Raw genomic sequence first — 115,343 nt, forward strand, 5'->3', positions numbered from 1 at the left:
AAACGCCGGGAGCCGCCCAAACGCCGCCCACGTCTCTCTTTCTTCTCGATTTCATAACCAACTTGTCAAAGATCACGCCAAACCAAATCAGCGCCGGACAACCAACCAAACCCCAAAAGGCCAAGCCAATCCCGATATGTCTCAGGAAAACACCGCCCGCCGCCTGCCTTGGCAGGTCGTCAGCATGACGCTTTCACCGAAAAACAAAAACCTGAAGGCGCGAATGCAACCCAGCCCCCTATTTGATAAGAGACCAGATTGTTTTCAGACTTGAATGAGACGGTGAACCGTTCGGCTTCCGTCTCCCTCAACCCGTCCGGCGCCTTCGCCGTCGTTGTTGAGCGCTTTATAGGGGCAGTCGGAGCGACCCGTCAACAGCGAATTTGGCTTTCATGCATTTTTTCTCGAAAAAGCCCGCGATCGCCTGCCCTGCGGGGCGCTGCGCGCCCTCGTGCCCCTATCGGCGCCGCGAGGACGGCTCAGGCCTTCGCGCCGTGCGAAAAAATGTCCTCATCGTTCCACCCGGCGAGATCGAGCCTGACGCGGGTCGGCAAGAAACGGAAGCATTCGCGGGCGACGTCCATGCGGTCCTCGCGCTCGAGCCGCTTGTAGAGGGCGCCCATAATGTCGTGCAGATAGAGAACGTCGGAGGCCGCATAGTCGAGTTGCGCCGGGGTGAGGATGTCGGCGGCCCAGTCGGAAGACTGCTGCTGCTTCGACAGGTCGACGCCCACCAGCTCGCGCGCGAGATCCTTCAGGCCGTGGCGATCCGTATAGGTTCGCGTCAGGCGCGAGGCGATCTTGGTACAGAAGATGCCGTCCGTCATCGCACCGAACGCGTGATAGAGGGCGGCGACGTCGAAGCGCGCATAATGGAAGATCTTCGTCCTGGACGCGTCCTTGAGAAGCGCCGCGATGTTGGGGGCCTCGCGCTGGCCCTTGGCCACCTGCACGATATCGGCGGTTCCGTCCCCCGGCGAGAGCTGGATGACGCAGAGCCGGTCCCGCAGGGTGTTGAGGCCGAGTGTCTCGGTGTCGATCGCAACGGGACCGGTGTACCGGTCGAGATTGGGAAGATCGCCCTTGTGAACGCGAATGGTCATCGATGTTATGTCTTTCAATGGCTGGCTTGTCGTTCCCTCCTTAGCTCGATTGGCCGGGAGCGACAAACAGGCACCGTGGCGAGGGCGGGACTGGAGGACACACCCGCCCGCCACCGTCCGCGCTGCGCCAGTTTCGGCTTTTTCTCCGGCGCAAAACACGTTAGCCGGTAAACCGAACGATCCTACCTACCCGAACGCGAAAGAAGGCCCCGGCTCGCCGTGTCGCAGATCCGTGAAAGTCAATGATGGCATGACCCAGTCGCAGATCGACTATGCGAGGCAGATCGGCAGACGCCTCGTTTTCGTATTCCCAGGTTTCGAACCGCTTCTGCCCGAGGCGCAGGTCGCGCGCTTCCGCAGGGCCGCCGAGCGTTCCGCGGCCGTGTTCGGCTCGCGCGTCGCGTTCACGCCGGTCGAGCGGACCGACGCATGTCCATCCGATCGCGCGGCATCGCCCTATGTCGAGCTCGATGCCTGCCTGACGGGCGAGATGTCCGGATCGGTCGTGAAGACCCGGCTCGTCTTCTGCGTCTGGGACGATCTTATCGCCGATTATGCATCGAAACCGCTGCCGCGACGCGTCTGCGACGGGTTCGCCGCGCTTTTCAGCTTCGTTTTCGACGGCACGTTCCTGCGCTATTGCCGAACGTCCTTTCGCTACGGCGCCTTCTTTCTCTTCCCCATCCTCGTGCCGGCCGCGATCCTCGCCTTCGGCATTCTCCTCGCGCTGACGCTCGGCGCCTTGTTCACCGGTCCGACCACATGGCTCGCCGGCGTGCTGATCGGTTCGGCCGCCGCGGCGATCCTCCTCTATCTGGCGAACCGGCGCTGGTTCCTCCTGACCGCACTCGACGACTGGTCGCTCGCACGCGACCTCTGCAACCGCACCAACCCCGCCATCGACCGCCGCATCGACGCGTTCGCCGACATCCTCAGGTCGCGGACAGAGGCAAGCGAGGCGGACGAAATCGTCGTCGCCGGTCACAGTCTGGGCGTCAGCCTGGCGGTGCCGGCGCTCGCGAAGGCCTACGGGGCAGGTCTCGCCCCCGGCATGCCCCTGCATCTCCTGACCGTCGGATCGAGCCTGATGAAGACCGCGCTTCACCCCAACGCCGGATGGCAGCGCGACGCTGTGCGCCGCCTCGTCGTCGATCACGCGGTTCCCTGGACCGACTGCCAGGCACTCACCGATCCGATCAATTTCTACAAATCCAATCCGGCGCAAACGCTCGGAATCTCGGCGGACCCCCTGCCCCTCGTCTTCAAGATCCGGCTGCGGCGGATGGTGAGCGAGACGACCTACCGGCGGATCAAGCGCGATTTTTTCCGGCTTCACCGCCAGTTCGTCCTGGCCGTCGAGCGGCGTGGGCCCTATTCCTTCCACATGCTCCTGCTCGGCCCCGGTTCCATGAGCGATTTCCGGCGGCACAAGACGCTGGACAGGCCGCCGCTGGTCTCGGACGCACGTCCTCCCGCAGCAGCGACCCATGCCGACCGATCCTTAGAAAAGGCTTCCGAATGACCATTGCGACGGTGGGGACGATTGCCTGGGCGATCATGGTGATATGCTGGTATGTGATCCGATATCCGTTCGAGCGCCGCGCGAAGCGTGCCAGAGTCGAGACCACCCGGCGCGGCGCGGCCGAAACAATGCGGATGCTCGTATCCTTCACCGGTCTCGGCGTTCTGCCCGGCCTGTTCGCCGTGACCGGCTTTCCGGCATTCGCAGATTATTCGCCGTCGACCCTCCAGGTGGCGCTCGGCATGGCGGTGGCGATTCTCGCCCTCGTCCTCTTCCGCCTCACCCACAAGGCGCTCGGCAAGATGTGGTCGGTCTCGCTCGACCTTCGCGAGAAGCACAAGCTCGTGACGAGCGGCATCTACCGCCGCGTGCGCCATCCCATGTACACCGCGTTCTGGTCGATGGCGCTGGCGCAGGCGCTGCTGGTGCCGAATGTCGTCGCCGGGCTTTCGGGCCTTGTCGGCTTCGGAACCCTGTTCTTCCTGCGGGTCGGCCCGGAAGAGAAAATGATGGAATCGGCATTCGGCGAGGACTATCGCCTCTATTGCGAGCGCACCGCGCGGATCATTCCGGGGGTTTACTGAAGCTGGAGCGCCGAAGTGCGACCCTGTTCTTCGAGTTCCCAGACCGCCGACCAGTCGCGCCCGTCCCGGCGGAGCACCATGTAGTTGCGCTCCTCGACATAGATTGTCTTGGCCGACGGCATCCGATGCATCTTGATCTTGCGGCGCGGAAGCGGGCTTTCGCCGAGGCGCGCGAGCATGGTCAGCACCAGCGCATACGCCCTCGGCGGCGAGCGATGCGAGATGCCGGACGATACGAGCTGATGGATCGAGGTCTTGTCCCGAAGGCTCATCTGCCCGCGTGTCGCGAGGTGAATCTCGCCGGACAGAATCGTCACGCGGTTCGGCTTGTGTTCCTGGGCCTCCGCCAGAACCTTGAGAAACCGCTTCCACTCCTTGCGATGGCTGCGGCTCTGCCACTGGTCGCGCAGATCGTCCTCGTAGTCGCGGGCGGGCGGAACATAGTCCGAGACGAATTCGAGCCAGGACAGGCGCGGCCCCATGACGGGAACGCTCGACATCAGAAGGATCCTCGTATCGGCCGGGGCGGTCGACATCGCCGTCTCGAAACCATGCCAGCCCTTCGGACCCATGACGCGGTGGCGGCGGCGCTCGCTGCGAAGATCGGGAACCACCAGTCGGAAGCCCGGAAAATCCAAGCTGTAGGTGAAAGTCTCGCCTGTGGCGTCATGGAAACTGTCCGGCAGAGGCCCCTCCCCCACGCCGATCTGGAAGATGCGGAACATTTCGCGCGCGGCCTCGAAGACACCGCGACCGATGGGACTGTCCAGCACCTCGTCCGCCAGGCTCCCCCAACCGTCGATGATGTCGTGGTCGTCCCACATCATCGCGGCAGGTGCCTCGGCCGAAAGCGCGGCCATCGCCGGCCTGGCATAGGTGATGCAGTAGCGGTTGAAGTAGAAGAAGCGGACCGCGTCCCGGGCGGCCTGCGAGAGCGGCATGACGGCGCCCTCCGCGTCGCTCGCCTCCTCCCATGCGATCACCTCGGGATGGCTCTCCAGCACATCATCGGCATAGATCTGGTCGCCCCCTTCGAGGATCAGGCCGAAGGGATGGTGGCGGTGCTGGCCGGCGAGCCGGTTCCACATCACGTCGCGCTCCTCGAGCGGCCGGTCGAGATCGCCGTTTTCCTCGCCGTTGCAGGACACGTAGGCAATGCGCAGATCCCCGGCGCCGCAGGGCGCGATGCGGAAATCCTTGCCGTCGAGGCTGTAACCGATCGCCTCCCGGGTCGGAACGGAGAACGCGTAGCGCCAGACCTTCGAGCCGAACAGTTCGGTCAGGAGCTCCGGTTCGATCCGCGTCCGGCCGGAAAGGATGAGAGGCACGGCTTCGGCATGTGCGGGGCGGACCAGGATCGCGACGATCGAATGAAACGCGTCGTCCGCGCCCCGCGAGATCAGGATCGGACCGACCGACATGCCAGCCGTTCGTTCGCTGGCGCCTTTGCCGTCAAAAGTCATGTCCCCACCTCGTTTTCCGTCGCACCACGCACGAAACGTGCGGTCCGCACCCGCCGGGACATGATCTAAGGACGGAAACGCTTTTCGCAACGCGTCAGCGCGGCGCAAGGCCTCACGATAACGTGGAGAAACGCGAAATCCCGCCGTGCATCGGCGTCAGTCTTGCGAACCGGACCCGAACAGCGACATGAAGGGATTGCTCTGCCCGCGCGCCTTCGTGCTGTCCAGCGCGATCGCGCTCGTCGGTTCGATTGCCGTTTCGGCAGGCTGGCGAAGCGTTGCGAAATCGAAGCTTTCGCGGCCCGCCTTCACGTCGGCCTGCGTTGCGAGCCTGGCATGGCTGCGCAGATCGCGCCCGATCTTTTCGTAGAACGAATTGCCGCCGGCGATCGCGACGTAATGCATGTTCGGATAGCTGAAGCTGTGCCCTGCCGTATGGAAGAAGCGGGCGGTCCGGACCCCTTCGTGGCGCTCTCCGCGCAGCACCTTCGCCGCGGTCGCCATGGCGAGTTCCCGCCCGCCGGTCATCTCGCGCGTCATCACGCCGGGTGCGAACTGCCGGTTCTGCGCGACGACCGAACAGACATCGTCGGGAAAGGACGCGCTTTCGACGCGGTTCATAACCACGGTGCCGACAGCCAGCATGCCGTCTTCGCTGGAGCGGTTGCTTTCGAAGTACATGGCGCGCGCCATGCATGTCTGCTCCTTGACGTCGACGGAGCCCAGCACCTCCTCGACGACGGGCTTGTCGCTCCGAACGCAGCCGGACATGAGAAGGGCTGCAACGACCGGGAGGCCTGCGCGAGCGGCGGTGTTGATGAATGATCGTGTTTTCATGCCGAAACCGATCGTTTCGGATTTGGGCAGTTTCGCGGCTGGTCGTCCGGAACGGTCAAGCCGCATTGAAACTGTTGCCGAAATGCGTCGGGTCGGATGGGGTTGGCGCCGGGATGCCGGTGCTGCCACAGACCAACGAAAAGCGGCCGGTCTTCACCGGCCGCTCGGCTATGACGGATCGGATCTTTCGATCAGACCCGGCGCTCGACCATCATCTTCTTGATCTCGGCGATCGCCTTCGCCGGGTTCAGGCCTTTCGGACACGACTGGGTGCAGTTCATGATCGTGTGGCATCGATAGAGCTTGAACGGATCTTCGAGAGCGTCGAGGCGCTCGCCCGTCGCCTCGTCACGGGAATCGATCAGCCAGCGATAGGCCTGCAGCAGGACGGCGGGGCCGAGATAGCGCTCGCCGTTCCACCAGTAGGAGGGACAGGAGGTCTGGCAGCAGAAGCAGAGAATACATTCGTAGAGACCGTCGAGCTTCTCGCGGTCGGAATGGCTCTGCAGCCATTCCTTCTGCGGTTCGGGCGATTCGGTCTTGAGCCAGGGTTCGATGGAGCGGAGCTGGGCGTAGGGCACGGTCAGGTCCGGCACGAGATCCTTGACCACCGGCATGTGCGGCAACGGATAGACGGCGACAGTGCCATCGATCTCGTCCATGCCCTTCGTGCAGGCCAGCGTGTTGCTGCCGTCGATGTTCATCGAGCAGGAGCCGCAAATGCCTTCGCGGCACGAGCGGCGCAAGGTCAGGGTCGAATCGACCTTGTTCTTGATCCAAAGGAGTGCGTCGAGAACCATCGGCCCGCAATCGTCGAGATCGACGAAATAGGTGTCCAGACGGGGATTGTCGTCATCGTCCGGCGACCAGCGATAGATCTTGAATTCGCGAATATTGTTCGCGCCCTTGGGACGATCCCACGTCTTGCCCTCGGAGATCGTCGAGTTCTTGGGAAGCGTAAGTTCGACCATGGTCGTTGTGTCCGGTCCTGTTGATCCTTGCACGCAACATAGCGAGTGCGCTGCAAAACGGAAGAGACGAATGCGCGCGCCCCTTCCCTTTCTTCCCCGCATATTGTGGCCGGTTCGATCGAAACACGGACCTTTCAGGAGACCGCGCGCCATTCCGAGCACCGGGCGATGCAGCCGGACCGTCCTGCCGTCCGACCCCGGCGCCGGTCGGGTCCGGGACCGGTGTCGGCCGCGTGGACGCTATCCGTCCTCGGCCAGCCGAAGACCGGAAAACTGCCAGCGGGCTTCCGGCGGGAAGAAGTTGCGATAGGTCGCGCGGACATGGCCCTCGGACGTCGCGCAGGATCCGCCGCGAAGCACGAACTGGCCGCACATGAACTTGCCATTGTATTCGCCCACGGCGCCCGCGGCGGTCTTGAAACGCGGATAGGGAAGGAAGGCGCTCTGCGTCCATTCCCAGCAATCGCCGAACATCTGGCGCGGTCCCGCATCCAAATCCTCTGCGGGCAACGGGCGCAGGCGGCCGGAACTTGCGAAATTGCCGGAGAGCGGCAAGCCCTGCGCGGCGTTTTCCCATTCCGCTTCGGTGGGAAGCCGCTTGCCGGCCCAGGAGGCGAAGGCATCGGCTTCGTAATAGCTGATATGGGTGACGGGCGCAGCCCGATCGATCGGCTGAAACCCGCGCAGCGTCATCGACCAGTAGGTGCCATCGCGCTTTTCCCAATAGAGCGGCATCGTCCAGCCATTGGCCTTGATATCGGCCCAGCCGGCCGAAAGCCAGCGCATCGGATCGCGGTAGGCGCCGGCTTCGATGAAATCGATCCATTCGCCATTGGTCACCAGCCGATCTGCGAGGCGATATGGCTCGAGCAGCGTGCGGTGGCGCGGGCCCTCGCAATCGAAGCCGAACCCCGAACCATCATGGCCGATCTCGACGATGCCGCCCTCGAACGGCAGGAACGTCATCGGGGCCGTTTCGCGTGCCTCGGAAGAGATCGGCTCGGGATCGGTGAACGCCGGCCGCAAGGGGCTCTGCGAAAACAGATGGAGAATGTCGGTCAGCAGCAATTCCTGATGCTGCTGTTCGTGATGGCAGCCGAGTTCGATGAGGTCGGTGAGGTCGCCGTCGAGATCGCTCTCCAGAAGCGTTTCCATCGCGCGATCCACATGGTCGCGGTAGGCCAGAACCTCCGCGAGCGAAGGCCGTGTCACGAAACCGCGCTTGGGCCGGGGCTGCCGCTCGCCGACGCTCTCATAGTAGGAGTTGAAGAGGAAGTTAAAGCTTTCGTCGAACACCTCGTAGCCGGCGGCGACGGGTTTCAGGACCATGGTCTCGAAGAACCAGGTCGTGTGTGCCAGATGCCATTTGGCCGGGCTTGCATCCGGCATCGACTGAACCGTCGCGTCGGCATCCGACAGGTTGGCGGCGAGCTGACGGCTCGCAAGGCGCACGCGCAGGAAACGTTCTCGGGTCGAGCTTACGGCGTCGCTCGACGATGGGCAGGGAAAAACAGCTGTCACGACCGAACCTCGTCATCCACTCGAAGGAAACTCGCGCCGACCGGGGCGGACTGGCCCGGATCGGACCGGACGCCAGGTCCTTGCGGAGGCCATGCGGATCGCATGGACCAGTTCGTGTCGATTTAGGTCCGGCGCGCGGCCGTGCAATGACGATTCCGACCGCCCGGGCGATAAGTCTTCACATCTGCGACATAAGCCGACGATCCCGCGAGCGCCCGACTGGACGCGGTCCCGGTCCCGAAGTCACGGCGCGGCCGGTTGGAATCGGGCCGTATCATGGGTCCGGACGGCACGCTCGCGGGTTCGGACGAGCGGCGTTCTGTCGCGGCAGGGATGCGCTGCCTATGCGCCCTTTCCGTCCCGCTCCCGCTCCCGGATGCGGTTCTGGACGTCGCGCACGTCGCGCGCTTCGATCAGACCGGCCGCCTCGGCCGCGCTGGCGGCTTCGTAGAGGGTCGGCGCCAGCGTCACGGTGATCCCCTGCGCCTTCAGCTGCTCGATGCCTTCGGTGATGTGGGTTTCGAGAATCCCCTTCGTGACGTCGCGAATATGGACCTGCATGACCCGGCCGGGATGCTTGCTTGCGACATCGGCATAGATCCGGCCGTCGTCCTGGCCCGAATCGCCGATCAGGATGAAGGGCAGGTGCGGATAGGCGTCGAACACGCGCTCGATCATGGTCGTCTTGTGATTGTCGTGGCCGCCGGTCAGCCATTTCGTGGCATCGAGGCCGAAATCCTTGAGGAACATCGGTCCGCGCGGAATGTCGTGGATCACCAGGAACCGGTCGAAGAGATCGAAGAGGTTCCATGGACTGGACGAGACGTAGAAGAACGGGTTCGTCTCGGGGCCCATGGCACCGTTGGCCAGCGCCCGGTAGAAATGGGAGACGCCCGGAAACGCGGTTCGCGTTTCGGCGGAATTGGCAACGACCGTGCGCCAGTGCTTCAGGAAGTTGAAGGCGCCGGTCTTCACGATCGTGTCGTCGATGTCCGAAATGACGCCGTATCGCGCCGCGTCGGAAATCGAGCGCACCGGCAGTTCGGCGCCGATCTCCCTGCGCGACGATCCATAGCCCGGCACCTCGCCGAGCTCGATCCGGACATAGTCCCATGGCGCGTCCAGCGTGCCGGGATCGACCGCCAGCTCGATGTCGAAATAACCCTCGCGATCGGTGCGCGCCTCGCCGCTCCGGGCACCGATGCTCCAGAAGATCTGGGCGTCGTTGATCTCGTCGGTCTCGTAGCGCTTGAAGGTGAGCTTGATGTTCTCGAAGAGCGAATGGGTCGGCGGCGCGCTGATCGCGCCGTTCTGCTCGATGACGCGCCCGCGCATCCACATGCCGTCCGCCCCGGCCATGCCGATGAAGGGAAGCAGGATGGGCGTTCCAAGCAGGCCGGTCCGCCGCTTGATCTCGAACCGCGTCCTGTCCCAGTGTCTCTCGACCCAATGAACGGCTTGTCTGAATCTTGTTTCCACCATGGGGACGGACATAGGAGGACCGGCGAAAAACCGTAGCGGAAATCGACAGGATCGGGTCCTTGCGAAGACCGAAGGGGCTCGCGCCCCGCACAGGACGCACCGGGCGCAAGGGCGAAGACTTCTTGCTTTCGCCCTTTTTTTCACCGACACCCATCTTCGACGAACACGGGGGATACGTACACTTGGTCCACGGCAAACCGGCTTTCGGCGACGAACCACCGCTTCTGGTGGATCGGCGGCGCAAGCCCGACCGCAGACAGGTCTCGTTGCGCTGGCTGGCCGGCACGCTGTTGACCGGCGTGACGTCGAGCGCGCTGATGGGCATCGCACTGTCGGCGGCCTTGGAGAACAGCGCCGGCGCCGCCCTTCCCTCCCACATCGCCGATTATCCCCGGAATATTGCAGACGTCGCCGAGAAGGGCGCGCGGGTTTTCGCGACCGCTTTGCCGCTGGCAAGTTCGCATCAGGTGGTCGAGCTGTCGACGCTCGTCAGGGATGGCGACCGTGAGGTCGTCTCGACGCGGCCCTTCGCGCTGGTGAACATGCTCCTCGCCGCGCGCCATCCCACGACGCAGAACTATCCGCGCTTCGACCCGATCAGCATCATGTCGGAAAGCCTTCCGCCCGCCGAGGAGGATGACGAGGACCGGCTTTCGCTGGCAGCCACCCAGATCTACGGCGACCGCATGGAAAGCGGCATCTCGCTCAACATCTCGGAGTTTTCCTTCGACGAAGCGTCCTACGAGGCAGCGCCGGTCCTGACGTCCGAGGAGGCCGAGCAACTGGTGCGCGAGACCATGCCGTCCCTGCGCAACGAACCGATCCAGGTCGCCTCGCTTTCACGCCTCGATCCGTTTCGCTTCGGGTTCAGCGGCGCCAACGAGGAATACGAGCCGGGCTCGGCCTTCCGCATCATCCAGGAGAACGTGTCCTTCGAGCCGTCGGAGCGTTCGAACGCCCATCCCCGCTTCTACGAGGAGATCGTGCCGGTTCGCGAATCCAGGGCGATCGTCGACGCGCTCGAAGGCCTCAGCGAACGCGGCGTCGACAGCAAGGACGCCGGCAAGGCGCTCGCGGACCAGCTGAAGGATCAAATGCTCTCGGCGGGCGACGCCCTCCGGCTCGGCATCGAAAGCGTCGGCGAGACGCGCACGGTCATCCGCCTCTCGGCCTATCGGGGCAAGACCCATCTGGGCACGGTCGCCGAGACGCAGGATGGCGTCTTCGAAGAAGCCTATGCGCCCGAAATGGCCGATTCGGTCGCCGCGATTTTCGACGAGCGCGAGAGCGAGGCGCCGATCAGGGCCGACATGCCGACGATCTACGACGGGCTTTATCAGGCGGGCCTCGCCTACGGCTTCGATCAGGCGATGTGCCAGGAGCTGATCCGCACGCTCGCGAGCGAAGTCGACCTCCAGTCGCGCCTGTCCCCCACCGACCGGCTGTCGGTGTTCTACACGATGGACGAGGTGCGCGAGGGCGAGGGCGAGGGCGCGACGCGGTCCGACATCCTGTCGGTCTCGCTGAAACTGGGCGACATGGAGAAGACCCTCTATCGCTTCAAGCCGGACGGTGCGGACCGTGCCTCCTACTTCGACGCGGAAGGGCGCAGCGCGCGCCAGTTCCTCATCCGCAAGCCGCTGCCGAGGGGGCGTTTCACCTCGGCGTTCTCGACCGGGCGCAAGCATCCGGTGCTCGGCTATGTGCGTCCGCACTGGGGCGTCGACTGGGCGGCCCCGAGCGGCACGCCCATCCTGGCGGCGGCGAACGGAACCGTGATCGAAGAGGGCTGGAAGTCCGGCTACGGCCGCCACACCAAGATCAAGCACGCCAATGGCTATGTGACGTCCTATTCCCACCAGTCGGCCTTCGCGAAGGGCCTTTCGGAAGGCACGACCGTCAAGCAGGGACAGGTGATCGGCTATGTCGGATCGACGGGCCTGTCCACCGGCAACCATCTTCACTACGAGATCGAGGTGAACGGCAAGAAAGTCGATCCCATGCGGATCAAGGTGGGCGCCGAACAGGTTCTGAAGAGCAACGATCTGACGACCTTCACCACCGAGCGCGAGCGGATCGACGCCCTCATCGCCGAACGGTTCGAAGCGCCGCAGATCGCCTCGAAATAGGCTGTTGGGCGCCGATAACGTCATCAAACGGTCACAGGCTTGCAACAACCGAGCCCGGCGCGATCGCCCATGGCGCGGCATCGCTTTCAAATCGCGAACCGTTTGCCTATAGCATCGCTCTCAAATTCGAACGTCCAATAAGAAAAGCGAGACTTCAGTGTCGTCCACATTCGACAAAGTCGCCGACATCATCGCCGAAACGAGCGAGATCGAGCGTGAAACGATCACGCCCGAAAGTCACGTGATCAACGATCTCGGCATCGATTCCCTCGACTTCCTCGACATCGTCTTTGCGATCGACAAGGAATTCGGCATCAAGATTCCACTCGAGAAGTGGACTCAGGAAGTCAACGATGGCGAGGCGGACACGGAGGAATACTTCATCATGAAGAATCTGTGCGCCAAGATCGACGAGCTGCGCGCCGAAAAACCCGCCTGATACCCGATCATGCCGACCGCGGCGCGGCAGCCGCGTTCGGCCTCTCCTCGTTCCCGAAATCCACATATTCGGCTGGAAATCGCATGTCCTCTTCCCCCCGCGACGTACTCGTGACCGGCATCGGCCTCGTCTCCTCGCTCGGAGAGGGAATCGACGTCCATCTCGACAAGCTGTCCGCGCCGTCTCCCAGCCCGTCCGTCGAGCGCGAGGCATACGCGCCCTATTCGGTGCACGCGCTGCCCGAGATCGACTGGTCCGCGCACATTCCCAAGCGCGGCGACCTGAGGCAGATGGACACCTGGCAGAGGCTCGGCGTCTATGCGGCCGGCCTTGCGCTGCAGGATGCGGGCATTCCGTTCGACGAGGGCCTGCGCGCCGAGATCGACATGGTGGTCGCGGCCGGCGGGGGCGAGCGCGACCCGGCCGTGGACGCGCTGGTGATGGAGCGCGCGCGCGCCTCCAACGCGCCGGAGCGCGTCATCAACGAGACCTTGTCGAGCGAGCTGCGTCCGACGCTGTTCCTGGCCCAGCTCTCCAATCTCCTCGCCGGCAACATCTCGATCGTCCAGAAGGTCACGGGGTCCTCCCGCACGTTCATGGGCGAGGAGGCCGCAGGCATTTCCGCCTTCTATTCGACCCGCAGCCGCATCGCCTGCGGCCAGAGCGAGATCGCGCTGGTCGGCGGTTCGTTCTCGGCCGAACGCCGCGACCTGATCCTCAATTTCGATCTGGCCGAACTGATGCTGCGAAACGAATGGTCGCCCGTCCTGTCGCGCCGGACGGGCGCGGACGGGATCGCCATCGGAAGCGTCGGCGCGTTTCTGATCCTCGAATCGCCGGACCATGCCGAACGGCGCGGCGCGAACGTCTACGCAAGGCTCGTCTCGGCGGTCGGCGATCGCGGCAGGCGCGACGACGGGCGGCTGGAGAAGCGCTTTTCCGATCTCCTGCCGGCCGTCGATCCTGCCGATCTCCTGATCCTGTCCGGCGCGAGCGGCCTTGCCGACCATGCGAAGGTCGAGACCGAAGCGCTCGACGCTGCCTATCCGGATGCCGCGCGGATCGCTTACGGTTCCATGCTGGGCCATTCCTTCGAGGCGCACGTTCCCGCAGGCATCGCGCTCGCCGCCGGCGCGCTGTCCAAGCGAACGATGTTCTCGCGGACCGACCTTGCGAACGAGCGCGCGCAGGCCGCGCCCGCCCGGCATGCGCTCGTGACGACGATCGGCCATCTTCATGCCGAAGGCGCCTGCTATCTGGAAGCGGTGTCCTGACCCGGCGTTTAGCGACGCCGCCTTTTGCCTGAGAGAGATCATTCGACCATGACGACAGCAACGCGGGATCACCTCGGCCGCTCGATCATCGCCGTCACCGGCCTCGGCGTCGTTTCGGCGCTCGGGCGCGGCATCGAGGAAAACTGGGACAAGCTCACACGCGGCGTCTCCGGCATTCACCGGATCGAACGGTTCGACACCGATGGCCTGCGCACAACCATCTGCGGCTCCGTGGACTTCATGACGAGCCGCGAGACGAGCGCGGTCGATCTGTCCTACGCCATGGCCGAGGCGGCGGGGTCCGAGGCGGTTCTGATGGCCGGCCTTTCCGACGGCGACTTCGGCGGACCCCTGTTTCTCGCCGCGCCCCCCGTCGAGATGGAGTGGCGCTCGCGTCTCGCACTGGACAAGCAGGGCGGCGCGGAGCACGAGGAGGCGGGCTACGAACGGCTTCTCGATATCGCGCGGCGCAATCCCGATCTCGCCATCTATCATTCGACCCAGTGCAGCCGCATCTCCGAGATGCTGGCCGACCGGCTCGGCACCAGGGGCCTGCCGATCACCCTTTCCACCGCCTGCGCATCCGGCGCGAGCGCGATCCAGCTCGGCGTCGAGGCGATCCGGCGCGGCGAGACCACGCGCGCCATCTGCATCGGCACGGATGGCTCGATCAGCCAGGAATCGCTGATCCGCTTCTCCCTCCTGTCGGCGCTCTCGACCGCCAACGACGATCCGGCAGCGGCCTCCAAGCCCTTCTCGAAGGATCGCGACGGCTTCGTCATGGCCGAGGGGGCTGGCGCGCTCGTGCTCGAATCCCTCGAAAGCGCCCTGGAGCGCGGCGCGAAGGTGCACGGCCTGATCCTCGGCTGCGGCGAGCGCGCCGACGATTTTCACCGCACGCGCTCCAAGCCCGACGGCTCGCCCATCATTGCGACGATCCGGGCGGGGATCGAGGATGCGGGGCTGACGCCCGACGACATCGACTACATCAACGCGCACGGCACCTCCACGCCCGAGAACGACCGCATGGAGGCGATGGGGCTGTCCGCGGTCTTCGGCGAGGCGCTGAAGACGACGCCGATCTCCTCGAACAAGTCGATGATCGGCCATACGCTCACGGCGGCCGGTGCGATCGAGGCGGTCTTCTCGATCCTGTCGCTGCGCGAGGGCATTCTTCCACCGACGATCAATTACGCGGTGCCGGACCCCACGATCGAGCTCGACACCGTCGCGAACACGGCACGCAAGGCCGATATCCGCGCGGTGCTGTCGAACTCCTTCGGCTTCGGCGGACAGAATGCCTGCCTCGTCTTCGGCCGCGCGACCTGATACATCGCCGCCAGGAAACGACTGAACGATCAAGGCGGAACACCCATGCGCGCACTCCAGCTTGTCGGTGACAAGGATCTGAAAATCGTCGATCTGCCGGAACCCGAGGCCCCCGGTCCGGGTGAAGTGCGGGTCAGGGTCGCGACGGTCGCGCTCAACCATATCGACGTCTGGGGCTGGCGCGGCATGGCGTTCGCCAAGCGCAAGATGCCGCTGGTGATCGGTGCCGAAGCCTCCGGCGTCGTCACGGCGCTCGGCCAGGGCGTTTCCTCGGTCCTGCCCGGCCAGCTCGTATCGATCTACGGCGCGCGCACCTGCGGGCTCTGCAAGCCCTGCCGCGAGGGTCGCGACAATCTGTGCGAACATGTCTCCGGCGTTCACGGGTTTCATCTCGACGGGTTCGCGCAGGACTATGTGAACCTGCCGGCACGGCTCCTCGTCCCGGCCCCGCCCGGCTGCGACGCGGTCGGCGCAGCGCTGGCCCCGGTCACCTTCGGCACCGTCGAGCACATGCTGTTCGACAATGCGAGGCTCGAACCCGGCGAGACGATCCTGATCCATGCCGGCGGCTCGGGCATCGGCTCGGTCGCGATCCAGCTGGCCAAGAAGATCGGCTGCACGGTGATCACGACGGTCGGCTCGAACGACAAGATCGAGCGGGCGAAGGCGCTCGGCGCCGACCACGTCATCAATTACCGCGAAGACCGCTTCGAAGGCGTCACGCGCAAGCTCACCCGCAAGAAGGGCGTCGACGTCGTCTTCGAACATGTCGGCAAGGATACGTTCGCCGCCTCCATGCTGTGCATGAGGCGTGGCGGGCGGCTCGTCACCTGCGGCTCGACGTCGGGCGTTTCGACCGACATCAACCTGATGATGCTGTTCCAGCAGCAATTGAAGCTCTTCGGCTCGTTCGGCTGCCGCATGGAGAACATGGCGAACGCCATGCAGAAGATCGCGCGCGGCCTCGTCCACCCGGTCATCGATACCGAGGTCACGATGGACGAGATCGAAGTCGCGCTGCAGCGCATGGAGGGCCGCAAGGTTTTCGGCAAGGTCATTCTCAAGATGAGCGAGGCATGAGCCTTCAGCGTGCCGCGCGGATGAATCCGCGCCTCCTGAAGCTCGTCCTTCGCACCAAGCGCGTGACGGACTGGGTGACGGCGAAGGCCCTGTTCGCCGTCCTGTCGATCCTGCGGTTCCTGCCGCCCGAAAAGGGGCTCGAACTGGCGGACCGGTTCACGCGCACCCTCGGGCCGCTCACGCCGCGCCACAAGCTCGCCCTGCACAATCTGCGCCGCGCCTTTCCCGAAAAGGACGAGGCGTGGATCGAGAAGACCGCACGGGCCAATTGGGGCCATATGGGACGGCTTGCCGCCGAGTTCGTCTTCCTCGACGACCTGTTCGATTTCGACGTCGACAATCCGGATGCCGGCCGCGTCGAGGTGAAGGGCCAGGAAATCTTCGAGGATTTCAGCGAGCGCAAGGGCCCGTTCATCTTCTTCACCGGCCATACCGGCTCGTTCGAGCTCCTGCCGATCGGCGCGGCCGCCTACGGGTTCGAGTTCACCGCCCTCTTTCGCCAGCCCAACAATCGCTATGTCGCAGAACGCGTGCAGGCGGCCCGCAGAACCGCGGGGGGACACCTCGTTCCCTCGAAGGCAGGCGCGGCCTGGACGCTGGCCGGCATTCTGGACAAGGGCGGATCGGTCGGCATGCTGACGGACCAGAAGTTCAAGAAGGGCCAGAAGACGACGTTCTTCGGGCTGCCCTGCAAGACGAGCCCGCTCTTGCCAAAGCTTGCCCGACAATATGATGCGGAGGTCTATCCGGCGCGCTCGATCAGGCTCGAAAACGGGCGCTACCGTCTCGAACTGTTTCCGCCGATCACGCTGCCGCGCCGGGAGGACGGTGAGATCGACCTCAATGCCAGCTGCCAGGCGCTCAACGACATCGTCGAGGGCTGGGTGCGCGAATATCCCGAACAATGGATGTGGTTCCACGATCGCTGGAACCAGAAGAAACTGCTGCGTTGAGGCGGCGGACAACACGGGCTCCGGCCTCCACGACATCCGAACCACCCTATCGTGCGACCCGGCAACGTCCGAACCTTTGTCCCGGATCGTGTCCGGCGCTCCCGGCGCTGCCGCTCCAACACTGGGCCGGCCCCGGACTGACGGCCCGTCAGAACTGGAGCGGGTCCTCGACCCCGGGAAGGGTTGAAAACCCGTCCCGGCGCGCATCGCCGGAATTTTCCGGCGCGGTCTCGAAGTCCAGCGAAAGCTCCGGCGAGGTGGCGGCCGGAGGGGCCGGCCGTTCGGGCACGGGGGCGGGCTCCGGCGGGGCGGCGGGCCCATTGCCGCTTCCGCCTCGAACCGGAACCTCTCGCGGCGGCGAAGCCGGCCGGGCTGCGGCGGCTGCGGCAGTGGCGGCGGCGGCGGCGGCGGCGTTTCGCGCTTCGAGTTCCGCCTCGATCGCCTCTTGCCGGCGCGCCTCGTCGCGTCGCTCCATCCAGCGATAGAATCGCGTCTCCCGGCGCAGCCGCAGCGTTTCCTCGAGCCGTTCCTGCATTGCCTCGACGCGGGCCTGCTCGCGCTCCAGCGCGCGGACGGCGAGATAGTTGGCAAGCGCCATGTCGTTTCGCCGAAGCGCAGGCGCTCCGATCGGCCCCTCGAGCGCGTAGCGAACCTCCGCCTGCGCGCCTTCGACGCGTTCCTCGCCCGTCTCGATCGCGAGCGTCAGGTCGGCGTCCAGATCGAGCGTCGAAAGATCGATCCGGCCCGAAAGGGTCAGCGTGTTGCCGCCCGCCGAGACCGTGACGCCCGGCAGGATGACATCGCCGCCGCTGACCGAATACCGGCTCACGGCACGCGTGATGGGGAAACGGGCGCCTTCCGCGATCCGGGTGAACGCGGACGTCGTGTCCGTCTCCGCCGAAAAGCCTTCCGCGTCCGCGCCCGCCAGAAGCGCCGGCAACGGATCGGACGGAATGCCGGGAAGCGCCGCGCCGACGACCGTCGCCTCGCCGGCACCGGCGAGCGCTGCAACCAATCCCGCCGGCGATTGCGCCGTCGCATCAAGCCGTGCCGTCAGCGTCAGGTCGGACGCATCGCCGCTTGCGGCGAGCGCCGGGGCGAGCATCGCAAGGGCGATCTCGTCGGCCCTGAGATCGGCGCTGAAGCTTCCCAGGCCATCGAGATTGCGCAGGATCAGATCGCCGCTGATATCGCCGCCGAAAAGCTTGCCCGAAAGCGACGACAAAGCGAGATCGCGTGCCGAGCTTTCAAGGTGCGCGGACATTTCCCCGATCGCCGCCGTGCCGACGTCCATGCTATCGGCGCGCACCGCGAGCGATATCGGACGATCCGGCAGGAGCGACGTCCCGATCGGAGACGACGACCAGATCCCGCCGCCTTCGGCCAACGGGTCGACGCCGTAGACGAGCGAGGCCAGCCAGGGCAGCGACAGGCTGTCGGTTCGCAGCGTGCCGTCGATGCTGCCGTCCCCGGCGATCGACAGATCGCTCTGCAGCGCGTTGCCGCCGACGACGCCGGACAGATCGGCGATCGACCAGCCCGCGCCGTCGGAGGCGATGCTGGCCGTCAGATCGGCGTCGAGCTGCTGGCGGATCGCCTCGTCGAGACCGAAATCGAGGCCGAAGGCCGTGATCCAGGGGCCGAGGCTTCGGCTCGACAGGCGCACGCTGCTATCGAGATTATCGACACCGCTGTCGCTGAGGTCGAGAACGCCTTCGAAATCGGCATCCGTCTGCGGGCTGCGCAGCGTCGCGCTGATGACGGCGGGACCGCGCGCGGACGCGGACGCGGACGTTTCGATTTCGAGCGGTCCCTCGATTTCTCCGCCCCGCGCGGGAAGCCCGAGCTGGGCGAGGAGCGTTGCCGGCGCGTCGCTTTCCATGCGCAGTTCGAGGCCGACGCGCCCGCTGGTCTCGATCGCGCGGAAGCCGTTCTCGATCGCCGCGGAAAAATCGAGCCGGGTCGCGGCCGCCTGCCCGTCGAGTCGCAAAAGCAGCGTCGGGCTTCCGCTGCCTCGCTCGATCGATTCGATCTCGCCGGCCAGCCGCAACGGTGCGAGGCTTGCCGCACGCGATCGCAGGGCCTCGACGACGGGCGTGCCCGGCCTGATCTCATCGACGAACGCCAGGAATGCTTCCGGATCGTCGCTTGCAAGGGTCAGGTCGATCATGCCTTCCGTGTCGGCGCCAAGGCCTCGCAACTGGCCGGTCGCAGCGAAGGATGCGCCGGCCAGACCGCCGACCTCGAGTTTCGCCAGCGTCAGGACCGCCCCGTCGTAGAGAATGTCCGCATCCACGCTGTCCGCCTCGAATTTGCCGTAGCGCACGGGACCTGCCTTGAGCGCCACATCGTAACGCGTGACGCTCGTCAGGACATTGTCCGTACCCGTCGCCATCGCCCCGAGCGCGCGCAGGGCGTCGAGATCCAGGGCGCCCCCCGTGAGCCGTGCGGTCAGACGTCCGCCATCGGAATTCGGAACGCGCTCGATCAGTCCGGTCAAAGGGTCGCCGCCGAGATCGAGTTCAAGATCGCGGAATGTCTGGCGCTCCGCCGTCAGATCCACATTGGCGGACAGCCCCGCACGCTCGAGGGTGCGGATTTTCGGATCGATGGTCCCGGTCAGCCAGTCCGACAATCCGGATGGCTGGCGCGAGGCGACGAGCAGGCTGCCGGCATATCCGAGCGAGGGCTCGAGCCGCAGCTGGCCGTCGGCTTCCACGAGCGTCCGTCCGGGAAGTTCGGCGGTCAGATCTTCCAGCAGCCAGCCCTGCGGGCGGGGACGGGCGCGAAAGGCGAGCGCGCGGATCGTCGTGTCGCCGAACGTCACGACCGGCAGGGCAAGTTCGATCGTTCCGTCGATCGTCGGCTTCGGAACGTCGCTCAGCACGGATCGCAGCGTTTCCAGGCGCGCGGCGAGGCTCGCGGAGACATTCCCCCCGCTGCCGCCGCCGCCGGCCGGCGCGCCCGCACCGAGCGTGTCGACATCGAAGGTTTCGCCCTCGAGCACCAGACGGAAGGCCGGCGCGCCGCTCTGCAGCGTGATCTCGCCGCTTCCGGTCAGCACATAGGGCGCATCGCGTTCGCCGATCTCGACGCGCAGAACGTCGCTTCTGAGGCGGTCGCCGGTGATCGCGACCGTCCCCAGTGCCCGCAGCGGCGGCTTGGCGGGTGTCACCGCCGCTTGCGCGAGCGATCCGCGCAAGCCATCGAAAGCGTCGTCCGGCGCCGTTGCGGCGCCGTCGCCTGGACCGACGAGCGTGCCGAACCCGCCTGCGGGTTCGGATGCGTCCTCGTCCGCCACGACGATCGGCTGGGTGTAGCCGAGCTGCCCGTCGAACCGCGTCGAGCCATCGGCGCTGAGCAGCCGCCCGTCGAGATCGAGCTGGGCCGAGTAGCCTCGGCTCACCAGAGACAGGCGCAGGGCCGCCCCCTCTTCCGTGCCGGCTTCCCCGATCCCCAGGGTGAACGCCACGTCTTCGCCGGACAGGTCGAAGGTTCCCGCCCCTTCGACGGGCCCCGACAGGGATTGCGCGGACAGATCGGCATCAAGGTTCGTGAGCCGCGAGACGCCGGCGTCGACGATGCCCGACCCATCGGCGAACACGATCTCGCCATCGGTGATATCGACATCTTCGAGCACCACCTCGGCGCTCTCGGAGACGCGTGGGCTCGGAAGCGACAGGCCATCGGCGCCGATCCGCAGCACCGGATTGTCGAGGGCCATCGCGAAGATCCGGATTTCGCCGGAGAGATAGGGGGCGAGCTCGGCGTTCATCCGGAAGCCGCGAACGGTCAGGAACGGCGCCTCGCCGTTCGCGCCGGCGACGCTGACATCTTCGAAGGTGACGGAGGGAAACGGCAGGAGACGCGCCGATGCCGTGCCTTCGACGGTGACGTCGCGGCCGAGAATGCGGCTTGCCTCGCGCTCGAAATCGTCGCGATAGACGGACCAGTCGATGAAGAGCGGGGCGACGAGGGCTGCGCAGAGCGCAAGAACGAGAAGGCCGCCGAAAAGGACGAATGCTCTAACCAGCGTACCGCTCCCCTGTCCTGTCCGGCGATCGGCGCCGGCGCTTTGATCGCTCGCCCGCCCTTCGCGTTTCATCCGGCAATTTCGGGCGTCGCCGGATCCGCGGATCGCGACGGTCACAGGCCGGAACGCGCAAAGGCCTCGGCCATTGTGCAGGAGCTGCCGATGACAGCAAAGCCCCCTGCCGATCGCAGCGCCGTCACCTGCCCGCCAAAGGATCCACCCCGAGCCACGCTCCCGACATCAGAAGGCAGAAACGCCTGCGAAAGTCGATGCTGAATGCGCCACACCGGCGGTCCGAACACGCTCGATGGGCGTCGGGACGGGCTGTCCGGGCCGATGCACCGGACGAACGGCGGAACCCCCGTGACGGGTTCGCGACATGACGGTGTTGCCGGTGCTTGCCGAACTGCACGTCATCGATCCGACGGAAGGGGTGCCCGGCACGCAAAACCTTGATCCGGGCACGCGGCCTTGCCGTCATCTCCGGTTTTAGTTCGAGATAGTTACCGTCGGGTTAGGAGAACGGACCGATCGGCACAAATCTTTCGGGAACCGGACGATTATCCGAGGCGATCGGCATTGGACTGGAGCCGGTCCAGAACGGGCTTCAGCGCCGAAGCGGTCAGGTCGCCGAAACCGCCGAAATAGTCTGCAATCGCGAATCGGCCTTCGAGGGTGGCGGCCTGAAGGGCAAGGACGGACGCGGTCCACTGCGCCTGGAATGCGATGGTGCCCTCGACGACGGCATCCACCTTCTCCGACATGGCAAGGCGTGTCTCCTCCCGCTCGAGCGGAGAATAGATGCCGGTCTCGGAAATCAGCATCGGAATGCGAGCGGCGAGCACGAAAGGCGTCAGTTGGCAAAGGGTCATCAGGCTCGAAAGGCTCGTGACCGGGTCGAGGCCCGGTTCCGAACCGTCCGAACCGTCCGAACCGTCGCGGAGCGCCGCGGTCGGCGCGTCGAATGGCTCGATGTCGTCCTGATCACGCATGGTTTGAAACTCCTCGCTTCGAATAGTTCGCCCTGCCCGGCCCTGAAATCGGGCCAGGCCGAAAGCAGGCTCGGTCCATTGAACGGGTTCGATCGAGCCGGCCGCCATGGGTTCGAGAACCCATAAAGGTTTTGGCCGACATCCATCTGTCGAAACAGCGATTCCATTTCATGGTGCAGTGCACAATAACAGGCTCGCCACAGGCTGTGAACCCGTTCGTCCGCTGGCCGACCCGGCAACGATCCGCATAAGGTTCGCCGATCCGCACACATGCGACGCTCATGCCGATCGGCCGGCATTCGCCGCGTGAGCCGCGCCGAGATCGAAGAGAACGTGGCCGGTTCCGGAAAAGCGGTCTTCGCGGCTTTCGCGGCAGGCTCGCGACCCGATCAGTTCTCCCGCTTCGCCAGCCATTCGAGCATCTGCTCGATCTCGACACCCTGCGAGGCGATCACGTCTTGCGCCAGGCGGCGTGCGAACGGGTCCTTGCCGTATTCCAGTACGACCTCGGCCATGGCGACGGCGCTCCGGTGGTGGGGGATCATGCCGCAGACGAAGGCGACATCGGGATCGTCCACCCGAAGCCCCTGCATCATGGCTTCGTGCGTCCCACCCATCGCGTCCACATAGGCACGACCGGCCTCGCTTTCGGGCTCGGCCGGGGTCATCATATCGCCCATGCTGCCCATGCCGCCCTGGGCGCCACCGGCGCTTGTGGATGCGCCCTGGCAGGCCTCAGGAAGGTCCGTCGCCGCTCGCGGCTTCGGCGATGCACCGGCGGACATGCCGTGCCCCGCCGCGCCATGGTTCATTCCATGGCCGTCCTGCGCATGGGCAAGGGGCACCGAGGCGAGGCAGACGAGGCCGGCGGACAGGAGAGTGCGTCGAAGTCTGGTCATGATGGTCTTCCGGGTCGAGGCAATGAAGATGACGGCGGGAGCCGTCCCTTTGGGGAACGTGCAAGAGAGGATGATCGCCCAGCTGGGGCAAAACCATGGCTTGCGACATCGCGTCGCCGTGGCCGCATCGCTGGTACTGCCAGCGTTACCGCGGGCAGCATCTAGTGCGAGACGGTCGCCTCGTCGTCCCGGCGATCCGCCAGATCCATGTCGCGCCGCGACCGCTTCTGGAATTCGCGCCATGAAAAGGGAATCGAACAGAAATAGGCGATGGTCGACAGTGTCAGCGTCTCCCAGAAGAAGCTGATGAGGGTCGCGATGTAGAGAACGGCGACGAGAATGATGGGGATCGCGTAGCTCCGTGGAATGCGAAGCCCGGCGCCCTTGCCCGACCAAGTGGGAATGCGGCTCGACATCAAAAGCCCGACGAAGACGAGATAGACCGCCGAAACGCCGGCGGTGAACTCGGGAACGCCGAGGTCGGGACCGATGAAACCGACATACATGGGCAGAAGCGCAAGCCCCGCCCCTGCGGGCGCCGGAACGCCGACGAAGAACGCGCCATGCCATTTCGGCCGGTTCGGATCGTCGAGCATGGTGTTGAAGCGCGCAAGGCGCAGGGCGCAGCCGGAGGTGAACAGCAGGGCGCAGATCCAGCCGAACGAGCCTGCATCGTTCAGAATGTAGCTGTAGAGGATGAGGCCGGGCGCAAGGCCGAAATTGACGATGTCGGCAAGCGAATCCATCTCCGCACCGAACCGGCTCTGGCCCTTCAGCAGCCGGGCGATCCGTCCGTCGATGCCGTCGAGCAGCGCGGCGCCCAGAATCATGGCCACGGCAAGTTCGTAGCGCCCCTCGAAGCCGAGGCGCACCCCGGTCATGCCGGCGCAGATCGCCAGGATGGTGACGAGGTTCGGCACGATCTGGCGGAACGGAATGCGCCGTGCGCTCCGGCCCCCATTGTCGTCCGGCTCGCCCGGCGCGAAGGGTGGGAAGAAGTCCTCGACCGACATCAGGCGCGCCTCGCGCCGTAGGTCGTGCGATCGGATCCGAATTCGGCCAGCACCGTCTCGCCGGCAAGGGCCCGCTGGCCTTCGGCGACACGCGGGACGAAGCCGTCCGGACAGTAGATGTCGAGACGCGAGCCGAAGCGGATGAGACCGAAGCGCTCACCGGTCTCGAGCCGGTCGCCCGGCTTCGACCAGCAGATGATGCGGCGCGCGACCAGTCCGGCGATCTGCGAGATGCCGACCGCTCCATGGGCGCTTTCGATGACGAGCGAGTTGCGCTCGTTCACCTCGCTCGCCTTGTCGAGTTCGGCATTCTTGAACGCGCCCTTGCGGTAGACCAGGCGGCGGACCGGGCCTGCCACCGGCGCGCGGTTCACATGGCAGTCGAACACGTTCATGAAGACGGAAATGCGCAGCATTTCGGCCTGGCCGAGTTCGAGTTCGGACGGGGGAACCATCCGGCCGACCAGCGAGACGTGACCGTCCGCGGGGCTGACCACGATATCGTCGGAGATCGGCGTCACGCGCACGGGATCGCGGAAGAAATAGGCGCACCAGGCGGTCAGGACGAGCCCGAGCCAGAAGAGCGGCTCCCACAACAGACCGATCACGATCGAAATGGCGAAGAAGATCGCGATGAGAGGCCAGCCCGCACGATGGATGGGAACGAGGGCGTTTCGGATGGAATCGATAATGTGCAAGGTCGAGATGCCGTGGTTTCGGTTGAAAGACGCTTTCGCCAACATAAGCCGCTTGCCGGCAATATTCAGCCCCGACGGCGCGCGGGTCGGGCGAAAAGCACGATGGCACGACGTTTTTTCCCTCCGCGCCCGCACGATGAGACGGGTGGGTGCACGGCGGCACGGACGGCCCGGGCACCCCATAACACTTGAGAAAACCACGCGTTCGGCAAGCGTGCGTGCAGGCTTGTCGTGATGCAACGTTGGCGATAAGACCAAAGTCAAGAGCCGTTCCGAAAAATTGATAAAATTGTCTTAATCGATCATGAAAACGAAAATTCTCGGTATCATCGTTGCGTTCTTCATGATCATCGGCGCCATCGTCGCCGGTTACTGGGATATGCTTGGCAGCGAACGGGCGGGCCTGAAGACGATCGCCCAAAAAGCGCTCGACCGCTTCTCCGCATCCGACGAACGGACCGCCGAGGATCCGGCAGGCATTGCAGGCGAGGAACGTCCCTCGGCCGTCGCGCCGACGGACGTGCAAGAGCGAGCCGGGAAGGCAGAACCGGCCGCTTCGGCAGGCGGAGGCACGCTTGCAACGACCGATGCGGCGGCCCCTGCCGAATCGGAGGGCGATGCGCCGTCCAAGGCCGGCGCGGACGGCGCGGCCGCGCCCACGGATGCTGTGGACGAGAACCCGGCGCCCGCCGACCCGCCCGCTTCGCCGGACACCGGCAAGGCACCGGAGAACGGTTCGGACGAGGCGCGCCGGACCACAGCGAACGAGCCAGCCGCATCGACGCCAGCTCCATCGCCGTCGGCCGAGCGAACGCAACCGGCCGAAGCGGGCCTCGCAGGCGAGACCCCGTCGAACCCGTCTTCGTCCGACGACCGGATGGCGCCCACCGATCCGGCTGCCGAGACGAGCCCGGCAGCGTCATCGCCCCCGTCCGATCGATCCGACGCGCCGCCACCCGTCGACGCGCTGCGCTTCGACGTGTTGCGCGTCGAGCCGGACGGCTCGATGGTGGTTGCCGGAAACGGCCCGGCGAACACGACGATCTTTCTGGAGGATTCCGGCGAACGCATCGGCTCCGACACATCGAGCGCGGCCGGCGATTTCGTGGTGATCCTGGCGGAAGGGCTTTCTGTCGGGCCGCATGCGATCAAGCTCGTCGCCGAGAGCGCGGACGGCACGCGGACGGTTTCGGCGGAGACCGCCATCATCGACGTGCCGGACCGGGGAGAGGAGGAACAACTGCTCGCCCTCGTCGAGACCCCGGACCGGCCGTCGCGACTGATCGAGATTCCGGCGACGGACGCGGGCGGCACGCCAAGCTCGCGCCCGGGCGCCCCGTCGGACGCCGCCGGATCCGAAGGCGAAGTCTCGCGGCCTTCCGAAGCCGGATCAAGCGGCACGGCGACCGACACCGCCGGATCGCAGCCGAGCACCGGTGCGCCCGCCTCCGCGAACGCCGAGAGTGGCGGGAGGCCGTCCTCGAGCGAAGGTTCGGACACGGTTCTCCTTCCGCGCGCCCCCTCCTCGACCCCGGCGGCAGCGCCTGCGGCGGACGCGACGACCTTGCGCGTCGAAGCCATCGAGATCGAGGGGGACCGCATCTTCATCGCCGGGGCCGCACCCGCGGGAGCGGGCATCCGCATCTATCTCGACAACGAACCCCTCGCCGACGCACGGGCGGACGGCGCCGGCCGGTTCCTGATCGAGGCGCGGAGCGACATCGCGGTCGGCGAACATACGGTCCGGGTCGATCAGCTCGGACGGGACGGCGCCGTCTCCTCCCGGGTGGCCGTGCCTTTCCTGAGACCCGATACGGGCTCCATGTCGGCGATCTCCCCATCGCTGGATCTGCCGGAGGACGGCGGCGAAACCGAAGGCGACGAGACGTCCGGTTCGGTAGCGGACAATGCTGGCAGCGGATCGCAGTCGTCGGTCGCCGATGCGGGCGCCTCCGCCTCGACCGGGAAGATTCGGACGGCCAGGCCAGCGACCGGCACTGAGACGGCCTCGTCGCCGGCCGGCTCCGTTCGCGACGATGTTTCGGACGCAGAAGGAAACAATACGGGCGCGAACGCGGCCGGCGATCGGATCGCCGATACGGGCGCGAACGACGCGGTATCGGCAGCTGAAACGGAACCTACGCTGTCGGGCGACGCCCCGGCGCAAGGCTCGCTCGACACACGGTCCGAGCAAGATCCCGCAGCCGCGAACGGCTCCCCGCCGCGCGATGGTCCGGCCATCGACAGCGCCGGACCGGTCGAGAGCGAAGGCCGGACCGCGCCGAACGAAGCCGCCGGGAGCACGCCTTCCAGCGCCCGGAGCCTGGCCGCAACGGAGACCGGAGCCGGCGCTTCCGGGACCGCCGGCACCACCGGGCCTTCATCGTCGTTGGACGACCGTGCAAGCCAAATTCGCGACGACGGCGCGCCGTCGGCATCGTCCGAAACCGCGAGCGCGGATCGGCGCGATGCATCCGTGCCAACCCGCCTCCAGGCGCCGCTGCGGGGACGCGAGGGCCGCGTTCTCATTCGCAAGGGCGACACGCTGTGGCGGATATCGCGCGAGACTTACGGCCGAGGCACGCGCTACACGGTGATCTATCTCGCCAATGGCGACCAGATCCGCGACCCCGACCGGATCTATCCCGGGCAGATCTTCCGCATGCCCTCCAAGTCGCGGGTCGAGGCCCTGGAATCGTCCGCGGAGGAAGCGACTTCGCGCTGATCGCCATCCCGCGTGCAAACGGCCACCAGGGCGGTCGACGTCCCTTGAATTCGGTCTCTGCCCTGGCGACAGCCTACCGGACGCGGCGGATTTGCGCCTTTGCGCCGATTCCCGAACATGCGATAGACGCCCTGTTCGCCTTTCCCCGACAATCAGAGATCGAGCAGCCGATTGCCCCCTGAAACACGGACAGTCTCCGGCGATCGCGGAGCGACGCTGTCGACCATCAAGAATCTCTGGCCGTACATGTGGCCGGACGACCGTCCCGACCTGAAACGTCGCGTCGTCGTCGCCGGCCTGTTTCTCGTGGCCGCCAAGCTCCTGACGGTCGGCGTTCCCTATTTCTACAAATGGGCGACCGACGCCCTCGACGGGACCAATTCGGCGCATGACTGGTTGCCGATCATCCTTGCCGGCGCCGTCACGCTTGTGGTCGCCTACAATGTCGCGCGGGTCATCGCGGTCGGCCTCAACCAGGCGCGGGACGCCCTGTTCGCCAGCGTCGGGCAATATGCGGTGCGACGCCTCGCCTACCGCACCTTCGTCCACATGCACCGCCTGTCGCTGCGCTTCCATCTGGAGCGGCGCACGGGCGGCCTGTCCCGCATCATCGACCGGGGCACCAAGGGCATCGAGGCGATCGTGCGCTATACGATCCTCAATACGATCCCGACGATCCTGGAATTCGCCCTCGTCGCCCTGATCTTCGGCTTCACCTACGGCACGGCCTACATCGCCATCATCGCGGCGACGATCGGCCTCTACGCCTGGTTCACCATCAAGGCGAGTGACTGGCGCATCGCCATTCGCCGGGCGATGAACGATTCCGATACCGAAGCCAGCACCAAGGCGATCGATTCGCTCCTGAACTTCGAGACGGTCAAATATTTCGGCAACGAGGAGATGGAAGCCCGTCGTTTCGACGAATCCATGGCGCGTTACGAGGTCGCCGCGACCCGCATCTGGACCTCGCTCGGCTGGCTGAACTTCGGCCAGGGGGTCATCTTCGGGGTCGGCATGGGCGCGGTCATGGTCCTGTCGGCGCTCGAGGTGCGCGCCGGCACCCAGACGCTCGGCGACTTCGTCTTCATCAACGCCATGCTGATGCAGCTTTCGATTCCGCTGAACTTCATCGGCTCGATCTATCGCGAGATCCGCCAGGGCCTGACCGATATCGAGGCGATGTTCGATCTCCTGTCCGTCTCGGCCGAAGTCGAGGACAGGCCCGGCGCGCAGCCCCTCACGGTGACGCAGGGGACGATCCGCTTCGAGGATGTCCGGTTCGGCTACGATCCCGACCGCCAGATTCTGAAGGGCATTTCCTTCGAAGTGCCGGCGGGCCGGTCCATCGCCATTGTCGGCCCGTCCGGCGCGGGGAAATCCACCATCTCCCGGCTCCTGTTCCGCTTCTACGATGTGGGTTCGGGCCGCATCACGATCGATGGCCAGGACATTTCCCGCGTGACGCAGAAGAGTGTCCGGTCGGTCATCGGCATCGTCCCGCAGGATACGGTCCTGTTCAACGACACCATCGCCTACAATATCCGCTACGGCCGCATCGATGCGAGCGAGGCCGAGGTCCAGCGGGCCGCGGACCTTGCCCAGATCGGCGATTTCATCAAATCGCTTCCGCACGGCTTCCAGTCGATGGTCGGCGAGCGCGGGCTCAAGCTGTCCGGCGGCGAGAAGCAGCGCGTCGCCGTCGCGCGCACCATCCTGAAGGCGCCGCCTATCCTGGTTCTCGACGAGGCGACCAGCGCGCTCGACACCCACACCGAGAAGGACATCCAGTCCGCCCTCGACCTCGTATCGAAAAACCGAACGACGCTCACCATCGCCCATCGGCTGTCGACCGTGATCTCGGCCGACGAGATCATCGTCCTGAAGGCGGGCGTCATCGTCGAGCGCGGCAGCCATGCCGATCTTCTCGGCCAGAACGGGCTCTATGCCGAGATGTGGACGATGCAGCGCGAGGCGACGGAAGCCGAAGAGGCGCTCCGGCGCGCCCGAGAGGCCGATGCTCTCGGCGTGATCGAACGGAAACCCGCCCCGGCAAGGTGACGGCCATGCCTGCCCGGCGGCATGTCCGCTCCGCTCCCAAGCGTTGCGGCGGCGTGCCTGCCGGGTTATCGAGTGTTCGAACCCTTTTCGAGGAATCGACGCCGCGCCGAACCGATCGGCCGCTCTCGCCTTCGACCGCAGATGATCCATGGGAGGTCATGAGACCCGTGCCGCAAAGGCTCAACAGTGCCGACGCCGATTTCGAAACGCGCTTCCGTGCGCTTCTCGATGGGAAACGCGACGCATCGACCGATGTCAGCGACCGGGTCCGTGAGATCATCGCCGACGTGCGCGCGCGCGGCGACGACGCCCTCGTCGCACTGACGAAGGCGCTCGATTCGCTCGATGTCGCCGATGCGGGCGCGCTTCGGGTCGATCCGGCCGTGATCGCACGCGCGTGGGACGAAGCCGATCCGGTGACGCGCGAGGCCCTGCAGACGGCGCACGACCGGATCACGTCGCACCACCGACGCCAGGTGCCGAAGGACGATCACTACACGGACGGCATCGGGGTGGAACTGGGCAGCCGCTGGACTGCGGTCGAATCGGTCGGCCTCTACGTGCCCGGCGGCACGGCGAGCTATCCCTCCTCCGTCCTCATGAACGCGGTGCCGGCCAAGGTCGCCGGCGTGAAGCGCATCGTCATGGTGGCGCCGGCCAGACAGGGCATTCTCAACCCGCTCGTCCTGGCGGCGGCCCATCTGGCCGGCATCGACGAAATCTACACGATCGGCGGCGCGCAGGCCGTCGCGGCGCTCGCCTACGGCACGACGTCCATCGCCCCGGTCGTCAAGATCGTCGGCCCCGGCAACGCCTACGTCGCCGAAGCCAAGCGCCAGGTCTTCGGCCGCGTCGGGATCGACATGATCGCCGGCCCTTCGGAGATCCTCGTCATCGCCGATGCGGACAACGATCCGGCCTGGATCGCCGCCGACCTGTTGAGCCAGGCCGAGCACGACCCGTCCGCCCAGTCGATCCTCATCACCGAGAGCGAGGCTTTCGCCGACGCGGTGGAAACGGAAGTGGAGCGCCAGCTGCAAAGCCTGCCGCGCGTTGAGACGGCGCGGGCAAGCTGGCAGGATCATGGCGCGGTCATCACCGTGGGCTCCCTCGAAGACGAGGCGCCGGCCCTTACCGACAGGATCGCGCCCGAGCATCTCGAAATCGCGACCGAAGCGCCGGAAACCATCTCCGAGCGGATCTCGAACGCCGGCGCCATCTTCCTCGGCCGCCATACGCCGGAGGTCATCGGGGACTATGTCGGCGGCTCGAACCATGTCCTGCCGACATCGCGGTCGGCGCGGTTCTCGTCGGGCCTGTCGGTGCTCGACTTCGTCAAGCGGACGTCGATCCTCAAGCTCGGGCCCGAACAGCTCAAGGCGCTCGCGCCGGCGGCGATGGAACTGGCGCGGGTCGAAAGCCTCGACGCCCATGGCCGGTCGGTGGGCATACGCGTGAACCTTGCGGAGGCAAGAGAGCGATAATGGCAGACGACACTTTCGGCCGGCTGATCGATATCGAACTCGATGAAAGCATCGGGCGCACCACGCCGGACATCGAGCACGAACGCAATGTCGCGATCTTCGATCTCATCGAGGAGAACCGGTTCGACCCGGACGGGGCGCCGGACGGCGGCCGGTTCAGGCTCAAGCTCGCCATCGCCGACAAGCGTCTGGTGTTCGACATCCGCGACGAAGGCGGTGAGAAGCTCGTCACGCACATCCTGTCCCTGACCCCGTTCCGAAGGGTGATCAAGGACTATTTCATGATCTGCGACAGCTATTACGAAGCCATCCGGTCGTCGACGCCCCAGCAGATCGAGGCGATCGACATGGGGCGGCGGGGCATCCACAATGACGGGTCGGAGACCTTGATGGAGCGGCTGAAGGGCAAGATCGAGATCGACAAGGACACGGCACGCCGGCTGTTCACCCTGATCTGCGCCTTGCAGCGCCGGACCTGACGCGCCTGCGCTGCGCCCATTCCGGCAGGCTTCATGCACCGACCGTCACTCCATCGAGCCCGAGGCCGTAATATGGCGCAAGCCGATACACCTCGCATCACCTCCGTCCTGTTCATGTGCGGCATGAATTCGATCCGTTCCCCCATGGCGGCGGCGCTGGCCGGCCGCATCCTGCCGCGCGGAACCTACATCGCCTCGGCAGGCGTCAGGGCAGGCGAGCGCGATCCGTTCGTCGATGCCGTGCTCGAGGAACACGGGCTGGATCTCGGCGGCCATCGCCCGCATCTCTTCGAGGAGCTCGAGGACGGCTATTTCGACCTCGTCATCACCATGGCCCCGGAAGCCCATCACCTGGCGCTCGACACCATGGGCTCGACCTATTCCGACGTGGAATTCTGGCCGATGCCGGATCCCTCGCTCGCGACGGGAACGCGCGCCCAGATCCTCGACGCCTATCGCGACCTCTACAAGCGCATCGAAGCCCGCCTCAAGGACCGGTTCGGCCAGTAGACCTACCGGCTGGCATAGAGGCGGGACAGGACGATCGCCGCGCTCGTCGCGACGTTCAGGCTGTCGACCGACGGATCCATCGCGATCCGCAGCCCATCCATCCGCTCGAGAAGTTCGGCCGGCAGCCCGGTTCCCTCCGCCCCGACGAACAGGGCACAGGGACGTCCGCCACCAAGATCCTCGATCCGCATCGTGCCGCCCGGCGTCAGAGCGATCGGCCGGTAGCCGGCGGCGATGACGGCGGCAAGGATCTCGCCGGCGGTGCCGCCGCGGTGCCATCCCTGCGTCAGCACCGTTCCCACGGAGACCCGCAGGGCCTTTCGGTACAGCGGGTGGCAGGACGTCTCGTCCAGAAGCAGCCCGCCGACGCCGAAGGCGCGGGCGTTGCGGAAGAGTGCGCCGATATTGTCGTGGTTGGCGATGCCGATCGCGGCGAGGATCGGCGCGCCTTGCGCGAACGCGGCCGAAATCGCGGCCTCGCGCGTCGTCGCCCCGCCCGTGTCTTCGCCATGGGCAAGAACGCCGCGATGCATGGGAAAGCCCGCGACCGCGTCGACGATGTCGCGACCGGCGACATAGACCGGACAATCGTGCGGGAGCTTCGCGAGCCGTCCGGCAAGGCCGGCCAGACGGTTCTGCAGGACGAGAAGCGCCGTCGGACGAAACCTGCGGCTGAGCGCCAGCTGGTCGAGAACCACCGTGCCCTCCGCGATGAAACCGTTCCGGCCCGTGAGATCGCGCTCGCGAATATCGCGAAACACGGCGATGCGCGGATCGTCCGGGTCGTCGATCGGAACGAATCGGTGGGCCGGTTCGGGTGCTATTGCTGAAGCCATGGGCGCATCTAGCGCAACCGCGCGCGACCACCAAGCCCGCTCGCCTGCCGCCGATCGCGCGGCGAGGTCCGCGCCGCGACGGTCAGGCGCTCAGGGCCTCGGCATGCGGATCGAACCGGCGCAGGCGCGCGCGTTCGCCCGCACGTCCCGATCCGGAACCGGCCGTGGCATCGAGGAAGATGTCCGCGCATCGCTGCCAGGTGAAATCGCGCGCGCGGGCGACGGCATCGGTGCGCGAGAGCGTCAGCGCCCGTCGGCAGGCCTCGCCGAGATCGCCGGACGCGATTCCGGCGCGAGACGATCCGAGCACGTCGATCGGCCCCGGCTCGCTGTAGGAGGCGAACGGCGTACCGCAGGCGATCGCCTCCAGAAGCACGATCCCGAACGTATCGGTCTTGGAGGGGAAGACGAAGACATCGGCGGACGCGTAATAGCGGGCCAGCGCCTCGCCGGTCTGCAGTCCGGCGAAATGGGCATGGGGATAGCGCCGCATCAGATCGGCCATGATCGGCCCCTCGCCCACGACGAGCTTGGACCCTTCGAGGTCGAGATCCAGAAACGCCTCGATGTTCTTTTCCGGTGCAAGCCGCGACACGGTGAGATAGATCGGGCGCGGCAGATCGAGCGGCAGGGTGCGGCGCGGCCGGAAGACCGAGTGATCGACGCCGCGCGTCCAGGTCACGAGATTGCGGAAGCCGCGCGCTTCGAGCTGTTCCCGCATGGTCTCGGTCGGCACGAGGCAGGCGTCGCCGGCGCCGTGGAACCTGCGCAACCAGGCGTATGACCAGCGCTCCGGCACCGGGGCGCGGGCCCGGAGATATTCGGGGAAGCGCGTGTGGAAGCTCGTCGTGAAGGGCAGGCCTCGCTTCAGGCAGGCCCGCCGCATCGCGCTTCCGATCGGACCTTCGGTGGCGATATGGACATTGGTCGGCTCGAAACGGTCGATGCGCTGTTCGGCGGCCGCGGTCGTCGCCAGCGAAAGCCGGATATCGGGATAGGTCGGGCAGGGAAAGGTCCGGAAATCCTTCGGCGAAAGGACGTCGGTCGCGTGACCCGAACGAACGAGTTCCGCCATCAGGTGGGACAGGGTGCGAACCACGCCGTTAACCTGCGGTTCCCACGCATCGGTGGCAAACAGAAATCGTCCCATCATGCCGCCTCGTGCCGACGCCTGTCGGCCATCGACCGCGCCGCGGGCAGCCGATGGACCACCGTTTCGGCGTGCTCGTCGCGCAGCACGTCGGCCCACCGGATGAGTTCGAGCGTCCCGTCGAAATGCTCGCCGACGGCGGTGCAGCTTTCCACCCAGTCGCCGGTGTTGACGTATTCGACCCCGCGAAAGGTGGAGATTTCGGCGTGGTGGATGTGGCCGCAGATCACGCCCTCGCAACCCCGCCGCTTGGCCTCGAGCGCCAGCGCCTCCTCGAACGCGCCGATGAAGCTGACGGCGTTCTTCACCTTCAGCTTCGCCCAGGACGAAAACGACCAGTACGGAAAGCCGAGCCTGCGGCGGACCTTGTTGAAGACGAGATTGAGCGCGATCGCCGCGTCGTAGGCCCAGTCGCCGAGATAGGCCAGAAGCCGGGCGTTCCTGACGACGATATCGAACTCGTCGCCGTGCATGACGAGAAACTTCCGCCCGTCGGCGGTCGTGTGGACATCGTTGCGGCGCACCTCGACGCCGCCGAAATGCTGGCCGGGAAATTCGCGCAGGAATTCGTCGTGGTTTCCCGGAACGTAGACGATTCGGGCCCCCTTGCGTGCCTTGCGCAGCAGCTTCTGGACGACGTCGTTGTGGCTTTGCGGCCAGTGCCACATGCGCTTCAGGCGCCAGCCGTCGACGATGTCGCCGACGAGATAATAGGTCTCGGCGTCGTTGCGCTTCAGGAAGTCGAGGAACATGTCCGTCCTGGCCGCCTTGGATCCCAGGTGGAGATCGGAAACGAACAGGGTTCGAAATTGGCGAGGCTCGTTCGGTAGCGCCATGTCGCGTGTGACCTTCTTCGTACAACCGAGACACGCAACTCCTTCTGCCTGTTCGATTACAGCCGTGTGACGCATCGGCATGAAGGTGTGGAGGACAGGCAACAGGGGCCGGCGCAAGCGCTCGCCGCCACGCGTTCGGCCCGCTTCGCTCTCGCACGGGACGGTTGGCTTCGGCGCGGCCGGGCGCTATCTGTCGCGGGGCATGCAGCGAATGAAAGTGGAGCACGACATGGCCGACAGCACCGATACGGACCGCCTCGCGGAGAGCGATCTCGACAATCAGGCCCTGTTCTTCCACAAATATCCCAAGCCCGGCAAACTGGCGATCCAGGCGACCAAGCCGTTGGGCAACCAACGCGATCTCGCCCTCGCCTATTCCCCCGGCGTCGCCGCCCCCTGCCTGGAAATCGCCAAGGATCCGAGCAAGGCCGCCGACTATACGAGCCGCGCCAATCTCGTCGCCGTCATCTCGAACGGAACGGCCGTCCTCGGCCTCGGCGACATCGGACCCCTCGCCTCCAAGCCGGTGATGGAGGGCAAGGCCGTCCTGTTCAAGAAATTCGCCGACATCGACGTCTTCGACATCGAGATCGACGCCCGGGAGATCGACCATGTCTGCGACGTGATCGCGGCGCTCGAGCCGACCTTCGGCGGCATCAATCTGGAGGACATCAAGGCCCCGGAATGTTTCGAGATCGAGAGCCGGCTGCGCGCGCGCATGAAGATCCCGGTCTTCCACGACGACCAGCACGGCACGGCAATCATCGTCGCGGCCGCCGTGCGCAATGCGCTGATGCTGTCGAAGAAGGATCTCGCGGACGTCAAGATCGTCGCGTCCGGTGCCGGCGCCGCCTCGCTCGCCTGCCTCAACCTGCTCGTTTCCCTCGGCGCACGGCACGAGAACATCCTCGTCACCGACCGCGAGGGCGTGGTCTACGAGGGCCGCAACGAAAGCATGGATCCCTGGAAGGCCAGATATGCGCGCGAAACCGAGAAGCGCACGCTGGAAGACGCGATCGACGGGGCCGACATCTTTCTCGGTCTGTCGGCGGCTGGCGTCCTGAAGCCGGGGCTGCTCAAGACCATGGCGCGGGATCCGCTGATCCTGGCGCTCGCCAACCCGACGCCCGAAATCATGCCGGACCTTGCCCGTGAGGTGCGGCCGGACGCGATGATCTGCACCGGCCGGTCGGATTTCCCGAATCAGGTCAACAACGTCCTCTGCTTCCCCTTCATTTTCCGTGGCGCGCTCGACTGCGGCGCGACGCACATCACCGAAAAGATGAAGATGGCGGCCGTCGACGCGATCGCGGCGCTGGCGCGCGAAAACGTCAACGAAGTCGCCGCGAAGGCCTACGGGTCGGACACGCCGATCTTCGGCCCCGAATATCTGATCCCGACGCCGTTCGATCCGCGCCTCATCCTGAAGATCGCCCCAGCCGTCGCCAAAGCCGCCGCCGAGGAGGGTGTCGCCCTTCGGCCCATCGAGGACATGGGCCAATATCTCGAGACGCTGAACCGCTTCGTCTTCCGCTCCGGCCTCATCATGAAGCCGATCTTCAAGTCCACACAGGACACCAACCATCGCGTGATCTTTGCCGACGGCGAGGACGAGCGCGTCCTCAGGGCCGCCCAGGTCCTGCTGGAAGACCGGGTCTGCCAGCCCATCCTCATCGGACGCCCGTCCGTCATCGAGACCCGCCTCGAACGCTTCGGGCTGACGGCGAAGGCCGGCACCGATTTCCAGATCGTCGATCCGTCGGACGATCCGCGTTACCGAGACTATGTCGATGCCTATCTGGACAAGGTCGGACGCAAGGGCATCACGCCCGATTCGGCCCGCACCATCATGCGCACCAATTCGACGGTGATCGCCGCGATCGCGGTGACCCGCGGTGAGGCCGACGCGATGATCTGCGGCCTCGAAGGCCGCTTCCCGCACCATGTCCGCGATATCGGCCAGGTCATCGGTCTCGATCACGGCGTCAAGCGCTTCGCCGCGCTCAGCGTGCTGATCTCGCAAAGCGGCACCAAGTTCTTCGTCGATACCTACGTGCAGCGGCATCCGAGCGCCGAGGATATCGCCGAGATGACGATTTTGGCGGCCGACGAGATCAAGCGCTTCGGCATCGCGCCGAAGGCGGCGCTGGTCTCGCACTCCAATTTCGGCTCCGACGACACCGAGGATACGCGCAAGCTGCGCAAGGCGCTCGCCATCATCCGCAACGAACGGCCCGATCTGGAGATCGACGGGGAGATGCACGGGGACGCGGCCCTCAATCCGGCGGTTCGTGAACGCTCCATGCCGGCCTCCACCCTGACGGGCGAGGCCAATCTCCTGGTCTTCCCGACGCTGGACGCGGCCAACATCACGCTCAACGTCGTCAAGACGATGCTGGACGCGCTGCATGTCGGCCCGATCCTCTTGGGAACCAACTCGCCCGCGCATATCCTGACGCCGTCCGTCACCTCGCGCGGCGTCGTCAACATGGCCGCGATCGCCGCCGCCCAGGTGGTTCAGAACGAGCGCGGCGAAGACGCCGGCTGAACGCCGAAACCCGTGTCCGGTTACGCCGGCCGGACAGCGTCCGTGCGCTATCGGCCAGGCAGATCCCGCGCCCGGTCTTGCGCCGGCGCGCGGGGGAAATTCCGCAGGATCGGGGTCCCGGCTCCCGTGAAGTTTACGACATGTGTGCGTATTTACCGTGTCGCGCGCTTAGTCTTGCGTCCGGTTTCGTGTAGGGTACGAAGACCTTATTGCGCGGGACGGGGCAATCGGTCCCGCCTGCCCGCCTCTTTCGGATCGGCTCCGCCGGGCCTCTCTTATTCTATGGTGAACCATGGCCCTGGCCTTGACCTGCGTCCGTCTGATTCCCCGCCTGCTGCTTGCAGGCAGCGTCCTTGTGGCGGGCCTGGCCCCGATGACGCCGACGCCCGTGCGGGCGCAGTCGCTTCTGGAACAATTGTTCGGGCCTCCGACGGTGGAGCACCGCCGCAAGATCCGCCAGAGCGCACCGCGCAAGACCTACAAGCGCAAGGCCGTGCGCCAGAAAAGGTCCGCCAGACGGTCCGCCGCCCCGCGTTCGAGCCGGTCGGCGAGCCGCGGCGCGGGCGCCGCGCCCGCCGGATCGAGCTACACCTACCGGACCCTGTGCGTGCGCAAGGCCGACGGCTATTTCTTCCCGGTCAGCTTCTCGACGACGACGACCTATTTCGATCGCGATCTCGAAGCATGCGAGGCGCGTTGCCCGGGAACCGAGGTCGACCTGTATTTCCACCGCGTGCTTCGCGAAGAGGCCGAGCAGATGGTGAGCCATACGACCGGCAAGGACTATACCGATCTCGCGACCGCCTTCGCCTACAAGACCGAAGGCGTCGATGCGGTCGCGGCGAAGGCGTGCGAATTGAAGCCGGAGCCCGCCCCGGGCATGCGGATTGCCGAGGATCTCGGCGATCTGCCCTTCGTCTCGCCGATCCCCATTCCGGTCGGACGCCCCGATCTGGAATCGATCCTCGTCAGCGAACTTCGGGACGGCGATCAGGCGCTGGCCGAGGTCTCGGGACGCCCGAAGCCTATCCGCCAAGTCGGGCCACGGTTCTTTCCCGACCAATGAGCGGCAGCAGGCCGGCCAGTTCCGGGCCGTGATCGAGACCGGTCAGGGCCAGGCGAAGCGGCATGAACAAGGACCTGCCCTTGCGTCCGGTCCTGTCCTTCAGAATGCCCGTCCAGGTCTTCCACGTGGTGGAATCGAGGTCACCCTGCGGCAGCGCATCGCGCGCGGCCGCGAGAAACGCCCGGTCCTCCTCGTTGCCTTCCACCGCGCCGACGCCGTCGCCATAGACGATATCGCGCCAGACGGCGGCATCGCGCACCCGTGCGCAGTTGGCCTTCACCGCTTCCCAGAACGCTTCGGCGTCCTCCTGTGGCACGCCCAGTTCGAAGAGCCGGTCTCGCGCGGCCTCGAACGCCATCGAATGCACCAGTTCCTCGTTCAGCCGGTCGAGTTCGGCGGGATCGAACTTCGAGGCCGACGCCGACACCTCGTCGAGGACGACCCGCGCGGCCAGCGCGTCGAGATCCGCCACCGCCTCGATCGCCCCCGACATGCCGACAAGGGTCGCAAGCGAGGCGACCGCCATGGGCTCGTAACCGTCTTCGGCCAGTTGCCGGATCGACAGGGCCCCGGTCCGCTTGGACAGCCCCTCCCCGCCGATCGTCGTGATCAGGTTGTGGTGGCCGAAACGCGGCACGGCGAGCCCGAGCGCCTCGAAGATCGGGATCTGGACCCCCGTATTCGTCACGTGATCGTCGCCGCGGATGACGTCGCTGATGCCGAGATCCCCATCGTCGACGATCGACGGCAGGGTGTAGAGATAGCTCCCGTCCCCGCGGATCAGCACCGGATCGGAAAGCGAGGCGAGATCCACCGTCTGGGGTCCGCGAACGAGATCGTGCCAATGGATCTCGGTCCGCCGGGTGACGGCGGGATCGCCGTCATGGTTCGGCAGGAGAAAGCGCCAGTGAGGGGTGCGTCCTTCCGCCTCCAGCGCCTGCTTCTCGTCGTCCGAAAGGCGCAGCGCCTCGCGTCCGTAGATCGGAGGCAGACCGCGGGCGGCCAGCCGCTTGCGCTTGCGGTCGAGTTCGTCCGCGCTCTCGTAGCAGGGATAGAGCAGGCCGAGGCGCTTCAGGCGCGCCGTCGCGGCATCGTAGAGGTGCGTGCGCTCGGACTGGCGCACCACGCGGTCCGTCTCGATCCCGATCCATGCCAGGTCGGTCTCGATCCGATCGGCGAACTGGCGCGTCGAGCGCTCCCGGTCGGTATCGTCGAACCGGAGCACGAACGCACCGCCGCAATTCCTGGCGTAGAGGAAATTGAACAGGGCGGTGCGCAGATTGCCGATATGGATGTAACCGGTCGGGGACGGCGCGAAGCGGAGCGTTGGGGTCATGGCGTCGGCGATTACAGAATTCGGCGATTTGGCGCAATCGCGCGCGCTCCAGCATTGTCGAAAGCCGGTCGGCGAGCAGATAGGGGGACACCCCTCGTCGGAGCCCATTCATGATCGACCTGAACTATGTCACGCAATTCGTCAGGAACCGGATCGAACTGAAGGTCGTGATCGCGATCCTCGTCGCCGCCTTCGGCGTCTGGGTGTTCGTGATCGTCGCGGGAGAGGTCCTGGAGGGCGACACGCAGGGGCTCGACCAGGACATCCTCCTGTTGCTGCGCAGCGCCAGCGATCCGAACGATCCGCTGGGGCCGCCATGGGTCGAGGTTCTGGGTCGGGACATGACGGCGCTCGGCGGAACCGGCATCCTGATCATGGTGACGGCGTTTTCCGCTCTCTATCTCTCCATGCTGGGCAAGGGCCGCACCGCGCTCATCGTGCTTGCGGCGATCGCATCGGGCTTTGCCATGAGCCAGCTCCTGAAATGGGGCTTCTCGCGCCCGCGCCCCGATCTCGTTCCGCACGGCACGTTCGCCTATACGGCCAGCTTTCCGAGCGGGCATGCGATGATGTCGGCGGTGACCTATCTCACCCTCGCTATCCTGACGTCCCGTGTCGAGCCGAAACCGCGCGTGCGGATCTTTCTCGTGACCTGCGCCGTCATCCTGACGCTTCTCGTCGGCATCAGCCGGGTCTATCTCGCCGTGCACTGGCCGACCGACGTTCTGGCGGGGTGGACGATCGGATCGGCCTGGGCGATCGGCTGGTGGTTCGTCGCCCGCTGGCTGACGGGCCCGGCGGTGATCCATGCGGAACCGTCCGACCACGCACGGGAACGGTCCCGTCCGCCATCCTGAGCGCGGGCGGTCCACGCGCTTTCCCAGTGCGAAGCGAGCGTGCCGAAGAGAACCGATTCGCGGGCGCTGGGTGCCGGTGCGCGATCGCCCGCATCGTTCACGGTCGGGATCGGCTCGCCCTCACGGCTCGCGCACCATTCGAGCGTGCGCACGCGGTCGAAAACCTGTGCGCAACGGCGCTCCGCGAAAGGGGCGATTTCGCCCTTTCCACGTGCATTGCAGCGCCATTCCGGCATCTCGACCCGCGATGCCGTGGCGAAATGCCGTACCCCGATCGACGTGGCGGCGGATCGTGAAACTTCGCGCTTGCAACCGGGCAGTTGCTATGGAATGCATCATCCCACGAACATGCCTTGAAAACTTTCAAGGTCGCCATGACCGAGCGCGGCGTTCCTGACAGAACGAGCAAGCCGCCGTTCGAAACGATCAGCACGCTTCAAGAAGACGGGCGCGAATGGAATATTTTCTTCAGCAATTGATCAATGGGGTCACCCTTGGTTCGATCTACGGTTTGATCGCCATCGGGTACACCATGGTCTACGGCATCATCGGCATGATCAACTTCGCCCACGGCGAGATCTTCATGATCGGAGCGTTCATCGCGCTCACCACCTTCCTCGCGCTCGCAGCGATCGGGGTCACCTTCCTGCCGCTGGTTCTCCTGATCATCCTCGCGGTCGCGATGCTGTTCACCGCCATCTGGGGATGGACGATCGAGCGCGTCGCCTACCGTCCCTTGCGCGGCTCCTTCCGCCTGGCGCCGCTGATCACCGCGATCGGCATGTCGATCTTCCTGCAGAACTTCGTCCAGGTCACCCAGGGCGCGCGCGTCAAGCCTCTGCCGCCGCAGATCACCGGCGGCATCACGCTGATGGACGGGCCCGGCGGCATCGTCGTGCAGATCTCCTACATGCAGCTCATCATCATCGCCATGACGGTCGCCCTGATGATCGGGTTCTCGCTGCTCATCTCCAAGACCTCCCTCGGCCGCCAGCAGCGCGCCTGCGAGCAGGACCGCAAGATGGCTTCGCTCCTCGGCGTCAACGTCGACCGCACGATCTCGCTGACCTTCGTCATGGGCGCGTCGCTCGCCGCCGTCGCCGGCACCATGTATCTTCTCTATTACGGCGTGATCGACTTCTACATCGGCTTCATCGCCGGGGTGAAGGCGTTCACCGCGGCCGTTCTCGGCGGCATCGGATCGCTTCCCGGCGCGATGCTCGGCGGCCTTGCGATCGGCCTCATCGAAACCTTCTGGTCCGGCTATTTCTCGGTCGAGTACAAGGACGTCGCCGCCTTCTCGATTCTCGCCATCGTCCTGATCTTCATGCCGTCCGGCCTGCTTGGGCGTCCGGAAGTCGAGAAGGTCTGATAAGGATGGCAACGACGACCCCACCCACCGCCTCGAACCGTCCCGAGGGCGCCGAACTCGAGAGCGAAGCGCGCCGCGACGCAATGCGGGGCGAGCCGCCCTTCACCGAGACGCCGGCCGAGGATTCGCGCCTCGTGCGCTCGCTGAAGGAGGCCGGCATCACGGCGACGCTCGTCGGGGCGCTGACGATCTTCTTCTTCGTCTTCCGCACCGACATCGCCACCGGCGGCCTGGATCTCACCTTGCGGCCGGGTCTCTGGTTCGCATGGATCGGCGTCGCCTTCGTCGGCCGGTTCCTTCTGTCCTTCTTCATCTTCCGCGCGTCCTCGCCGATCACGAGCTATTTCAAGCGCCCCGCGACGGGTCGCAAACCCCTGCCCATCGGCAAGGTCTTTGGCATCGTGATGCTGCTCGTGGCGATCTTCCTGCCGTTCCTGCTCGACCAGTTCCTGCCGCGCCAGAACCGCTATCTCCTCGACCTGGCGATCCTCATCCTCACCTATGTCATGCTCGGATGGGGGCTCAACATCGTCGTCGGCCTCGCCGGCCTCCTCGATCTGGGCTATGTCGCCTTCTATGCCGTCGGCGCCTATTCCTTCGCGCTGCTGTCGACGAATTTCGGCCTCGGCTTCTGGGTCTGCTTGCCGATGGCCGGTCTCTTCGCAGCGCTCTGGGGCGTGATGCTCGGCTTTCCCGTGCTCCGGCTTCGCGGCGACTATCTGGCGATCGTGACGCTGGCCTTCGGCGAGATCATCCGCGTCGTGCTGCTCAACTGGTACGAATTCACCGGCGGTCCGAACGGCCTGCTCGGCATTCCGAAGCCGACGCTCTTCGGCCTCGAATTCAATCGTGGCGAGGGCGGCTTCGCCGACTATTTCGGCCTCGAATACAGCCCCGTCCAGCGCTTCGTCTTCCTCTACTACATCATTCTGGCGCTGGCGCTGTTCACCAATTTCGTCACCATGCGGATGCGCAAGCTGCCCGTGGGCCGAGCCTGGGAAGCGTTGCGCGAGGACGAGATCGCCTGCCGCGCGCTCGGAATCAACACGGTCAACGTCAAGCTGACGGCCTTTGCGACCGGCGCGATGTTCGGCGGGTTCGCAGGCTCGTTCTTCGCGACGCGCCAGGGCTTCATCTCGCCCGAGAGCTTCACCTTCATCGAATCGGCGATCATCCTCGCGATCGTGGTCCTGGGGGGCCTCGGCTCGCAGCTCGGCGTCGTCATCGCCTCCGTGGTGATGATCGGCGGCATCGAGCTCCTGCGGAACCTCACGATCCTCGAGGCGGTGTTCGGCGCGGGCTTCGACCCGACCCAGTACCGCATGCTGATCTTCGGTCTCGCCATGGTCGCGATCATGGTCTGGAAGCCGAGAGGCCTCATTTCGACCCGTGTTCCATCCGTGTTCTACAAGGAAAAGAAGAAGATCGGCGCAGACCTCGTCAGCCAGGGCGAGGGCCACTGATCATGTCGAACCCCATGCCAGACACACATATGACGCCCGCATCCCATGCCCGCTGGACCGAGGATCCGGTCCTGTCGGTCGAGCACCTCACCATGCGGTTCGGCGGCCTCGTTGCGATCGACGACCTGTCCTTCACGGTCGGACGCGGCGACATCACCGCGCTCATCGGCCCGAACGGCGCCGGCAAGACGACGGTCTTCAACTGCGTCACCGGCTTCTACCAGCCGACCGAAGGCCGCATCGTCCTCAGGCGGGGCACAAAGCCCAGCGATGAGACGATCCGCGACCTGACCCTGTCGGGCCGGCAGTACAGCCGCGACGGCGAGAACGGCGTCTTCCTCCTCGAGCGGATGAACGATTTTCGCATCACGGCGAAGGCCGGCGTTGCGCGAACCTTCCAGAACATCCGTCTGTTCGGCGGCATGACGGTGCTGGAGAATCTTCTCGTCGCCCAGCACAACCATCTGATGCGGGCGTCGGGCTATACGGTCGGCGGTCTTTTCGGCCTGCCCGGCTACACGAAGGCCGCGCGCCTTGCCAAGGAGAAGGCGATCGCCTGGCTCGATCGCATCATGCTGCTCGACCGGGCCGACGATCCGGCCGCCGATCTGTCCTATGGCGACCAGCGCCGGCTGGAAATCGCGCGCGCCATGTGCACAAATCCCCGGCTCCTGTGCCTCGACGAGCCGGCCGCGGGCCTCAACCCGCGCGAATCGGCCGAACTGAACGATCTGCTTCGCTCGATCCGCGATCTGGACGGCGTTTCGATCCTGCTCATCGAGCACGATATGGGCGTCGTGATGGAAATCTCCGACCACATCATCGTTCTCGACTACGGCAAGAAGATCGCCGACGGGGGTCCACGCGCCGTGCGCGAGGATCCCAAGGTGATCGCAGCCTATCTCGGCGTCGACGACGAGGAGGTGGCGGAGGTCGAGGAAGATCTCAACCGAAACGATTCCCAGCCAGCGGCGAACGAGACGCTTGCCGACGGAGGCCGGACATGAGCGCCGCAATCCATGCCAGCGACAGCCGCGAACTGATGCTTCAGATCCGCGGCGTCGAGACGTTCTACGGCAAGATCCAGGCCCTGCGCGGCGTCGATGTCGACGTCTATGCCGGCGAGATCGTCACCCTGATCGGCGCCAACGGCGCCGGCAAGTCGACGCTTATGATGACGATCTGCGGCTCGCCGCAGGCGCGCAACGGGCAGATCATCTATCGCGGCGACGACATCACCCGGTTGCCCACGCACGACATCATGTCCCGCTCCATCGCCCAGTCGCCGGAGGGGCGGCGCATCTTCTCGCGCATGACGGTGATGGAAAACCTGCAGATGGGCGCGATCCTCGAGGATCCGAAGCATTTCCAGTCGGACCTCGACAAGATGTTCGAGCTGTTTCCGCGCCTCAAGGAGCGCCGCAACCAGCGTGGCGGAACCCTGTCGGGCGGCGAACAGCAGATGCTCGCCATTGGCCGGGCGCTGATGAGCCGGCCGAAGCTCCTGCTTCTGGACGAGCCCTCGCTCGGGCTGGCGCCACTCATCGTCAAGCAGATCTTCAACGCCATCGGCGAACTCAATCGCAAGGAGGGCCTGACCGTCTTCCTCGTCGAGCAGAACGCGTTCAACGCGCTGCGCCTCGCCCATCGCGGCTACGTGATGGTCAACGGCTCGATCACCATGACCGGCACCGGCAAGGAACTCCTGTCGCGTGAAGAGGTTCGCAGCGCCTATCTCGAGGGAGGAGCCCACTGATGGAAGCGGAAATGGGTCTGCTCTGGGAAGTCTCGGCCGTCGAATTCGTCTTCGTCACCGTCGTCCTCGGCGGTGGCGGCGCCTATGCGATCGGCCGTTCGACCGCGCTCGGCTGGAGTGGCTGGGGGCTGATGGCCTTCTACGTCTTTCTCCTGACGCTGGCGGTCCGGTTCATTCACTTCAGCCTGTTCGACGGCACGTTCTTCCTGCCGTTCGAGACCCTTTGGACGGCGGTCTATTACGCCCTCATCGACTATGTGGTCCTGTTCGCGATCGCGGCCCTGGGGCGAACCTTCGTCCGCAACCGTCAGATGGCGCGACAGTATGGATTTCTGAACGCAAGTTGAATGGGCGCACGTGTCAGAAGAAATCGCCTCATTATTCACCAAAGTAGAAAAAAGCGGCGGAACGACTAGCCAAAGCCGGTCCGACCGTCTTTAATCTGCGGCAGGATGGACCCCCATTCCTGACACTTCCCCGGTTCGGGGCAACATCAACATCACATTCGACAGGGAGATTTCATGAGAAACGCACTTCTAGCCAGCGCCGCTCTCGGTCTCGTCCTCACGGGCGCAGCCAAAGCCGACATCACCATCGGCGTCGCAGGGCCGATGACCGGCCAGTATGCAAGCTTCGGCGAGCAGCTCCGTGTCGGCGCCGAACAGGCGGTCGCGGACATCAACGAAGCCGGCGGCGTCAACGGCGAAATGCTTCAGCTCTCCATCGGCGACGACGCCTGCGATCCCAAGCAGGCCGTGGCGGTCGCCAACAACTTCGCATCGGAAGGCGTCCCCTTCGTTGCGGGCCATTTCTGCTCGGGCTCCTCGATCCCCGCATCCCAGGTTTATGCCGACGAGCAGATCATCGAGATCTCGCCCGCTTCGACGAACCCGGATTACACCGACCAGCGCCCGGGCGACGGCATCTACCGCGTCTGCGGCCGTGACGACCAGCAGGGCGAAGTCGCCGGCGCCTACATCGCCGAGAACTTCCCGGACGCCAAGGTCGCGATCATCAACGACAAGACCGCCTACGGCAAAGGTCTCGCCGACCAGACGCAGAAGTACTACGAGGAAGCCGGCAAGACGCCCGCTCTCGTCGAGGCCTACACGGCCGGCGAAAAGGACTACACCTCGCTCGTCACCAAGATGAAGCAGGCCGGCATCGGCCTCGTCTACATCGGCGGCTATCACACCGAAGCCGGCCTGATGGCGCGCCAGATGCGCGAGCAGGGCATGGACACGGTCATCATGTCGGGCGACGCGCTCGTCACCGACGAATACTGGGCGATCACCGGCGATGCCGGTCAGGGCACCCTGATGACCTTCTCCCCGGACCCGCGCAACAACCCGGCGGCCAAGCCGATCGTGGAGAAGCTCGAAGCCGAGGGCAAGACGACCGAAGGCTACGTGCTTTACACCTACGCCGCGATCCAGGCCTGGGCGGAAGCGGCGAAAGCTGCCGGCTCCACCGAATATGACGCCGTCGTCACCGCCCTCAATGACGGCGAATTCTCGACGGTCATCGGCGACCTGGAGTTCGACGACAAGGGCGACGTGACGCTTCCGGGCTACGTGATGTACGACTGGCAGGACGGCAAATATGCCGAACTCGACTCGGCGGAAAGCACGGACGCCGCAGCGCCCGCAGACGCCGCAGCCCCGGCGGAAGGCACTGCCGAGGACGCTCCGGCCAACTAGAGCGTGATGCCGAAAAGTTGCATGACTTTTCGGACAACATCATGCGGAAAAACAAATACTGAGAGCGAAATGTCGATTCAGACTTATCGCATTTCGCTCTAAGACACGCCCGGCGGCGCTTCGGCGCCCGTCGGATCACGGACGGACCCCGGTGCCTGGCGCCGGGGTCTTTTTTGTCCGGCGCCCAGGGCCTGACTTTCGAAGGCCGGTGTCAATGCACCCCGCGCGCGGGTCGACACTCTTGCCTCATCTCGGAAGCGGGGGAAAATCCCGTGCTTCCCGGACGCCTGCGGCGCGAGCGACAGCCAGACAGCCCGTCCGGTCTCAAACGTCTCCCGCTGCGCTACCGACCGATCCCGGGTGGCACGCACATCCCTTCCCCACAAATGAAAACGCCCGAAGCTCGAAGGCTCCGGGCGCGGGTTTACGGGTTGCGGGCGACGACCGTCACTCTTCGAGCGACTTGACGATCTTCTCGACCATGTCCTTCGCATCGCCGAACAGCATCATCGTCTTGTCCTTGTAGAACAGGCTGTTGTCGATCCCGGCATAGCCCGAGCTCAGCGAGCGCTTGAGAAAGAGGCAGGTCGCCGCATCGTCCACATTGGCGATCGGCATGCCGTAGATCGGCGAGGCCTTGTCGTCGCGCGCCGACGGGTTGGTCACGTCATTGGCGCCGATGACGAAGGCGACGTCGGTCTGCTTGAACTCGGAGTTGACGTCCTCCAGTTCGAAGACGTCGTCATAGGGAACGTTCGCCTCGGCAAGAAGAACGTTCATGTGGCCCGGCATGCGGCCCGCGACCGGATGGATCGCATATTTCACCGTGACGCCCGACTTCTTCAGCACCGATACCATTTCGCTCAGCACGTGCTGCGCCTGGGCCACCGCCATGCCGTAGCCCGGCACGATGATGACCTGGTTGGCGTTCTTCATCAGGTAGGCCGCATCTTCCGCCGAGCCCTGCTTGACGGTGCGATCGCCCAGATCGTCGGCGGTCGGGCTCGAGCTTTCGCCGCCGAACCCGCCGAGAATGACCGAGATGAACGAGCGGTTCATGCCCTTGCACATGATGTAGGACAGGATCGCGCCGGACGAACCGACGAGCGCGCCGGTGATGATCAGCGCAAGGTTCTGCAGGGTGAAGCCGATGCCGGCGGCAGCCCAGCCCGAATAGGAGTTCAACATCGAGACGACGACCGGCATGTCGGCGCCGCCGATCGGCACGATGAGCAGGACGCCGAGCGCGAGCGAGGCGACGACGATGAGCCAGAACGCCAGATGGCTTTCGGTGACGGCGAACACGATCACGAAGACGACGACCGCGACGCCGAGGCCGATATTGATCCAGTGCCGCATCGGCAGCACGATCGGCTTGCCGCTCATGCGGCCGTCGAGCTTGGCGAAGGCGATGATCGAGCCCGTGAAGGTGATCGCGCCGATGGCGACGCCGACCGACATTTCGACGAGCGCCTGGATCTCGATCGAACCGACATTTCCGATGTTGAAGGCGGCCGGCGAGTAGAGCGCGCCCGCCGCGACCATGACGGCGGCAAGACCGACGAGCGAGTGGAAGGCCGCGACGAGCTGCGGCATGTCCGTCATCGGGATCTTCCTGGCGATCACCGCGCCGATCACGGCACCGATCGCAAGGCCCAGCACGATCAGCACGAGAGAGCCGAACGAAGGCACGGCGTAGATCAGCGTGGTGAGGATCGCGATCCCCATGCCGATCATGCCCGTATAATTGCCCCTGCGACTGGTCGAGGGATGGGAAAGGCCGCGCAGGGCGAGGATGAAGAGAACCCCGGAGACGAGATAGGCGAATGTTGCGAAACTATGAGCCATCTACCGTCCCCCTCAATTCTTCTTCTTGTACATGCTGAGCATGCGCTGGGTGACGAGAAAGCCGCCGAAGATGTTCACTGAGGCAAGAACGAGACCGATGAAGCCGAAGATGGTCGCCGCCCACGAGGTCGACAATGCGATCGCGAGGATGGCGCCGACGACGATGACCGAGGAGATCGCGTTCGTCACGCTCATCAGCGGCGTGTGCAGCGCCGAAGTGACCGACCAGACGACGTAATAGCCGACGAAGCAGGCCATCACGAAGATTGCGAGGTAGTAGACGAAGGGCGCGCCCGACGTCGCGGCATGGCCGGCGGCTTCCAGCGCATGGCTCTGAGCGATCATCTGCTCGACGCCCGTGCGCGCCTCGCCGATCGAAAGCCCGGCCTCGTCCAGCTTCTGGAGCGTGTTCTGAACTGTTTCGTTTTCCATCAGGCGTCCGCCTCGCGCGTTGGTTCGTCGCCCTGCGGCGCGCTGTTGGTGTCGACAAGGGAGGCGCCGCCGAACTTCTCGTGCACGACGCGGCCGTCACGGGTCAGGAGCGTCGCCTTGACCAGCGGGTCCTCGAAATCGACCTTCAGGCTCGGTGTCCCGCCGTCCTTGTCGATCATGGTTTCGAGAAACGAGGACAGGTTCTTGGCGTAGAGCAGCGAGGCGCTGGCCGCGATGCGGCCCGAGACGTTGCGATAGCCGACGATCCTGGCCGGGCCCGCCTCGACGATCTCACCCGGCCTGGAGCCTTCCACATTGCCGCCGCGTTCGACGGCGAGATCCACCAGGATCGAGCCTGGCTTCATCGCATCGATCATCGCCTTCGACACCAGCTTGGGCGCGGGACGGCCTGGAATGAGCGCCGTGGTGATCACGACGTCCTGGCCGGCAATGTGCTCGGCGACGAGCTCGGCCTGCTGCTTCTGGTAATCCTGGCTCATCTCGGTGGCATAGCCGCCCGAATCCTGGGCCTTGCGGAACTCGTCGTTCTCGACGGCGACGAACTTGGCGCCGAGCGATTCGACCTGTTCCTTCGTGTCGGGTCGGACATCGGTCGCGGACACCCGCGCGCCGAGGCGCTTGGCGGTCGCGATCGCCTGAAGACCCGCGACGCCCGCCCCCATGACGAAGACCTTCGCGGCCGGCACGGTGCCGGCGGCCGTCATCATCATCGGGAAGGCGCGGTCGAATTCGTGGGAGGCGTCGATGACGGCCTGGTAGCCGGCGAGGTTTGCCTGGGAGGACAGGACGTCCATCACCTGCGCTCGGGTGATGCGCGGCATCAGCTCCATGGCAAACGCCATGATGCCCGCATCGGCGAGATCCTTCAAGGCATCTTCGTTGCCGTACGGGTCCATGAGGGCGAGAACCACCGCGTCCCGCTTGTAGCCGGCGGCCTCCTCCTTCGTCGGGCGCGCGACCTTCAGCACCGCGTCGGCATCCTTGCCGCTGCCCGAATCGCCGATCGACGCACCGGCCGCCTCGTAGGCCTGGTCGGTGATCTTCGAGCGCGTTCCGGCGTTCGTCTCGACCACCACCTCCGCACCCAAGCCCTTGAGCTTCTTGACCGTGTCGGGCGATGCGGCGACCCGCGGCTCCCCGTCATGCTCGCGCGGTATGAAGATTCTCATCCGTCGCTTCTCCTCCCAGAATGCTCGGGTTAGGGCGGAACCGCGCCCCTCGATGGCGCGGCGGCACCGACCGTTATTTGGCGATGAAGTAGGCGACGGCCAGCACGATGAGGAACGTTGCGAGACCGCCGAGGACGCCGCCACTGCCCACGAGACTGACGACCATGCCGCAGAGGATCGCGACCACGACGATCGTTCCCCATTTGAACATGCTCAGGAAGCCGGAATAGGTTCGTTCATGCTCCGCATAGTCCATGTCCGCTGAGCTCTTGAGGTCGTAACTTGGGTCGCCTGCCATCTCACTGCCTTTCGTGATGAGGTTTCCCTCGGACATACACGAAATATTTCAGCGCTTGCAACGATGCGCGCGGCGAAGCGCACGCTTTGCGTGGCGAAAACCGAAAGGGCCGGCGCACGGCCAGCCCTCTTGTTCGTTTCTTTTCGTCGTCGGAAAGGTGTCTCAGGCGACCTTGCGATCCTCGTGACGGCCCTCCTCGACCTCCTCGATGATCTTGGCGATGAACGCCGGCAGATCGTCCGGATTGCGCGAGGTGATCAGCGCCTCGTGGACGACGACCTCCTTGTCGACCCAGTTGGCCCCGGCATTTTTCAGGTCCGTCTTGATCGACTTGAACGAGGTCACGTCTCGGCCACGCACCACGTCGGCTTCGATGAGGAGCCACGGCGCATGACAGATCGCGGCGAGCGGCTTTTTGGAATTGAAGAATTCCCGGACGAAGGAAACGACCTTCGGATCGGCACGCAGCACGTCCGGATTGATCTGTCCGCCGGGAAGCACCAGCGCGTCGTAATCGGTGACCCGCACCTCGGACAATTGCTTGTCGACCGCAATCTCCTTGTCCCAGTGATCCTGGTCCCAGCCACGGATCGAACCGCTCTTGGTGGAGATCACATGCACCTGGGCGCCGGCCTCTTTCAACTTGGCGAGCGGTTCGGTGAGTTCCACCTGCTCGAAACCGTCCGTTGCGAGAATGGCGATCTTTGCTGCGGAAATCTTCGTCATGGTTTTATCCTGTCCGTTCCATTGATAGGGCGGTCGAAAACCCGGTCGCAGAGCGCCAAGACCACGCCCGGTTTCCGGACGCGCGAGGCCACGGTCGCAGACCTGCGGGTCTGCGGAGAAATCGTTCGATTTCAAAGCGATGGAGTTCAACCCGCCCTTCTTATCGTTCCCTCCCACAACCGGCGAAACGGGCTGATGTTCCATCGGACCGCGTGCCGTGCACGACAATCGCGTGCGGCGCCTGGAAAATGCCGGAACGCACGAGCTTGCACGCCGGCTGGCCGCGGCGCGTGTGCCCGGCCCGGCGACCGACCCTGGCGTTTTCCCCGAGGCTTTCCCATCTAGCGTGACAAGAGCCGACGGGACGTTCCGAACCCGTTCACCCAAAACGGCCGCGCAAGTCCAGCCAAGCTTAGACGAGCCATGACAGATTTTTCCCCACGCGAAATCGTATCCGAACTCGACCGTCACATCATCGGACAGAAGGATGCAAAGCGCGCCGTCGCGGTCGCCCTGCGCAATCGCTGGCGCCGTCAACAGCTCGAGCCGGGCCTTCGCGAAGAAGTCATGCCGAAGAACATTCTCATGATCGGCCCCACGGGCGTCGGCAAGACGGAGATCTCGCGCCGGCTGGCCAAGCTTGCGGGCGCGCCCTTCATCAAGATCGAGGCGACCAAGTTCACCGAGGTCGGCTATGTCGGCCGCGACGTCGAGCAGATCATCCGCGATCTCGTCGAGATCGGTATCGGGCTCGTTCGCGAGAAGAAGCGCGAGGAAGTGAAGGCGAGAGCCCATCAGGGGGCCGAGGACCGCGTTCTGGAAGCCCTGGTCGGGAAGACCGCCTCGCCGGCGACGAAGGATTCCTTCCGCAAGAAGCTGCGTTCGGGCGAACTCGACGACAAGGAGATCGACATCGAGATCGCCGATACGTCGGGTCCGCTCGGCGGAATGGACATTCCTGGCATGCCCGGCGCGAATATCGGCGTCCTCAACCTCTCGGAGATGTTCGGGAAGGCGATGAACCGCACCAAGCAGCGGCGCACGAGCGTGCGGGCCTCCTACGATCTGCTGATCGGGGAGGAGTCCGACAAGCTGCTCGACCAGGAGCAACTGGTTCGCGAAGCGATCGAGGCGGTCGAGAACAACGGCATCGTCTTTCTCGACGAGATCGACAAGGTCGCCAACAAGGACGGCCATTCGGCGGGCGTGTCCCGCGAGGGCGTGCAGCGCGATCTTTTGCCGCTCGTCGAGGGCACGACGGTCGCGACCAAGCACGGACCGGTCAAGACGGATCATATCCTGTTCATCGCCTCCGGCGCGTTCCACGTGTCGAAGCCGTCTGATCTCCTGCCCGAACTCCAGGGCCGCCTGCCGATCCGCGTCGAGCTGAAGGCGCTCACGCGGGAGGATTTCCGGCGCATCCTCACCGAGACGGAGGCCTGTCTCATCAAGCAGTACATCGCCCTGATGAAGACGGAGAACGTCCATCTGGAGATCACCGAGGACGCGATCGACGCGCTCGCCGACACGGCGGTCAAGCTCAACGGTTCGGTCGAAAACATCGGCGCACGCCGGCTGCAGACCGTGATGGAACGGGTTCTCGACGACATCTCGTTCGAGGCGCCGGACAAGGGCGGCGAGACCTACAGGATCGACGCCGACTATGTGCACAAGGCGCTCGACGAGATCGCCGGCGATACCGACCTGTCGCGGTTCATTCTGTAACAGGCGACGGGAGAACACCCGCCCCGCCCACATCCGGACGTCGTCTTCGCTCCATTTCCCGGCTATCATGCAAGATCGATGGCCGGGACGGGAACGAGGACGGGGTTTGGCGCGACAGATTGCGATCAAGGCGACGGGACGGGCGGGCCGCAAGGGACGCCACGCGATCGAACGGCAGTTCTGGCTGGTGCGCGGGCTGGTGGCGCTCGCGATCGCCGTGCTCGCCCTTCTGGCGATCCTGGGCGCCGGACGGTTCGCCGGACAGGCGGCGCGCTCCACCGTCGTGCAGAACGCCGTCGAGACGCTCAACGTCCAGGCGGCGGTTCTCGACGGCATACTCGACAAGCATCGCCTGCTGCCGCCGCTCCTGGCGGGAACCGACCAGATCAGGTCGATCCTGTCGCCGCCCGGCGCCCCGCTGATCGATATCAGCCGGCGCGACGCGCTGTTGGCCGTCGGCCGGATCGCGGCGATGTCCGGTGCGCTCGACGTCGCCCTGTTCTCCCCCGGCGGCGAGATCATCGCGTCGGCGCGAGACCTGTTTCCGTCGGTCAGCCGGCCCTTGCAGTCCGCTCTGGAAACCGCGCGGCAGAGCCGGCTCGGCCGCCAGAGCCTCTTTCTCGGCAATGGTCAGCACGCTTATGCCTTCGTCTCCATCGTCCGGCGCGAGCGGGCGATCCTCGGCTATATCGCGGTCCTTGTCGGTTTCGAGAGCGTCGAAGCCACATGGACGCTTTCGACCGATCCGATCTTCGTCACCGACAGCCAGGAGCGCGTTCTCCTGACCAATCGTCCGGAATGGGGCCTTGAGACGCTTCTCGACGTCGAGCGCACGAGCGCCGGCCATCTGAAGCGCGTGGATCGCCCGGAGACGACCTATCTCGACCTCGCCCGCGACATGCCGCTTCTGGACTGGCGCATTCACGTCCTCGTCGACAGGAGCCCGATCGCCGCGGCCCGCACCTTTGCCGAAATCACCGCCGCCTTCGTCGTCCTGCTGCTCGGGGCGATCGCCGCCCTTGCCCTGCGACGGCACGAGCAGGTGATCCTGAAGGAGAGACGCGACCGGGCGATCGCGCTCGGTCTGGAGCGCGTCGTACGCGAGCGTACCCGCGCGCTGAGCCTGGCGAACGCGCAGTTGACCGGCGAGATCGAGGAACGCCGGCAAGCCGAAAGGAAGCTGCGCACGACGCAGAACGAGCTGGTCCAGACGGCGAAGCTCGCCGGCCTTGGCCAGATGGCGGCGGCGCTCGGCCACGAGTTCAACCAGCCGATCGCATCGATCCGCACCTATGCGGACAATGCCGCCCGCCTGATCGCCACGGAACGGGTCGACAGGGTTCCGCACAATCTGACGCGGATCGCCGCCATGACGGACCGCATGGCCGAGATATCGAAGACGCTGCTCGCCTTTTCGCGAAAGCCCGGCACGACGGCGAGCCCGACCTGCCTCGGGCCGGTTCTCGACGAAGCGATGATCCTCGTGCGACCGCGCCTTCGCAAGGCCGGCGTCACCCTGACGATCGATCCCGCCCTTCGGGACCTTGCGGTTCTGGGCGGCAAGATCAGGCTCAGCCAGGTGTTCGTGAACCTGTTCAACAATGCCGCCGATGCCATGGCCCACCGCACGTTCGGCACGATCGAGGCGGTGCTTGCGAAAGCTCCCGCCACGGGCGGCGTCGAGATCGAGATCCGCGACGACGGGCCGGGCATTCCCAAGGATCTCAAGGACAGCGTGTTCGATCCGTTCGTGACGACGAAGCCGAGCGGCGAAGGCATCGGCATCGGCCTGTCCATCGTTTCCAACATCCTCGCCGATTTCGGCGGTTCGATCCGCCTCGTCGAAAGCGGATCTTCGGGGACCGTGTTCGCGATCCGGTTGCAAAACATCGATACCCGGACCATTGCCGCAGCATGAAGATCGTCGATAACAGACCCATGACCGAACCCGGCCCCGCGATCGTCCATCTGGTCGACGACGACGAGGATCTGCGCGACGCCCTCGCGCAAGGGCTCGAACTGGAAGGATTGGCCGTCCGCACCTATCCGGACGGCACGGCGCTGCTCTCGCAGCTTCGCCACGACGCCTACGCCGTCGTCGTCAGCGATATCCGCATGCAGGGGCTCGACGGGCTGGAACTCCTGAAACGGGCGCTCGCGATCGACCCGACCACGCCCGTCATCCTCATCACCGGGCATGGCGACGTGCAGATGGCCGTCGACGCCATGCGGATGGGCGCCTACGATTTCATCGAGAAGCCGTTTGCGGTCTCTCGCCTTCATACCGTCGTCGAACGGGCCATCGAGAAGCGCCGGCTGGTCCTGGAGAACCGCCTTCTGCGCTCGACGCTCGAAGAAGGCGGAAGCGAACTCGCCGCCCGGCTGGTCGGCCGCACGCCCGCGATCGAACGGCTGCGCCAGCAGATCCTCGCGCTCGCCGATACGGACGTCGACGTTCTGATTCTCGGCGAGACCGGCGCCGGCAAGGAAGTCGTCGCCAGGGCGCTGCACGATTTCGGTGGCCGCGCCGCCCGCAATTTCGTCGCGATCAACTGTGCCGCCCTGCCCGCCGACATCATCGAATCCGAGCTGTTCGGCCACGAGGCGGGCGCCTTCACCGGCGCGCAGAAGCAGCGCATTGGCAAGCTCGAACATGCCGATGGCGGCACGATCTTTCTCGACGAGATCGAATCCATGCCCCTCGACCTGCAGGCCAAGCTCTTGCGGGCGATCGAGACGCGGGTGATCGAGCGGCTGGGCTCCAACAAGCCCATTCCCCTCGACGTGCGCTTCGTGGCGGCCACGAAGACCGATCTCGGCAAGGCCGGGGAAAGCGGCCGGTTCCGCTCCGATCTCTATTATCGCCTCAACGTCATCACCCTGTCGATCCCGCCCCTGCGCGAGCGGCAGGAGGATATCCCGCTTCTGTTCTTCCATCTGGCACGCGAGGCGCGGGCACGGTTCCGGCGCGAGATCCCCGCCCTCGACAGGTCCCTCGAGTTCCAGCTCGTCAGCCGCCGCTGGCCCGGCAATGTGCGCGAGCTGCGCAACTATGCCGACCGGTTCGTGCTGGGCATGTGGTCGGGTTTCGACGAGACCGCAAGCCAGGGCGCCACGGCCGCGCCGCCCGCCGGGACCGGGTCGCTGGCCGACCGGATGGCGGCTTATGAGAAGTTCCTCATCGAAGCCGAGCTGGCCCGCTGCAGGGGCGCGCTGAAACCGACCTACGAGGCGCTGCAGATCTCCCGCAAAGGGCTTTACGACAAGATCAAGCGTCTCGGCATCGAGGCCGGCGACAATCTGGAAGAGCGCTTCGAGGACTGACGCCGGACGTGCGCGAGGCTTTGGCGTCCTCGGCCTGCCTTCGGCGGGTATCAGGCGACACATGCCCGTGGCCAGGATGGGTACCCGACGACACATATCCGGCCCCGGCCGGACGACGCCTCAGCCGCGCATCTTTTTGTCCATTGATTTCAGTGTCTTGCGTTCAAATCCAAAAGCGATCTGCGTCTGGCACGCCATTTGCAAGGGATGCCTCATCGCGATGAGGGGAGGCATTGCGAGGCTGCCGAGCGCTGGTGCGCACGGCGGACGGCGGCCGGCCCGCCCGGCTTCGGCCATCCCCGATATCCGTGGTCTTCGATCTGTCGCGCCATCCGGCGTGCATGGCAAACATCAGTTTTGACCGGGCCGAGCGCCCTGTCGTGGAGGAAACACGCATGAAAAACCTGCTTCTCGGCACCATTTCGCTTCTTGCCGTCGCGCTCGCCGCGACGCATGCCAGCGCTCAGGACGATCCCTGCGGCGAAGGCGAGACCGTGATCAAGTTCAGCCATGTGGTGGCCGCGACCGGTCACCCGAAAGGCGAAGCCGCCGAGCTTCTCGCCAAGCGGATCAACGAGGAGATGGACGGCAAGGCCTGCATGCAGGTGTTCGCGAACTCCACTCTCTACGACGACGACAAGGTGATGGAATCGCTGCTCCTGGGCGATGTCCAGCTCGCCGCGCCTTCGCTTTCCAAGTTCGAGGCCTACACCAAGAAGCTCCGCCTCTACGATCTGCCGTTCCTGTTCCCGACGCTGGAAGACGCCAACAACTATCTGGCGTCCGACAATGCGAAGGAGCTTCTCTCGGCGCTCGACGCGGAAGGCTATACCGGCCTTGGCTACATCACGTCCGGCCTGAAGCAGTTCTCCGCCAACAAGCCGCTGGAATTGCCCGAGGACGCGGCGGGCCTGAAGTTCCGCGTGCAGACGTCCGACGTCGCGGTCGCGATGATCGAGGCGCTCGAAGCCTCCGCCCAGAAGCTCGCCTTCAAGGAAGTCTACGGCGCGCTGCAGCAGGGCGTCGTCGACGGCCAGGAGAACACCTGGTGCAACACCTACACCCAGAAGTTCTTCGAAGTGCAGGACGGCATCACCGAAACCAACCACCAGCTTCTCGCCTATGCCGTCATCTCCAGCCAGGATTTCCTGGACGGCCTCGATGAGGATGTCCGCGAGCAGTTCCTGACGATCGTCAACGAGACGCTGGCCGAGGCCAACGACAATGTCGCCACCCAGGAAGCCGAATGCCGCAAGGCGATGGCCGATGCCGGCGCGACCATCCGCCAGCTTACCGACGAGCAGCGCGAAGCGTGGGTCTCGACCATGAAACCGGTCTGGAGCCAGTTCGAGGGCGATATCGGCACCGACGTGATCGACGCGGCCGTGGCGATGAACGGCACGGGCACCGAGGCGGCTGCCGCGGGCGATGCGGCAGCGGCAGCACCCGAAGCCGCCAACTGACGGAACGCCTTCGGCATGTCCTCGACGGCATGCCGAAGGTCCGGCCCCTCTTCGTGCGAACGGGTCGGGACGAAGCCGTCCGATCGACCCGATCGGACGGCCTGAACGCCTTGCGGGGCTGCCGGCGGCCCCTTGCGTGCCGCCGGCTAATTCGTCGGAAATCCGTTCTCGCCTCAGGCCGGACGGCCTTCTTCTCATTGATCAACGGTCTTCTTCGGGAGTGATGCCGTGGAACTTCTCTGGCCCATCGCCGGCTTGATACTGCTCGTCCTGTTCATGTTCCTCGCCGAAAGGCGCTGGCCGGAAGGCGTTTCCCGACTGGAAGAGAACGTCATCGCCATCCTGCTGGCGTCGATCACGCTGATCTCGTTCGCACAGGTGATCGCACGCTACGGCTTCAATTCCGGCTGGTCCGGATCGCTCGAGGCGACGCGCGTGCTGTTTGCCTGGCTCATTCTCTTCGGCATGGCCTACGGCGTCAAAACCGGTATCCACCTCGGCGTCGACGCGCTGATCCGGCTGTTCCCCAGGCCCCTCTTCAAAGCCGCCGCGCTCTTCGGCGCGCTCTGCACCTTCGCCTATGCGGTGATCCTGCTGCATGGCGGCGTCCTGATCATCTTCGGTGCGGACATGGGTGGAAACTGGCGCCAGAGCGGCGCGATCGGCTACTGGACCTTCATGTACGACCGGGGCACGGGCCTCGACGATCTGCGCTATCCGGAGATCATGCAGAGCACCTTCGGGCTGCAGGAGCGCGTCCAGCGCTGGGTCGCCTACATCATGCTTCCCGTGGGTCTTGCCCTTCTCGCCTTCCGCTCGCTTCAGGCCGTCGTCCAGATCGCGAAGGGACAGCGTGAGCTCATCGTGGCCGGCCACGAGGCGGAAAATCTCGTCGCCGAAAATGCCAACGTCGTTAAGGACTAAGCTGAAATGGAAACCGCAATCCTCTTCAGCCTGGTCATCGGGCTGCTCTTTCTCGGCGTGCCGGTCGCGATTTCACTCGGCCTCGCCTCGCTGCTCGTCATCGCACTGCTCTCCACCGATTCGGTGAGTTCGGTCGCGCTGCAGCTCTTCACGGCCTCGCAGAACTACACCCTGCTCGCGATTCCGTTCTTCATTCTCGCTTCCGCCTTCATGTCGACGGGCGGCGTGGCGAAACGGATCATCGCCTTCGCGATCGCGTCGATCGGCCATTTCCGGGGCGGTCTCGCAATGGCGTCGGTGCTCGCCTGCATGATGTTCGCCGCCCTGTCCGGCTCCTCGCCGGCAACCGTCGTCGCGATCGGCACCATCGCCATCGCCGGCATGCGCCAGGTCGGCTACTCCAAGGAGTTCGCTGCCGGCATCATCGCCAATGCCGGCACGCTCGGCATCCTGATCCCGCCCTCGATCGTCATGGTCGTCTATGCGGCCGCCACCAACGTTTCCGTCGGTCGCATGTTCCTCGCCGGCGTCATACCGGGGGCCGTCGCCGGCCTGATGCTGATGATCGCGATCTACATCGTCGCACGCTGGAAAAACCTGCCCTCGGAAGAGTGGAAAGGCTTCGGCAAGGTCCTCGACGGCGGCAAGCAGGCCGCGTTCGGCCTGCTTCTGATCGTCATCATCCTCGGCGGCATCTATGGCGGCGCATTCACGCCGACCGAGGCGGCCGCGGTCGCCGCAGTCTATTCCTGCTTCGTCGCCCTGTTCGTCTATCGCGACATGGGACCGATGAAGGAGCATCCCTGGACGCTCGCGAGCGATCTCACGCGCGCCATCGTCGGCTTCAAGGCCATCGCCTACGCCCTGTCGTTCCTGTTCGTCTGGTTCATGTTCTCGTTCTTCGCCGAAGCCTCCCTGAGCGCCGGCTTCGTCGAGAACCGGGCGCTGATCGGCTGGATCCTCGCCGGGTTGATCCTCGTCTCCTACGCCATGTGGCGCGGCGGCGGCGGGATCGGCGCCGTGGGCGGAACCATCGCGTCCGGCCTGCCCATCTGGGGCCGCAACCTGAAGCTGATGGCCCGCCATTCGCTGGGTGCGTTCGCCCATGACGAAACCCGCAAGGTGATGGTGGACGCCTCGAAGACGACAGTGATGCTGATGTTCATCATCGTCAACGCCCTGCTGTTCGCCCACGTCCTCACGTCCGAGCGCATCCCCGACGCGATCACGACGGTCATGCTCGACTACGGCTTCAACTGGTTCACCTTCCTGATCGCCGTCAACATCCTGCTGCTCATCGGCGGGCAGTTCATGGAGCCCTCCGGCCTTCTCCTGATCGTCGCGCCGGTCGTCTTCCCGATCGCGATGGAACTGGGCGTCGATCCGATCCATCTCGGCATCATCATGGTGGTGAATATGGAGATCGGCATGATTACCCCGCCGATCGGTCTCAACCTGTTCGTGACCTCGGGCATCACCGGCATGAGCCTCGTCGCGGTGGTGAAGGCGGCCTTGCCCTTCGTGGGCGTCCTCTTCCTCTTCCTGATCCTCGTGACCTACATGCCGATCCTCTCGACATGGCTGCCCTACGCGTTGATGGGGCCCGAGATCACGGCGCGCTGAGCCGGCGATCACCCATCCCCCGCACCGGACGAACAGGTCGCCGGTGGTCTTTCGCAGACGGCCCGGTCGGGAAACAGACCGGGCCGTTTTTATTGAGCGCGCAAGTAGTGAATCGGCCACGGGGTCCATTCGTGGCGACACTGTGACATGACCTGCCGGGACGGCTCTCCATCCGGGTTAGAAACACACGCGAAATCGCCCGATCTCGCGAAGAATTTCCGTGTTTCAAAACACGTGATGCGGCTGCGCACCACTTCTGGCGATTGGAGGCTTGCAGTCGCAAAGGCTTGAGAATAAAGGGACAGCAACCCTTCGAGAGGGGGGAGCCTGGTTTCGGTAACCGCAATTTAACGAGCCGGAGTTTAGGTAAAGGCGATGGCGGGTGAGTGTTGCGGTTTCGCACTTGCTCCTATCGCCAAATCGCAACAGTTTGCAGACAGGTATCGGTCGACGCGACCGGACCTTAACTGCGGCATCATCCGTCAGGCACTGATAGGTAAGAATATGAAAAAGATCATCATCGCTTCGGTCGCGGCCCTCGCAGTCGCTTCTTTCGCCGGCTGCATGGGCAAGGGCAAGGGCAAGGGCAAAGAGCCAGTTGCTGCTCCGGCTCCTGTCTATGAAGAGACCTACGTCACCAAGGGCTAATCCCCTTGACGAAATTGGGGGGGTTGGTGAACGCCATCCCCCCAATTTCGGCCTTAATCGGCTCCTAAACCCCTGATGTTCCCCGTTTGCTCACACAGTTCGTGACGTGCCTCTTCAGATCGAGGAAGCATTCGCATCGCATCTAGGATATGCCGAAATGGCCAAGACATTCGCAAAACTCGGCGCGATTGCGCTTGTCGTCGCAGCCCTCGCCGGTTGCTCATCGACATCGTCCTCTTCCAACAATCTGACGCTCGGCTCGCCGACCACCAGCTACGGCCCCACCGGGCAGGTCAGCTTCACGCCCTGGTCCGGCCAGAGCGCCGTCGGCATTCTCGACAAGCCCTATTTCGTCTCGTTCCGCGCACGCAACGCGGAGAGCTACGGGCACTCCTTCATCGCACTCGGCGAGCTCGATTCGCGCGGTAACGTCCCTTACGACCGCAGCGGCACGCTCGTCTCCTCCATGACCGAGATCGCCGGCTTCTGGCCGGAAGGCGGCCCGGGCCTGTATTCCATGGGCCACTTCGTTCCCGTGCCGGCCGGAACCGGCATGACCGACGGCGACACCGAGATCGCCTACCTCCAGAACGAGATGACGATGGCGGTCACGCCGGCCGAATTCCAGCGCATCCGCGCCTATGTCCGGGAGAAGCAGTCCGGCCTGAAGCTGTGGAGCGCGGTGGCCTACAACTGCTCCTCCTTCAACAACGACGTCGCCGAGTTCATGGGCATGAAGGGCGCCAATCACATGCTCTTCCCGCGCAACTGGGTCGCAGCCTTCAAGAAGGCGAACCCGCGCGTTGAGACCCTTCCCGGCGTCGACATCGTCGGCTGACCCCAGGGCGCCGATCGGCGCCTGCACGAACGGCAAGACAAGCGGGTCCCTCGGATCCGCTTTTTTCGTAAAGGACATGTCCCCCCGGAATGCCGCATCCGGCGATCCGGTCCGCCGCGAAGGGCGATCGGCGAGGCGATATTTCCAGCAAGGGCCCGATCGAACGACTGGCATTCGAAGGCGGCCCTGCCTATGGTCCGCCACGAACGAAACGACCGTCAAAGCGAGGCGCTTTCCATGGCCGGACATCAGATCCCCCATTTCCAGAACGATGCAGGTCACGACGTGATCGAGATCGGCGTCACCGAATTCATGTGCTGCGGCGCAAACCCGCCGCACGACCATCCGCACGTGTTTCTGGACATGGGCGACGAGGGCGAGAAGATCTGCGGCTACTGCTCGACCCTCTACCGATATTCCGGCGATCTGAAGCCTGCCGAGACGAAGCCTGCCGGCTGCCTCTACGAAGGCTGACACCCTGACGCCGGTAAACGCGCAATCCGCGCCGCCCATCCTGATCGTCGGGGCCGGCATTGCCGGGCTGACGACGGCGCTCTGTCTCGCCCGCCGCGGCATCGCGTCGACGCTCGTGGAACGGTCGCCCGTCCTGAAGGAAGCCGGGGCGGGCCTGCAGCTTTCGCCGAACGCCCTGCGTGTCCTCGACCGGCTTGGTCTCCTGCCACATCTTAGCGAGCGAGCGGTGACGGCGCGCTCGGTGACCCTGTGCGATGGCAGGACCGGCAGAACCCTTGCTCGCGTGCCCGTCGCGGCGGCCGACGGCACGCCCTATCTCTCGCTCCACCGCGCCGATCTCCAGGCAGTCCTCCTGGAAGCCGTCGAGGCCGACCCGCTCGTCACGCTTCGCCTTGGCTGCGCCCTGGCAGGGATCGACGACGGGGCCGACATCATGACGGCCCATTTCGAGGGGCCTGACGAACGTGTCGCCTCGGCCGGCTTCACCCTGCTGATCGCCGCCGATGGGGTGAACAGCCGCGTGGCATCCATCCGCGGACTTTCTCCGCCGGTCCATTCCGGCGCGCTTGCCTGGCGCGCGCGGGTCGTCGGTCGGCCGACGCGCGAGCTTGCGTCGACGGCGCCGGGCATCCGGGCATGGCTCGGACCCGGCATGCATGCCGTCGCCTATCCCATTCGAGCCGGCGAGGAGATCAATCTCGTTCTCGTCGAGAAAACGATTTCGTGGGGCGCGGAAGACGCCGAGGCGCTGCGCGGCCGGTTCTCGGCGTTCGCGCCGGAGCTGCGCGCGCTCGTTAGCGCGGCAGGCGAGATCACGGCATGGCCGATCCTGACGACGCCGCCGGAGCGTCCATGGGTGCTGGCGGACGGCCGGATCGTCCTCGTCGGCGACGCGGCCCACGCCATGCTTCCCTTCGCCGCCCAGGGCGCCGCCATGGCCATCGAGGACGGTTTCGTCCTCGCCCGCGAAACAGATCGCCACGGCGATGATCCGGGCCGGGTCGGGCAGGCGTTCGAGCAGGCGCGGCGGTCGAGGGTCCGACGCGTCGAGGCGCGCGCGCGGTTCCATCGGTTCGTCTATCACCTTCCGCAGCCCGTCGCGCTCGTCCGGAACCTCGTGATGGCGACGACGCCGGACGAAAGGCTTTCCCGCTCCCTGTCCTGGCTCTACGACTGGGTTCCGCCCAAATAATTGTGATTTGTGGCCATTTCAGCCCACGTTCATTTTCGCAGCCCTATCTGTTCTCACACAGCGCCCTCTTGCGAGCGGCGTCGCCCAACAATGTGAGAGTGTCTGACCCATGTTCGATATCAGAAAGGCCGGCCGTTTCGCGAGCGTCGCAACGCTTGCCGCTTCGACCGCACTTGCCGGGCCCATCTCGGCCTATGCCGCCGACCAGTCGGTCATCCGCCTGGCTCAGGCCGAGGGCGAGGTCCCGCCGCTCGAGCAGGCCGCTCCGCCGGAAGTGATCGAGGAGGCGCCGGTCGAGACAGCGCCGCCGGTCGTCGAGGAGGCCCCACCCGCGCCCGAGCCGGCTCCCGAGCCCGCCCCAGAGCCGGTCGCCGAAGAGCCGGCGCCTGCGCCAGAGCCCGCACCGCCGGTCGAGGAAGCGCCCGCCCCCGCGCCGGAGCCCGAGGCGCCCGCACCGGAGCCGGAACCCGCACCCGAGCCCGCGCCCGTAGAGGAAGCGCCGGCACCCGAGGCCTCGCCGGCGGAAGCCGCTGCGCCTGAGCCCGAAGCACCGGCCGAAGAAGCGCCCGCTCCCGAGCCCGAGCCCGAGCCCGAGCCCGAAGTCGAAGCACCGCCGGTCGAGGAGCTGGCGCCGGAGGCCGCACCCGTCGAGGAGCCTATGCCGGTAGAGGACGCGGCGCCGATCGAGGCGCCCGCGGCGGAAGAGCCGGTCGCCGAAGAACCGATCGTCGAGGCCCCTGCAGCCGAAGCGCCGGCCGAAGAGCCGGCAGCTGCCGAGGAAGCGCCGCAGGCCGATATGCCTGCCGAGGAGGCTGCGCCCGAGGCCGACGCGCCGTTGGACGACACCGCGCCGACAGCCGAGGACGAAGCAGCGCCGGCGGAATCGGCTCCCGTGACCGAGGCTCCGGTCGAGGAACTGGCGCCGGCCGAGACGGCCCCGGCGGCCGACGCACCGCTCGGTGAGACGCCGCCCGTCGAAGCTCCGGTCGCACCCGGCGAAGCAGCTCCGGCCGATGCCGCACCCGCGGACGCGGCGGCTCCCGCCGAGGCGCCTGCCGCAGCGGTATCGGCTCCCGTCGAGGAGGCGCCGACACCCGTCTCCGAAGAGATCCAGACCGAGGCGGTGCCCGAGGGCGGGGTTGCGGCAAGCGATGCCCGTGTCCAGACGCTGGCCGAGCCGATCGGCGAGATTCCCTCGGCCACGGCCGAAGAGGGCCAGCGGATCGACGCCACCGAAATCAACAATTCGAGCGTAACCGACAATTCGACCACGACGAACAACACGGTCACCAACAATACGACGACCAACAACACCACGAACACGAACAATACGACGGTCAACACCCAGACCATCGTGCGTGGGCCGCAGCCTGAAATTCCGCCCGGCATCGAGGTCGTGGAACGCGACGACGACGACGGCCGCGAAATCCTCTCGCTCGTTGGCGCGGGCCTTGCCGGCGCGCTCGCCGGCGGTGCCGCCGCCTATTTCATCCGCAGCGACGATACGAGCCGTCTCGCCGTCAACGCGGTGGAAGAGCCCTACTACGAACGTCTCGGCGGAGGCCGCGTCCGCGAGACCATCGTGCGCGAAAACGGCGTGCAGGTCGTCACCATCTCGAACCGCTACGGCGAGACGATCCAGCGTTCGCGGATCATGCCCGACGGCCGCGAGGTCGTGCTGTTCTACGATCCCTATTCGGACGATTCGGCCGCGCCGCAATATTATTACGACGTGGGCGCCGAGCTGCCGCCGATCGACCTGACCATTCCACGGTCGGATTACATCGTCGATGTCGCCGAGCCCGATCAGGATCTCTACTACCGCACCATCGTCGCACCGCCGGTCGAAACGGTGGAGCGGATCTATTCGGTGGACGAGGTCCGTCGTTCGGAACGCATCCGGGACAAGGTGCGCCGGATCGACCTGAACACGATCAATTTCGCCTTTGGCTCGGCCGATATCGCGCAGGAACAGGTCGGCAATCTCGAAGCCCTGGCCCAGGCGATCTCCGAGGTGGTCGAACAGAACCCGGCCGAAACCTTCCTCATCGAAGGCCATACGGATGCGGTCGGCTCGGATGTCGCCAACCTGAAACTGTCCGACCGCCGGGCCGAGACGGTTGCCGCGGCCCTGTCGTCCTATTTCGACGTGCCGGCGGAAAACCTGATCACGCAGGGCTATGGCGAACAGTTCCTGAAGGTGGAGACCCAAAGCCAGAACGCGGAGAACCGCCGCGTCACGGTCCGCCGGATCACACCGCTGGTCAAGCCGGTCGCGACGTCGGCGGCACGGTAGAAGGCCGCACGAGGCGCAAGGGTAAAGCAAGGAAAAACCCCGGATCATCGCTGATCCGGGGTTTTTCGTGTCTCCTGCGCGAGCGATCCGCCGAAACCGATGTCAGGCGGCGGCGCTCTCGATCGCCTGGGCGGCGTCCTCCTGCGCGCGCAGTCCAAGGATATGGCAGATCGAGTAGACGAGATCGGCCTTGTTCATCGTGTAGAAATGGAAGTCGGTGAAGCCGCGCTCGGTCAGATCGATCACCTGGTCCGCGCACGTCGCCGCCGCCACATGGCTGTGGGTCAGGGGATCGGTGTCCAGGCCCTCGAAACGCGCATGCACCCAGGACGGCACGTTCGCGCCGGCCTTGGAGGCGAAGTTCGCGACCTTCCGGAAATCATGCACCGGCGCGATGCCCGGAACGATCGGAATATAGATGCCGGCCTTGCGCACGCGCTCGACATAGCGCTCGAAAACGTCGTTATCGAAGAAGAATTGGGTGATGGCCCGGGTGGCACCGGCATCGACCTTCCGCTTCAGAAGTTCGATATCGGTGAAGAAGTCGGAGCTTTCCGGGTGCTTCTCGGGATAGGCCGACACCGAGATCTCGAAATCATCGATCTCGCGCAGTCCCGCACACAGTTCGACCGCGTTGCTGTATCCGTCGGTGTGCGATTGCCAGACCTGTCCGACGCCGTGCTGGCTGTCGCCGCGCAGCGCGACGAAGTGCTTCACACCGGTATCGCGGTACTGGCGGACAACCTCGTTGACCTCCTCCTTCGAGGCGTCGACGCAGGTCAGGTGCGCGGCCGGCGTCAGGCTGGTCTCGTTCAGGATACGCTCGATCGTGTGATGGGTGCGCTCGCGGGTCGAGCCGCCGGCGCCGTAGGTGACCGAAACGAAGCTCGGCTTCAGCGGCGCGAGACGCTCGATCGAGCGCCAGAGGCTTTCTTCCATCTTGTCCGACTTGGGCGGAAAGAATTCGAAGGATACCGTGATCGGTGCGGATGTCGGGCGAGGTCTGAGCATCGTGTGAAGTCTCCGTTCATTCGCCGGTGCCCCCGGCATTGTCATGTTCGTCTTGCAGTGTCGGGTCGATCAGGCGAAAAATCGATCAGGCATAGGCCATCGTCTCCGCAGGCGCATTCGGGGCCAATAGCAAACGCGGGTCCTGGCCGATACAGATGGTGACGGTCAGCCCGCCGGTTTCGGCCGCCCCCGAGCGCAAATGGTTCACGGCCCGCATTTCCAGCCCGCAACCCTCGATGAACGCCGTCAGGGACTCCTCCGAAAAGCCAAGGCGCAGGTGGGCGTGGTCGGTGCGCAGGAATTCCATCTCGTGAGCCGCGAAATCGACGATGACGAGGCGCCCGCCCGGCGCGAGAACGGAGGCGGCCTCGCGCACGGCCCGCGCCGGATCGTCGAGATAATGCAGCACCTGATGGAGAATCACCAGATCGTAGGTCTCGCCGTTGGCCGGCAGATGATAGGCGTCGCCGAGCCGGACCTGGGCGTTCTCGATGCCCGCATCGTCAAGCTTGGCGCGGGCGGCGGCAATCATCTCGCGGGAGGCGTCGATGCCCAGCACGCGTTCGCAGCGCGGTGCCAGGAGTTCGATCATGCGGCCCGTGCCGGTGCCGATGTCGAGCATGGTGCCGATCCGGCGCTTGCCCAGCGTTTCGTCGAGCACCGCCGCGATCTCGGCGTCGGGCACGTGCAGCGCGCGGATCCGGTCCCAATGTTCGGCGTTCTGGGCGAAATAGTCGGCCGCACGGCGCGTGCGGTCGGCCCGCACGGCTTCGAGGCGCTCGCGATCCTTTCGCACGATGGCGTCGTCGGCCTCGATCCCCGCATCCAGCGAGCGCGCCAGAATGCCGGCCGGATGCCGGTCCGAGACGCGGAAATAGGCGTAGGCGCCCTCCTGGTAGCGCTCGAGAACCCCGCATTCGGACATGAGCTTCAGATGACGGGAGATGCGCGGCTGCGATTGACCGAGGATCACGGTCAACTCGCTGACCGTGAGATCGCACGATTTCAGAACCACGGCGAGCCGCAGCCTCGTCGGCTCGGCCAAGGCCTTCAGCACGTCGACGGTGCGCTCGAAATCGAGTGTCGGGGCCGAAGCCATGCGGATCTCCTATACTGACATAAAGATATGTTTATGTGATTTCACACTCGATCGCAAGCCTTGATTCGGCATCGCGTGAAATGGCATCACAGGTGAGGCCCGCATTCTCGACGAAAGTCCCAGCCATGACCGACCCATCGACGATCCGACATGGCGAGGTCCGATTCTCGGCGATCGACGACAGCCCCTTCGATGCCGGGGTCCGGTTCATCGGGCGCATCCGCTCGCCCTGGAAGACGCGTGCCGACTGTCCGAAGAATATGGCAAGGGCGCGCGAGCGCGATCAGCTGGCCCACGCGGAACTCTTCGCTCCCTATGGCGAGGCGCTGGCGGGCCTGACACCAGGTTCGCACGTGTTCCTCCTGAGCTTTCTCGACCGGTCGGCCCGCGATCTCGCCCTCCAGATGCCGCGCCATGCGGACGCACCGCGCGGAACCTTCTCCCTGCGTTCGCCCGTGCGGCCGAACCCGATCGGCCTGCATCTGGTGAAGCTCGTGGCGATCGACCGGGATGCGGGTCGCCTGACGCTGGATGCGATCGACGTGCTCGACGACACGCCGCTCATCGACATCAAGCCGTATCTCTTCAGCGTCGACGCCCCGCCGCAGGCGATCGCCTGAGATGGCGACGGCGCGGCAACGGCTGATCGTGAAAGCCGTCACGGACCTCGTTCCCCGCGCACCGTTTCTCGACGCGGAGGCGATCCGGGCCGCGGCACGGGCCCGGCACATGCGCGGACTGAGGCCCGAGGCGGCAGTCTGGCTGGCCACGATCGCCCATATCCGCCACCAGCACACCGATTACGATGCGCTGATGGACGAGGGTTACGAGAGAGATGCCGCGCGGTTCTTCGTCGTCGAGGACACCAATGGCGTCCTCGACGCATGGGGTGCGGCCCGCAGGCTCGACCCGGAGGTCGACGAGCCGTCCGCCGAAGACGCGCAAGGATATGGGGCGGACGAGGTGACGGACGGGGACGACGAAGAGACGGACGAAGATTGAGGCCGGACGGATCGGGCGCACCGCCGGCGGTCAGTCGGCCCCGGACGTGTCCGTGCGCGCGGGATCGAACGTCCAGACCCGGTAGAGATAGATCACGACGATCAGCACGAGCACGGCGTTCGAGACCGGACCGACATAGCCGCCGATCAGCTCGTACTGGGAGCGCAGCCAATATCCTCCAAGGGCGAGGAAACTCGTCCAGGCGGCACTGCCGATGGCCGAGTAGACCAGGAATTTCCACAGCGGCATGCGGGCGATGCCGGCCGGAACCGAGATGAGGGTCCGCACGGTGGGCACGAGGCGACCGAACAGCACCGCTTCGGACCCGTGCCGCACGAACCAGTCGTTCGCCGTCTCCACGTCCTGCGGGCCCATGGTGATCCATCGACCATGCCTGGCCGCAAAACCCTTGGTGCGCCTGAGGCCCATCCACAATCCGAGATAATACCAGGGCACGACGCCGAGGAGCGAACCGATGGTGCCGGCGACGATGACGCTGACAAGGCTCATCGAGCCGGACGCCGCCTCGTAACCGGCAAGCGGCATGATCAGTTCGGACGGGATCGGCGGAAAGATGTTCTCGAGGAACATCAAGAGCGCGATGCCGAACGGCCCGAGCGTGTCCATCAAACTGTTGACGAAGCTGTCCATGATTGTCCGATTCACATTCCGATAGATTTACGCCGTGCTCGGCGTCGGGGGCGCCGGCCCGGTTCCAGATACAGCGCTCGGGGGAAACGGCAAACCGATGCCGCACGCCGCAGTGAAGTCGTTCGACCGTCAGTCCGCCTGTGCACCGACGATCGTCAGGATCGCGTCCTCGATCTGGCGGGCGGTATACGGCTTTTGCAGGATGGGGTAGACCGTCCACTCGCTCGGCACCCCGTCGCGCCCGTATCCGGTCGCAAAGACGATCGGAATTTCGAACGCGCGCAGCCGCTCGGCGATCGGGAACACGGTGCGGTCGCCGAGATTGACATCGAGGATGGCGACGCCGACATCCAGATCCTCCTCGACCAGCGTCTGCGCGGCCTTGAAGCGCATCGCCGGACCCACGACCTCGCAGCCGACATCCAGGAGCATGTCTTCCAGTTGCATGGCGATCACGCTCTCGTCCTCGACGACGAAAACGCGAAGGCCGTGGACGGACACGTTCGATTTATGCAGCTGACGTTTCAAATTCCCCCACCCCGGACATCATGATGTCGAACTGGCATATCAGGCCGTCTGGCCCGATTTCCAGCGTGAGATCACCGCCCAGTTCCCCCTCTATGACCCGTCTCAACACTCGGATCCCGTAACCTTCCCTTAGCATTACAGGTTTCGTACCTGGCGTCGCCTCGGCCCAGGACAAGCGCAGCAACCGACCTTGGTTTTCCAGATCACAATCCCATTCGATCTGGAGCGTCCCGTCGTCGCTCGCAAGCGCGCCGTATCGGACGGCGTTCGAGGTCAGTTCGTGGAAGACCATCGCCAGTGCGATCGCGGCCTTGGAGCCCAGAAGCACGTTCGGCCCGGAGACCGAAATACGGTCTGCGGGAAGACCGACGAGTTCCTGATGCAGCAACGTGGTCAGCCCGGCCGATTCCCAGCGCCGTGCGGACAGGATATTGTGCGCCTGGCTCAGCGCCATGATGCGCGCCTCGAACGCGTAACGCGCTTCCTCGGGATCGCGCGCCGAGCGGAAGCTCTGCCGCGCCATCGCCTGGACCATCGAGAGCGTGTTCTTGACGCGGTGGTTCAACTCGTCGACGAGAATGCGGTGCCGCAGGGTCGCGCGCATGGACTGGGTCCGGTCGGCACCCTGGAAGAACAGCCCGATGACCGCGCCCTTATTGTCGGTGAGCGGGCTGAAGGTGAAATCGAAGAACTTCTCGGAGGTCGGCTCGTCGTTCGCCGAGCGCCGGAGTTCCATCCGCACCGTTTCGCCCATGACCGTGCCGCCTCCGTCGAGGCAGTGACGGGCCAGTTCCGACACGCCCTGACCTTCGAGTTCAGGCAGGGCCTGGAAGAATGGTCGGCCGAGAAGCGTGCGGTCGCAGGCAAGGTCTCGAAAGCTGTCATTGACGAAGGTGAAGCGCAGGTCCGGCCCTTCGAGAACCGCGAACATTCCTGGCGCCTGCCGGAAAAGACGGCGAAAGGTGTTGATCTCGCTCGCGGTCTCGGCATAGGCCTCCTCCACGTCCTTCGCGTTCTCGACGACGGCGTTCTGCGCGGGAAGCGAAAGCTTGCGGCGATTGACGGCCCGTTCGTTCTCCTCGGCGATCTGCGTGACGTCGATGATGGTGGCGAGGATGAATTCGGTGTTGCCCGCCTCGTCGAGGATCGGGCTGTAGGTCAGACTCCAGTAGCGGGTGAGAAAGTCTCCGTCGGGGGCGTCCGGGTTGGGAATGTCATAACGAAGGAAGGCGACGGAGGAGCGCTCGCCGGTCTCGACCACGCGGTCCAGCGAAGCACGCAGGCGCTCGCCGCTGACGCCAGAATCGGGAAACATGTCGAACAGGCCCTGCCCGATCAGCTTTGCGGCGGGCAGGCCGGACGACGTCTCCATCGCGGCGTTGACCGCAACGAACTTCAGATCCCGACTGAAGATGGCGTGGGGCTGCGGCAGAACCTGGAACTGTCGATGAAAATCGAATGGCTTCATGGCCGATGCCTAGCAGGCCAAGCGGCCCGGCGGCAATTCACAAGTCCGTCTTAGTCGTTGGTCCCGACGCGAACCGGGATCGCCGCGGCGTTCCTTCGCAAGGCCCGACGGACCCGCCTTTGCACCTGGCGTGCCTTCGGCCGTCGCGCCCCGCCGCGCCCCGCCGCGCGCCAAGAGGCTCGCCTGTCGCGGCACCGGGTCGCCGAACACCCGATGCCGCGACCCGGCCGGTGTTCTACCGGGTCAGGCGCTTGTAGGTCGGACGCTTCGGGTTCACCGATTCCGGGCCGAGGCGGCGGATCTTGTCCTGCTCGTAATCCTCGAAATTGCCCTCGAACCACTCGACATGGCTGTCGCCCTCGAAGGCGAGGATGTGGGTCGCGAGCCGGTCGAGGAACATGCGATCATGGCTGATGACCACGGCGCAGCCTGCATACTCCTCCAGCGCGTCTTCCAGCGCGGTGAGCGTTTCGGTGTCGAGATCGTTGGTCGGCTCATCGAGGAGGATGACGTTGGAGCCGGACTTCAGCATCTTGGCCAGGTGCACGCGGTTGCGCTGGCCGCCGGACAGGGTGCCGACCTTCTGCTGCTGGTTGGGTCCCTTGAAGTTGAAATTGCCCACATAGGCGCGGGAGTTCATCTCGTACTTGCCGAGCTTCATGATATCGACGCCGCCGGAAATCTCTTCCCAGACATTGTGGTTCGGGTTCAGATCGTCGCGGCTCTGGTCGACATAGCCCAGATCGACGGTCTCGCCGATCTCGACCTTGCCGCTGTCGGGCTTTTCCTGACCGGTGATGATCTTGAACAGGGTCGACTTGCCGGCGCCGTTCGGCCCGATGATGCCGACGATGCCGCCGGCGGGCAGCTTGAACGACAGATTGTCGATGAGAACCCGGTCGCCGAAGCTCTTCGTCAGATTCTCGATCTCGATCACCTTGTTGCCGAGGCGCTCGCCGGTCGGAATGACGATCTTGCCGTCGGCCGGCTTGCGGTTCTCGGCCGCCTCGACCAGTTCGTTATAGGCCTTGATGCGGGCCTTGGACTTGGTCTGGCGGGCCTTCGCGCCCTGCTGGATCCACTCGCGCTCGCGGGTGATCGCACGCATGCGCGCATCGTCCTCGCGTCCCTCCTGGGACATGCGCTTCTGCTTCTTCTCCAGATAGACGGAGTAATTGCCCTCGTAGGGAACGCCCCGGCCGCGGTCGAGCTCGAGAATCCAGCCCGTCACATTGTCCAGGAAGTAGCGATCATGGGTCACCATCAGGACGGAACCTTCATATTCGCGAAGGTGCTTTTCGAGCCAGAGAATGGTCTCGGCGTCGAGATGGTTGGTCGGCTCGTCGAGCAGCAGGATGTCGGGCTTGGACAAAAGGAGCTTGCAGAGCGCCACACGGCGCTTCTCACCGCCCGACAGCGGGGCGATCTCGGCGTCGGCCGGCGGACAGCGCAGGGCGTCCATCGCCATCTCGACCTGGTTCTCGAGGTCCCACAGGTTCTGCGCGTCGATGACGTCCTGGAGTTTCGCGCCCTCGTCGGCGGTCTCGTCGGAATAGTTCATCATCAGCTCGTTGTAACGGTCGAGGATCGCCTGCTTGTCGGCGACCCCCTCCATCACGTTCTCGAACACCGTCTTGGTCTCGTCGAGCTTCGGCTCCTGGGCGAGATAGCCGACCGTCGCACCCTCGGCGGCCCATGCCTCGCCGGTATATTCGGTATCGACGCCGGCCATGATCTTCAGGAGCGTCGACTTGCCGGCACCGTTCGGGCCCAGAATGCCGATCTTGGCATCGGGGTAGAAGGAGAGATGGATGTCGTCGAGGACCTTCTTGTTGCCGTAGGTCTTCGACAGGCCGGACATGTGATAGATGAATTGGCGTGCCATGGCGCGCGTGCGTCTCCGTATGGACCGAATGCGGGGTTTTGAAGTTGCCCACGATCTAAGCCATTCGGCACTGTTTCGCAACGCAAGATCTGCCGCGGACGCCGCGCGCGCTTCTCCGCGGCCATACGCAAAAGCCACAGGGTCGACGTCACGTGACCGCCCGGCGACGCCGGGCCTTGCCCTCGGCGGCCAGGCTCGCCATCATCAACGGCCAGAGCGGTCGATCTCCTGCCGCTCGCCTTGACCGCAGCGCGAACGCCATGAGCCGATCAGCCCTCTTTCTTCCGCCCCAGGGGCATTTCCTGCGGCCCCGTCTGCGCCTTGCACGGCCCGCGCGCCGGATCGCCTGGTTCGGGCTGACGATCTTTTTCGTCGCGATCCTCTGCTTCAGGATCGGCGGCATTTCGGCCGACGCCCTGTTCGCCGGCCTGGCGCTGTCCTGCGCGCTGCTCGTGGTGGCGCTGCTGATCGCGCTGTTCGGGCTGGCCAAGGCCTGGTTTCTCGCAGCGCGCGGAGGATCGGCAGCGCTCGGAGCGGCGGTGGTCGCGGCCATCGGCCTCGTCCCGTTCGCCTATGCGGCCTTGCTGGCGGCCGAACATCCGGCCACGAACCGTGCCTATACGATCGGTCTCGTCCAGCCCGTCGGCGACGGTCCGGGCCTTAAGAGCCCGCCCGCAACCGAGGCGGCGGATGTCGCCACGCTGACATCGGCGCTGGCCGCACGGCGCTATGCGGCCCCGCCCATCGTGGTGACGGAGGCCGTGCAGACCGCGCTTTCCGATGTCGGCTGGACGGTCGAGGACATCGTTGCCGTCGATCCGGCCGGGGACACCGCCGCCGAGGACGACCCGCTCGGCATCATCACCAACAGCGGCGTCGCCCCGTTGCCGACACCGCGCGACAGCGTCCAGGATTCGCAGACCGGCGGGCAGTTCGACCTGCCGGCACGCGACATCTACCTTGCCCGCGCCACCACGTCCGACTGGCTGCTCGGCCTCGAAAGCGACGTGACCATTCAGGTCGAGGCCGAGGAGGACAGCGCGACGGTGGTCGATATCCGCTCGGTCTCGCGCGACACGCCGGTCGATCTCGGCCAGAATCGCCGGTTCATCGAGAGTTTCTACGAGGCGCTCGATCTCGTCATGTCCGGCGAGGAAGACGTCTAGGGCGTCTGACGGGGGCGCCCGATCCGGTGTTCGGCCGAGCCGGCGTCCGGTTAGCGACCGCGCGGATGAACGGCGACGGGAACGCACGAGGCCGGACGCTTCTTCGCCCGCACATTCAAAACGAATTCTTTGGAACTTGCAGGCTAGGGTCCGCCTGCGTGCCCGCTTCGTCGAGGCGTCGCAACCCGTCCCGGTCTCGGTTTCGTTCGCCCTGACCATCGCCCCATTCGAAGGACAGTCGCCGCTCAGCCGATGATCCGCTTCGCACTCAAATCCGCTTTTGCGCTTGGCATCGCGTCCCTGTTCGTGCCCGGGCTCGGTTCCTCGGACAAGGACGGAGCCGGGATCGATCTCGTGAAGAGCTTCGTCGGATTTCAGGCGGCGGTCGAGGACGTGCTCGGCTTCTGCACGCGGGCACCCGAGGCTTGCAAGGCGGGCTCGGAACTCAGCACCTTCGCGCTCGGGCAAATGGAAACCGGGATCGGCCTCGCCATCGACGCGGCGGGCCCGGCGCTTGTGTCATCGGCTCCGAAGCCCGGCCTCGATACGACACCCGCGCCCGGCGAACCCCACGCCCTGCGGCTTGCGCCCGTCCCCGATTGGGGTGCGATCGACCCGGCGCTTCTTGCCGAACTCCAGGCCTTCGGGCAGGCGGCCGAAGAGGCCGGCGCCGGCGAGGTCTCGCCGGAGATGCTGGCCGCCGTGCGTCGTGCCGCGAAGCTTGCGACGAAGGGCGAGATTCCCGTCGCGCCGCCGGCCGCGCCGCTTTCGCCTCGCTTCGGGCAGGAGGCCGTGGCCGCCACCCAGCCCGCCGGAGCCGCCGCGGTTCCGGTTCCGCGTTCGCGTCCCGGCCTGTAAATCGAACCGCGGGTCCGCTATATCCCGGCTATCTGCACGACGCGATGCGAACGATCCAGCGAAGGAGATGCCGGTTGCAATCGATCGAGGACATCCTTTCCGACTTCGAGTTTCTGGACGATTGGGAAGATCGCTACCGCTATCTGATCGATCTCGGTCGCACGCTTCCGCCGCTGGAGGCGGCCGAGATGAACGATGCGACGCGGGTTCAGGGCTGCGTCAGCCAGGTCTGGCTCGTCAGTGAGACCGACGGCTCCACGCCGCCGCGCCTGACGTTCCGGGGCGCGTCAGATGCGCATATCGTCAAGGGCCTCGTCGCGATCGCGCTGGCGCTGTTCTCGCACAAGACGGCGCCCGAAATCCTGAAAACCGACGCGCTCGCAACCTTCAAGGAAATCGGCCTCGAGGAGCATCTGACGCCGCAACGCGCGAACGGGTTGCGGGCCATGGTCGACCGGATCAAGCGCGATGCGGACGCGGCCATCGAGAAGGCCTGAGCGCCGGGCCTCCGGCTGTCCCGGACACTAGACCGGCGCGATCGAAGGCCGCGCGTCCGGCGCTTTCCACCCGCGCAGCGGGCCGCAGCCGCGCCGGTCGACCCCGTCGAGCCCGTAATGGCGCACCAGCATTCCAAGACCCACCTTCAGAAGCATCTTGGCCGAGCGCGCCGGCCATCCGCGCGTGCGTTCGACTTCTTCCAGCCCCTTCAGATGACAGGCGATATCGAGAATCAGGCCCGCAAGCTCCGGCCCGATGGCGTCGATCGCACCCTCGACGCGCGCCCGCGCATCGATGGCTGTGTCCGACAGGTCCCCGGCTGCGCCGCGCCCGGCTTTCGCGGCAGGCTGAAAATCCCAGCTCTGGCTCACCGACGCCATCAGCGACCCGCGCGTGAAATCGGACCGCAACCGCTCGGCCGCATCGCGCTCGGATCTCGTCAGAAACGGTTCGCGGCCGCCCCGTCCCTGCGAGAGCCGGTTGATCGCCCAGTCCTTCTCGCCCGCAAAGCTCATGACCGCGCCTCCGCCGAGGTCTCGGCGCAAAGGGCTCGTGCGATCGAGCGCGCGAGGGTCTCCAGCCTTTCGATCTTCGCGTCGAAGGCCGGATCGTCGCGCCCGTCCTCGATGCGGCGAACCGCATGGGCGATGCTGGTTCGGTCACGGCCGAAGGTCCGGCCGGCGCGAATGAGCGAGACCTGAAACACCACATGGGCGAGATACATGGCGATGTGGCGCGCCTCGCAGACCGGGGCGGATGCGCGGTTCGGCCGCGCGATCTCGGCCACCTCGATGTCGAGAACGGCGCCGGCGATCGCGATGGCGATCCGGCAGAACTGGTGATCGGCCGCCGCCCGTTCCAGCCGCTCCTGTTTCGAACGGTCCGGAGGGTTCTGCGGACGTGCGGCGGACGCCCCCGGACAAGGCCGCGTCTCGAAATGTGTGAGCATGACGTCTCTCCCTGTGTTGACCGGACCCATTGAGACGTCCTTTCCCGCCATGGGGACAAGTTTCCTATAATCGCCTAGGGAATCTCTTCGAAACGACCTCTTCGCTCTCAAATTTGCGAGGAAGCCGAAGATTTCCGTTGCAATCCCGGTTTTTCAATAGGTATTTTTTCCTCATCCGTAAACGCGCGGGCGAGGATTGCGGGTTCATTGTCCACAAGGAAACCGCTTCCCATGACCGACGTCCCTCTGGGTACGGCACTCCACGCTGCCGCATGCCGCTTTGCCAAGGAGCGCCAGGCGTCCGCCCGCCTTCCGCTGGAGGCGGCGGAACTCGCCTTCATCGCGGCCGCGGCAGGCTTGCCCGGTCCGCGACTGAGGCTCGAAACGCGCGAAATACGAAAGAAGACGACCCGCGGGCTCCAGAGCCGGCTCGACGACGGCGACCTGCGCTACGCCCTCGAAGATCTTCAACCGGTGGTCCTGACAAGGGTTCAGGAACAGGTCGCGCAGGCTCTTGCGACCATGAAGCGGCGGGCACGAACCCGAGACGCACGTTACGACATCAATCGGCACGCGGCACTCGCGCGGCTTGCGGCCGTCCTCGCCGCGGCGGTGCACGGCACAGGCATTTGCGGCGGCGGAGCGCCTCTTCGCCCTACCGCCAGTGCCGCTCCGCGCTCCCGTGCGAGCATTGCCCGAACGAAAAAAGCGCCCGGTTCGGCACCGGGCGCTTCATCACGAGACGCTGCCGGCTCGCTGCCGGCAGGGTCGTTCAGATCAGTAGGCGATGTCGGCCGCGGCAGCTTCGCCTGCATCGACCGTGTTGCCCACATCGGCGCCGACGCCGCGAACCGTGTTGGCACATGCGCCGAGCGACAGGAGACCGGCCATAAGCAGGACGACGGAAGTTAGACGGGTGTTCATCGGAAGGGCCTCGACTGTATGCGTTGAATATCAAGGCTTGAATGTCGCAGGGCCACCGCAAGTTCCATCCTCCACGATAAAATCGCAAGGTTGGTGAAATATCGCGCGAGGCCAGGATCGAAAGAGCGGTGCGGGTGGACATCGGCGATGCAAGCCCCGACATGACTGGCAGGCGGACGCCGTCTCGTTTGACGGATGCCCAGTCTTCAGTTCGCCCGACCGTCTTCTTCGATAAGGAATTTCAAGCCCCATGGACATGGCGCAGGACCCCTCAGGCGACACCGCGATCACCCGCCCCGACGAACTCCTCGTGCTCGTCCTCCAGGGCGGCGGAGCCCTCGGCGCCTACCAGGCCGGGGTGTTCGAGGCGCTGTCGGAAAAGGACGCCCTGCCCGACTGGATCGCCGGCATTTCGATCGGCTCGATCAATGCGGCGCTGATCGCCGGCAATCCGCCCGAGACGCGGGTGGCCGCGCTGCGCGGCTTCTGGCAGACGATCTCTTCGCTCGTCACGTTCGACCCGCCGGTCCCCGGCCTCGTCGCCCGCACCGTGTTCAATGAGGCGAGCGCGACGGCATCCGCGCTTCTCGGCATTCCCGGCTTTTTCAGACCGCGTCTTCCGCCGACCTACGTGCTGCCGACGGAGGATCCCGGCGCGCTCAGCTATTACGACACCGCGCCCCTGCGCGACACGCTGCTTAAATTCTGCGACTTCGACCATCTCAACGACAAGGGACCCCGGGTCAGCCTCGGCGCGGTCAATGTGGGAACGGGAAACTTCTGCTATTTCGACACCGACGACGTTCGGATCGGCCCCGAACATGTGATGGCGAGCGGCGCGCTGCCGCCCGGCTTCCCCCCGGTCGAAATCGACGGGGAATGGTACTGGGACGGCGGCATCGTCTCGAACACGCCGCTGCAATACGTGATCGAGCGCGGTGTGAAGCACGACATGGTGGCCTTCCAGATCGATCTGTTTTCCGCCCGCGGCAGTCTGCCGCGAACCATGGAAGAGGTTTCGAAGCGGGAAAAGGATATCCGCTTCTCCAGCCGGACTCGCCTTGGAACGGACGTGGTGAAACAGCGTCAGCTCGAACGCCGGGCCATTCACCGGCTTCTGGAGAAACTGCCGCCCGATTTCGATGACGATTCCGACGCGGCATTCCTGCGCGATCACGAGAACGACGCCTCGGTCACCATCGTCCACCTCATCAACCGGATGCGAAAGCACAGCCGCGACTCCAAGGACTACGAGTTCTCCCGTCATTCGGTCGAGGAACGCTGGAACGACGGCTATCACGACGCGATGTGCACGTTGCAGCACCCCGCCTTCGTCAACCGGAGCAAGCCGGACAGGACCATCGAAGTCCTCGATCTGGCGACCGGCGAAGATCTGTCGGACAGTCGGACCAGCGCCCCCGGACGTCGAAACTTCATGTCGGGAAAGCGGCGCTGAACCTCGACTTAACCGGTCCGGGTGTCTAATAGCCCAAACGTCGATCAAGCGATATCGGTCAAAGTCCATAGGGATCGGCCGGTGTCGCGCGCACCCACGATCCGGCCGTCGAAATCGGCGGCAATCCAGAGGATGAGAATAAGGTCCGTGTCGCCCCTCGCCTTCTCACGCATCCGGCGCGAGTTCCGCCGGCAAAAAGGCAGGCGGCAGCGTCGCATTTCCGCAATTCTGCGCTCCTTCTCCAACCGGCGGAGCGCGACGGATCCGACGATCCAGGATCTGTCGCTCGCCTTCGACACCCGTGCCTTCGGGGCGTTCTTCATTCTGTTCGGCAGCCTCAACCTCGTCCCGCTGCCGCCCGGCGCATCGACGGTCTTCGGTCTGCCGCTCATCCTTTTCGCGCTTCAGCTCGCCGTCGGGCGACACCGCGTCTGGCTGCCGGAGCGTGTTCGCACCATTCGCCTGAAGCCCGAAACGCTGGCTTCCCTGATGACGAAGGTCGGGCCGCTCATCCGGCGGGCCGAGAGGCTGGCTCGACATCGGATGTGGCCTCAGCCGGAAGGCCTTCTCCTGTGTGTCGTGGGCTGGATCTGCCTGTTTCTCGCCGTCATCGTCGCGATCCCGTTCCCGCTGACCAACATGGCACCGGGCGTCGCCATCGCGATCGCGGGCATCGCGATCACGGCACGGGACGGTTTGTGGCTGATCGCCGCGGCCGTGCTCGGCGCTGCCTCCGTACTGTTCCTCATCGGCGTCTATGGCGGCGCGGTGCTCGCCCTTGTCCACATGCTGTGATCAGCCGACACGTTCGGGTGATGGCACGCGATCGTGCGGTGCTTTCCGGGACCAAGCGGGGGGCTCGCGCGTTGCTGCTTGGATCGTCACCTGACAAAAGGTTCCAGACCCTATGGCACGCACGCGCAAACGCGGGACGTCGTCGTCCGCCACCCTGTTTCCCAAGTCCGCCGTGGAAGCCAGCGCGATCATGGTGGGGGCGCCCTTCGTCATCGCAACCCGCCTGACGCAGATGGCGTTGGCAGGAGGCAATCCGAGCGCCGGGGACCTGCGGGAAAACCGGAAGATGGTCGCCGAAAAGGTCGCCGCCGTTCAGCAATCGGCCTTCGCCTTCAACCAGGCGATGATGAAGAGCATGATGGACATGCCGTTTGCCTTCATGACCGCCAATCCGCTTGCCAAGTCGGCGGACGCCATCGTCTCGGCGGCACTCAAGCCTTACAGTTCCAAGGTCAAGGCGAACCGGAAACGCCTTTCGAAGTGAACGCCAACGCCCGCCGCCCCCCCTTGCGCCCGTCTCCGCCTGCGGGCGACCGCAGGGCGGGCTATCGAACGTCCTCGTCCATCCAGAACCTTTGGCGCTGCTGCCACAAGGTCTCGCCGATCCTGCAATCGACGGAACCGGATGCTTTCGTCGCAACGATCGGCGCAGCGTTCGATCGCGCGCGCGGGTCCTGCGTGTCGATCGGCCAGTCCAGCGCCAGTTCCAGCACCAGCTTTCGCCTGACGGCCGCCGGAAACTGCGGCCAGTCGTGCACCGGAACGACGAATGCGCCCGGTCCCCCGATGACGCACGCCTCGTAATAGCGATCGAGGTCGTCGATCGCCGCCCAGGAGGCGCCGTCGTCGCCGGTCATGAGCGGCAGGCCGTTGATCGTGATTCCCCGCGCCACCGCCGCGTCGCGCGCCTCGTCGACCGTCTGGCCCTGATTGTTCGGTCCGTCGCCGGAAATGTCGATCACGCGCTTCAACCCGTCATAGCCGTTGGCGTCGAACAGGCCGGCACTGTAGGCGATCCCGCCCGAGATGGATGTGCGGCGCGCCCGTGTCGGCGGGCCGGCGGCGAGACGATAGGCGAAGCCGTCGGCGCTTTCCTTGGAATCGATCAGCGTCCACGGAATGACGGTGGCCTGCGTCGCCTGCCCCGCCCATTCGACGTAAGTGACCGCGATGGCGCCGTTCACACCGTCGAAGATCGCATCCTGGACCTCGCGCGAGCGAAACGCCGCGGCGTAGCCTTCGCGCTGGATGATCTGCTCGGCATCGCTCATCGACCAGCTGATATCGACCGCGAGGACGAGTTCGACATCCACCGGCGTTCCCGCCTCCGCCAGGGCGCCGCGTCCGGCCCCCAGTGCGTCGAGGCCGCGGCTCTGGGCGACCGCAAGGCCGGCAGCCGACAGGAGAAAGACGCACGCGACCATGGCGGCGGCCACGGGCTCCAGGCGGGGTGTGCGGCATGTCCTCGATCCGGTCATGACGCAAGGTTCGCCCGACACTGCTCGTTCGCGCAAGACACGATCGCGTTTGGAACGCGGCGCGTGGCGGGCCGGCCCTCCGTGACGGGCATGAGGGGTATGACGGGCGGCGGCGGGCCGCCGCCGGATCAGTAATCGGGCGCCTTGATCAGATGCTGCGGGCGCGCCGCGATCTCCGGCTCGTAGACCTCGCTCGTCCAGCGATCCTTCTCGACCGCCTCGACGCCGATGGACACGGCGCCCTCGCGCGAGCCGAAGACCGCCATGATCGTCGCGGTGATCCCGTCGGCGAGCCGCTGCTTCTGATCGGCGTCGAGATCGACGGGAAAATGCTTGATGGAGACGTGGGGCATCCGGATCTTTCTTTCATGCAAAGGAGGATCGCCCCGCCGCGGTCGCGCCGGCGGGGCGAGATGACGGCGGCGCAGTCAGCTCCGGGCGCGCTGGCCGAACAGAACGCTCTGGGCGTTCTTGTCGGTCTCGAGCTTCAGCTTCTCGCGCTCGTCCTTGCCAAGGTCCAGACCGCGCGCCACGGCGGGACGGGCCTTCACGGCCTCGAACCAGCGCTTGAGGTTGGGGAACTCGTTGATGTCCTGCCCCTGGTTCTCGTAGGGGACGATCCAGCCGATCGCGGCCATGTCGGCGATCGAATAGTCCTTGCCGCCGAGGAATTCGGTTTCGCCGAGACGCCTGTTCATCACGCCGTAGAGCCGGTTCGTCTCGTTCGTGTAGCGTTCGATGCCGTAGGCGATCTTTTCGGGCGCGTAATTGCGGAAATGATGGGTCTGCCCCGCCATCGGCCCCAGCCCGCCGACCTGCCAGAACAGCCATTCCTCGACGGCGACCTGCTCGCGCCCGCCCCTTGGGTAGAACCGATCGAACTTGCGGCCGAGATATTGCAGGATCGCGCCGGATTCGAACACCGACACCGGTTCGCCGTCCGGCCCCTCCGGATCGACGATCGCCGGCATGCGATTGTTGGGAGATATTTTCAGAAAGTCCGGTTCGAACTGATCACCCGCCCCGATGTTCACGAACCTTACGTCATATGGAACACCCAGTTCTTCCAGCATGATGGATATCTTCCACCCGTTGGGCGTCGGCCAGTAATACAGTTCGATCGGTTTCGTTTGCGTTGTCATCAAGGGTTGCCTTTTCGTTTACGATGCCTCAGAAACGCCCTCAGAACGTGCGACCTATGACCGAAATAGTTCTCGCTGTCACCAATTCGGCTCATTTTGGCCAAGTTCTGCGGTCTAGCTGTTGGTGGAGGTAAGGCATCATGGGGATGATGCCAATGAAGGGCGGGTGTCACAGCGTTCATCAAATCGAACGTCGGCTGCATCCGAAGTCAGCCTGGCGACAGGTCACCGTGCCATGAGTCACGGTATCAAACAGGGGGTGTACCCATGATCAAGCGACTTTCTTTCTTCACGGTCCTCATCGCGCTTTTCGGGATGGCCATGAGTGCGCTCGCCCAGAACACCGTCGAACGCTCGGGAAGCGCCCTTGCGTCCGTGTCGGGCGACCGCTGCGATTATACGCAGGGCATCGTCTGCACGATCGAACGCGCACCGGCGCCGCTGAGCGTCACGGCCAGTTTCTGACGCGACCGGACGGTTCCGCAATTTCATCCGCACGGCCATGCCGGGCCGCGACCCGGCCACGAATGCGTCCCACCGCCAACTCCGGTCGCCGATATCGGGGCGGAGCCGAAGGGTATCGGGATCCCGGCAATGTCCGGACGAACCGCCCCGGGTGCGGAACCACCCCCAGCTGCAATTGCACGAGACCTCTTTTCCTTTGATGCCGGTCTGCTAGCTTGGGTCGCATGACCGACATGCTGACAACAGACATCGGACGAGACGCGTTCAAGACCCCCGAAGCGGCTGAAGGTGCCAGCTTCACCGATGCGAAGGCCGCTGTCGCGGAGCTGTCGCGACTCTACCGCCGCGCCATCGAATTTCTTGCGGAGCAATTCGAAGCCACCATCGAACGCGGCGAGGCGAGAACCCGTATCCGCGCCTTCTATCCCCAGCTCTCGATCTCGACGTCCAGCCATGCGAGGGTCGATTCCCGGCTCTCCTTCGGCCATGTCAGCCATCCGGGCTGGTATACGACGACGATCACCCGGCCGGATCTTTTCGAGAACTATCTGATCGAGCAGATCAGCCTTCTGATCCACAACCACGACGTTCCCGTCGTCGTCGGCGATTCCACGACGCCGATCCCCCTGCACTTCGCCATTCCCGACGGCTCCTATGTCGCGGCGGAAAAGGTCGAACGGCTCGGTGGGCCCCTGCGCGACTTCTTCGACGTGCCGGACCTGTCTGCGACGGACGACCGGATCGTCAACGGCAACTATACGCCCGGCTATGGCGAGGGCCTGCCGCTCGCGCCCTTCACCGGCCAGCGCATCGACTATTCCCTGCATCGCCTGCAGCATTACACCGCGACACGGCCGGAATATTTCCAGAACTTCGTGCTCTTCACCAACTACCAGTTCTATATCGACGAATTCTCCACGCTCGCCCGTCAGATGATGGCCGATGGCGGCGGGGGCTATGCGGCCTTCGTCGAGCCGGGAAACGTCCTGACCCGCGCGGGCGATCTGGAACCCGCCACCGGCGAAGCCCCGGCCCGCCTGCCGCAGATGCCGGCCTATCACCTCGTGCGCGAGGACGGCCACGGCATCACCATGGTCAATATCGGCGTCGGTCCGTCCAACGCGAAGACGATCACCGACCATGTCGCGGTGCTGCGGCCCCACGCCTGGCTGATGCTCGGCCATTGCGCCGGGCTTCGCACCAGCCAGGAGCTCGGCGACTACGTGCTGGCGCACGCCTATGTGCGCGAGGACCACGTCCTCGATGCCGATCTTCCGATCTGGGTGCCGATCCCCGCACTGGCGGAGGTCCAGGTCGCTCTCGAACAGGCGGTGGCGGAGGTCACGGGGCTTTCGGGCTACGAGTTGAAGCGGATCATGCGCACCGGCACCGTCGCGACCATCGACAACCGGAACTGGGAGCTGCGCGATCACCGCGAGCCGATGGAGCGGCTGTCCCAGTCGCGGGCCATCGGTCTCGACATGGAATCGGCGACGATCGCGGCCAACGGGTTCCGGTTCAGGGTGCCCTACGGCACGTTGCTGTGCGTGTCCGACAAGCCGCTTCACGGCGAACTCAAGCTGCCCGGCATGGCGACCGACTTCTATCGGCGGCAGGTGTCCCAGCATCTGAAGATCGGCATGCGGGCCCTCGAACTGCTGAGCGAATTTCCGCCCGAACGCATCCACTCTCGCAAGCTTCGGTCGTTTACCGAAACAGCGTTCCAGTAGGCGGCGGCAGCGGTGAACACGATCGCGCCAGTGCAGGCGGCGCAGGGGCGGAAGCGGTCCCGTCCGGTGCTTCCCGGCCTGGGTTTCGGGGCCATCGCCTGCCTATCGGCGCTGCTCCTCGTCGCGGGGTTCCTCGGACATTACGCGGCCGCGCTGGATTCATTCTCCCATTTCAGGGTCCATCTCGGCCTTGCGGCGATCGTCGCCGGTCTCGCCGCAACGGCGCTGTGCCGCAGGCGGGCGCGTCTTGTCCTCGGCATCGTCCCGCTGCTCGTCGGGATCTACGCGGTTTTCACCGTTCTTCCGTTCCTTACTGATCTCGGCGAAACCATCGCTCACCAGGGCGACGGCGCGAATGCGTCGGGCGACCGGGGCGCGGCAGCGTCCGCGGAGGAAGCCCTCACGCTGCTGCAGATGAACCTTCTCTACAAGGCCGAAACGGCGCCCGCGCTGCGAACCATCAGGCAGGCGAGCGCGGACTTCGTCACCCTTCAGGAAGCTTCGCCGCGCTGGATCGAGGCGCTTGGCGCGACCGGCGATCTCTATCCCCACCGGGCCACATGCGCGAATGCGCAGCTTTCCTCGAGTGTCCTCATTCTGTCGAAACATCCCTTCGACGGGGCCGTGATATGCCGCGAAAGGCTGCGCTTCGTCGCCGGAACGGTGGTGCTGGAGAACGGGCACCGCGTGACGATCGGGTCGGCGCATCTCTTCTGGCCCTGGCCACACGGCCAGAGATGGCAGCTGCACGCCCTGTCTCCCGAACTCGAAGCACTGCCGTCGCCCCTCCTCGTCGGCGGTGACTTCAATGCCGTGCCCTGGAGCGCCTCGGTCCGGAAGTTCGCCGCAGCCAGCGCTACCAGCCCGGTTCGCCATATCGGCGCGACGTTCGCGCCCGCGTTCCTTCCCGCCGCATGGAAGGCCTGGGTCGGTCTGCCGATCGACAATGTGCTCGTCTCGGAGGAAATTCTCGTCCAGTCCGCCGAGACCCTCGCCCCCACGGCCGCCGATCATCTGCCGGTCCAGGTCCGCTTCGCGATCGCGGACGACTGATCGCAACACCTGCGAACGGCGGCATCTTGGCACCGCCGCGCACGTTCGGCCGACAAAATGTCCTGCGACGAATGGAGTTGTTGGCGGGGGTCGGCCAGCCGGCCTACCGTCTGCCGATGATGACACCGCGCACCGACGATACCGCTCGACAGGCTTGCGACGTTCCGGATCTCGATCCGGCGGACGGGGCTTGCCGCGCCGCCTTGTGCGCGGAGTGACATCGTCGATGCGCGTCATGATCCTCGGCGGCTACGGTGCTTTCGGAGGCCGTCTCGCCCGTCTCCTCGCCGACTGTCCGGATCTCGAACTGCTGATCTGCGGACGCAGCTTCGCAAGCGCCGAGGCCTTCTGTCGCGATTTCAAGGGCGCGGCGAGAACTGTCCCGGTCGAACTCGACCGCGACACGATCGCAAAGGGGCTTTCCGCCTTTCGTCCCGATCTCGTGGTCGATGCCTCCGGGCCCTTCCAGGATTACGGCGCGGACGGCTACGCAGTCGTCAAGGCGGCGATCCGCCATGGCGCGAACTATCTCGATTTCGCGGACGGGGCCGACTTCGTCGCCGGCATCGCCCGTTACGACAAGGACGCCAAGGCCGCCGGCCTCTTCGCCCTGTCCGGCGTCAGCACGTTTCCGGTCCTGACGGCGGCGGTCCTTCGCGAGATCGCCAAGACGATCGCCATCCGGGAGGTGCGCGGCGGCATGGCGCCCTCGCCGCATGCCGGGCTCGGCGTCAACGTCATCGGCGTCGTCCTCGGCTATGCCGGGGGGCCGGTCGCGATCCGGCGCGGCGGCGAGACGCGGACGGCCTACGGTCTTACGGAAAGCCTCGACGCGACGATCGCGCCGCCGGGCGCCCTGCCGCTTCGCAGCACCCGCTTCTCCCTCGTCGAGGTCCCGGACCTCACCCTTGTCCCGCTCGAGCACGAGACGCTTCGCGATATCTGGATCGGAGCCGGCCCCGGCCCGCAATGGGCGCACCGTGTGCTGAACCTGTTTGCCAAGGTGCGCAGGCGGTTCGGCCTGCCCTCGCTCAAGCCGCTGGCGCCGTTGGTCCACTGGATCCTCGAGCGCCTGGCGTCCGGCGAGCATCGCGGCGGCATGTTCATCGAGGCGACGGGACCGGACGGGACCGGGACGGAGCGGACCCTGACATGGCACCTCATTGCCGAAGGCGACGACGGTCCGTTGATCCCCTCGATGGCGATCGAGGCGATCGTGCGCAAGCTTCGTTGCGGCGAACGCCCGGCGCCCGGGGCGAGAGCGGCCGTGCGCGCGCTCGAACTGTCCGACTATCTGGCGCTGTTCGAAGATCGCCGGATCGTCACCGGCTTCCGCGAGACGCCATGCGCCGATGCGCCCGTGTTCCGCAAGATTCTCGGACCGGGGCTCGATGTCCTGCCCGCCGCCGTCCGCGCCTTTCACGACAGTGCGCAACCCCGCCGGTGGAGCGGGTTTGCCGATATCGTGCGCGGCACGAGCCTCCTGTCGCGGCTCGTCGGGGCGATCATCCGCGTTCCGCCGGCCGGCATGGGCGTGCCGCTGGACGTGACGGTGACGCCGGATGCGACCGGCGAGTCCTGGGTCCGGCAGTTCGGTCACCATCGCCTGACAAGCGTTCTGACCCCCGGCATCGGTCGCCACGAGCATCTCATGTGCGAGCGCTTCGGGTGGGTGGATGTGGGAATAGCCCTGGTGATCGAGCACGACCGGCTTCGCTTCGTGCCGCGGCACTGGGCGGTCCTCGGCATCCCCATGCCGAAGCGGCTGCTGCCCTCCGCCAAGACGTTCGAGACGGCGGAGAACGGGCGCTTTCGTTTCGACGTGATCTTCAGCGCGCCGATCGTCGGGCTCATCGCGACCTATCGCGGATGGCTGGAGCCGGCCGCGATCGGCGTGCCGGCCGAGACGGGCGCGAGGGCGCTGCAGCCGGGCGAGTGATGCCGCACCCGGCTGCAGCGCCCTCGCGTCTCAACTCTCGTTCATGCGTCTCGCCTTTTGGCGCAGCACGTATTTCTGCACCTTGCCGGTGGAGGTCTTCGGCAGATCCTCGAAGATGACGGTCTTGGGCGCCTTGAACTTCGCCATGTTCTGACGGCAATAGGCGATGACCTCGTCCTGCGTCATCACCTCGCCCGGCTTCAGGACGATGAAGGCGCACGGCGTTTCGCCCCATCTCTCGTCCGGACGCGCCACCACCGCGGCCTCGGAAATCCTGGGGTTCCGATAAAGGACGCTCTCGATCTCGATGGACGAGATGTTCTCCCCGCCCGAAATGATGATGTCCTTCGACCGGTCCTTGATCTCGATGTAATTGTCCTCATGCATGACCGCGAGATCGCCGGAGGCGAACCAGCCGTTGCGGAAGGCGGCCGCGTTGGCCGCCGGGTTCTTCAGATAGCCGCGCATGACATTGTTGCCGCGAAAGAAAATCTCGCCGATCGTCGCGCCGTCGTGCGGCACCGGCTCCATGGTGTCGGGGTCGGCGACCATGATGTCTTCCAGAACCGTGTAGCGAACGCCCTGACGCGCCTTCTTGGCGGCCCGTTCGTCGTCGGACAAATCGTTCCACGCCGCCTTCCATGCGCAAACGACGGCAGGCCCGTAGGTTTCGGTGAGGCCGTAGGTGTGGGTGACGGTGATCCCCATCGCCTCCACCCGCTTGATGACGGCGGCCGGCGGCGGCGCGGCGGCCGTCATGGCATGGATCGGCACCGGCAGATCCTTCTTCAACGCATCCGGCGCGGTCGCCAGCGTGTTGAGGACGATCGGCGCGCCGCAGAAATGGGTGACCTTCTCCCGGCGCATCAGGTCGAGGATCGGCTTTTCCCGCACGGCCCGCAGGCACACGGCGGTGCCGGCGAGCGCGGCCAGCGTCCAGCAATAGCACCAGCCGTTGCAGTGGAACATCGGCAGCGTCCAAAGATAGACCGGATGGGGCTGCATGCCCCAGTCGTGCGCGTTCGACAATGCGTTGAGATAGGCGCCGCGGTGATGGTAGACGACGCCCTTGGGATCGCCGGTCGTACCGGACGTGTAGTTGAGGCTGATGGCCGCCCATTCGTCGTCCGGCTTCCAGTAGGCCTCGCCCGCCTCCCCTTCGCGCAAGAGCGCGTCGTAGGTCGTCGCCCCGATCGGCGCGTTGTCGCCCTCGTACATCGCATCAGGCACGTCGACGACGAGCAGATCGCGTCCGCTCCTTGCGACCGCGCCTTTCGCGATCTCCACGAACTCCGGATCGACCATGAAGATGTCGGCCTCGCCATGGTTCAGGATATAACCGACGGTGTCGGCGTCGAGACGGGTATTGATGGTGTTCAGCACGCCGCCGGTCATCGGCACGGCGAAGTGCAGTTCGAACATTTCCGGCGTGTTGGCGAGCATCGCCGACACGGTCCTGCCGGGGCCGATGCCTCGCTTCGCCAAGGCGTTCGCCATCCGTTTCACCCGTTCGAACGTCTCGGCCCACGTGCGCCGCACGTCCCCGTGAACGACGGCCGTGTAGTCGGGATAGACCGAGGCCGCCCGCTCGATGAAGCTGATGGGCGAAAGCGCGACGTGGTTCGCGGCGGTCTTGGGCAGATCGGTCTCGAAGATATTGGACGTCATGGGCTTTGCTGTTCTCCCGGTCTCGGCGGTGCTGGCGGGCTTGTCAGAGCATGTCGCGAATGTCGGTCTTGCGCAGCTTGCCCGTCGCCGTATGCGGCAGGGCGTCGACGATGCGCACATCGTCCGGAATGCACCATCTGGCGACCTTGCCCTCGTAGAAGCTCCGGATGTCATCGGCCGTGGGCGCCTGCCTGCCGTCCTTGACGACGAGGAACAGCACCGGCCGCTCGCCCCATTTGTCGTCGGTCCTGGCCACGACCGCCGCTTCCTTCACGGCGGGATGCCCGGTGGCGACGTTTTCCAGTTCGATCGAGGAGATCCATTCGCCGCCGGACTTGATGACGTCCTTGGTGCGGTCGACGATCTGGACATAGCCGTCGGGATCGATCGTGACCACGTCGCCGGTCTCGAACCAGCCATCGGCGCGGAAGGACGGGCTTTCGCTATCGGACCCGAAATAGCGGCTTGCGACCCAGGGCCCGCGCACCAGGAGAGCGCCATAGCTCTTGGCGTCGCGCGGCACGTCGCTGCCGTCCGCCCCCTCGACGCGGAACTGCATGCCGAAGAGCGGCCTTCCCTGCTTGGCGTTGAGCGTCAGCCGCTCCTCGTCCGACAGGTTCGCATGCTTGGGCTTCAGCGCGCTCGCGAGCCCCACCGGGCTGGTCTCGGTCATGCCCCAGGCGTGGCGCACGGAAACGCCGAGCGCGTTCATGCGCTCGATCAGCGGGGCCGGCATCGCCGATCCCCCGACGGCCACACGCTTCAGGGTCCCGAACGTGGCGCCGGCATCCTCCATGTGGGCGGTCAGGCCCATCCAGATCGTCGGAACGCCCGCCGACATGGTGACACCCTCCGCGTCGAAAAGCTTTCGCAGGCTCGCACCGTCGAGATTGGCGCCCGGCATCACCATTTTCGCGCCCATCATCGGGCAGGCATAGGGCAGCCCCCAGGCATTGACGTGAAACATCGGCACGACGAGGCACGCCGTGTCCTCGCCGGACAGCCCGATCGCGTCGACCCAGCCGATCGCCATCGCGTGCAGCACGGAGGAGCGGTGGGAATACAGAACGCCCTTCGGGTTTCCGGTCGTGCCCGACGTGTAGCACAGGCTGCAGGCCTCGTTTTCGTCGAGCCGGGGCCACTCGTACGTGCCGGAACGACCCGCAATCAGCCCCTCGTAGGAGACCAGATCGGGAAAGACGCCGGATGCGGGAAGCTCGTCCTCCTCGCACAGGACGACGATCGCCAGCCCCTTCGGCAGAGCGTCCTTCAGCGTTTCCAGAAGCGGCAGGAACATCGGCTCGACGAAGACGGCCTTGTCGTCCGCATGATCGAGGATGAAGGCGATCTGCTCGGGAAACAGGCGCGGATTGATGGTGTGGCAGACACGGCCCGATCCGCCGACCGCGAAATAGAGCTCCAGATGGCGGTTGGAATTCCAGGCCATGGTGGCGACGCGGTCGCCGGCGCCGATGCCCATCGCGTCCAGCGCATGGGCAAGCTGCGCGGAGCGTGCGGCGACCTCGCCATAGGTCTTGCGGGTGATCCTGCCGCCGACACCGGCCGAGACGACCTCGGTATCGGTGTGGTACTTGGCGGCATGGTCCAGAATTCCGGAGACGAGCAGCGGAACGTCCATCATCAAGGCTTGCAACGAGGTCTCCTCCCAAAGACGTCGCCTGCCGAAGCCGGCAGGAGCGGCTGCGTTCACCCGCCAGACAGTGGCACGCAGCCCCATCATGACGCCCTTCGTCGTCTATCGGCAAGAGACGATCTGCCAAGAGGCAAAGACGATGTCGAGCGGGAATCGATCAGGTGGAGCGTCGCCGGCGCGTCGCGTCGATGCCGGGTTCCCAAGCATTGTCTGCCCGGTCAGGCAACGGCCCGACCGGCTGAAGCTATGCAGCGACCGACGTTTGTTTGACGGCCATACGAAGAACGATCCCGTCCGACAAGAAGAACCCGTCGAGCATGTCGTTGGAGAGATGGACGCTGGACAGACCATCGATCCGGAACATCTCGCTCAATCCCTTGATTCCGCGATGGGATGCCGACATCATCTGGATATCTGAAATGTCCAGATCGATTTGCTCGTGGGTGCGCAGGCACGTCCCGACCCGGCGATAGAACTCGCGCTTGTCCAGGTTCGGATCCATCGGGACAATCCAGAGGCGCCAGGCATCGATGCTCATGTCGTGGTACCAGACCGCTGCGATGGGCCTGATCCCCTCTTCGTCCAACGCCTCGACGAGCCTGTGCCCGTTCGTCACCAATAAGCTCTGATCCATGGTAGAACTCCGCTATCGTTTTCTGCGACGGCATTGACCAGCATCGACGCCGAAGATGCGTCGATGGTCTCATATCGGCTTTCGGGACGCCATTCCGAAGCGATCGCCCAGTTCTCGAGAAAGCGGCTCGTCGCAAGACCGGCCCGGTCGAGTTCCGCTTTGAGCCCAGCCAATCGCACCAGTTGACTGAAATCGTGCGTGAAGATGGTCTTGAGAAACGAACGATCCGGGATCGTCTCACCGACGATCTGACGAGACGCACAGGCTTTCAGTCCGATCTCGACCGCATATCCCGCGAGATAATAGGCATTCGCATAGCGCCGATGCGCCAACAGAAGCTGAGCATCGGCGATTTTGCCCTCGGCGATTTCATGGAGATCCGTCCGGCGCATCACATCTCCTGATAGACCGGGCCCTCGCCGCCCTGGGGCGGGACCCATTCGATGTTCTGGTTCGGGTCCTTGATATCGCACGTCTTGCAGTGGACGCAGTTCTGGCCGTTGATGACGAATGTCTCCCTGCCGTTCTCGACCTGCCATTCGTAGACGCCCGCCGGGCAATAGCGCTGCGAGGGTCCGGCATAGACCTCGAACTCGGAGGCGTGCTGGAGCGCTGCGTCCTTCACGTGGAGATGCACCGGCTGGTCCTCCTCGTGATTGGTGTTCGAGAGATAGACCGAGGACGCCTTGTCGAAGGTGAGCTTGCCGTCGGGCTTGGCGTAGTCGATGGGCTTGTGCCTGGCCGCCGGCTCGAGACATTCGTGATCGGCCTTGCCATGGGGCTTCGTCCCGAACAAAGAGAGGCCGAACAGCGAATTGGTCCACATGTCGATGCCCCCGAGCACGATGCCGACCGCCGTGCCATAGGTCGACCAGAGCGGCTTCACGTTGCGCACCGGCTTCAGGTCCTTGCCGATCGCGGAGCTGCGCCAGGCGTTCTCATACGCCTCGAGACGATCGTTCGCGCGGCCCGCCCGCAGCGCCTCCGCGGCCTTTTCCGCCGCCAGCATGCCGGACGTCATCGCATTGTGGGCGCCCTTGATGCGCGGCACGTTGACGAAACCCGCCGAACAGCCGATCAACGCGCCGCCGGGAAAATCGAGCCGGGGCACCGACTGCCAGCCGCCCTCGGTGATCGCCCGCGCGCCATAGGCGATGCGCGTGCCGCCGGCCAGAAGTTCGGCGATGTCGGGATGCGTCTTGAAGCGCTGGAATTCCTCGAAGGGCGAAAGATAGGGATTCTTATAGTTGAGATGGGTGACGAACCCGACATAGACTTGGTTCTGGCCGAGATGGTAGAGAAACGACCCGCCGCCGGTGCCGTTCCCGAGCGGCCAACCGAAGGAATGCTCGACCCGGCCGGGCTTTGCCTTGTCCGGTGAAATCTCCCACAATTCCTTGATGCCGAGGCCGAATTTCTGCGGCTCGCATGCCGCGTCGAGCCCGTAATCCGCGATCGCCCGCTTGGCGAGCGATCCGCGCACGCCCTCGCCCAGGAACACGTACTTGCCCATCAGCGCCATGCCGCGCTGGTGCTGGCTTCCGGGCTCTCCGGTCCGCGTGATGCCCATGTCGCCGGTCGCGACGCCGACGACGACATTCTCGTCGTTCTTCAGGAGTTCGGTCGCGGCGAACCCCGGATAGATCTCGACGCCGAGGGCTTCGGCCTTTTCCGCAAGCCACCGGCAGACGAGGCCCAGGGAGACGACGAAATTGCCCTCATTGCCCATCAGCTTCGGCATCAGGACATTCGGCAGGCGCACCGAGCCCTGCGGCCCGTAATAGTAGAAGCGGTCCTCGCTCACCTTCGTCCTGATCGGCGTTTCCTCCGTGCGCCAGTCAGGCAGGAGCACGTCCAGCGCCGACGGGTCGAGCACGTTTCCCGACAGGATATGGGCGCCCACCTCGGCCGCCTTTTCCAGGACAACGACCGAGAGATCCGCGTCGATCTGCTTCAGCCGAATCGCGGCGGCGAGGCCGGCGGGCCCCGCCCCGACGATCACCACATCGAATTCCATCGATTCGCGCGGGTCGAGATCTTGTGTCGTGGACATGGGGCTGGGATCGCTTTTGATGATTATTGCTGTTCATTGGCTTAGACCGGTTCTAGCTTGTTCCCGCGGCGGGTCAAATTCGGCGGTGCGACGGCCAGCCGGCCGTGCCCGTCGACGCGGCGGGCAGGACGACGTTCCCTCCCGCTCCTGCCGCGCCGCGAAAGGACGAGGCCCGCCGTGACCTATCTCTACCTGTTCATCGCCATTCTCAGCGAAATCGTCGGCACGACCGCCCTGAAGATGACCGACGGCTTCACCCGTCTCGGGCCCTCGATCGTCACCGTCCTCGCCTACGGCGTCGCCTTCTATTGTCTCTCGCTGCCGCTTCGCTCCCTGCCCGTCGGCATCGTCTATGCGATCTGGTCGGGCACCGGCATCGTCCTCCTCGCGCTGATCGATCTCTTCTGGTTCAGGACGAGCATCGATCTGGCGGGCTTTCTCGGCCTCGCCCTCATTCTTGCCGGGGTGGTCGTCATCAATCTCTTCTCCCACACGGTCAGTCACTGATCCCCGCCCCTGTCTGACGGCCGGGCGATCGGCTATGATGGCCCCCATGTCAGCCGAACCGCTCGATCCCGACCTTCAACGCCAGGCCATCGCGCTCCTGAATTTCTATTCGGAGGCCGGCCTCGACATGTTCCTCGACGCCCGTCCGAGGGACCGGTTCACCGAAACAAGAGGCGAGACGGCGCGGCGCGCGGGGCGCGATCCGGGGTCCCGGGCGGCACCGGACGCTGCATCGCGGCTCGACCGCCCGGCACCCGCCGCATCCCAACGCGGCGTCGAGCCCGTGCGCGATGCCCGTCTCGACGAGGCGATGGCGAGCTTTCCGGCGCCCGTCCTGCAGATTTCGGGCGACATGGCGGTCGCGGACGCGCGCGAGCGCGCCCGGTCGGCGACGAGCCTTGCCGAACTTGCCGAGGCGATGCGCTCCTTCGAGGGCTGCGGCCTGCGCGTTACCGCCAAGACCTGCGTCTTCGGCAATGGCGCGGAAGATGCGGACCTGATGCTCGTCGGCGAGGCGCCCGGGCGCGAGGAAGATCTGGCGGGCGAACCCTTCGTCGGCAAATCCGGACAGCTTCTCGACCGCATGCTGGCGGCGATCGATCTGAAACGCGAGGATGTCCGCGTCACCAACACCGTGCCATGGCGCCCGCCGGGCAACCGGCCGCCGACGCCGGCCGAAACCGCCATGTGCCTGCCCTTCATCCAGCGGCAGATCGAACTGGTGGATCCGAAGATCCTGATCTGTCTCGGCAATCCCGCATCCAAGGCGCTGCTTGAAGCCGACCAGGGCCTCCTGCGCTTTCGCGGCCAGTGGAAAAGCTACACGATGGGGCTCGGCGAAGGCGGACAGATCCACGCCATGGCCATGCTGCATCCGGCCTATCTGCTTCGAAATCCGGCCCAGAAACGGCTGGCCTGGCGCGACCTTCTCGCCCTGCGAGAGAAGCTCGATTCACTCACGGCTTTGTGATCGACAGCCTCCATGGGGCGAACCTGCGGTAAAAACGTCGCGGTCGCAGAGGTTTGGCGCATTCGGGAATTCGGCGATGATTGTGCGATGCAACAACGCATATCCCCGATTTCCTCCCCGCCTCTCGCTCCAGTCATAATTGCCCGATAGGGCCCGCCGCGGTGCCGTTCCTTCCATCCGTGTCCGGCGGCACCGACATGATGCGAGGCCCCCATGCAGTTCACCCGGCAAATCGTCCCGATCGCCGCTCTTCTGATTTCGACGTTCTTCCTGATGGCGGGCGCCGGCCTGCAGGGCATCCTGATGCCCGTGCGCGGCTCGATCGAAGGCTGGTCGACCTACGAGATCGGTCTTCTGGGAACGAGCTACGCGATCGCGTTCACGCTCGCCTGCGTCGTCATGCCCCTCGTGGTGCGCAGCGCCGGGCACGTGCGGACCTTCACCTCGCTGTCGGCGCTCCTCGCCATCGCGATCCTCCTGTGCGCGCTCATCGTCGATTCGATCGCCTGGATCGTCTTCAGGGCAATGGCCGGTCTCGCGCTCGCCGGCTGCTACATGGTGATCGAAAGCTGGCTCAACGAGCGCACGACCAACGATAGCCGGGGCACGATCTTCTCCATCTACATGGTGGTCACGATGGCCGCGATGATGGGGGGCCAGTACGTGATGCCCTTCGCGGACCCGGCGCTGACGACATCCTTCATCCTGTGCGCGATCCTGTTCTGCCTCGCCGTCATTCCGACGGGCTTGTCGCGCGCCGCCTCGCCCGCGCCGCTCCAGAGCGTCTCGATCGATCTCGGCCTCATCTTCCGCAATTCCCCGGTCGGCGCGGTCGGCGTCTGTCTCGCCGGCGTGATGTCGGGTGCATGGAACAACATGGCCCCGGTGTTCGGCCAGCAGATCGGCCTTTCGACCACCGAGATCGCCTCCCTGACGGTCGTCGCGATGGCCGGCGGCATCGTCTTCCAGATCCCCCTCGGCAAGCTGTCCGACAGGATCGACCGCCGATATGTGATGGTCGGGATCGGCGCGGTCGGCATCCTCATCGCGTCGCTGGGGGCCCAGCTCGGCGAGGCCGGGACCTCGATGCTGCTTGCCGCCTCCTTCGTGATCGGCGGCGTCGTCTATCCGACCTATTCCCTCGCCGTGGCGCATTCGAACGACTATGCCACCCCGAGCGACTTCATCAAGATCTCGAGCGGCCTGCTCATCCTGTACGGCATCGGCACGATGGTCGGCCCGCTCTACGCCGCATGGCTGATGGAGCAGTTCGGCCCGATCGGCATCTTCCAGAGCGTCGGGTCGGCCGCCGCGCTCTATGCGGCCTACGCCTTCTTCCGGACCTTCCGGCGCGTGGCCCAGCCTGCGGAGGAGCGCGCCGACTTCCGCGCCATCCCGCTCGGCCGCACCCAGACGCCGATCACCTACACGCTCGATCCCCGCATCGACGTGCCGGACGAGACGGAGACCGGACACGAGACCGGAACGGAAACCGAGCGTGTGGACGCGAAGGCGGAAACGCCCTCTTCCGTCGCGGCGAACTGATCGGACGACGCTCGAAAGCGCCGGGCGATCGGGCTCAGACGATTCCGACCGTGCCGAGGATGATGGCGACGATCGTCGCGAACACCGGGATCATCACCGCGACGACGAAGATGTCGGCGTAGGATTGGCGGTGCGTGAGGCCGCAGATGCCGAGAAGTGTGACGACCGCGCCATTGTGGGGAAGCGCGTCGAAACCGCCGGACGACAGCGTCGTGATGCGGTGCATCAGCTGTTCGGAAATGCCGGCGCTCGCCGCGATCTCGGCGAAGCGGTCGCCCAGCGCCTCCAGCGCGATCGACATGCCGCCCGAGGCAGAACCTGTGATGCCGGCAAGGACGTTGGTGGCGACGGCCACGTTGATCAGCGGATTGTCGGTGAGGCCGAGCACAGCGTCCCGCACCAGGAAGAACGCCGGCAGCGAGGCGATGATCGCGCCGTAGCCGACTTCCGAGGCGGTGTTGAAGGCGGGCAGAAGCGAGCCGAAGGTTCCCGTGTTGATCGAGGTCTTGAGGTCCGAAAGGCGCCGGAAATTCAAGGCCACGATGAGGAGGATCGAGAACACGAGGGCGGCGATGATCGCCCAGATGCCGCGCACGTCGCCGATGGCCACGCCGCCGAACTTGTCGGAGCCGAGATAACCTGTATCCATCGCCGGGATGACGACGTAGGTAAACAGCGCATTGAGGATGATCACCGCGACGGCGGGTGCCAGAGCGACGGTGAAGGACGGCGTGTCCCCCTCGATCGCCGCCGAGGCGCCGATGGCCGATTCCTCGTGATCGCCGTAGCCCTCGCCGCGTCCGCTCGCCCGTCTCGCCCGGAAGTTCAGCCAGACGACGCCGCCGATCAGCATGATGAGACCGGCCGCGATGCCGACGATGGGCGCGGCGAAAGGCGTCGTCCCGAAATAGGGCATCGGGATCGCGTTCTGGATCGCCGGCGTTCCGGGAAAGGCGGTCATGGTGAAGGTGAACGAGCCGAGCGCGATCGCCGCCGGGATCAGGCGCTTGGGCAGATCGCCGCGACGGAACATCTCGGCGGCGATGGGATAGACCGCGAAGGCGACGACGAAGAGCGACACGCCGCCATAGGTGAGGAGGCCGCAGGACAGCACGATCGCCGCGATCGCATTCTGCGGCCCGAGCTTGCCGACGATCGTTTCGGCGATGGCCCGCGCCGATCCCGAATCAGCCATCAGCTTGCCGAAGATCGCGCCGAGCAGGAACAGCGGGAAATATTTGACGATGTAGTCGCCGAGCGCGGCCATGAAGATCTGGGTGTAGGTTCCCAGAAGCGTGAACTCGCCGTTGAGCACCAGGGCCAAGAGCGCCAGAAGCGGTGCGAGGATCAGAACGGTTATCCCGCGATAGGCCAGATACATCAACAATCCGAGCGACAGGACGATCCCCAACAAACCCATGTCCGTCCATCCCCACTCGTGCTTTTCTCGACGCTCAAGGCCCGCTCGGGCGGGCGTCCGGTAACAACATAGGCATGGGCGCGAATTCGGAAACGAGGCTGGATGCAAGAAAGTCCGCCTCGATCTCGATCCCCTCTCAAAAAAGGCGCGACGTGACGAAAGCCGAAACACCGTCGCCCGATGGGGCAAGAACCCGCATTCTTCTCGTCGGCGCGGGCCACGCCAATGTCCATGTCCTCGAGGCCTTCGGCAAAAGGCCGGAGGCGTCCGTCGAACTGACGCTGGTGACGCCGCACGAGCGTACCCCCTATTCCGGATCGCTTCCGGGCTATCTCGCAGGCTTCTATTCAATCGAGGAGATGACGATCGATGCGAAGGGGCTGGCAGGGTTCGCCGGCGCCGACCTCCACCTGCAGAAGGTCGCGATGATCGATCCGCGCGCGCGCCTGGCGAGGCTCGACGACGGAACATGCCTCGCCTTCGATATCCTCGCCCTCGACATCGGCTCCGAACCCGGCATGGGCGGGGCCAGGACGGGCGTTCCCGTGAAGCCGATCGACCGGTTCGCGACATCCGTGGACGCGCTGCTGCAAGAGACGAAGGAAGGGTCCGGACCGTTCCGCCTCGCCATCGTCGGCACGGGCGCGGCGGGGGTGGAACTCGCCTTCGCCTTCGCCGCGCGACTCCCCGCGGCGATCGGCCCGCGCCCGTTCCAACTGACGCTCATCGGGGAAGCGAACGAGATCCTGCCCGATCGCGCGCCGCGCACGAGGCGGCGCCTGACGGAGCGACTGGCGGAAAAGAACATCGGCCTCGTTCTCGGCGCGCGCGTCGCGCGGACCTTGCCCGACCGTCTGATGCTTGAGAATGGAGCGGTCATCGGGGCCGATGCCATCGTCTGGGCGACGACGTCGGCGGCGCAGGGGTGGCTGCGCGAAACCGGTCTGGAACTCGACGCGACCGGCTTCGTGCGCGTCGATGCCATGCTGCGCAGCCGCTCTCATCCGCACATCTTCGCGGCCGGCGATGTCGCCTCCCTGCCCGATCCCCGCCCGAAGGCCGGCGTGTTCGCCGTGCGCGAAGGTCCGGTTCTGGCGACGAACCTGCGCCGTCTGGCACGCGGCGAGGCGCTTGAAACCTTCGCGCCCCAAAAGGACTGGCTCAATCTGTTGTCCACCGGCGACGGCCGGGCCGTCGCGGACAAATGGGGGGTCTCGCTCGAAGGCCGCTGGATCTGGCACTGGAAGGACTGGAACGATCGCCGGTTCGTCGAACGGTTCAACAGGCTCGCCGCGCAGGGCCGCCGGGCGCACCGCGGCTGACGCGGCCGGGCGGCTCGCCTTCACGGGCTTCGGAGCGCCGCATTCCCGATGCCGCGGGCGCGCTGCGCCCTACGATCCGGCGCCCGCATAGCGTTCGATCAGTGCGGAGACCTGCGCATCGCGCTTTCGGGCCGATTCGCCTCCCAGGACGACGACGATCAGGCGGCGCCCGCCGCGCTCGACCGTTGCGACGAGATGGGAGCCGGCATCGTTGATGTAGCCGGTCTTTATGCCGTCGACGCCACGCACGGTTCCCAGAAGCTTGTTCGTCGCCCGGTACGTGCGTCCGTTATATTCGTAGGAGGTGAGCTTGAACAAATTCGTATATTCGGGAAAGCGCGAATAGAGGGCACGCCCGAGGATCGCCATGTCCCGCGCGCTGGACGCCTGGGCGGGGTCGGGCAGCCCGGACGCGTTGGCGAAGCGGGTGCGGTTCATGCCGAGCCCCTGCGCCCTGCGCGTCATTGCGTTCGCGAAGGCTTCCTCCGTTCCGCCGAGATTTTCCGCGACGACCGTCGCGACATCGTTGGCGGAGCGAACGGCGAGCGCCGTCATCGCGAGGCTGACGGGGATCGTCTCGCCCGGCTTCAGGCCGAGCTTGGACGGCGGCTTGGAGGCCGCGTTCTCGCTGACGACGAGCTGCGTATCGAGCGAAAGCTGACCGCTGCGAACGGCCTCGAACAGAAGATAGAGCGTCATCATCTTGGTGAGCGAGGCGGGATAGCGCAGCGCGTCGGGCTGGTCTTCGTAAAGCGTCTGCCCGGTCGCATAATCGATGACGAGGGCCGACTGGCCGCGCCGTTCGATCTGGCTGAAGGCCATCGCCGCCACCGGCTGCGAGGGAGGCAGCAAGCCCTCGGACGTCAGTTGCGAGGACTGGCAGCCCGCCAGCAGCGCCATCGCCAGAAACGCCGCGCATACGCGCCCGCAAAGGCCGTTGAGAAAACTCGAAGTCTTGTTGCGGCCCATGGGGGTGCCGGCCTCACGTCTTGAAGAAGTTGGGCCATCCTATGCGGGCCATGGTTAACAGCGGTCAAACGGGGAAAAGTCTTTCGGCGAAAGCAGATAGCCGATGTGCCGGCGGTGCAACACGCACGGTCGCGCGGCGCGCATGGGAACGCCCCCCGCCCTTGCGGGCGGAGGGTTACGCCATTCTGGGTCATGGCATGCGTTCGGCAGGGTCCGGTCAGCCGCGCTGGCCGTGATGGTCGCCATGCCCGCCGTGACGCCCGCCCTTGCCGTGGTGTCCGCGCTGTTCCATGCGCGCTTCGCGCATCATCGAGCGCATCAGCGTCCGTGCGGTGTCGATCTGCTCGGGCGTCAGGGACTGCTGAAGGGTCTCGGCCGCCGATTGGAGCGTTCGTGCGGCCTCGCCGGAGGCGATGGCTCGGCTGGTGATCCGCTCCAGCCTATCGAACGGCGTGCGCTGCGCCCCGGATGCGGCTTCGCCGCCGGTCGCCGCGTTCGGCGCCTGGCCTGCCTCGGGCGCTTCGTCCCGGTCGCGCCAACGCTCGCCCCTCGGACCGTGGGAGGGCCGGGAGGCCGCCGCGAACGCGACGGCCGCCGACGAGAATTCGCGCCACACATCCATCTGGTCGCTGGTGATGCCGATGCCGGTCTCGAGTGCGGCGAGCCCGCTCGCAACTTTGGCCGGGTTCATCATGAAGCCCATGCCGTAGCCTCCGCGTCCCCCGCGACGGTCCGCGTGATGGCGTTTGCCGTGGCGATCGGCGCGTTCGCCGCGTCGCTCCCCGCGGGCCCCGTCGCGCGGATTCTCGCCGCCGGATCGTGCCTGGGCGGATGGGCCGTCGCGCTCCTGCATGGCAGCCGGCGGCGTCGGTGCCGGTTCTGCGGTCTGGGCGCGGGACGCGGTCAGCGCCGTCGTCGAGAGAAGTGCGCCTGCCACGAGCGCCACGAGAGCGTTGCGCATCGTCGAGGCCCGTGCGTTCTGTCGGTCGAACATGTCGGTCATCCTTTTGATCTGTCCGTTTGGATGGACCGAAGATGGAGGAGCCCTGTTGCGAATGTACGGCGGATTGTAACCTTGCGTATCGCCCGCCATCCGTTTTGATTGCAGAACCTTGCTGGCGGACCTCCTGCAATCTTTCGTTACACGAGGAGACTCGCGGCGAGACGCGGCTTGCGCTTTGACGGATCGGTGGATCGACGCACGCGCGAGCCCACGGCTCTTCATGTCCCGCACGAAAACGGACCCAGACGATGACATCGCCGCATATCCTCGTCACCGACGACGATCCCGAGATCGGTCGCCTCCTCGGCAGATATCTCGAAAGCCAGGGCTTTCGCTGCTCCCTGGCGACCGATCGCAGAAGCTGCGAGAAGAAGATCGCGGAGGGCAATTTCGACCTTCTGGTGCTCGACGTGATGCTGCCGGACGGCTCCGGCCTCGATATCTGCCGGGACATGAAGGACGTGAAGCCGCATCTTCCCGTCATTCTTCTCACGGCGCTGAAGGAGGATGTCGACCGCATCATCGGGCTGGAGCTGGGCGCCGACGACTATCTCGGCAAGCCGTTCAATCCGCGCGAGCTTTCCGCCCGCATCAAGGCGGTGCTGCGCCGGACCGGCGGGCAGAACGATGGCGTCCCGGGCGACGAGGGCACTCTTGCCTATCGCTTCGAAGGCTTCGTCGCCAGCCCGAGCCGGCGGCAGGTCGTCGGCTCCGATGGCGAGGAGGTCGTTTTGACCGGCGCCGAATTCGATCTTCTGATGATCTTTCTCGAGCGTCCGAACCGCGTCCTGTCGCGCGATCTCCTGATGGATCACCTGCATGGCCGGTCCGTCGAGCCCTACGACCGGGCGATCGACGTGACGATGAGCCGGCTCCGCCGCAAGTTCGACGATGGCGGCAAGTTCAGGCTGTTCAAGACCGTGCGCAACGGCGGCTACCAGTTCGCCGCGCCCGTCGAGAAGCTGAGCGGCGGGCCGGCCTGATGTCGCTTCGCGCCCGCATCGCCCTCGTCATCGCCATCGCCATCATCGGCGTCGTCTCCGCCGCATCGATCGTTTCGGTCCAGCTCCTCGACCGGCCGGACCGGGAGAGCTTCTACCAGACCTTCGCCGAAGAGGTCCGGATCGTCGCCGCGGTGCTTGCCGAGGATCCCGATGCCGCGCGCCGGCTGAGGATCACCGTGGGCGAGGCGCCGCGCGACGGCGACGGCATCCGAGTCAGCCGCCGAGAGTTTTTGTCGGACGTGCGCGACGCGCAAGGCGACCTCATCCCGACCCGCATCGTCCACGACAAGGCGGGGCGCGCGCGCCAGCTCGCCTTCGAGTTTTCGGAAGGGCAATGGGCCTATCTGCCCTTTCTCGGCCCTCCCCCGCGCGACTGGCCGGTCTTCGTCGCCAACATGGCGCTCGTCACGTTCGGGGCGATCGTCATCGCGCTATTGATCGCCGGCAAGGTCTCGCGTCCGCTGAAGCTCCTCGAAAAGACCGTGGCGACGGTCGGACCGGACGGGCTGCCGGAAAAGTTGCCCGAGGAAGGTCCGATGGAGGTGCGCGAGACCGCCCGCGCGCTGAACCGGCTGATCGAGCGCGTGCGCACCGGCGTCGAGAGCCGGATGCGTCTCGTGGCGGCGGCCGGCCACGACCTGCGAACCCCCATGACGCGGATGCGTCTGCGCGCCGAATTCCTGCCCGAGGAGGATCGCGGTGTCTGGCTGAAGGACCTCGAGGAGCTCGACAGGATTGCCGATTCCGCCATCCGCCTCGTGCGCGAGGAGGTCGAACCCCAGCCCCGGGAGCTCGTGTCCCTGCCGGGGCTCCTGTCGGAAATCGCGCGCGAATTGTCCGATATCGGGCGCGACGTGACGACCGGTTTCGAACCAGGGCTCGACATCGCCGTGTCGGCTTCGCCGTTGGCGCTGAAGCGCGCGCTGCGCAATCTCGTCGACAATGCGGCGGTTCACGGCGGCAGCGCCGCCATTCGCGTTGCAGGCGACCGCAACGAAGCTGTCGTCACCATCGTCGACGCGGGCCCCGGAATTCCGGAAGCCATGATCGAGCGCGCCTTCGAGCCCTTCTTCCGCGTCGATGCGGGACGGCGCAAGTTCAAGCCGGGCGCAGGTCTCGGGCTTGCGATCGCAAAGGAGATCGTCGACCGCCTGCACGGCACGATCGAGATCCGGAACCGGCCACGGGGCGGGCTGGAACAGGTCGTGCGGCTTCCGGCCGGCGCAGGCGCGCCACGCCGGCCCGATCACGGATGAATATGACCCGCGATCCGTCTTGCCATATCGGGCCGCGTCGGCTTTGATCGCTCGAGATCGCGCAATCGGAACTCTCCGCCGATGTCCATGATGGACGCCAGACACGCATCAGCTACCGGACGCAGGAGCGAGAATGCCCAGCGCGCGGCGCCGCGCCCGCTGCTGCGGGTCGGATTTCTTCTCGCCCACAATTTCACGCTTTCGGCGTTCTCGCTCTTCGTCGATACGCTGCGCCTTGCCGCCGACGATGGCGACCGGTCGCGGCCCATCCGCTGCTCCTGGCATGTCATGGCGCCGCGCCCCGAACCCTTGCGCTCGAGCTGCGGTATCAGCGTGTCGCGGACCTGCGGCCTGATCGACCCCGAGAATTTCGACTATGTCGTCGTCGTCGGCGGGCTCCTCGACGGCGGCGAGCAGATCGACCGGGCGATGCTCGGCTATCTCGACCATTGCGACCGGGCGGGGGTCACCCTGGTCGGGGTCTGCACCGGCTCCTTCGTCCTGTCGCGGGCCGGGCTGATGGCCGGGCGCACGACGTGCGTCTCCTGGTTCCACGCGGAGGATTTCGCGGCCGAATTCCCCGACCAGACGCCGGACGCCGAGCGCCTGTTCATCGATGACGGAAACCGGATCACCTGCGCCGGCGGCAGCGGCGTCGCCGATCTCGCGGCCTATCTCATCCATCGCCATATCAGCCTCGACGTCGCCAAGAAGAGCCTTCACGTCCTCCAGCTTCACGATGCGCGGCGCGGCCACGAGGCCCAGCCGCATGCCGGCTCCCCCTCATCCGACAGCCGCGTGCGCCGGGCGATCCTGATGATGGAGAGCCATGTCGGCAACCCGCTCCCGGTGGACACGATCGCCATCCGTCTCGACCTGTCCGGCCGCCAGCTCGAACGCCTGTTCCGCACGACGCTCGGCCAGGCCCCGGCTGCGGTCTATCGCAGGATCCGCCTCGACCATGCGCGCCGCCTTCTGGAGACGACGGCGAAGACCGTCACCGAGATCGCCATCGAAACCGGCTTCTGCGACGGCGCCCATTTCGCCCAAAGCTTCCGGACAGCGTTCGGGGTGTCGCCCAAGGGTGTGCGGCTGCGGCGTGATGAATCTTGCATGGAAACGCACGAAGCGCGGTAGGCGGCGAAATGGTTTGGGGAATGGCGCGGGCGTGGAAGCGGATGACGGGACCAGACCCACGGTTTCGATCTCGAATCGCTTGCGTCAAATTCCTTGACATTGCAGGCCCCCATGACAAACTATAAGCAAGTTGCGTATAGGGTCCTTTGTTGATTGCAGACGATGTCGAGATCCTCGTCGATGCATCCTTGAGTGAAGACCCAATCTTTACGGTGGAGATAAGCACCCCGCTCGGAACGCTCGACGTGATGAGCCACGTGACGCTCTCGGGGCGATCACTGGCGTTGGAAGGGATGCATATCGGCGGAGACCCCGCGAAAGCGTGGGGACCAGCCGCGCTCATGAAACTCGCTCAAGCGGTCATGGAGAAGTTGGATGTCGACGAGATCGTCATTGTTGGAGCAGTTCGGACCACAGGTGCAAATCCGGGACGCGCCCCTCGTCCCCGAAGGCTCCGCAGAACGTCTCCGTCTCAAGCGTCTCCCGGGCGCAGACCTCGACACGCCGGCAGCGGCCCGGGCTCTCGTGCGTAGGCATCTTCCTCTCAAGTCCGCTTATGCGGTGATGACGGACTTGGTCGATAAGGGCGAAGCCTATGTCGAAGTGCCCAAGGTGGAGAGCCTGTGCAAACTGACATCTGACCTGAAAGCCTTGGGTATCCAAGCCAGAAAGCACGGGCCGGAGGCCATATCGGCACGGGCTGTCCGCGAGGGTCTGCGCCTGTCACAATCCCAGTTCGCCTTACGGTTCGGACTGGAAGAAGCGACCGTGAAAAACTGGGAACAGGGGAAATCCAAGCCAAACGCAACGGCGATAACGCTTCTTTGGACCATTCATCGCAACCCTGACGCAGTATCTGCCTCCATCGAAATGGAAGATGCGATGGCAGATGGGGTGCCATAGCAGAACGATGAAATCGACACACGGATAACGGTCGATCTTTCAGATCGCGCGAATGATATCGATATAGCGCCCCATTACATGTTTACTATGCGTTGTTTAGAGCAAGCATTGCACGCGGCTTATCGGATAACTTCGGCTTTTGTCTTCGCGAATGCCGTCAAGGTGATGGACTTTACCCTTCAATCCGCCGCGCGCCGCTCGCCCTGCCTCTAAATCTTGCACTGCAGCATAGCGCACAAACATGTCGCATTCCCAATGGCGGATGACGCTTTTTTGACAGTCCGGCGGGCCCCGACATGCGACATCTGCCTCTGTCCTAATGGAGGCCCGTCCGATGCGTCGTTTCTCGCTTGCCTCGCTCCTCAGGGAGTCGACCCAAGGCCATCAGGGCTGGGAGCGCCAATGGCGCGCGCCCGAGCCGAAGAAGGAATACGACATCGTCATCGTCGGTGGCGGCGGCCACGGGCTGGCGACGGCCTATTACCTCGCGACCGTCCACGGCATCACCAATGTCGCGGTGATCGAGAAGGGCTGGATCGGCGGCGGCAACACCGGCCGCAACACGACGATCATCCGCTCGAACTATCTCTTCGACGAGAGCGCGGCGCTGTACAACCACGCCATGAAGCTGTGGGAGGGCCTGTCCCAGGAGCTCAACTACAATGTGATGTTCTCCCAGCGCGGCGTCCTGATGCTGGCGCACAATCATCACGACGTCATCTCCTTCAAGCGCCACGTCTATGCGAACCGCCTCAACGGCGTCGACAACGAATGGCTTTCGCCCGAGGAGTGCAAGGCGTTCTGTCCGCCCCTGACGATCTCGAAGGATATCCGCTATCCGGTGATGGGCGGCGCCCTGCAGCGCAAGGGCGGCACGGCCCGCCACGATGCGGTGGCCTGGGGCTATGCCCGCGGCGCCGACGCCCGCGGCGTCGACATCATCCAGAACTGCGAGGTCACCGGGCTCCAACGCAATCCTGACGGTTCGGTAAAGGCCGTCGAGACCTCGCGGGGCGTCATCGGAACCCGGAAGATCGGCGTCGTCGCGGCCGGCCATACCGGCGTCGTCATGGGCCGCTTCGGCCTTCGCATGCCGGTCGAGAGCGTTCCGCTCCAGGCGCTCGTCTCCGAGCCGGTCAAGCCGGTCTTCCCCTGCGTCGTCATGTCGAACGCGGTCCACGCCTATATTTCCCAGTCGGACAAGGGCGAACTCGTCATCGGCGCCGGCACCGACCAGTACGTCTCCTACTCCCAGCAGGGCGGCATCCACGTCACAAACCACACGCTGGACGCGATCTGCGAGCTGTTCCCCCAGTTCACCCGCATGCGCATGCTGCGCTCGTGGGGCGGCATCGTCGACGTCACGCCCGACCGCTCGCCCATCCTGTCGAAGACGCCGATCCCCAACCTCTTCGTCAATTGCGGCTGGGGCACCGGCGGCTTCAAGGCGACCCCCGGCTCCGGCCACGTCTTTGCCCATACGCTGGCGACCGGCGAGCCGCACCGGATCAACGCGCCCTTCAGCCTCGATCGCTTCCGCACCGGCCAGCTCATCGACGAGGCGGCGGCCGCCGCCGTTTCGCACTAGCCCCCCGCACGAGAAGGACCGGATCGATGTTGCTGATTGATTGCCCGAACTGCGGACGCCGCCCCGAAAGCGAATTTCATTGCGGCGGCGAGGCCCATATCGCGCGGCCCGAGAGCCCGGCCGCGATCGACGACCAGGCCTGGGCGGAATATCTTTACTACCGCACCAATCCGAAGGGGCTCCACGCCGAGCGCTGGCGCCACGGGCACGGCTGCGGGCGTTGGTTCAACGCGCTGCGCGACACGGTCAGCGACCGGATCGTGACCACCTATGCGATGGGCGCGCCGCGCCCCGGCGCAACCGACGCAGACCTTCCCGATCCCGCCCAAGTCCGCAGCGCCTGAAGGGTTTTGAGAGCCATGAGCCAGCCATTCCGCAAAGCCGCCGGCGGCCTTATCGACCGCTCCAAGCCGATCACGGTCCGCTTCAACGGCAAGATGCTACACGGCTTTCGCGGCGACACGGTCGCCTCGATGCTGCTTGCGTCCGGATCGCACCTTGCCGGACGATCCTTCAAATATCATCGGCCGCGCGGCATCCTCTCGCACGGATCCGACGAGCCGAACGCCCTCCTGTCCGTCGACTGGCGCCCTGAAAAGGGCGCGGGCCGCCGCGATCCCAACAATCGCGCCTCCGTCGTGGAAGCACGCTCCAACCTTGCGGTAAAGACCCAGAACCACTGGCCGTCGCTGGAGCGCGACGTCGGCGCGATCAACGATCTCCTGTCGCCGGTCTTCGTCGCGGGCTTCTACTACAAGACCTTCATGTGGCCGCGGCAGTTCTGGGACAAGGTCTACGAGCCGGTGATCCGCCGGGCCGCAGGCCTCGGCGAGGCGCCGACCGTCTCCGATCCCGACCGCTACGCCAACCGCCACGCCCATGCCGACATTCTCGTCGTCGGCGCCGGTCCCGCCGGGCTCTCGGCGGCGCTCGCCGCCTCCGAGGACGGCACGAAGCGCGTGCTTCTCGCCGACGAGGGTTTCGCGTTCGGCGGCGCGCTCCTGAACGACGTCACCTCGACGATCGACGGCATGCCGGCCAGGGCCTGGGTCGACGCCATGGTCAGCGCGCTCGACGCCCGCGAGAACGTCGTGCTTCTGCCGCGCACCACGGTGTTCGGCTATTACAACCACAACCATATCGCCATGGTGGAGCGGGTCGCCGATCACCGGGACCAGGCGCCGGACGGGCTTGCCCGCGAACGCCTTTGGCAGGTGCGCGCCGGCAAGGTGATCATCGCCGCCGGCAGCCACGAGCGTCCGCTGGTCTTTGCCAACAACGACCGTCCGGGCATCATGCTGGCGGAAAGCGTCCGCGCCTTCATCAACCGCTATGCGGTCCTGCCGGGTCGCAGCCTCGTCGTCGCGACGTCGGGCGCGTCCGCCTATCGCACCGCGATCGACGCCGCGAATGCGGGCATGCCGGTGACGATCGTCGACATTCGCCTCGGCGAGGATTGCGGGCCGGAGCTGACCGAGGCGCGCGCCGCCGGCATCGACGTCCTGACCGGCCACACGGTCGTCAAGGCGCTCGGCAAGGCCCGCGTCACCGGGCTCGTCGTCGCGCCGATCGGCCATGACGGAACCCTCGGGGCGCGGCGCACCCTGTCGTGCGACTGCGTCGCCATGTCCGGCGGCTGGACCCCGTCCGTCCATCTGTATTCCCAGTCCCGGGGCAAGCTCGCCTTCGACGCCGATCTCGACGCCTTCCTGCCGGGCCAGTCGGTCCAGAACGAAGTGTCGGCCGGCGCCTGCCGCGGCATCTACGATCTGGCCGACATCATCGCCGATGGGGCGAAGGCCGCAGGCGGAACGCGCGCGGTCTCGGCATCGCGGACCTTCACCGGCTTCCAGCCCGTGCGCGTCCTGCCGACCGACGAGGAGCCGACGAAGGTGAAAGCCTTCGTCGATTTCCAGAACGACGTGACCGCCAAGGACATCCGCCTCGCGGTTCGCGAGGGCTTCGAATCGATCGAGCACCTCAAGCGCTATACCACCACGGGCATGGCGACGGACCAGGGCAAGACCTCCAACATGAATGCGCTCGGCCTCGTCGCCGGCATTCTGGATCGTCCGCTGCCGGCCATCGGCACGACGACATTCCGCCCGCCCTACACCCCGGTGAGCTTCGGCGCCCTCGTCGGCCCGTCGCGCGAGAAGAGCTTCGAGCCCGTGCGCACCACCGCGATCGATGCATGGGCGCAGGCCCAGGGCGCCGCCTTCGAGCCGGTCGGCCAGTGGCGGCGCGCGCACTATTTCCCGCAGGGTTCAGAGGACATGCACGCAGCCGTCGCCCGCGAATGCAAGGCGGTGCGCACCACGGTCGGCATCTTCGATGCCTCGACCCTCGGCAAGATCGAGGTCGTCGGCCCCGATGCCGCCGAGTTCATGAACCGCATCTACACGAACGCCTGGACCAAGCTGAAGGTCGGCGGCTGCCGCTACGGCCTGATGCTCGGCGAGAACGGCTTCGTCATGGATGATGGGGTCGTCGCGCGCCTTGCCGAAGACCGGTTCCACGTGACCACCACCACCGGCGGCGCACCGCGCGTCATCGCCCACATGGAAGACTATCTCCAGACCGAATGGCCGGAGCTCGACGTCTTCCTGACCTCGATCACCGAGCAATACGCGGTGATCGCGCTGCAGGGGCCGAACGCCAGGGCCGTGATCGAGCCCTTCGTCTCGGACATCGACCTGTCGGAAGGCGCCTTTCCGCACATGGCGGTGCGCGAGGGCTTCATCTGCGGCGTTCCGACCCGTCTCTTCCGCGTCTCGTTCACCGGCGAGACCGGTTTCGAGATCAACGTTCCGGCGGACTATGCGGAAGCCGTGTGGAAGACGCTTTTCGAGGCCGGCCAGACGCACGGCATCACGCCCTACGGCACCGAGACCATGCACGTCCTTCGCTGCGAAATGGGTTTCATCATCGTCGGCCAGGAAACGGACGGTACGGCAACGCCCGACGATGTCGGGCTTTCGGGCCTCGTCTCCAAGGTCAAGCCGGACTTCGTGGGCAAGCGCTCGCTCGCCCGCGCCGACATGACGAAGCCCGATCGCAAGCAGCTCGTGGGGCTTCTTGCGGCCAATGCCGACGAAGTCCTCGACGAAGGCGCGATGATCGTCACGGATCCGAGCGCGCCGGTGCCCATGCCGATGATCGGCCATGTCACGTCGAGCTATCATTCCTCGAACTGCGGCCGGTCGATCGCCATGGCGATGATCAAGGGCGGCCGGTCGAGGCTGGGCGAAAGCGTCTGGGTGACGACGCCGAAGGGCTTCACGCAGGCCACGATCGCGCCCGCCGTCTTCCACGAGGTTCAGGGAGAAACAACCCATGCTTGAGGTCAATCTCGCACAGCGCGTGCCGGCCGTTCGCTTCGAGGAGGCGGGCCTGATCGGCCCCTTGCGCGTCTCGCTGCAGCCATCCATCGGCCGGCTGTCGTTTCGCGCCAGGGCGGCGGCGCTCGGCGGCCGCCGCGAGGTCGCGGGTTTTCCGGTGGACGGCGCGGTGAACACGCGCTCGGACAAGGGCGATCGCGTCGCGCTGCGTCTCGGACCGGACGAGTGGATGCTGCTGTGCAACGACGAGGAGACCGACACCGCTGTCGAGGCCGTCCTCGAGGCAATGGCGGGCAAGGCCCATTCCCTGGTCGACGTCTCCCATCGGGACGTCACCTTCGAGGTGAGAGGCGCCATGGGCGACGCCGTCATCAATTCGGGATGTCCGCTCGATCTCTCGCCGGCCGCCTTCCCGGCCGGAACGGCGACCCGCACGCTGTTCGGCAAGGCGGAGATCGTTCTCGCCCGGATCTCCGACACCACGTGGCAGATCACCTGCTGGCGCTCCTTCGGCGCCTATGTCCAGGGTTATCTCGTCGAGGCCGCCCGGGATTTCGCCGACGCCTGAAGCGAACAGTCCGAAACCCGTCCAAACCCGCGCCCAGCGCGCTCCGCTTTTATGAAAAGAGGCATTCCATGATCGATCTTGTCTCGCAGCTCACCCACCGCAAGAAGGGCTATACCCTCGAAGCGCCGTTCTACACCGACCCCGAAATCTTCGCGACCGACATGGACGTGATCTTCGGCCAGCACTGGATCTTCGTGGGCGTCGATGTGGACGTGCCGCAGGCCGGCGACGTGATGCTGGTCAAGCTCGGCCAGACCGAGATCGCCATCGTGCGCGACGATGACGAAGAGATCCGCGCCTTCCACAATGTGTGCCGCCACCGCGGCGCGCGCCTTGTCCACGAGGAGAAGTCGACCGTCGGAAACCTGGTCTGCCGCTACCATTCCTGGGTCTACGACACGACGGGCCAGCTCATCCACGCCGAGCATATGGGCGAGACGTTCGACAAGTCCTGCCACGGGCTGAAGCCGGTTCACGTGCGCTCGCTCGAGGGCCTGCTGTTCATCTGCCTGGCCGAGAACCCGCCGGCCGACTACGAGGAGATGGAGCGGCAGATGGCGCCCTATCTCGCGCCCCACAATCTGCGCGAGGCGAAGATCGCCTACGAGCACGATCTCATCGAGCAGGGCAACTGGAAGCTCACGATCGAGAACAATCGCGAATGCTACCATTGCAGCGCCAACCATCCCGAGCTGACGGTTCCGCTGTTCGCCTACGGCTTCGGCTTCGATCCGACCGAGCTGGAACCGGCCGAGCGCGAGCATGCGGAAAACTATGCCGCCATGCTCAACGACAATCACCGCGACTGGGAAAGCCAGGGCCTGCCCTCGAAGGAAATCGACCGGCTCGACGAGATGGTGACGAGCTTCCGCACCGAGCGCCTGCCGCTGGCCGGCGCCGGCGAGAGCCATACGATGGACACCAAGCGCGCCTGCCGCAAGCTGATGGGGTCGATGACCAACGCCAAGGCGGGGGCCCTGCATTTCTGGACCCAGCCGAACTCCTGGCACCATTTCATGGGTGACCATGCGGTGGTATTCTCGGTGCTCCCGATCGATGCGGAGCATTCGATCGTGCGCACCAAATGGCTCGTCCACAAGGATGCGGTCGAGGGGGTCGACTATGATCTCGACAATCTCATCAATGTCTGGATGGCGACCAACGCCCAGGACGGCGAACTCGTCGGCTATTGCCAGGATGGGGTTCGCGGCAAGGGCTATGTGCCGGGGCCGTACTCGCCGCATACGGAAATGCTCGTCGAGAAATGCACCAACTGGTATGTCGGCCGCATGCTCGCGCATCTGGCCAGGACGCGCGCCGTCGCGTGATCGAGACGGCGTGAGGGCCGGTGGCACGCCGCCACCGGCCCTCACGCGAGAAACAGACAAGAGTTGAGAGCGGGCGCATTGGACGAGACCACGTGTCGCCCCGCTCCAGGCACCGAAGGGTGAAGCGCCATGGACATGCCCGATCCCAAGACCGGCCCCGTTCCCACCGGCTATTTCCGCTGGGAGCCGGAGGAGGACGACGTCCTCATCTGCCGCGCCGTGCGCGACGAAACCCACGACGTGAAGACCTTCGTCTTCGCGCCGCGCTTCAAGCGCCAGTTCGAATTCGTGTCCGGCCAGTTCCTCACCTTCGAATTCGAGATCGGCGGCGAGACCATCCATCGCTGCTACACCATCTCCTCGCCGCCCTCCCGGCCCGATACCGTGACGATCACCGTGAAGCGCGTGCCCGGCGGGCCGATATCCAACTGGCTGCACGACGAATTCCGGCCGGGCATGATGCTGCGCTGCACGATTCCGATGGGTGACTTCTCGTGGGCCGGCATGCAGGACCAGAAGTTCCTGTTCCTGTCCGGCGGCTCGGGCATCACACCGATGATGTCCATGGCGCGATCGGCCTTTGACCATGCGCTCGTCTCGGACATCGAGTTCATTCACGCGGCCCGCACCCCGGCCGACATCATCTTTCGCGACGAGCTCGAATTCATGGGCAAGCGCAACCATTCGATCAAGCCGACCTTCATCTGCGAGGACGATGCGGTGTTCGAGCGCTGGCCGGGGTTCAGGGGCCGGTTCGACCGTGCCAAGCTCGAAATGATCTGCCCGGACTTCAAGGAGCGCGTGGTGTTCACCTGCGGACCTGCGCCCTTCATGAAGGCGGCGCGCCGGATTTTCGAGGATTGCGGCTTCGACATGAGCCGCTACCATCAGGAAAGCTTCAACTTCGACAGCTTCACCGAAGAGGCCCAGGACGAGATCAACGTCGCGACCGAAATCATCGAGACGCCGCTGACGATCTTCCAGATCGAGTTCACGAAGAGCGGGCGCGTCGTCGAATGCCCGGAAAACATGACCGTCCTGGAAGCCGCGCGCCGGGCCGGGCTTCGCCTGCCCTCCTCCTGCTCCAAGGGCCTTTGCGGCACCTGCAAGTCGAACGTCAAGGCCGGAACGCTCGACATGCAGCATTCGGGCGGCATCCGCCAGCGCGAAATCGATGCGGGCAAGGCGCTCCTGTGCTGCTCCAAACCGACGAGCGACCTTGTGATCGAGCGGTGAGATCATGCTTGACCGAGACCGCCCTCATCCTCGAGCACCATTGCGAGGAACTCGAAGCAACGCAGTCGTCAATTCTAAGCCAACGCCCTGAACCGCCGTGGGAGGATGGGTCTACATCATGGCATCCCAACGCAACGGCACGTTCCATATAGGCGTCACATCCGATCCGAACACTCGCGTGCAGGGACATCGCGACGGTTCGATGGGCGGGTTCACGGCGCGATACGGGGTGAAAACCCTCGTCCGGCACGAGCGCCATGACGATATCGAGCGTGCGATCCAACGGGACAATTCGCTGAAGCGATATCGGCGGGCCTGGAAGATCAGGCCGATCGAAGAGATCAATCCCCGTTGGGATGATCTGTTCGAGACGGTTTCGGACAAGGACAACCCGTTTCAGGGGGCGTTCGTTTCGAAATCTGATGATGGGTCGGAGGATCCAGCGATCTCACCTCCCCCACACAACCTACCTCGTCCGCCCAAAATCCCAACGCACCAGACCCCGCCCGTCCCAAAGTCCGCATCCGGAAAAGAGCAACGCCCATGATCGCCAATGCCGAAGCTCTCCTCAAGCCGCTCACCATCAAGGGGCTGACGATCCGCAACAGGGTCATGTCGACGAGCCACGCGCCCTCCTTCGGCAAGGACGGCAAGCCGCAGGAGCGCTATCAGCTCTATCACGAGGAAAAGGCGAAGGGCGGGATCGGCCTCACCATGTTCGGCGGTTCGTCCTCGGTCTCGCTCGACAGCCCGGCGGCGCCCTGGAACCAGATCTCGGTCGCCGACGACAGCGTCGTTCCGTTCTTCCGTGAGTTTTCGGACCGCATCCACCGGCACGGCGCCAAGCTGATGATCCAGCTCACCCATATGGGCCGCCGCACCAAATGGGACACGGAGAACTGGCTTCCGGTCAAGTCGCCCTCGGTGACGCGTGAACCGGCGTCCCGGTCCGTCGCCAAGGAACTCGAACAGGAGGAGATAGACCGGATCGTCGCCGATTTCGGCCGCGCGGCAAGACGCTGCCGGGATGGCGGGCTCGACGGCTGCGAGATTTCGGCGGCCCACGGCCATCTGGTCGATCAGTTCTGGTCGCCCCATTCGAACCATCGCACCGACGCCTATGGCGGGAGCCTTGAGAACCGCATGCGCTTCGGCATCGAGGTGCTGACCGCCATGCGGGAAGCGGCCGGCGACGACTATGTCATCGGCATGCGCATGTCCGGCGACGAAATGCTGAAGGGCGGGCTCACCGCCGAGGATTGCATCGCCATCGCCACCGAATATGCCAATCGGGGTCTCGTTGATTTTCTGAACATCATGGGCGGCCAGGCGCGCGATCACATCGCCCACGCCATCTCCCTGCCCAACATGTCGTTCCCCGTCGCGCCCTATCTGCCGGTCGCCTCGGCCGTCAAGCGCGAGGTCGACATTCCGATCTTCCACGCCCAGCGCGTGACCGATCTGGCCACCGGCGCCCGCGCGGTCGCCGAAGGCCATGTCGACATGATCGCGATGACCCGCGCTCACATTGCCGACCCGCATCTGGTCCGCAAGCTGATGGAAGGCCGGGCGGACGATATCCGCCAGTGCGTCGGCTACGGCTACTGCATCGACCGGATCTATGTGGGCAAGGATGCG

The 115,343-nt window shown here is 65.4% G+C and carries 103 protein-coding genes (1 of these 103 running past the window's edge); 64 read left to right on the forward strand and 39 right to left on the reverse strand.

Features of this window, described 5'->3' with window-relative positions:
- A partial coding sequence (locus U0C82_RS12245; RefSeq protein WP_322187448.1) for a hypothetical protein occupies positions 1-274 on the forward strand: 274 nt, incomplete at its 5' end.
- A 205-nt stretch (positions 275-479) separates the two neighbouring features.
- Here the strand turns inward: U0C82_RS12245 and U0C82_RS12250 are convergent.
- Positions 480-1,103 (reverse strand): ribonuclease D, encoded by a 624-nt coding sequence (locus U0C82_RS12250; protein WP_322187450.1) that lies wholly within the window; start codon positions 1,101-1,103, stop codon positions 480-482.
- Positions 1,104-1,353: 250 nt separating this feature from the next.
- Between U0C82_RS12250 and U0C82_RS12255 the strand changes: the two genes are divergently transcribed.
- Both U0C82_RS12255 and U0C82_RS12260 read left to right on the forward strand, forming a co-directional pair.
- Positions 1,354-2,625 carry a hypothetical protein gene (locus U0C82_RS12255; protein WP_322187451.1) on the forward strand — a complete coding sequence of 424 codons (1,272 nt, stop codon included), beginning with the start codon at positions 1,354-1,356 and terminating at the stop codon, positions 2,623-2,625.
- Positions 2,622-3,209, forward strand: coding sequence for a protein-S-isoprenylcysteine O-methyltransferase (locus U0C82_RS12260; RefSeq protein WP_322187452.1), 588 nt, complete (start codon positions 2,622-2,624; stop codon positions 3,207-3,209). Before U0C82_RS12255 ends, U0C82_RS12260 begins: the two co-directional genes overlap by 4 nt.
- On the opposite strand, the gene U0C82_RS12265 is transcribed toward U0C82_RS12260, so the two are convergent.
- The 5 genes from U0C82_RS12265 to U0C82_RS12285 all read right to left on the reverse strand — a co-directional run bounded on the left by U0C82_RS12265 (position 3,203) and on the right by U0C82_RS12285 (position 9,483).
- Complete coding sequence (locus U0C82_RS12265) at positions 3,203-4,672, reverse strand: alkaline phosphatase D family protein (protein WP_322187453.1); 1,470 nt, start codon at positions 4,670-4,672, stop codon at positions 3,203-3,205. The genes U0C82_RS12260 and U0C82_RS12265 overlap by 7 nt on opposite strands.
- Before the next feature lie 156 nt (positions 4,673-4,828).
- Positions 4,829-5,509: a cell wall hydrolase gene (locus U0C82_RS12270; RefSeq protein WP_322187454.1), complete on the reverse strand. Its 681-nt coding sequence runs from the start codon at positions 5,507-5,509 to the stop codon at positions 4,829-4,831.
- A gap of 191 nt (positions 5,510-5,700) precedes the next feature.
- The gene (locus U0C82_RS12275) at positions 5,701-6,480 is read right to left on the reverse strand and encodes a succinate dehydrogenase iron-sulfur subunit (protein WP_322187455.1); all 780 of its coding nucleotides are present in this window, start codon (positions 6,478-6,480) and stop codon (positions 5,701-5,703) included.
- 240 nt (positions 6,481-6,720) lie between these two features.
- Positions 6,721-8,001 (reverse strand): ergothioneine biosynthesis protein EgtB, encoded by a 1,281-nt coding sequence (gene egtB, locus U0C82_RS12280; protein WP_322187456.1) that lies wholly within the window; start codon positions 7,999-8,001, stop codon positions 6,721-6,723.
- Between the two features lie 342 nt (positions 8,002-8,343).
- Complete coding sequence (locus U0C82_RS12285; protein ID WP_322187457.1) at positions 8,344-9,483, reverse strand: App1 family protein; 1,140 nt, start codon at positions 9,481-9,483, stop codon at positions 8,344-8,346.
- A gap of 182 nt (positions 9,484-9,665) precedes the next feature.
- On the opposite strand from U0C82_RS12285, the gene U0C82_RS12290 reads away from it, so the two are divergent.
- The 6 genes from U0C82_RS12290 (at position 9,666) to U0C82_RS12315 (ending at position 16,687) form a co-directional block, all read left to right on the forward strand.
- Positions 9,666-11,612, forward strand: a complete 1,947-nt coding sequence (locus tag U0C82_RS12290) for a M23 family metallopeptidase (protein WP_322187458.1) — start codon at positions 9,666-9,668, stop codon at positions 11,610-11,612.
- Positions 11,613-11,769: 157 nt separating this feature from the next.
- The gene (locus tag U0C82_RS12295) at positions 11,770-12,051 is read left to right on the forward strand and encodes an acyl carrier protein (protein WP_322187459.1); all 282 of its coding nucleotides are present in this window, start codon (positions 11,770-11,772) and stop codon (positions 12,049-12,051) included.
- A gap of 83 nt (positions 12,052-12,134) precedes the next feature.
- Positions 12,135-13,325, forward strand: coding sequence for a beta-ketoacyl-ACP synthase (locus tag U0C82_RS12300; protein WP_322187460.1), 1,191 nt, complete (start codon positions 12,135-12,137; stop codon positions 13,323-13,325).
- Positions 13,326-13,373: 48 nt separating this feature from the next.
- Positions 13,374-14,654, forward strand: coding sequence for a beta-ketoacyl-ACP synthase (locus U0C82_RS12305; protein ID WP_322187461.1), 1,281 nt, complete (start codon positions 13,374-13,376; stop codon positions 14,652-14,654).
- A 45-nt stretch (positions 14,655-14,699) separates the two neighbouring features.
- On the forward strand, positions 14,700-15,734 hold the full coding sequence (locus U0C82_RS12310; protein WP_322187462.1) for a zinc-binding dehydrogenase: 1,035 nt from the start codon (positions 14,700-14,702) through the stop codon (positions 15,732-15,734).
- Positions 15,735-15,754: 20 nt separating this feature from the next.
- The gene (locus U0C82_RS12315) at positions 15,755-16,687 is read left to right on the forward strand and encodes a lipid A biosynthesis lauroyl acyltransferase (protein ID WP_322187829.1); all 933 of its coding nucleotides are present in this window, start codon (positions 15,755-15,757) and stop codon (positions 16,685-16,687) included.
- A 148-nt stretch (positions 16,688-16,835) separates the two neighbouring features.
- Here U0C82_RS12315 and U0C82_RS12320 read toward each other — a convergent pair whose 3' ends face one another.
- From U0C82_RS12320 to U0C82_RS12340, 5 genes are all read right to left on the reverse strand, one after another.
- On the reverse strand, positions 16,836-20,792 hold the full coding sequence (locus tag U0C82_RS12320; protein WP_322187463.1) for an AsmA family protein: 3,957 nt from the start codon (positions 20,790-20,792) through the stop codon (positions 16,836-16,838).
- A 488-nt stretch (positions 20,793-21,280) separates the two neighbouring features.
- A complete protein-coding gene (locus U0C82_RS12325) occupies positions 21,281-21,712 on the reverse strand; it encodes a hypothetical protein (RefSeq protein WP_322187464.1) in 432 nt (143 codons plus the stop codon).
- 389 nt (positions 21,713-22,101) lie between these two features.
- Positions 22,102-22,611: a CopM family metallochaperone gene (gene copM / locus U0C82_RS12330; RefSeq protein WP_322187465.1), complete on the reverse strand. Its 510-nt coding sequence runs from the start codon at positions 22,609-22,611 to the stop codon at positions 22,102-22,104.
- A gap of 161 nt (positions 22,612-22,772) precedes the next feature.
- Positions 22,773-23,624 carry a CDP-alcohol phosphatidyltransferase family protein gene (locus U0C82_RS12335; RefSeq protein ID WP_322187466.1) on the reverse strand — a complete coding sequence of 284 codons (852 nt, stop codon included), beginning with the start codon at positions 23,622-23,624 and terminating at the stop codon, positions 22,773-22,775.
- On the reverse strand, positions 23,624-24,322 hold the full coding sequence (locus U0C82_RS12340; protein WP_322187467.1) for a phosphatidylserine decarboxylase: 699 nt from the start codon (positions 24,320-24,322) through the stop codon (positions 23,624-23,626). Before U0C82_RS12340 ends, U0C82_RS12335 begins: the two co-directional genes overlap by 1 nt.
- Before the next feature lie 304 nt (positions 24,323-24,626).
- Between U0C82_RS12340 and U0C82_RS12345 the strand changes: the two genes are divergently transcribed.
- From U0C82_RS12345 to U0C82_RS12365, 5 genes are all read left to right on the forward strand, one after another.
- Positions 24,627-27,047, forward strand: coding sequence for a LysM peptidoglycan-binding domain-containing protein (locus U0C82_RS12345; RefSeq protein ID WP_322187468.1), 2,421 nt, complete (start codon positions 24,627-24,629; stop codon positions 27,045-27,047).
- Between the two features lie 171 nt (positions 27,048-27,218).
- Positions 27,219-29,108, forward strand: coding sequence for an ABCB family ABC transporter ATP-binding protein/permease (locus tag U0C82_RS12350; protein ID WP_322187469.1), 1,890 nt, complete (start codon positions 27,219-27,221; stop codon positions 29,106-29,108).
- 158 nt (positions 29,109-29,266) lie between these two features.
- Positions 29,267-30,592 (forward strand): histidinol dehydrogenase, encoded by a 1,326-nt coding sequence (gene hisD / locus U0C82_RS12355; RefSeq protein WP_322187470.1) that lies wholly within the window; start codon positions 29,267-29,269, stop codon positions 30,590-30,592.
- Positions 30,592-31,071: a UPF0262 family protein gene (locus U0C82_RS12360; RefSeq protein ID WP_322187471.1), complete on the forward strand. Its 480-nt coding sequence runs from the start codon at positions 30,592-30,594 to the stop codon at positions 31,069-31,071. Before hisD ends, U0C82_RS12360 begins: the two co-directional genes overlap by 1 nt.
- Before the next feature lie 72 nt (positions 31,072-31,143).
- Complete coding sequence (locus U0C82_RS12365) at positions 31,144-31,581, forward strand: arsenate-mycothiol transferase ArsC (RefSeq protein WP_322187472.1); 438 nt, start codon at positions 31,144-31,146, stop codon at positions 31,579-31,581.
- A gap of 2 nt (positions 31,582-31,583) precedes the next feature.
- Here the strand turns inward: U0C82_RS12365 and U0C82_RS12370 are convergent, their stop codons facing one another.
- The 3 genes from U0C82_RS12370 to U0C82_RS12380 form a co-directional block, all read right to left on the reverse strand.
- Complete coding sequence (locus U0C82_RS12370; RefSeq protein ID WP_322187473.1) at positions 31,584-32,417, reverse strand: TrmH family RNA methyltransferase; 834 nt, start codon at positions 32,415-32,417, stop codon at positions 31,584-31,586.
- A gap of 82 nt (positions 32,418-32,499) precedes the next feature.
- Positions 32,500-33,567: a glycosyltransferase family 4 protein gene (locus U0C82_RS12375; protein ID WP_416186686.1), complete on the reverse strand. Its 1,068-nt coding sequence runs from the start codon at positions 33,565-33,567 to the stop codon at positions 32,500-32,502.
- On the reverse strand, positions 33,567-34,403 hold the full coding sequence (locus U0C82_RS12380) for a UDP-2,3-diacylglucosamine diphosphatase (RefSeq protein ID WP_322187475.1): 837 nt from the start codon (positions 34,401-34,403) through the stop codon (positions 33,567-33,569). Before U0C82_RS12380 ends, U0C82_RS12375 begins: the two co-directional genes overlap by 1 nt.
- Before the next feature lie 229 nt (positions 34,404-34,632).
- On the opposite strand from U0C82_RS12380, the gene U0C82_RS12385 reads away from it, so the two are divergent.
- Both U0C82_RS12385 and U0C82_RS12390 read left to right on the forward strand, forming a co-directional pair.
- Positions 34,633-36,951, forward strand: coding sequence for an NADP-dependent malic enzyme (locus U0C82_RS12385; RefSeq protein ID WP_322187476.1), 2,319 nt, complete (start codon positions 34,633-34,635; stop codon positions 36,949-36,951).
- A 292-nt stretch (positions 36,952-37,243) separates the two neighbouring features.
- The gene (locus tag U0C82_RS12390; RefSeq protein WP_322187477.1) at positions 37,244-38,017 is read left to right on the forward strand and encodes a DUF2865 domain-containing protein; all 774 of its coding nucleotides are present in this window, start codon (positions 37,244-37,246) and stop codon (positions 38,015-38,017) included.
- Here U0C82_RS12390 and gltX read toward each other — a convergent pair.
- Positions 37,977-39,353, reverse strand: a complete 1,377-nt coding sequence (gene gltX, locus U0C82_RS12395) for a glutamate--tRNA ligase (protein WP_322187478.1) — start codon at positions 39,351-39,353, stop codon at positions 37,977-37,979. The genes U0C82_RS12390 and gltX overlap by 41 nt on opposite strands.
- Positions 39,354-39,463: 110 nt before the next feature.
- On the opposite strand from gltX, the gene U0C82_RS12400 reads away from it, so the two are divergent.
- The 8 genes from U0C82_RS12400 to U0C82_RS12435 all read left to right on the forward strand — a co-directional run bounded on the left by U0C82_RS12400 (position 39,464) and on the right by U0C82_RS12435 (position 46,501).
- A complete protein-coding gene (locus U0C82_RS12400; RefSeq protein ID WP_322187479.1) occupies positions 39,464-40,210 on the forward strand; it encodes a phosphatase PAP2 family protein in 747 nt (248 codons plus the stop codon).
- Between the two features lie 353 nt (positions 40,211-40,563).
- On the forward strand, positions 40,564-40,689 hold the full coding sequence (locus U0C82_RS12405; protein WP_322187480.1) for a hypothetical protein: 126 nt from the start codon (positions 40,564-40,566) through the stop codon (positions 40,687-40,689).
- Complete coding sequence (locus U0C82_RS12410; protein WP_322187481.1) at positions 40,665-41,582, forward strand: ABC transporter permease subunit; 918 nt, start codon at positions 40,665-40,667, stop codon at positions 41,580-41,582. Before U0C82_RS12405 ends, U0C82_RS12410 begins: the two co-directional genes overlap by 25 nt.
- 5 nt (positions 41,583-41,587) lie before the next feature.
- Positions 41,588-43,045 carry a high-affinity branched-chain amino acid ABC transporter permease LivM gene (gene livM / locus U0C82_RS12415; RefSeq protein WP_322187482.1) on the forward strand — a complete coding sequence of 486 codons (1,458 nt, stop codon included), beginning with the start codon at positions 41,588-41,590 and terminating at the stop codon, positions 43,043-43,045.
- A gap of 14 nt (positions 43,046-43,059) precedes the next feature.
- Entirely contained in the window at positions 43,060-44,052 is a 993-nt protein-coding gene (locus U0C82_RS12420; protein ID WP_322187483.1) for an ABC transporter ATP-binding protein, read from the forward strand.
- Positions 44,049-44,801, forward strand: a complete 753-nt coding sequence (locus U0C82_RS12425) for an ABC transporter ATP-binding protein (protein ID WP_322187484.1) — start codon at positions 44,049-44,051, stop codon at positions 44,799-44,801. The genes U0C82_RS12420 and U0C82_RS12425 overlap by 4 nt, the downstream gene beginning before the upstream one ends.
- Entirely contained in the window at positions 44,801-45,148 is a 348-nt protein-coding gene (locus U0C82_RS12430; RefSeq protein ID WP_322187485.1) for a DUF6867 family protein, read from the forward strand. The genes U0C82_RS12425 and U0C82_RS12430 overlap by 1 nt, the downstream gene beginning before the upstream one ends.
- Before the next feature lie 174 nt (positions 45,149-45,322).
- Positions 45,323-46,501, forward strand: a complete 1,179-nt coding sequence (locus U0C82_RS12435; protein WP_322187486.1) for a branched-chain amino acid ABC transporter substrate-binding protein — start codon at positions 45,323-45,325, stop codon at positions 46,499-46,501.
- Between the two features lie 447 nt (positions 46,502-46,948).
- Here U0C82_RS12435 and U0C82_RS12440 read toward each other — a convergent pair whose 3' ends face one another.
- The 5 genes from U0C82_RS12440 to U0C82_RS12460 all read right to left on the reverse strand — a co-directional run bounded on the left by U0C82_RS12440 (position 46,949) and on the right by U0C82_RS12460 (position 50,995).
- Positions 46,949-48,349 (reverse strand): NAD(P)(+) transhydrogenase (Re/Si-specific) subunit beta, encoded by a 1,401-nt coding sequence (locus U0C82_RS12440; RefSeq protein ID WP_322187487.1) that lies wholly within the window; start codon positions 48,347-48,349, stop codon positions 46,949-46,951.
- A 12-nt stretch (positions 48,350-48,361) separates the two neighbouring features.
- Positions 48,362-48,781, reverse strand: coding sequence for a proton-translocating transhydrogenase family protein (locus tag U0C82_RS12445; protein ID WP_322187488.1), 420 nt, complete (start codon positions 48,779-48,781; stop codon positions 48,362-48,364).
- The gene (locus U0C82_RS12450) at positions 48,781-49,971 is read right to left on the reverse strand and encodes a Re/Si-specific NAD(P)(+) transhydrogenase subunit alpha (protein ID WP_322187489.1); all 1,191 of its coding nucleotides are present in this window, start codon (positions 49,969-49,971) and stop codon (positions 48,781-48,783) included. The genes U0C82_RS12445 and U0C82_RS12450 overlap by 1 nt, the downstream gene beginning before the upstream one ends.
- A gap of 73 nt (positions 49,972-50,044) precedes the next feature.
- The gene (locus U0C82_RS12455; RefSeq protein WP_322187490.1) at positions 50,045-50,269 is read right to left on the reverse strand and encodes an aa3-type cytochrome c oxidase subunit IV; all 225 of its coding nucleotides are present in this window, start codon (positions 50,267-50,269) and stop codon (positions 50,045-50,047) included.
- Positions 50,270-50,431: 162 nt separating this feature from the next.
- Positions 50,432-50,995 carry a type 1 glutamine amidotransferase domain-containing protein gene (locus U0C82_RS12460; RefSeq protein WP_322187491.1) on the reverse strand — a complete coding sequence of 188 codons (564 nt, stop codon included), beginning with the start codon at positions 50,993-50,995 and terminating at the stop codon, positions 50,432-50,434.
- A 423-nt stretch (positions 50,996-51,418) separates the two neighbouring features.
- On the opposite strand from U0C82_RS12460, the gene hslU reads away from it, so the two are divergent.
- From hslU to U0C82_RS12515, 11 genes are all read left to right on the forward strand, one after another.
- Positions 51,419-52,720: an ATP-dependent protease ATPase subunit HslU gene (gene hslU / locus U0C82_RS12465; RefSeq protein WP_322187492.1), complete on the forward strand. Its 1,302-nt coding sequence runs from the start codon at positions 51,419-51,421 to the stop codon at positions 52,718-52,720.
- Between the two features lie 106 nt (positions 52,721-52,826).
- On the forward strand, positions 52,827-54,638 hold the full coding sequence (locus tag U0C82_RS12470; protein ID WP_322187493.1) for a sensor histidine kinase: 1,812 nt from the start codon (positions 52,827-52,829) through the stop codon (positions 54,636-54,638).
- 20 nt (positions 54,639-54,658) lie between these two features.
- Positions 54,659-56,044: a sigma-54-dependent transcriptional regulator gene (locus tag U0C82_RS12475; protein ID WP_322187494.1), complete on the forward strand. Its 1,386-nt coding sequence runs from the start codon at positions 54,659-54,661 to the stop codon at positions 56,042-56,044.
- A 395-nt stretch (positions 56,045-56,439) separates the two neighbouring features.
- Positions 56,440-57,507 (forward strand): DctP family TRAP transporter solute-binding subunit, encoded by a 1,068-nt coding sequence (locus tag U0C82_RS12480; protein ID WP_322187495.1) that lies wholly within the window; start codon positions 56,440-56,442, stop codon positions 57,505-57,507.
- Between the two features lie 228 nt (positions 57,508-57,735).
- A complete protein-coding gene (locus tag U0C82_RS12485; protein ID WP_322187496.1) occupies positions 57,736-58,431 on the forward strand; it encodes a TRAP transporter small permease in 696 nt (231 codons plus the stop codon).
- 6 nt (positions 58,432-58,437) lie between these two features.
- Positions 58,438-60,054 (forward strand): TRAP transporter large permease, encoded by a 1,617-nt coding sequence (locus tag U0C82_RS12490; RefSeq protein ID WP_322187497.1) that lies wholly within the window; start codon positions 58,438-58,440, stop codon positions 60,052-60,054.
- A 504-nt stretch (positions 60,055-60,558) separates the two neighbouring features.
- On the forward strand, positions 60,559-60,702 hold the full coding sequence (locus tag U0C82_RS12495; RefSeq protein ID WP_007065759.1) for a hypothetical protein: 144 nt from the start codon (positions 60,559-60,561) through the stop codon (positions 60,700-60,702).
- A 157-nt stretch (positions 60,703-60,859) separates the two neighbouring features.
- Positions 60,860-61,540: a hypothetical protein gene (locus U0C82_RS12500; RefSeq protein WP_322187498.1), complete on the forward strand. Its 681-nt coding sequence runs from the start codon at positions 60,860-60,862 to the stop codon at positions 61,538-61,540.
- A gap of 237 nt (positions 61,541-61,777) precedes the next feature.
- A complete protein-coding gene (locus U0C82_RS12505) occupies positions 61,778-62,014 on the forward strand; it encodes a zinc-finger domain-containing protein (protein WP_322187499.1) in 237 nt (78 codons plus the stop codon).
- Between the two features lie 43 nt (positions 62,015-62,057).
- Complete coding sequence (locus U0C82_RS12510; protein ID WP_322187830.1) at positions 62,058-63,206, forward strand: FAD-dependent monooxygenase; 1,149 nt, start codon at positions 62,058-62,060, stop codon at positions 63,204-63,206.
- Between the two features lie 109 nt (positions 63,207-63,315).
- Positions 63,316-65,502 carry an OmpA family protein gene (locus U0C82_RS12515; protein ID WP_322187500.1) on the forward strand — a complete coding sequence of 729 codons (2,187 nt, stop codon included), beginning with the start codon at positions 63,316-63,318 and terminating at the stop codon, positions 65,500-65,502.
- Positions 65,503-65,604: 102 nt separating this feature from the next.
- Here the strand turns inward: U0C82_RS12515 and metF are convergent, their stop codons facing one another.
- Together metF and U0C82_RS12525 are read right to left on the reverse strand one after the other, a co-directional pair.
- Positions 65,605-66,513: a methylenetetrahydrofolate reductase [NAD(P)H] gene (metF, locus tag U0C82_RS12520; protein WP_322187501.1), complete on the reverse strand. Its 909-nt coding sequence runs from the start codon at positions 66,511-66,513 to the stop codon at positions 65,605-65,607.
- 85 nt (positions 66,514-66,598) lie between these two features.
- Entirely contained in the window at positions 66,599-67,612 is a 1,014-nt protein-coding gene (locus tag U0C82_RS12525) for an ArsR/SmtB family transcription factor (RefSeq protein ID WP_322187502.1), read from the reverse strand.
- Positions 67,613-67,737: 125 nt separating this feature from the next.
- Here U0C82_RS12525 and tsaA point away from each other — a divergent pair, with 125 nt between their 5' ends.
- Together tsaA and U0C82_RS12535 are read left to right on the forward strand one after the other, a co-directional pair.
- A complete protein-coding gene (gene tsaA / locus U0C82_RS12530; RefSeq protein ID WP_322187503.1) occupies positions 67,738-68,232 on the forward strand; it encodes a tRNA (N6-threonylcarbamoyladenosine(37)-N6)-methyltransferase TrmO in 495 nt (164 codons plus the stop codon).
- Between the two features lies 1 nt (position 68,233).
- The gene (locus tag U0C82_RS12535) at positions 68,234-68,614 is read left to right on the forward strand and encodes a DUF2293 domain-containing protein (protein WP_322187504.1); all 381 of its coding nucleotides are present in this window, start codon (positions 68,234-68,236) and stop codon (positions 68,612-68,614) included.
- 30 nt (positions 68,615-68,644) lie between these two features.
- Here the strand turns inward: U0C82_RS12535 and U0C82_RS12540 are convergent, their stop codons facing one another.
- The 4 genes from U0C82_RS12540 to ettA all read right to left on the reverse strand — a co-directional run bounded on the left by U0C82_RS12540 (position 68,645) and on the right by ettA (position 73,146).
- Entirely contained in the window at positions 68,645-69,265 is a 621-nt protein-coding gene (locus U0C82_RS12540) for a DedA family protein (RefSeq protein WP_322187505.1), read from the reverse strand.
- A gap of 129 nt (positions 69,266-69,394) precedes the next feature.
- On the reverse strand, positions 69,395-69,793 hold the full coding sequence (locus tag U0C82_RS12545; RefSeq protein ID WP_322187506.1) for a response regulator: 399 nt from the start codon (positions 69,791-69,793) through the stop codon (positions 69,395-69,397).
- Positions 69,774-71,261: a sensor histidine kinase gene (locus U0C82_RS12550; RefSeq protein ID WP_322187507.1), complete on the reverse strand. Its 1,488-nt coding sequence runs from the start codon at positions 71,259-71,261 to the stop codon at positions 69,774-69,776. The genes U0C82_RS12545 and U0C82_RS12550 overlap by 20 nt, the downstream gene beginning before the upstream one ends.
- 235 nt (positions 71,262-71,496) lie before the next feature.
- On the reverse strand, positions 71,497-73,146 hold the full coding sequence (gene ettA / locus U0C82_RS12555) for an energy-dependent translational throttle protein EttA (RefSeq protein ID WP_322187508.1): 1,650 nt from the start codon (positions 73,144-73,146) through the stop codon (positions 71,497-71,499).
- A 260-nt stretch (positions 73,147-73,406) separates the two neighbouring features.
- Between ettA and U0C82_RS12560 the strand changes: the two genes are divergently transcribed.
- From U0C82_RS12560 to U0C82_RS12570, 3 genes are all read left to right on the forward strand, one after another.
- Positions 73,407-74,312, forward strand: coding sequence for a DUF1499 domain-containing protein (locus U0C82_RS12560; RefSeq protein WP_322187509.1), 906 nt, complete (start codon positions 73,407-73,409; stop codon positions 74,310-74,312).
- A 252-nt stretch (positions 74,313-74,564) separates the two neighbouring features.
- A complete protein-coding gene (locus U0C82_RS12565) occupies positions 74,565-75,170 on the forward strand; it encodes a DUF5330 domain-containing protein (protein WP_322187510.1) in 606 nt (201 codons plus the stop codon).
- A 44-nt stretch (positions 75,171-75,214) separates the two neighbouring features.
- The gene (locus U0C82_RS12570; RefSeq protein WP_322187511.1) at positions 75,215-75,667 is read left to right on the forward strand and encodes a SufE family protein; all 453 of its coding nucleotides are present in this window, start codon (positions 75,215-75,217) and stop codon (positions 75,665-75,667) included.
- Positions 75,668-75,694: 27 nt separating this feature from the next.
- Here the strand turns inward: U0C82_RS12570 and U0C82_RS12575 are convergent, their stop codons facing one another.
- Together U0C82_RS12575 and U0C82_RS12580 are read right to left on the reverse strand one after the other, a co-directional pair.
- Entirely contained in the window at positions 75,695-76,183 is a 489-nt protein-coding gene (locus tag U0C82_RS12575; protein WP_322187512.1) for a DUF6456 domain-containing protein, read from the reverse strand.
- Positions 76,180-76,617: a helix-turn-helix domain-containing protein gene (locus U0C82_RS12580; RefSeq protein WP_322187513.1), complete on the reverse strand. Its 438-nt coding sequence runs from the start codon at positions 76,615-76,617 to the stop codon at positions 76,180-76,182. The genes U0C82_RS12575 and U0C82_RS12580 overlap by 4 nt, the downstream gene beginning before the upstream one ends.
- Positions 76,618-76,848: 231 nt before the next feature.
- Here U0C82_RS12580 and U0C82_RS12585 point away from each other — a divergent pair, with 231 nt between their 5' ends.
- From U0C82_RS12585 to U0C82_RS12600, 4 genes are all read left to right on the forward strand, one after another.
- On the forward strand, positions 76,849-77,529 hold the full coding sequence (locus tag U0C82_RS12585) for a hypothetical protein (RefSeq protein WP_322187514.1): 681 nt from the start codon (positions 76,849-76,851) through the stop codon (positions 77,527-77,529).
- A gap of 262 nt (positions 77,530-77,791) precedes the next feature.
- Entirely contained in the window at positions 77,792-78,997 is a 1,206-nt protein-coding gene (locus tag U0C82_RS12590; RefSeq protein WP_322187515.1) for a patatin-like phospholipase family protein, read from the forward strand.
- Positions 78,998-79,144: 147 nt separating this feature from the next.
- Positions 79,145-79,792, forward strand: a complete 648-nt coding sequence (locus U0C82_RS12595; protein WP_322187516.1) for an exopolysaccharide biosynthesis protein — start codon at positions 79,145-79,147, stop codon at positions 79,790-79,792.
- A gap of 112 nt (positions 79,793-79,904) precedes the next feature.
- Positions 79,905-80,276: a hypothetical protein gene (locus U0C82_RS12600; RefSeq protein WP_322187517.1), complete on the forward strand. Its 372-nt coding sequence runs from the start codon at positions 79,905-79,907 to the stop codon at positions 80,274-80,276.
- Between the two features lie 61 nt (positions 80,277-80,337).
- On the opposite strand, the gene U0C82_RS12605 is transcribed toward U0C82_RS12600, so the two are convergent.
- From U0C82_RS12605 to U0C82_RS12615, 3 genes are all read right to left on the reverse strand, one after another.
- Entirely contained in the window at positions 80,338-81,270 is a 933-nt protein-coding gene (locus U0C82_RS12605; protein WP_322187518.1) for a DUF1194 domain-containing protein, read from the reverse strand.
- A 128-nt stretch (positions 81,271-81,398) separates the two neighbouring features.
- Complete coding sequence (pptA, locus tag U0C82_RS12610) at positions 81,399-81,623, reverse strand: tautomerase PptA (RefSeq protein WP_322187519.1); 225 nt, start codon at positions 81,621-81,623, stop codon at positions 81,399-81,401.
- Positions 81,624-81,698: 75 nt separating this feature from the next.
- Complete coding sequence (locus U0C82_RS12615) at positions 81,699-82,412, reverse strand: glutathione S-transferase N-terminal domain-containing protein (protein ID WP_322187520.1); 714 nt, start codon at positions 82,410-82,412, stop codon at positions 81,699-81,701.
- A 267-nt stretch (positions 82,413-82,679) separates the two neighbouring features.
- Between U0C82_RS12615 and U0C82_RS12620 the strand changes: the two genes are divergently transcribed.
- The 4 genes from U0C82_RS12620 to U0C82_RS12635 all read left to right on the forward strand — a co-directional run bounded on the left by U0C82_RS12620 (position 82,680) and on the right by U0C82_RS12635 (position 87,599).
- Positions 82,680-82,877, forward strand: coding sequence for a hypothetical protein (locus U0C82_RS12620; RefSeq protein ID WP_322187521.1), 198 nt, complete (start codon positions 82,680-82,682; stop codon positions 82,875-82,877).
- A 233-nt stretch (positions 82,878-83,110) separates the two neighbouring features.
- Positions 83,111-84,607, forward strand: coding sequence for an AMP nucleosidase (locus U0C82_RS12625; protein WP_322187522.1), 1,497 nt, complete (start codon positions 83,111-83,113; stop codon positions 84,605-84,607).
- A gap of 12 nt (positions 84,608-84,619) precedes the next feature.
- Positions 84,620-85,660, forward strand: a complete 1,041-nt coding sequence (locus U0C82_RS12630) for an endonuclease/exonuclease/phosphatase family protein (RefSeq protein ID WP_322187523.1) — start codon at positions 84,620-84,622, stop codon at positions 85,658-85,660.
- A 226-nt stretch (positions 85,661-85,886) separates the two neighbouring features.
- Complete coding sequence (locus U0C82_RS12635) at positions 85,887-87,599, forward strand: saccharopine dehydrogenase family protein (RefSeq protein WP_322187524.1); 1,713 nt, start codon at positions 85,887-85,889, stop codon at positions 87,597-87,599.
- Positions 87,600-87,629: 30 nt separating this feature from the next.
- Here U0C82_RS12635 and U0C82_RS12640 read toward each other — a convergent pair whose 3' ends face one another.
- The 5 genes from U0C82_RS12640 to U0C82_RS12660 all read right to left on the reverse strand — a co-directional run bounded on the left by U0C82_RS12640 (position 87,630) and on the right by U0C82_RS12660 (position 93,608).
- Positions 87,630-89,267: an acyl-CoA synthetase gene (locus U0C82_RS12640; protein ID WP_322187525.1), complete on the reverse strand. Its 1,638-nt coding sequence runs from the start codon at positions 89,265-89,267 to the stop codon at positions 87,630-87,632.
- 43 nt (positions 89,268-89,310) lie between these two features.
- Positions 89,311-91,008 carry a long-chain fatty acid--CoA ligase gene (locus U0C82_RS12645; RefSeq protein ID WP_322187526.1) on the reverse strand — a complete coding sequence of 566 codons (1,698 nt, stop codon included), beginning with the start codon at positions 91,006-91,008 and terminating at the stop codon, positions 89,311-89,313.
- 157 nt (positions 91,009-91,165) lie between these two features.
- Positions 91,166-91,459, reverse strand: a complete 294-nt coding sequence (locus tag U0C82_RS12650; RefSeq protein WP_322187527.1) for a hypothetical protein — start codon at positions 91,457-91,459, stop codon at positions 91,166-91,168.
- A gap of 74 nt (positions 91,460-91,533) precedes the next feature.
- Entirely contained in the window at positions 91,534-91,947 is a 414-nt protein-coding gene (locus U0C82_RS12655) for a hypothetical protein (protein WP_322187528.1), read from the reverse strand.
- Positions 91,947-93,608 (reverse strand): electron transfer flavoprotein-ubiquinone oxidoreductase, encoded by a 1,662-nt coding sequence (locus U0C82_RS12660; protein WP_322187529.1) that lies wholly within the window; start codon positions 93,606-93,608, stop codon positions 91,947-91,949. The genes U0C82_RS12655 and U0C82_RS12660 overlap by 1 nt, the downstream gene beginning before the upstream one ends.
- A gap of 177 nt (positions 93,609-93,785) precedes the next feature.
- Between U0C82_RS12660 and U0C82_RS12665 the strand changes: the two genes are divergently transcribed.
- The 3 genes from U0C82_RS12665 to U0C82_RS12675 all read left to right on the forward strand — a co-directional run bounded on the left by U0C82_RS12665 (position 93,786) and on the right by U0C82_RS12675 (position 96,630).
- Positions 93,786-94,115: a DMT family transporter gene (locus U0C82_RS12665; protein WP_322187530.1), complete on the forward strand. Its 330-nt coding sequence runs from the start codon at positions 93,786-93,788 to the stop codon at positions 94,113-94,115.
- Positions 94,116-94,161: 46 nt separating this feature from the next.
- Positions 94,162-95,085, forward strand: a complete 924-nt coding sequence (locus U0C82_RS12670; protein WP_322187531.1) for a uracil-DNA glycosylase — start codon at positions 94,162-94,164, stop codon at positions 95,083-95,085.
- A 213-nt stretch (positions 95,086-95,298) separates the two neighbouring features.
- On the forward strand, positions 95,299-96,630 hold the full coding sequence (locus U0C82_RS12675; RefSeq protein ID WP_322187532.1) for an MFS transporter: 1,332 nt from the start codon (positions 95,299-95,301) through the stop codon (positions 96,628-96,630).
- A gap of 34 nt (positions 96,631-96,664) precedes the next feature.
- Here the strand turns inward: U0C82_RS12675 and U0C82_RS12680 are convergent, their stop codons facing one another.
- The gene (locus tag U0C82_RS12680; protein ID WP_322187533.1) at positions 96,665-98,050 is read right to left on the reverse strand and encodes a GntP family permease; all 1,386 of its coding nucleotides are present in this window, start codon (positions 98,048-98,050) and stop codon (positions 96,665-96,667) included.
- A 152-nt stretch (positions 98,051-98,202) separates the two neighbouring features.
- On the opposite strand from U0C82_RS12680, the gene U0C82_RS12685 reads away from it, so the two are divergent.
- Positions 98,203-99,372: an FAD-dependent oxidoreductase gene (locus tag U0C82_RS12685; protein WP_322187534.1), complete on the forward strand. Its 1,170-nt coding sequence runs from the start codon at positions 98,203-98,205 to the stop codon at positions 99,370-99,372.
- A 69-nt stretch (positions 99,373-99,441) separates the two neighbouring features.
- On the opposite strand, the gene U0C82_RS12690 is transcribed toward U0C82_RS12685, so the two are convergent.
- Complete coding sequence (locus U0C82_RS12690) at positions 99,442-100,341, reverse strand: D-alanyl-D-alanine carboxypeptidase family protein (RefSeq protein WP_322187535.1); 900 nt, start codon at positions 100,339-100,341, stop codon at positions 99,442-99,444.
- 217 nt (positions 100,342-100,558) lie between these two features.
- Entirely contained in the window at positions 100,559-101,335 is a 777-nt protein-coding gene (locus tag U0C82_RS12695; RefSeq protein WP_322187536.1) for a Spy/CpxP family protein refolding chaperone, read from the reverse strand.
- A gap of 257 nt (positions 101,336-101,592) precedes the next feature.
- Here U0C82_RS12695 and U0C82_RS12700 point away from each other — a divergent pair, with 257 nt between their 5' ends.
- From U0C82_RS12700 to U0C82_RS12755, 12 genes are all read left to right on the forward strand, one after another.
- A complete protein-coding gene (locus U0C82_RS12700) occupies positions 101,593-102,327 on the forward strand; it encodes a response regulator transcription factor (protein WP_322187537.1) in 735 nt (244 codons plus the stop codon).
- Positions 102,327-103,604: an ATP-binding protein gene (locus U0C82_RS12705; RefSeq protein WP_322187538.1), complete on the forward strand. Its 1,278-nt coding sequence runs from the start codon at positions 102,327-102,329 to the stop codon at positions 103,602-103,604. The genes U0C82_RS12700 and U0C82_RS12705 overlap by 1 nt, the downstream gene beginning before the upstream one ends.
- An 87-nt stretch (positions 103,605-103,691) precedes the next feature.
- Complete coding sequence (locus U0C82_RS12710) at positions 103,692-104,741, forward strand: GlxA family transcriptional regulator (RefSeq protein ID WP_322187539.1); 1,050 nt, start codon at positions 103,692-103,694, stop codon at positions 104,739-104,741.
- A gap of 375 nt (positions 104,742-105,116) precedes the next feature.
- A complete protein-coding gene (locus U0C82_RS12715; protein WP_322187540.1) occupies positions 105,117-105,644 on the forward strand; it encodes a helix-turn-helix domain-containing protein in 528 nt (175 codons plus the stop codon).
- Positions 105,645-105,978: 334 nt separating this feature from the next.
- Positions 105,979-107,232: a sarcosine oxidase subunit beta family protein gene (locus tag U0C82_RS12720; RefSeq protein ID WP_322187541.1), complete on the forward strand. Its 1,254-nt coding sequence runs from the start codon at positions 105,979-105,981 to the stop codon at positions 107,230-107,232.
- A gap of 26 nt (positions 107,233-107,258) precedes the next feature.
- Positions 107,259-107,576 (forward strand): sarcosine oxidase subunit delta, encoded by a 318-nt coding sequence (locus tag U0C82_RS12725; RefSeq protein ID WP_322187542.1) that lies wholly within the window; start codon positions 107,259-107,261, stop codon positions 107,574-107,576.
- A 15-nt stretch (positions 107,577-107,591) separates the two neighbouring features.
- Positions 107,592-110,576, forward strand: a complete 2,985-nt coding sequence (locus U0C82_RS12730; protein ID WP_322187543.1) for a sarcosine oxidase subunit alpha family protein — start codon at positions 107,592-107,594, stop codon at positions 110,574-110,576.
- Positions 110,569-111,141, forward strand: coding sequence for a sarcosine oxidase subunit gamma (locus U0C82_RS12735; protein WP_322187544.1), 573 nt, complete (start codon positions 110,569-110,571; stop codon positions 111,139-111,141). Before U0C82_RS12730 ends, U0C82_RS12735 begins: the two co-directional genes overlap by 8 nt.
- Before the next feature lie 68 nt (positions 111,142-111,209).
- A complete protein-coding gene (locus tag U0C82_RS12740) occupies positions 111,210-112,469 on the forward strand; it encodes an aromatic ring-hydroxylating oxygenase subunit alpha (RefSeq protein WP_322187545.1) in 1,260 nt (419 codons plus the stop codon).
- 129 nt (positions 112,470-112,598) lie between these two features.
- Entirely contained in the window at positions 112,599-113,705 is a 1,107-nt protein-coding gene (locus U0C82_RS12745; RefSeq protein ID WP_322187546.1) for an FAD-binding oxidoreductase, read from the forward strand.
- Positions 113,706-113,802: 97 nt separating this feature from the next.
- On the forward strand, positions 113,803-114,252 hold the full coding sequence (locus U0C82_RS12750) for a GIY-YIG nuclease family protein (protein ID WP_322187547.1): 450 nt from the start codon (positions 113,803-113,805) through the stop codon (positions 114,250-114,252).
- A protein-coding gene (locus U0C82_RS12755) for an NADH:flavin oxidoreductase (RefSeq protein ID WP_322187548.1) crosses the window boundary here: on the forward strand, positions 114,249-115,343 show its 5' portion. The gene runs 960 nt beyond the window's last position; the window shows 1,095 of its 2,055 coding nt (coding positions 1-1,095); it begins with the start codon at positions 114,249-114,251; its stop codon lies beyond the right edge, outside the window. The genes U0C82_RS12750 and U0C82_RS12755 overlap by 4 nt, the downstream gene beginning before the upstream one ends.

This window comes from Fulvimarina uroteuthidis (genome assembly GCF_034321785.1).
Classification (GTDB): Bacteria; Pseudomonadota; Alphaproteobacteria; order Rhizobiales; family Rhizobiaceae; genus Fulvimarina; species Fulvimarina uroteuthidis.

Coding starts and splice junctions, on each gene's coding strand:
- U0C82_RS12535 (WP_322187504.1), top strand. CDS start 68,234: ATGGCGACGGCGCGGCAACGGCTGATCGTGAAAGCCGTCACGGACCTC.
- U0C82_RS12740 (WP_322187545.1), top strand. CDS start 111,210: ATGATCGATCTTGTCTCGCAGCTCACCCACCGCAAGAAGGGCTATACC.
- U0C82_RS12310 (WP_322187462.1), top strand. CDS start 14,700: ATGCGCGCACTCCAGCTTGTCGGTGACAAGGATCTGAAAATCGTCGAT.
- U0C82_RS12590 (WP_322187515.1), top strand. CDS start 77,792: ATGGACATGGCGCAGGACCCCTCAGGCGACACCGCGATCACCCGCCCC.
- hisD (WP_322187470.1), top strand. CDS start 29,267: ATGAGACCCGTGCCGCAAAGGCTCAACAGTGCCGACGCCGATTTCGAA.
- U0C82_RS12360 (WP_322187471.1), top strand. CDS start 30,592: ATGGCAGACGACACTTTCGGCCGGCTGATCGATATCGAACTCGATGAA.
- U0C82_RS12730 (WP_322187543.1), top strand. CDS start 107,592: ATGAGCCAGCCATTCCGCAAAGCCGCCGGCGGCCTTATCGACCGCTCC.
- U0C82_RS12500 (WP_322187498.1), top strand. CDS start 60,860: ATGGCCAAGACATTCGCAAAACTCGGCGCGATTGCGCTTGTCGTCGCA.
- U0C82_RS12315 (WP_322187829.1), top strand. CDS start 15,755: ATGAATCCGCGCCTCCTGAAGCTCGTCCTTCGCACCAAGCGCGTGACG.
- U0C82_RS12250 (WP_322187450.1), bottom strand. CDS start 1,103: ATGACCATTCGCGTTCACAAGGGCGATCTTCCCAATCTCGACCGGTAC.
- U0C82_RS12305 (WP_322187461.1), top strand. CDS start 13,374: ATGACGACAGCAACGCGGGATCACCTCGGCCGCTCGATCATCGCCGTC.
- livM (WP_322187482.1), top strand. CDS start 41,588: ATGGCAACGACGACCCCACCCACCGCCTCGAACCGTCCCGAGGGCGCC.
- U0C82_RS12515 (WP_322187500.1), top strand. CDS start 63,316: ATGTTCGATATCAGAAAGGCCGGCCGTTTCGCGAGCGTCGCAACGCTT.
- U0C82_RS12605 (WP_322187518.1), bottom strand. CDS start 81,270: ATGACCGGATCGAGGACATGCCGCACACCCCGCCTGGAGCCCGTGGCC.
- U0C82_RS12690 (WP_322187535.1), bottom strand. CDS start 100,341: ATGGGCCGCAACAAGACTTCGAGTTTTCTCAACGGCCTTTGCGGGCGC.
- U0C82_RS12420 (WP_322187483.1), top strand. CDS start 43,060: ATGCCAGACACACATATGACGCCCGCATCCCATGCCCGCTGGACCGAG.
- U0C82_RS12495 (WP_007065759.1), top strand. CDS start 60,559: ATGAAAAAGATCATCATCGCTTCGGTCGCGGCCCTCGCAGTCGCTTCT.
- U0C82_RS12580 (WP_322187513.1), bottom strand. CDS start 76,617: ATGCTCACACATTTCGAGACGCGGCCTTGTCCGGGGGCGTCCGCCGCA.
- U0C82_RS12600 (WP_322187517.1), top strand. CDS start 79,905: ATGGCACGCACGCGCAAACGCGGGACGTCGTCGTCCGCCACCCTGTTT.
- U0C82_RS12695 (WP_322187536.1), bottom strand. CDS start 101,335: ATGTTCGACCGACAGAACGCACGGGCCTCGACGATGCGCAACGCTCTC.
- U0C82_RS12635 (WP_322187524.1), top strand. CDS start 85,887: ATGCGCGTCATGATCCTCGGCGGCTACGGTGCTTTCGGAGGCCGTCTC.
- U0C82_RS12735 (WP_322187544.1), top strand. CDS start 110,569: ATGCTTGAGGTCAATCTCGCACAGCGCGTGCCGGCCGTTCGCTTCGAG.
- U0C82_RS12430 (WP_322187485.1), top strand. CDS start 44,801: ATGGAAGCGGAAATGGGTCTGCTCTGGGAAGTCTCGGCCGTCGAATTC.
- U0C82_RS12380 (WP_322187475.1), bottom strand. CDS start 34,403: ATGGCGCTACCGAACGAGCCTCGCCAATTTCGAACCCTGTTCGTTTCC.
- U0C82_RS12385 (WP_322187476.1), top strand. CDS start 34,633: ATGGCCGACAGCACCGATACGGACCGCCTCGCGGAGAGCGATCTCGAC.
- U0C82_RS12440 (WP_322187487.1), bottom strand. CDS start 48,349: ATGGCTCATAGTTTCGCAACATTCGCCTATCTCGTCTCCGGGGTTCTC.
- U0C82_RS12400 (WP_322187479.1), top strand. CDS start 39,464: ATGATCGACCTGAACTATGTCACGCAATTCGTCAGGAACCGGATCGAA.
- U0C82_RS12645 (WP_322187526.1), bottom strand. CDS start 91,008: ATGATGGGGCTGCGTGCCACTGTCTGGCGGGTGAACGCAGCCGCTCCT.
- U0C82_RS12675 (WP_322187532.1), top strand. CDS start 95,299: ATGCAGTTCACCCGGCAAATCGTCCCGATCGCCGCTCTTCTGATTTCG.
- U0C82_RS12460 (WP_322187491.1), bottom strand. CDS start 50,995: ATGACGAAGATTTCCGCAGCAAAGATCGCCATTCTCGCAACGGACGGT.
- U0C82_RS12655 (WP_322187528.1), bottom strand. CDS start 91,947: ATGCGCCGGACGGATCTCCATGAAATCGCCGAGGGCAAAATCGCCGAT.
- U0C82_RS12525 (WP_322187502.1), bottom strand. CDS start 67,612: ATGGCTTCGGCCCCGACACTCGATTTCGAGCGCACCGTCGACGTGCTG.
- U0C82_RS12505 (WP_322187499.1), top strand. CDS start 61,778: ATGGCCGGACATCAGATCCCCCATTTCCAGAACGATGCAGGTCACGAC.
- U0C82_RS12320 (WP_322187463.1), bottom strand. CDS start 20,792: ATGAAACGCGAAGGGCGGGCGAGCGATCAAAGCGCCGGCGCCGATCGC.
- U0C82_RS12640 (WP_322187525.1), bottom strand. CDS start 89,267: ATGACGTCCAATATCTTCGAGACCGATCTGCCCAAGACCGCCGCGAAC.
- U0C82_RS12435 (WP_322187486.1), top strand. CDS start 45,323: ATGAGAAACGCACTTCTAGCCAGCGCCGCTCTCGGTCTCGTCCTCACG.
- U0C82_RS12745 (WP_322187546.1), top strand. CDS start 112,599: ATGGACATGCCCGATCCCAAGACCGGCCCCGTTCCCACCGGCTATTTC.
- U0C82_RS12345 (WP_322187468.1), top strand. CDS start 24,627: ATGAAAACGAAAATTCTCGGTATCATCGTTGCGTTCTTCATGATCATC.
- U0C82_RS12425 (WP_322187484.1), top strand. CDS start 44,049: ATGAGCGCCGCAATCCATGCCAGCGACAGCCGCGAACTGATGCTTCAG.
- U0C82_RS12550 (WP_322187507.1), bottom strand. CDS start 71,261: ATGAAGCCATTCGATTTTCATCGACAGTTCCAGGTTCTGCCGCAGCCC.
- U0C82_RS12285 (WP_322187457.1), bottom strand. CDS start 9,483: ATGGTGGAAACAAGATTCAGACAAGCCGTTCATTGGGTCGAGAGACAC.
- tsaA (WP_322187503.1), top strand. CDS start 67,738: ATGACCGACCCATCGACGATCCGACATGGCGAGGTCCGATTCTCGGCG.
- copM (WP_322187465.1), bottom strand. CDS start 22,611: ATGACCAGACTTCGACGCACTCTCCTGTCCGCCGGCCTCGTCTGCCTC.
- U0C82_RS12390 (WP_322187477.1), top strand. CDS start 37,244: ATGGCCCTGGCCTTGACCTGCGTCCGTCTGATTCCCCGCCTGCTGCTT.
- U0C82_RS12720 (WP_322187541.1), top strand. CDS start 105,979: ATGCGTCGTTTCTCGCTTGCCTCGCTCCTCAGGGAGTCGACCCAAGGC.
- U0C82_RS12480 (WP_322187495.1), top strand. CDS start 56,440: ATGAAAAACCTGCTTCTCGGCACCATTTCGCTTCTTGCCGTCGCGCTC.
- U0C82_RS12670 (WP_322187531.1), top strand. CDS start 94,162: ATGTCAGCCGAACCGCTCGATCCCGACCTTCAACGCCAGGCCATCGCG.
- U0C82_RS12700 (WP_322187537.1), top strand. CDS start 101,593: ATGACATCGCCGCATATCCTCGTCACCGACGACGATCCCGAGATCGGT.
- U0C82_RS12660 (WP_322187529.1), bottom strand. CDS start 93,608: ATGTCCACGACACAAGATCTCGACCCGCGCGAATCGATGGAATTCGAT.
- U0C82_RS12455 (WP_322187490.1), bottom strand. CDS start 50,269: ATGGCAGGCGACCCAAGTTACGACCTCAAGAGCTCAGCGGACATGGAC.
- U0C82_RS12620 (WP_322187521.1), top strand. CDS start 82,680: ATGATCAAGCGACTTTCTTTCTTCACGGTCCTCATCGCGCTTTTCGGG.
- U0C82_RS12275 (WP_322187455.1), bottom strand. CDS start 6,480: ATGGTCGAACTTACGCTTCCCAAGAACTCGACGATCTCCGAGGGCAAG.
- U0C82_RS12715 (WP_322187540.1), top strand. CDS start 105,117: ATGTCGACGAGATCGTCATTGTTGGAGCAGTTCGGACCACAGGTGCAA.
- U0C82_RS12615 (WP_322187520.1), bottom strand. CDS start 82,412: ATGACAACGCAAACGAAACCGATCGAACTGTATTACTGGCCGACGCCC.
- pptA (WP_322187519.1), bottom strand. CDS start 81,623: ATGCCCCACGTCTCCATCAAGCATTTTCCCGTCGATCTCGACGCCGAT.
- U0C82_RS12260 (WP_322187452.1), top strand. CDS start 2,622: ATGACCATTGCGACGGTGGGGACGATTGCCTGGGCGATCATGGTGATA.
- U0C82_RS12725 (WP_322187542.1), top strand. CDS start 107,259: ATGTTGCTGATTGATTGCCCGAACTGCGGACGCCGCCCCGAAAGCGAA.
- U0C82_RS12335 (WP_322187466.1), bottom strand. CDS start 23,624: ATGTCGGTCGAGGACTTCTTCCCACCCTTCGCGCCGGGCGAGCCGGAC.
- U0C82_RS12255 (WP_322187451.1), top strand. CDS start 1,354: ATGACCCAGTCGCAGATCGACTATGCGAGGCAGATCGGCAGACGCCTC.
- U0C82_RS12490 (WP_322187497.1), top strand. CDS start 58,438: ATGGAAACCGCAATCCTCTTCAGCCTGGTCATCGGGCTGCTCTTTCTC.
- U0C82_RS12445 (WP_322187488.1), bottom strand. CDS start 48,781: ATGGAAAACGAAACAGTTCAGAACACGCTCCAGAAGCTGGACGAGGCC.
- U0C82_RS12325 (WP_322187464.1), bottom strand. CDS start 21,712: ATGCGTGATCAGGACGACATCGAGCCATTCGACGCGCCGACCGCGGCG.
- U0C82_RS12585 (WP_322187514.1), top strand. CDS start 76,849: ATGACCGACGTCCCTCTGGGTACGGCACTCCACGCTGCCGCATGCCGC.
- U0C82_RS12565 (WP_322187510.1), top strand. CDS start 74,565: ATGATCCGCTTCGCACTCAAATCCGCTTTTGCGCTTGGCATCGCGTCC.
- U0C82_RS12710 (WP_322187539.1), top strand. CDS start 103,692: ATGATGGACGCCAGACACGCATCAGCTACCGGACGCAGGAGCGAGAAT.
- U0C82_RS12300 (WP_322187460.1), top strand. CDS start 12,135: ATGTCCTCTTCCCCCCGCGACGTACTCGTGACCGGCATCGGCCTCGTC.
- ettA (WP_322187508.1), bottom strand. CDS start 73,146: ATGGCACGCCAATTCATCTATCACATGTCCGGCCTGTCGAAGACCTAC.
- U0C82_RS12575 (WP_322187512.1), bottom strand. CDS start 76,183: ATGAGCTTTGCGGGCGAGAAGGACTGGGCGATCAACCGGCTCTCGCAG.
- U0C82_RS12450 (WP_322187489.1), bottom strand. CDS start 49,971: ATGAGAATCTTCATACCGCGCGAGCATGACGGGGAGCCGCGGGTCGCC.
- hslU (WP_322187492.1), top strand. CDS start 51,419: ATGACAGATTTTTCCCCACGCGAAATCGTATCCGAACTCGACCGTCAC.
- U0C82_RS12705 (WP_322187538.1), top strand. CDS start 102,327: ATGTCGCTTCGCGCCCGCATCGCCCTCGTCATCGCCATCGCCATCATC.
- U0C82_RS12560 (WP_322187509.1), top strand. CDS start 73,407: ATGAGCCGATCAGCCCTCTTTCTTCCGCCCCAGGGGCATTTCCTGCGG.
- U0C82_RS12265 (WP_322187453.1), bottom strand. CDS start 4,672: ATGACTTTTGACGGCAAAGGCGCCAGCGAACGAACGGCTGGCATGTCG.
- U0C82_RS12410 (WP_322187481.1), top strand. CDS start 40,665: ATGGAATATTTTCTTCAGCAATTGATCAATGGGGTCACCCTTGGTTCG.
- metF (WP_322187501.1), bottom strand. CDS start 66,513: ATGCTCAGACCTCGCCCGACATCCGCACCGATCACGGTATCCTTCGAA.
- U0C82_RS12540 (WP_322187505.1), bottom strand. CDS start 69,265: ATGGACAGCTTCGTCAACAGTTTGATGGACACGCTCGGGCCGTTCGGC.
- U0C82_RS12475 (WP_322187494.1), top strand. CDS start 54,659: ATGACCGAACCCGGCCCCGCGATCGTCCATCTGGTCGACGACGACGAG.
- U0C82_RS12375 (WP_416186686.1), bottom strand. CDS start 33,567: ATGGGACGATTTCTGTTTGCCACCGATGCGTGGGAACCGCAGGTTAAC.
- U0C82_RS12365 (WP_322187472.1), top strand. CDS start 31,144: ATGGCGCAAGCCGATACACCTCGCATCACCTCCGTCCTGTTCATGTGC.
- gltX (WP_322187478.1), bottom strand. CDS start 39,353: ATGACCCCAACGCTCCGCTTCGCGCCGTCCCCGACCGGTTACATCCAT.
- U0C82_RS12370 (WP_322187473.1), bottom strand. CDS start 32,417: ATGGCTTCAGCAATAGCACCCGAACCGGCCCACCGATTCGTTCCGATC.
- U0C82_RS12270 (WP_322187454.1), bottom strand. CDS start 5,509: ATGAAAACACGATCATTCATCAACACCGCCGCTCGCGCAGGCCTCCCG.
- U0C82_RS12625 (WP_322187522.1), top strand. CDS start 83,111: ATGCTGACAACAGACATCGGACGAGACGCGTTCAAGACCCCCGAAGCG.
- U0C82_RS12570 (WP_322187511.1), top strand. CDS start 75,215: ATGCGAACGATCCAGCGAAGGAGATGCCGGTTGCAATCGATCGAGGAC.
- U0C82_RS12680 (WP_322187533.1), bottom strand. CDS start 98,050: ATGGGTTTGTTGGGGATCGTCCTGTCGCTCGGATTGTTGATGTATCTG.
- U0C82_RS12650 (WP_322187527.1), bottom strand. CDS start 91,459: ATGAGCATCGATGCCTGGCGCCTCTGGATTGTCCCGATGGATCCGAAC.